The sequence below is a fragment of the Anaerobacillus arseniciselenatis genome, assembly GCF_001865995.1.
GTDB lineage: Bacteria > Bacillota > Bacilli > Bacillales > Anaerobacillaceae > Anaerobacillus > Anaerobacillus arseniciselenatis.
In genome coordinates this window covers 403,701-519,043 of the sequence record NZ_MLQQ01000001.1, presented here as the reverse complement: position 1 = coordinate 519,043, position 115,343 = coordinate 403,701, and the positions used below count along the sequence as shown (strand labels likewise).

At 35.5% G+C, this 115,343-nt stretch carries 116 protein-coding genes, 1 pseudogene and 1 riboswitch (2 of these 118 cut by a window edge); of the genes and pseudogenes, 100 read left to right on the top strand and 17 right to left on the bottom strand.

Features of this window, described 5'->3' with window-relative positions; all coding sequences use genetic code 11:
* The 7 genes from BKP35_RS02535 to BKP35_RS02505 all read left to right on the top strand — a co-directional run.
* Positions 1 to 965: the 3' portion of a formate--tetrahydrofolate ligase gene (locus BKP35_RS02535; RefSeq protein ID WP_071311810.1), read on the top strand. It extends 721 nt beyond the left edge of the window; only the last 965 of its 1,686 coding nucleotides appear in the window; the start codon falls outside the window, past its left edge; its stop codon occupies positions 963 to 965.
* 253 nt (positions 966 to 1,218) lie between these two features.
* On the top strand, positions 1,219 to 1,602 hold the full coding sequence (locus BKP35_RS02530) for a hypothetical protein (RefSeq protein ID WP_071311809.1): 384 nt from the start codon (positions 1,219 to 1,221) through the stop codon (positions 1,600 to 1,602).
* A gap of 12 nt (positions 1,603 to 1,614) precedes the next feature.
* On the top strand, positions 1,615 to 2,385 hold the full coding sequence (locus BKP35_RS02525) for a metallophosphoesterase (RefSeq protein ID WP_071311808.1): 771 nt from the start codon (positions 1,615 to 1,617) through the stop codon (positions 2,383 to 2,385).
* A 231-nt stretch (positions 2,386 to 2,616) separates the two neighbouring features.
* Positions 2,617 to 3,528, top strand: coding sequence for a MerR family transcriptional regulator (locus BKP35_RS02520; protein WP_071311807.1), 912 nt, complete (start codon positions 2,617 to 2,619; stop codon positions 3,526 to 3,528).
* A 105-nt stretch (positions 3,529 to 3,633) separates the two neighbouring features.
* Positions 3,634 to 4,227: a genetic competence negative regulator gene (locus BKP35_RS02515; RefSeq protein ID WP_071311806.1), complete on the top strand. Its 594-nt coding sequence runs from the start codon at positions 3,634 to 3,636 to the stop codon at positions 4,225 to 4,227.
* A gap of 482 nt (positions 4,228 to 4,709) precedes the next feature.
* Positions 4,710 to 5,633 (top strand): D-alanine--D-alanine ligase family protein, encoded by a 924-nt coding sequence (locus BKP35_RS02510; protein ID WP_071311805.1) that lies wholly within the window; start codon positions 4,710 to 4,712, stop codon positions 5,631 to 5,633.
* Positions 5,634 to 6,035: 402 nt separating this feature from the next.
* A complete protein-coding gene (locus BKP35_RS02505; RefSeq protein WP_071311804.1) occupies positions 6,036 to 7,301 on the top strand; it encodes a Glu/Leu/Phe/Val family dehydrogenase in 1,266 nt (421 codons plus the stop codon).
* A gap of 119 nt (positions 7,302 to 7,420) precedes the next feature.
* Here the strand turns inward: BKP35_RS02505 and BKP35_RS02500 are convergent, their stop codons facing one another.
* Positions 7,421 to 8,392 carry an asparaginase gene (locus tag BKP35_RS02500; RefSeq protein WP_071311803.1) on the bottom strand — a complete coding sequence of 324 codons (972 nt, stop codon included), beginning with the start codon at positions 8,390 to 8,392 and terminating at the stop codon, positions 7,421 to 7,423.
* 271 nt (positions 8,393 to 8,663) lie between these two features.
* Between BKP35_RS02500 and prsW the strand changes: the two genes are divergently transcribed.
* The 14 genes and pseudogenes from prsW (at position 8,664) to fni (ending at position 22,833) form a co-directional block, all read left to right on the top strand.
* Positions 8,664 to 9,311 carry a glutamic-type intramembrane protease PrsW gene (gene prsW, locus BKP35_RS02495; protein WP_071311802.1) on the top strand — a complete coding sequence of 216 codons (648 nt, stop codon included), beginning with the start codon at positions 8,664 to 8,666 and terminating at the stop codon, positions 9,309 to 9,311.
* A gap of 176 nt (positions 9,312 to 9,487) precedes the next feature.
* On the top strand, positions 9,488 to 9,655 hold the full coding sequence (locus tag BKP35_RS19345; protein ID WP_169819125.1) for a hypothetical protein: 168 nt from the start codon (positions 9,488 to 9,490) through the stop codon (positions 9,653 to 9,655).
* A 255-nt stretch (positions 9,656 to 9,910) separates the two neighbouring features.
* Positions 9,911 to 10,016, top strand: a riboswitch (SAM riboswitch).
* A 101-nt stretch (positions 10,017 to 10,117) separates the two neighbouring features.
* Positions 10,118 to 11,221, top strand: coding sequence for a methionine biosynthesis PLP-dependent protein (locus tag BKP35_RS02490; RefSeq protein WP_071311801.1), 1,104 nt, complete (start codon positions 10,118 to 10,120; stop codon positions 11,219 to 11,221).
* Between the two features lie 12 nt (positions 11,222 to 11,233).
* Positions 11,234 to 12,391: pseudogene (metC, locus tag BKP35_RS02485) on the top strand (cystathionine beta-lyase).
* A gap of 48 nt (positions 12,392 to 12,439) precedes the next feature.
* Positions 12,440 to 13,165, top strand: a complete 726-nt coding sequence (locus BKP35_RS20185; protein WP_337959627.1) for a homocysteine S-methyltransferase family protein — start codon at positions 12,440 to 12,442, stop codon at positions 13,163 to 13,165.
* A gap of 62 nt (positions 13,166 to 13,227) precedes the next feature.
* On the top strand, positions 13,228 to 14,994 hold the full coding sequence (locus BKP35_RS02480) for a vitamin B12 dependent-methionine synthase activation domain-containing protein (protein WP_337959626.1): 1,767 nt from the start codon (positions 13,228 to 13,230) through the stop codon (positions 14,992 to 14,994).
* Between the two features lie 420 nt (positions 14,995 to 15,414).
* The gene (locus BKP35_RS02475) at positions 15,415 to 16,635 is read left to right on the top strand and encodes a cell wall hydrolase (protein ID WP_071311800.1); all 1,221 of its coding nucleotides are present in this window, start codon (positions 15,415 to 15,417) and stop codon (positions 16,633 to 16,635) included.
* A gap of 15 nt (positions 16,636 to 16,650) precedes the next feature.
* A complete protein-coding gene (gene ypeB, locus BKP35_RS02470) occupies positions 16,651 to 17,997 on the top strand; it encodes a germination protein YpeB (RefSeq protein ID WP_071311799.1) in 1,347 nt (448 codons plus the stop codon).
* Between the two features lie 254 nt (positions 17,998 to 18,251).
* Positions 18,252 to 18,920 (top strand): flagellar brake protein, encoded by a 669-nt coding sequence (locus tag BKP35_RS02465; protein ID WP_071311798.1) that lies wholly within the window; start codon positions 18,252 to 18,254, stop codon positions 18,918 to 18,920.
* A gap of 62 nt (positions 18,921 to 18,982) precedes the next feature.
* Positions 18,983 to 19,174 (top strand): DUF5359 family protein, encoded by a 192-nt coding sequence (locus BKP35_RS02460; protein ID WP_071312219.1) that lies wholly within the window; start codon positions 18,983 to 18,985, stop codon positions 19,172 to 19,174.
* A gap of 149 nt (positions 19,175 to 19,323) precedes the next feature.
* Positions 19,324 to 19,986, top strand: coding sequence for a (d)CMP kinase (cmk, locus tag BKP35_RS02455; RefSeq protein ID WP_071311797.1), 663 nt, complete (start codon positions 19,324 to 19,326; stop codon positions 19,984 to 19,986).
* A 5-nt stretch (positions 19,987 to 19,991) separates the two neighbouring features.
* Complete coding sequence (locus BKP35_RS02450) at positions 19,992 to 20,579, top strand: lysophospholipid acyltransferase family protein (protein ID WP_211274579.1); 588 nt, start codon at positions 19,992 to 19,994, stop codon at positions 20,577 to 20,579.
* 31 nt (positions 20,580 to 20,610) lie between these two features.
* On the top strand, positions 20,611 to 21,759 hold the full coding sequence (gene rpsA, locus BKP35_RS02445) for a 30S ribosomal protein S1 (RefSeq protein ID WP_071311796.1): 1,149 nt from the start codon (positions 20,611 to 20,613) through the stop codon (positions 21,757 to 21,759).
* A 12-nt stretch (positions 21,760 to 21,771) separates the two neighbouring features.
* Positions 21,772 to 22,833 carry a type 2 isopentenyl-diphosphate Delta-isomerase gene (gene fni, locus BKP35_RS02440; RefSeq protein ID WP_071311795.1) on the top strand — a complete coding sequence of 354 codons (1,062 nt, stop codon included), beginning with the start codon at positions 21,772 to 21,774 and terminating at the stop codon, positions 22,831 to 22,833.
* 67 nt (positions 22,834 to 22,900) lie between these two features.
* Here the strand turns inward: fni and BKP35_RS02435 are convergent, their stop codons facing one another.
* A complete protein-coding gene (locus BKP35_RS02435) occupies positions 22,901 to 23,032 on the bottom strand; it encodes a YpzI family protein (RefSeq protein ID WP_071311794.1) in 132 nt (43 codons plus the stop codon).
* Positions 23,033 to 23,397: 365 nt separating this feature from the next.
* On the opposite strand from BKP35_RS02435, the gene BKP35_RS02430 reads away from it, so the two are divergent.
* From BKP35_RS02430 to aroA, 31 genes are all read left to right on the top strand, one after another.
* On the top strand, positions 23,398 to 24,000 hold the full coding sequence (locus BKP35_RS02430) for a YphA family membrane protein (protein WP_071311793.1): 603 nt from the start codon (positions 23,398 to 23,400) through the stop codon (positions 23,998 to 24,000).
* 367 nt (positions 24,001 to 24,367) lie between these two features.
* Positions 24,368 to 25,681 carry a ribosome biogenesis GTPase Der gene (der, locus tag BKP35_RS02425; RefSeq protein WP_071311792.1) on the top strand — a complete coding sequence of 438 codons (1,314 nt, stop codon included), beginning with the start codon at positions 24,368 to 24,370 and terminating at the stop codon, positions 25,679 to 25,681.
* Positions 25,682 to 25,737: 56 nt separating this feature from the next.
* Positions 25,738 to 26,346 carry a glycerol-3-phosphate 1-O-acyltransferase PlsY gene (plsY, locus tag BKP35_RS02420; protein ID WP_071311791.1) on the top strand — a complete coding sequence of 203 codons (609 nt, stop codon included), beginning with the start codon at positions 25,738 to 25,740 and terminating at the stop codon, positions 26,344 to 26,346.
* A gap of 14 nt (positions 26,347 to 26,360) precedes the next feature.
* On the top strand, positions 26,361 to 27,377 hold the full coding sequence (locus tag BKP35_RS02415) for an NAD(P)H-dependent glycerol-3-phosphate dehydrogenase (RefSeq protein WP_071311790.1): 1,017 nt from the start codon (positions 26,361 to 26,363) through the stop codon (positions 27,375 to 27,377).
* A 170-nt stretch (positions 27,378 to 27,547) separates the two neighbouring features.
* Complete coding sequence (locus BKP35_RS02410; protein ID WP_071311789.1) at positions 27,548 to 27,838, top strand: stage VI sporulation protein F; 291 nt, start codon at positions 27,548 to 27,550, stop codon at positions 27,836 to 27,838.
* Positions 27,839 to 28,387: 549 nt separating this feature from the next.
* Entirely contained in the window at positions 28,388 to 28,585 is a 198-nt protein-coding gene (locus BKP35_RS02405; protein ID WP_071311788.1) for a DUF2768 domain-containing protein, read from the top strand.
* Positions 28,586 to 28,798: 213 nt separating this feature from the next.
* A complete protein-coding gene (locus BKP35_RS02400; protein ID WP_071311787.1) occupies positions 28,799 to 29,503 on the top strand; it encodes a hypothetical protein in 705 nt (234 codons plus the stop codon).
* A 609-nt stretch (positions 29,504 to 30,112) separates the two neighbouring features.
* Positions 30,113 to 31,591, top strand: a complete 1,479-nt coding sequence (spoIVA, locus tag BKP35_RS02395) for a stage IV sporulation protein A (RefSeq protein WP_071311786.1) — start codon at positions 30,113 to 30,115, stop codon at positions 31,589 to 31,591.
* Positions 31,592 to 32,270: 679 nt separating this feature from the next.
* Positions 32,271 to 32,543, top strand: a complete 273-nt coding sequence (locus tag BKP35_RS02390; RefSeq protein WP_071311785.1) for an HU family DNA-binding protein — start codon at positions 32,271 to 32,273, stop codon at positions 32,541 to 32,543.
* Positions 32,544 to 32,883: 340 nt separating this feature from the next.
* Positions 32,884 to 33,453 carry a GTP cyclohydrolase I FolE gene (gene folE, locus BKP35_RS02385; RefSeq protein WP_071311784.1) on the top strand — a complete coding sequence of 190 codons (570 nt, stop codon included), beginning with the start codon at positions 32,884 to 32,886 and terminating at the stop codon, positions 33,451 to 33,453.
* 270 nt (positions 33,454 to 33,723) lie between these two features.
* Positions 33,724 to 33,942 (top strand): trp RNA-binding attenuation protein MtrB, encoded by a 219-nt coding sequence (mtrB, locus tag BKP35_RS02380; RefSeq protein ID WP_071311783.1) that lies wholly within the window; start codon positions 33,724 to 33,726, stop codon positions 33,940 to 33,942.
* A 321-nt stretch (positions 33,943 to 34,263) separates the two neighbouring features.
* Positions 34,264 to 35,088 (top strand): heptaprenyl diphosphate synthase component 1, encoded by an 825-nt coding sequence (locus BKP35_RS02375; protein ID WP_071311782.1) that lies wholly within the window; start codon positions 34,264 to 34,266, stop codon positions 35,086 to 35,088.
* Between the two features lie 3 nt (positions 35,089 to 35,091).
* Positions 35,092 to 35,787, top strand: coding sequence for a demethylmenaquinone methyltransferase (locus BKP35_RS02370; protein WP_071311781.1), 696 nt, complete (start codon positions 35,092 to 35,094; stop codon positions 35,785 to 35,787).
* 27 nt (positions 35,788 to 35,814) lie between these two features.
* On the top strand, positions 35,815 to 36,675 hold the full coding sequence (locus BKP35_RS02365; RefSeq protein WP_071311780.1) for a UbiA-like polyprenyltransferase: 861 nt from the start codon (positions 35,815 to 35,817) through the stop codon (positions 36,673 to 36,675).
* On the top strand, positions 36,672 to 37,274 hold the full coding sequence (locus BKP35_RS02360) for a UbiX family flavin prenyltransferase (RefSeq protein WP_211274578.1): 603 nt from the start codon (positions 36,672 to 36,674) through the stop codon (positions 37,272 to 37,274). Before BKP35_RS02365 ends, BKP35_RS02360 begins: the two co-directional genes overlap by 4 nt.
* Positions 37,271 to 38,125, top strand: a complete 855-nt coding sequence (locus BKP35_RS02355) for a menaquinone biosynthesis protein (protein ID WP_084031412.1) — start codon at positions 37,271 to 37,273, stop codon at positions 38,123 to 38,125. Before BKP35_RS02360 ends, BKP35_RS02355 begins: the two co-directional genes overlap by 4 nt.
* Positions 38,126 to 38,141: 16 nt before the next feature.
* Positions 38,142 to 39,113, top strand: coding sequence for a heptaprenyl diphosphate synthase component II (hepT, locus tag BKP35_RS02350; protein ID WP_071311778.1), 972 nt, complete (start codon positions 38,142 to 38,144; stop codon positions 39,111 to 39,113).
* Between the two features lie 504 nt (positions 39,114 to 39,617).
* Positions 39,618 to 40,061: a nucleoside-diphosphate kinase gene (ndk, locus tag BKP35_RS02345; RefSeq protein ID WP_071311777.1), complete on the top strand. Its 444-nt coding sequence runs from the start codon at positions 39,618 to 39,620 to the stop codon at positions 40,059 to 40,061.
* Between the two features lie 460 nt (positions 40,062 to 40,521).
* Entirely contained in the window at positions 40,522 to 41,295 is a 774-nt protein-coding gene (locus tag BKP35_RS02340; protein WP_071311776.1) for a CheR family methyltransferase, read from the top strand.
* A 221-nt stretch (positions 41,296 to 41,516) separates the two neighbouring features.
* Positions 41,517 to 42,686, top strand: coding sequence for a chorismate synthase (gene aroC / locus BKP35_RS02335; protein WP_071311775.1), 1,170 nt, complete (start codon positions 41,517 to 41,519; stop codon positions 42,684 to 42,686).
* A complete protein-coding gene (gene aroB / locus BKP35_RS02330) occupies positions 42,686 to 43,753 on the top strand; it encodes a 3-dehydroquinate synthase (RefSeq protein WP_071311774.1) in 1,068 nt (355 codons plus the stop codon). Before aroC ends, aroB begins: the two co-directional genes overlap by 1 nt.
* A 36-nt stretch (positions 43,754 to 43,789) precedes the next feature.
* Entirely contained in the window at positions 43,790 to 44,173 is a 384-nt protein-coding gene (aroH, locus tag BKP35_RS02325; RefSeq protein ID WP_071311773.1) for a chorismate mutase, read from the top strand.
* 437 nt (positions 44,174 to 44,610) lie between these two features.
* A complete protein-coding gene (trpE, locus tag BKP35_RS02320; protein ID WP_071311772.1) occupies positions 44,611 to 46,134 on the top strand; it encodes an anthranilate synthase component I in 1,524 nt (507 codons plus the stop codon).
* Complete coding sequence (gene trpD, locus BKP35_RS02315; protein WP_071311771.1) at positions 46,127 to 47,155, top strand: anthranilate phosphoribosyltransferase; 1,029 nt, start codon at positions 46,127 to 46,129, stop codon at positions 47,153 to 47,155. Before trpE ends, trpD begins: the two co-directional genes overlap by 8 nt.
* Positions 47,145 to 47,921, top strand: a complete 777-nt coding sequence (gene trpC / locus BKP35_RS02310; RefSeq protein ID WP_071311770.1) for an indole-3-glycerol phosphate synthase TrpC — start codon at positions 47,145 to 47,147, stop codon at positions 47,919 to 47,921. Before trpD ends, trpC begins: the two co-directional genes overlap by 11 nt.
* Positions 47,899 to 48,537, top strand: a complete 639-nt coding sequence (locus BKP35_RS02305) for a phosphoribosylanthranilate isomerase (protein WP_071311769.1) — start codon at positions 47,899 to 47,901, stop codon at positions 48,535 to 48,537. The genes trpC and BKP35_RS02305 overlap by 23 nt, the downstream gene beginning before the upstream one ends.
* A complete protein-coding gene (gene trpB / locus BKP35_RS02300) occupies positions 48,534 to 49,733 on the top strand; it encodes a tryptophan synthase subunit beta (RefSeq protein ID WP_071311768.1) in 1,200 nt (399 codons plus the stop codon). The genes BKP35_RS02305 and trpB overlap by 4 nt, the downstream gene beginning before the upstream one ends.
* Positions 49,726 to 50,526 (top strand): tryptophan synthase subunit alpha, encoded by an 801-nt coding sequence (gene trpA, locus BKP35_RS02295; protein WP_071311767.1) that lies wholly within the window; start codon positions 49,726 to 49,728, stop codon positions 50,524 to 50,526. The genes trpB and trpA overlap by 8 nt, the downstream gene beginning before the upstream one ends.
* 52 nt (positions 50,527 to 50,578) lie before the next feature.
* Positions 50,579 to 51,661: a histidinol-phosphate transaminase gene (hisC, locus tag BKP35_RS02290; RefSeq protein ID WP_071311766.1), complete on the top strand. Its 1,083-nt coding sequence runs from the start codon at positions 50,579 to 50,581 to the stop codon at positions 51,659 to 51,661.
* A 203-nt stretch (positions 51,662 to 51,864) separates the two neighbouring features.
* Positions 51,865 to 52,971: a prephenate dehydrogenase gene (locus tag BKP35_RS02285; protein WP_071311765.1), complete on the top strand. Its 1,107-nt coding sequence runs from the start codon at positions 51,865 to 51,867 to the stop codon at positions 52,969 to 52,971.
* 17 nt (positions 52,972 to 52,988) lie between these two features.
* Positions 52,989 to 54,272, top strand: a complete 1,284-nt coding sequence (gene aroA / locus BKP35_RS02280; protein ID WP_420534784.1) for a 3-phosphoshikimate 1-carboxyvinyltransferase — start codon at positions 52,989 to 52,991, stop codon at positions 54,270 to 54,272.
* 115 nt (positions 54,273 to 54,387) lie between these two features.
* Here aroA and BKP35_RS19340 read toward each other — a convergent pair whose 3' ends face one another.
* Complete coding sequence (locus BKP35_RS19340; protein ID WP_169819124.1) at positions 54,388 to 54,552, bottom strand: hypothetical protein; 165 nt, start codon at positions 54,550 to 54,552, stop codon at positions 54,388 to 54,390.
* Positions 54,553 to 54,854: 302 nt separating this feature from the next.
* Here BKP35_RS19340 and BKP35_RS02275 point away from each other — a divergent pair, with 302 nt between their 5' ends.
* From BKP35_RS02275 to BKP35_RS02225, 11 genes are all read left to right on the top strand, one after another.
* Positions 54,855 to 55,784 (top strand): hypothetical protein, encoded by a 930-nt coding sequence (locus BKP35_RS02275; RefSeq protein ID WP_071311764.1) that lies wholly within the window; start codon positions 54,855 to 54,857, stop codon positions 55,782 to 55,784.
* A 166-nt stretch (positions 55,785 to 55,950) separates the two neighbouring features.
* Positions 55,951 to 57,210, top strand: a complete 1,260-nt coding sequence (locus BKP35_RS02270) for a tetratricopeptide repeat protein (protein ID WP_071311763.1) — start codon at positions 55,951 to 55,953, stop codon at positions 57,208 to 57,210.
* 446 nt (positions 57,211 to 57,656) lie between these two features.
* Complete coding sequence (locus tag BKP35_RS02265; protein ID WP_071311762.1) at positions 57,657 to 58,706, top strand: hypothetical protein; 1,050 nt, start codon at positions 57,657 to 57,659, stop codon at positions 58,704 to 58,706.
* Between the two features lie 234 nt (positions 58,707 to 58,940).
* Positions 58,941 to 59,492 (top strand): ReoY family proteolytic degradation factor, encoded by a 552-nt coding sequence (locus BKP35_RS02260; protein ID WP_071311761.1) that lies wholly within the window; start codon positions 58,941 to 58,943, stop codon positions 59,490 to 59,492.
* A gap of 515 nt (positions 59,493 to 60,007) precedes the next feature.
* A complete protein-coding gene (locus tag BKP35_RS02255; protein ID WP_071311760.1) occupies positions 60,008 to 60,484 on the top strand; it encodes a YpiF family protein in 477 nt (158 codons plus the stop codon).
* 119 nt (positions 60,485 to 60,603) lie between these two features.
* Entirely contained in the window at positions 60,604 to 61,104 is a 501-nt protein-coding gene (locus BKP35_RS02250) for a ubiquinol-cytochrome c reductase iron-sulfur subunit (RefSeq protein WP_071311759.1), read from the top strand.
* A gap of 14 nt (positions 61,105 to 61,118) precedes the next feature.
* Positions 61,119 to 61,790, top strand: coding sequence for a menaquinol-cytochrome c reductase cytochrome b subunit (gene qcrB, locus BKP35_RS02245; RefSeq protein WP_071311758.1), 672 nt, complete (start codon positions 61,119 to 61,121; stop codon positions 61,788 to 61,790).
* A 25-nt stretch (positions 61,791 to 61,815) separates the two neighbouring features.
* A complete protein-coding gene (locus BKP35_RS02240; protein WP_071311757.1) occupies positions 61,816 to 62,592 on the top strand; it encodes a menaquinol-cytochrome c reductase cytochrome b/c subunit in 777 nt (258 codons plus the stop codon).
* 105 nt (positions 62,593 to 62,697) lie between these two features.
* A complete protein-coding gene (lhaT, locus tag BKP35_RS02235; RefSeq protein ID WP_071311756.1) occupies positions 62,698 to 63,294 on the top strand; it encodes a lipoprotein heptaprenylglyceryl N-acetyltransferase LhaT in 597 nt (198 codons plus the stop codon).
* Between the two features lie 65 nt (positions 63,295 to 63,359).
* Positions 63,360 to 64,148: a sporulation protein YpjB gene (gene ypjB, locus BKP35_RS02230; protein WP_084031411.1), complete on the top strand. Its 789-nt coding sequence runs from the start codon at positions 63,360 to 63,362 to the stop codon at positions 64,146 to 64,148.
* A gap of 188 nt (positions 64,149 to 64,336) precedes the next feature.
* The gene (locus BKP35_RS02225; RefSeq protein ID WP_071311755.1) at positions 64,337 to 65,020 is read left to right on the top strand and encodes a zinc metallopeptidase; all 684 of its coding nucleotides are present in this window, start codon (positions 64,337 to 64,339) and stop codon (positions 65,018 to 65,020) included.
* Positions 65,021 to 65,219: 199 nt separating this feature from the next.
* Here BKP35_RS02225 and BKP35_RS02220 read toward each other — a convergent pair whose 3' ends face one another.
* Entirely contained in the window at positions 65,220 to 66,092 is an 873-nt protein-coding gene (locus BKP35_RS02220; RefSeq protein WP_071311754.1) for a YitT family protein, read from the bottom strand.
* A gap of 327 nt (positions 66,093 to 66,419) precedes the next feature.
* On the opposite strand from BKP35_RS02220, the gene BKP35_RS02215 reads away from it, so the two are divergent.
* From BKP35_RS02215 to BKP35_RS02155, 13 genes are all read left to right on the top strand, one after another.
* The gene (locus BKP35_RS02215) at positions 66,420 to 66,755 is read left to right on the top strand and encodes a nucleotide pyrophosphohydrolase (protein WP_071311753.1); all 336 of its coding nucleotides are present in this window, start codon (positions 66,420 to 66,422) and stop codon (positions 66,753 to 66,755) included.
* A gap of 14 nt (positions 66,756 to 66,769) precedes the next feature.
* Positions 66,770 to 67,573, top strand: coding sequence for a 4-hydroxy-tetrahydrodipicolinate reductase (gene dapB, locus BKP35_RS02210; RefSeq protein ID WP_071311752.1), 804 nt, complete (start codon positions 66,770 to 66,772; stop codon positions 67,571 to 67,573).
* A gap of 16 nt (positions 67,574 to 67,589) precedes the next feature.
* A complete protein-coding gene (mgsA, locus tag BKP35_RS02205) occupies positions 67,590 to 68,006 on the top strand; it encodes a methylglyoxal synthase (protein WP_071311751.1) in 417 nt (138 codons plus the stop codon).
* Positions 67,999 to 68,715 (top strand): bacillithiol biosynthesis deacetylase BshB1, encoded by a 717-nt coding sequence (gene bshB1, locus BKP35_RS02200; protein ID WP_071311750.1) that lies wholly within the window; start codon positions 67,999 to 68,001, stop codon positions 68,713 to 68,715. Before mgsA ends, bshB1 begins: the two co-directional genes overlap by 8 nt.
* Complete coding sequence (gene bshA / locus BKP35_RS02195; RefSeq protein WP_071311749.1) at positions 68,712 to 69,851, top strand: N-acetyl-alpha-D-glucosaminyl L-malate synthase BshA; 1,140 nt, start codon at positions 68,712 to 68,714, stop codon at positions 69,849 to 69,851. Before bshB1 ends, bshA begins: the two co-directional genes overlap by 4 nt.
* A gap of 22 nt (positions 69,852 to 69,873) precedes the next feature.
* Positions 69,874 to 71,034 (top strand): CCA tRNA nucleotidyltransferase, encoded by a 1,161-nt coding sequence (locus BKP35_RS02190; protein ID WP_071311748.1) that lies wholly within the window; start codon positions 69,874 to 69,876, stop codon positions 71,032 to 71,034.
* Positions 71,027 to 71,986, top strand: coding sequence for a biotin--[acetyl-CoA-carboxylase] ligase (locus BKP35_RS02185; RefSeq protein WP_071311747.1), 960 nt, complete (start codon positions 71,027 to 71,029; stop codon positions 71,984 to 71,986). Before BKP35_RS02190 ends, BKP35_RS02185 begins: the two co-directional genes overlap by 8 nt.
* A gap of 306 nt (positions 71,987 to 72,292) precedes the next feature.
* On the top strand, positions 72,293 to 73,123 hold the full coding sequence (gene panB, locus BKP35_RS02180) for a 3-methyl-2-oxobutanoate hydroxymethyltransferase (RefSeq protein ID WP_071311746.1): 831 nt from the start codon (positions 72,293 to 72,295) through the stop codon (positions 73,121 to 73,123).
* A 2-nt stretch (positions 73,124 to 73,125) separates the two neighbouring features.
* Positions 73,126 to 73,971 (top strand): pantoate--beta-alanine ligase, encoded by an 846-nt coding sequence (panC, locus tag BKP35_RS02175; RefSeq protein ID WP_071311745.1) that lies wholly within the window; start codon positions 73,126 to 73,128, stop codon positions 73,969 to 73,971.
* A 47-nt stretch (positions 73,972 to 74,018) separates the two neighbouring features.
* The gene (gene panD, locus BKP35_RS02170) at positions 74,019 to 74,402 is read left to right on the top strand and encodes an aspartate 1-decarboxylase (RefSeq protein ID WP_071311744.1); all 384 of its coding nucleotides are present in this window, start codon (positions 74,019 to 74,021) and stop codon (positions 74,400 to 74,402) included.
* A gap of 80 nt (positions 74,403 to 74,482) precedes the next feature.
* The gene (locus BKP35_RS02165; protein ID WP_071311743.1) at positions 74,483 to 75,538 is read left to right on the top strand and encodes a tetratricopeptide repeat protein; all 1,056 of its coding nucleotides are present in this window, start codon (positions 74,483 to 74,485) and stop codon (positions 75,536 to 75,538) included.
* Positions 75,539 to 75,785: 247 nt separating this feature from the next.
* A complete protein-coding gene (gene dinG / locus BKP35_RS02160; protein WP_071311742.1) occupies positions 75,786 to 78,599 on the top strand; it encodes an ATP-dependent DNA helicase DinG in 2,814 nt (937 codons plus the stop codon).
* Between the two features lie 41 nt (positions 78,600 to 78,640).
* Positions 78,641 to 79,522 (top strand): ComEC/Rec2 family competence protein, encoded by an 882-nt coding sequence (locus BKP35_RS02155; RefSeq protein ID WP_071311741.1) that lies wholly within the window; start codon positions 78,641 to 78,643, stop codon positions 79,520 to 79,522.
* Between the two features lie 327 nt (positions 79,523 to 79,849).
* Here BKP35_RS02155 and BKP35_RS02150 read toward each other — a convergent pair whose 3' ends face one another.
* Positions 79,850 to 80,032: a hypothetical protein gene (locus tag BKP35_RS02150; RefSeq protein WP_071311740.1), complete on the bottom strand. Its 183-nt coding sequence runs from the start codon at positions 80,030 to 80,032 to the stop codon at positions 79,850 to 79,852.
* A gap of 97 nt (positions 80,033 to 80,129) precedes the next feature.
* Here BKP35_RS02150 and BKP35_RS02145 point away from each other — a divergent pair, with 97 nt between their 5' ends.
* The 6 genes from BKP35_RS02145 (at position 80,130) to BKP35_RS02115 (ending at position 86,152) form a co-directional block, all read left to right on the top strand.
* Positions 80,130 to 80,609 carry a cell wall elongation regulator TseB-like domain-containing protein gene (locus BKP35_RS02145; RefSeq protein WP_071311739.1) on the top strand — a complete coding sequence of 160 codons (480 nt, stop codon included), beginning with the start codon at positions 80,130 to 80,132 and terminating at the stop codon, positions 80,607 to 80,609.
* 154 nt (positions 80,610 to 80,763) lie between these two features.
* Complete coding sequence (locus BKP35_RS02140) at positions 80,764 to 81,948, top strand: pyridoxal phosphate-dependent aminotransferase (RefSeq protein ID WP_071311738.1); 1,185 nt, start codon at positions 80,764 to 80,766, stop codon at positions 81,946 to 81,948.
* Positions 81,949 to 82,352: 404 nt separating this feature from the next.
* Complete coding sequence (asnS, locus tag BKP35_RS02135) at positions 82,353 to 83,642, top strand: asparagine--tRNA ligase (protein WP_071311737.1); 1,290 nt, start codon at positions 82,353 to 82,355, stop codon at positions 83,640 to 83,642.
* 372 nt (positions 83,643 to 84,014) lie between these two features.
* A complete protein-coding gene (locus BKP35_RS02125; protein WP_071311735.1) occupies positions 84,015 to 84,719 on the top strand; it encodes a DnaD domain-containing protein in 705 nt (234 codons plus the stop codon).
* Positions 84,720 to 84,980: 261 nt separating this feature from the next.
* Complete coding sequence (gene nth / locus BKP35_RS02120; RefSeq protein ID WP_071312214.1) at positions 84,981 to 85,628, top strand: endonuclease III; 648 nt, start codon at positions 84,981 to 84,983, stop codon at positions 85,626 to 85,628.
* A gap of 14 nt (positions 85,629 to 85,642) precedes the next feature.
* Complete coding sequence (locus BKP35_RS02115) at positions 85,643 to 86,152, top strand: YpoC family protein (RefSeq protein WP_071311734.1); 510 nt, start codon at positions 85,643 to 85,645, stop codon at positions 86,150 to 86,152.
* A gap of 390 nt (positions 86,153 to 86,542) precedes the next feature.
* Here BKP35_RS02115 and BKP35_RS02110 read toward each other — a convergent pair whose 3' ends face one another.
* Complete coding sequence (locus tag BKP35_RS02110) at positions 86,543 to 89,035, bottom strand: PBP1A family penicillin-binding protein (protein WP_071311733.1); 2,493 nt, start codon at positions 89,033 to 89,035, stop codon at positions 86,543 to 86,545.
* Positions 89,036 to 89,144: 109 nt separating this feature from the next.
* Entirely contained in the window at positions 89,145 to 89,753 is a 609-nt protein-coding gene (gene recU, locus BKP35_RS02105) for a Holliday junction resolvase RecU (protein WP_071311732.1), read from the bottom strand.
* Between the two features lie 119 nt (positions 89,754 to 89,872).
* On the opposite strand from recU, the gene BKP35_RS02100 reads away from it, so the two are divergent.
* Positions 89,873 to 90,868 (top strand): DUF2515 domain-containing protein, encoded by a 996-nt coding sequence (locus BKP35_RS02100; RefSeq protein ID WP_071311731.1) that lies wholly within the window; start codon positions 89,873 to 89,875, stop codon positions 90,866 to 90,868.
* Positions 90,869 to 91,060: 192 nt separating this feature from the next.
* On the opposite strand, the gene BKP35_RS19810 is transcribed toward BKP35_RS02100, so the two are convergent.
* A complete protein-coding gene (locus BKP35_RS19810; protein ID WP_245741832.1) occupies positions 91,061 to 91,186 on the bottom strand; it encodes a spore protein in 126 nt (41 codons plus the stop codon).
* 254 nt (positions 91,187 to 91,440) lie between these two features.
* Between BKP35_RS19810 and racA the strand changes: the two genes are divergently transcribed.
* Both racA and BKP35_RS02090 read left to right on the top strand, forming a co-directional pair.
* A complete protein-coding gene (racA, locus tag BKP35_RS02095) occupies positions 91,441 to 91,992 on the top strand; it encodes a chromosome-anchoring protein RacA (protein WP_071311730.1) in 552 nt (183 codons plus the stop codon).
* Positions 91,993 to 92,306: 314 nt separating this feature from the next.
* Positions 92,307 to 92,597 carry a hypothetical protein gene (locus tag BKP35_RS02090; protein ID WP_071311729.1) on the top strand — a complete coding sequence of 97 codons (291 nt, stop codon included), beginning with the start codon at positions 92,307 to 92,309 and terminating at the stop codon, positions 92,595 to 92,597.
* Positions 92,598 to 92,659: 62 nt separating this feature from the next.
* Here the strand turns inward: BKP35_RS02090 and BKP35_RS02085 are convergent, their stop codons facing one another.
* The 3 genes from BKP35_RS02085 to BKP35_RS02075 all read right to left on the bottom strand — a co-directional run bounded on the left by BKP35_RS02085 (position 92,660) and on the right by BKP35_RS02075 (position 95,431).
* Entirely contained in the window at positions 92,660 to 93,166 is a 507-nt protein-coding gene (locus tag BKP35_RS02085; RefSeq protein ID WP_071311728.1) for a ferritin, read from the bottom strand.
* Between the two features lie 57 nt (positions 93,167 to 93,223).
* The gene (gene cbpA, locus BKP35_RS02080; protein ID WP_071311727.1) at positions 93,224 to 93,853 is read right to left on the bottom strand and encodes a cyclic di-AMP binding protein CbpA; all 630 of its coding nucleotides are present in this window, start codon (positions 93,851 to 93,853) and stop codon (positions 93,224 to 93,226) included.
* A 390-nt stretch (positions 93,854 to 94,243) separates the two neighbouring features.
* Positions 94,244 to 95,431, bottom strand: a complete 1,188-nt coding sequence (locus BKP35_RS02075) for a glycosyl hydrolase family 18 protein (protein WP_071311726.1) — start codon at positions 95,429 to 95,431, stop codon at positions 94,244 to 94,246.
* Between the two features lie 141 nt (positions 95,432 to 95,572).
* Here BKP35_RS02075 and rnz point away from each other — a divergent pair, with 141 nt between their 5' ends.
* The 8 genes from rnz to BKP35_RS02035 all read left to right on the top strand — a co-directional run bounded on the left by rnz (position 95,573) and on the right by BKP35_RS02035 (position 103,124).
* Positions 95,573 to 96,511, top strand: coding sequence for a ribonuclease Z (rnz, locus tag BKP35_RS02070; RefSeq protein WP_071312213.1), 939 nt, complete (start codon positions 95,573 to 95,575; stop codon positions 96,509 to 96,511).
* A 104-nt stretch (positions 96,512 to 96,615) separates the two neighbouring features.
* Positions 96,616 to 96,876 (top strand): DUF2524 family protein, encoded by a 261-nt coding sequence (locus BKP35_RS02065; protein ID WP_071311725.1) that lies wholly within the window; start codon positions 96,616 to 96,618, stop codon positions 96,874 to 96,876.
* Between the two features lie 213 nt (positions 96,877 to 97,089).
* On the top strand, positions 97,090 to 98,274 hold the full coding sequence (locus BKP35_RS02060; RefSeq protein WP_071311724.1) for a pyridoxal-phosphate-dependent aminotransferase family protein: 1,185 nt from the start codon (positions 97,090 to 97,092) through the stop codon (positions 98,272 to 98,274).
* Between the two features lie 365 nt (positions 98,275 to 98,639).
* Positions 98,640 to 100,490 carry an SLC13 family permease gene (locus BKP35_RS02055; protein ID WP_071311723.1) on the top strand — a complete coding sequence of 617 codons (1,851 nt, stop codon included), beginning with the start codon at positions 98,640 to 98,642 and terminating at the stop codon, positions 100,488 to 100,490.
* Positions 100,491 to 100,501: 11 nt separating this feature from the next.
* Positions 100,502 to 100,918, top strand: a complete 417-nt coding sequence (locus tag BKP35_RS02050; RefSeq protein ID WP_071311722.1) for a TlpA disulfide reductase family protein — start codon at positions 100,502 to 100,504, stop codon at positions 100,916 to 100,918.
* Positions 100,919 to 100,966: 48 nt separating this feature from the next.
* On the top strand, positions 100,967 to 101,179 hold the full coding sequence (locus tag BKP35_RS02045) for a hypothetical protein (RefSeq protein ID WP_071311721.1): 213 nt from the start codon (positions 100,967 to 100,969) through the stop codon (positions 101,177 to 101,179).
* A 12-nt stretch (positions 101,180 to 101,191) separates the two neighbouring features.
* Positions 101,192 to 101,671 (top strand): PH domain-containing protein, encoded by a 480-nt coding sequence (locus BKP35_RS02040; RefSeq protein WP_071311720.1) that lies wholly within the window; start codon positions 101,192 to 101,194, stop codon positions 101,669 to 101,671.
* Positions 101,664 to 103,124 (top strand): PH domain-containing protein, encoded by a 1,461-nt coding sequence (locus BKP35_RS02035; RefSeq protein WP_071311719.1) that lies wholly within the window; start codon positions 101,664 to 101,666, stop codon positions 103,122 to 103,124. Before BKP35_RS02040 ends, BKP35_RS02035 begins: the two co-directional genes overlap by 8 nt.
* 236 nt (positions 103,125 to 103,360) lie before the next feature.
* On the opposite strand, the gene BKP35_RS02030 is transcribed toward BKP35_RS02035, so the two are convergent.
* Positions 103,361 to 104,338 (bottom strand): DUF2777 family protein, encoded by a 978-nt coding sequence (locus BKP35_RS02030; RefSeq protein ID WP_071312212.1) that lies wholly within the window; start codon positions 104,336 to 104,338, stop codon positions 103,361 to 103,363.
* A 220-nt stretch (positions 104,339 to 104,558) separates the two neighbouring features.
* Between BKP35_RS02030 and BKP35_RS02025 the strand changes: the two genes are divergently transcribed.
* Entirely contained in the window at positions 104,559 to 105,137 is a 579-nt protein-coding gene (locus BKP35_RS02025) for a guanylate kinase (RefSeq protein WP_071311718.1), read from the top strand.
* A 339-nt stretch (positions 105,138 to 105,476) separates the two neighbouring features.
* Here BKP35_RS02025 and BKP35_RS02020 read toward each other — a convergent pair whose 3' ends face one another.
* The 4 genes from BKP35_RS02020 to BKP35_RS02005 form a co-directional block, all read right to left on the bottom strand.
* Positions 105,477 to 106,418 (bottom strand): MBL fold metallo-hydrolase, encoded by a 942-nt coding sequence (locus BKP35_RS02020; RefSeq protein ID WP_071311717.1) that lies wholly within the window; start codon positions 106,416 to 106,418, stop codon positions 105,477 to 105,479.
* A gap of 135 nt (positions 106,419 to 106,553) precedes the next feature.
* Entirely contained in the window at positions 106,554 to 107,459 is a 906-nt protein-coding gene (locus BKP35_RS02015; protein WP_071311716.1) for a hypothetical protein, read from the bottom strand.
* A gap of 19 nt (positions 107,460 to 107,478) precedes the next feature.
* The gene (locus BKP35_RS02010) at positions 107,479 to 108,504 is read right to left on the bottom strand and encodes a toxic anion resistance protein (protein ID WP_071311715.1); all 1,026 of its coding nucleotides are present in this window, start codon (positions 108,502 to 108,504) and stop codon (positions 107,479 to 107,481) included.
* A gap of 120 nt (positions 108,505 to 108,624) precedes the next feature.
* A complete protein-coding gene (locus BKP35_RS02005; RefSeq protein ID WP_071311714.1) occupies positions 108,625 to 109,623 on the bottom strand; it encodes a sodium:calcium antiporter in 999 nt (332 codons plus the stop codon).
* A 431-nt stretch (positions 109,624 to 110,054) separates the two neighbouring features.
* Here BKP35_RS02005 and BKP35_RS02000 point away from each other — a divergent pair, with 431 nt between their 5' ends.
* Positions 110,055 to 110,285 (top strand): YqkE family protein, encoded by a 231-nt coding sequence (locus BKP35_RS02000; protein ID WP_084031408.1) that lies wholly within the window; start codon positions 110,055 to 110,057, stop codon positions 110,283 to 110,285.
* Between the two features lie 121 nt (positions 110,286 to 110,406).
* Complete coding sequence (locus tag BKP35_RS01995; RefSeq protein WP_071311712.1) at positions 110,407 to 111,012, top strand: YpjP family protein; 606 nt, start codon at positions 110,407 to 110,409, stop codon at positions 111,010 to 111,012.
* Positions 111,013 to 111,080: 68 nt separating this feature from the next.
* Here the strand turns inward: BKP35_RS01995 and BKP35_RS01990 are convergent, their stop codons facing one another.
* On the bottom strand, positions 111,081 to 111,980 hold the full coding sequence (locus BKP35_RS01990; RefSeq protein WP_084031406.1) for a diacylglycerol/lipid kinase family protein: 900 nt from the start codon (positions 111,978 to 111,980) through the stop codon (positions 111,081 to 111,083).
* 194 nt (positions 111,981 to 112,174) lie between these two features.
* On the opposite strand from BKP35_RS01990, the gene BKP35_RS01985 reads away from it, so the two are divergent.
* The 4 genes from BKP35_RS01985 to BKP35_RS01970 form a co-directional block, all read left to right on the top strand.
* Positions 112,175 to 112,525, top strand: a complete 351-nt coding sequence (locus tag BKP35_RS01985) for a hypothetical protein (RefSeq protein WP_071311710.1) — start codon at positions 112,175 to 112,177, stop codon at positions 112,523 to 112,525.
* A gap of 105 nt (positions 112,526 to 112,630) precedes the next feature.
* Positions 112,631 to 112,831, top strand: coding sequence for a twin-arginine translocase TatA/TatE family subunit (locus BKP35_RS01980; protein WP_071311709.1), 201 nt, complete (start codon positions 112,631 to 112,633; stop codon positions 112,829 to 112,831).
* Positions 112,832 to 113,268: 437 nt separating this feature from the next.
* Positions 113,269 to 114,000 (top strand): twin-arginine translocase subunit TatC, encoded by a 732-nt coding sequence (gene tatC, locus BKP35_RS01975; protein WP_071311708.1) that lies wholly within the window; start codon positions 113,269 to 113,271, stop codon positions 113,998 to 114,000.
* A gap of 492 nt (positions 114,001 to 114,492) precedes the next feature.
* Positions 114,493 to 115,343: the 5' portion of a hydrogenase small subunit gene (locus BKP35_RS01970; protein ID WP_071311707.1), read on the top strand. 241 nt of this gene lie beyond the right edge of the window; only the first 851 of its 1,092 coding nucleotides appear in the window; it begins with the start codon at positions 114,493 to 114,495; its stop codon lies beyond the right edge, outside the window.

Here is a 115,343-nt window from a genome sequence, read left to right as displayed (position 1 = left end):
AAGATTTAGGAGTAGAAGGAGCGTTAACGTTACTTCTAAAAGAAGCTTTAAAGCCAAACTTAGTTCAAACGTTAGAAAACACACCTGCTATTATTCACGGTGGTCCATTTGCTAACATTGCTCACGGGTGTAACAGTGTGATCGCAACAAAGATGGGCGCAAAATTAGCCGATTATGTAGTAACAGAAGCAGGATTTGGTGCGGACTTAGGTGCTGAGAAGTTTTTAAACATTAAAGCACGCTATGCTGGTTTCAAACCGAGCCTAGTCGTTTTAGTAGCAACAATTAGAGCTTTAAAAATGCATGGTGGCGTACCGAAAGACGAACTTAAAAAGGAAAATCTGGAAGCGCTAGAAAGTGGAATGGATAACTTGCTAAAGCATATCGATACCGTAAAATCATTCGGTTTACCATTAGTAGTTGCAGTAAACCGTTTTATTACAGATACAGATGAAGAAGTTGCTTTATTACAAAAGCTTTGTAAAGACCATGGTGTTGAAGCAGTTGACACAGAAGTGTGGGCTAAAGGTGGCGAAGGAGCAGAAGCGTTAGCTCATAAAGCAGTATCTTTAATCGAAGAAGAAGAAAATAATTTTGATCATCTATACTCGTTAGATACCTCGATTCAAACGAAGATTGAAACGATCGCTAAAAAAGTATATGGCGCTAGTGGAGTTGAATTTTCTGCTAAGGCGAAAAAGCAAATCGTTCAATTTGAAAAAGAAGGTTGGGGTCAGCTTCCGATATGTATGGCAAAAACTCAATATTCATTATCGGATGATCCACAAAAGCTAGGTAGACCAGAAGGCTTTACAATTACAGTTCGAGAATTACGTCCATCAATCGGCGCAGGATTTATTGTCGCCTTAACTGGTGATGTAATGACAATGCCAGGACTGCCAAAGCAGCCAGCTGCATTAAAAATGGATGTTTCTGAAGACGGCAAAGCAATAGGATTATTTTAAAGTTATAAAGAAGAGGGTGGGCCAAAAGTGTCTGACACCACGCGTAAACTACTTTATATAGACAAAAAGGCTTTAATGTATGTCTATATGAAGGTGTGAAACGGTGTCAGACACTTGTTTTGGCCCAACCTCTTTTCTGTTGGTTAGGTGTAGGTATAATTTTATTGTAAATTCTCTCATATACTTGAATATACTATTTAGTTACCGTACTGTTTAAGTCACTCATGATTTTCATACAAGGAGATGTTGTTTTATGAAGAAACGTCTAACCTTCTTATTAGTCGGATTTTTATGTTTAAACTTATCTATTTCAACATTTCCGTTGGCTTTAAATTCATTTACAACTGAAATATTAATGCATAAGTTAGTATTTGAACCATTTAAATGGTTAGGCTCTATTTTACTATTTATTTCAGGTTTTTTTACTATTTCTAGGCTAATAAAGATGATTTCAGAAAATGTTACGAAGCAAAATAGTTTTAATAGAGAAGCGTTGTGGATAGCACTGATCATTTTAGGTTTTATATTCATTGCCTTCAATAATTTCTTGGTGTCGATAGCAGCATTCGTATTTTCCGCTTTCTATGGTATAATGGATGCTAATGTTCACCGTAAAAGCCGGTATTATAACAACTAGGTGGGATTTAATTTGGTTATTTTAACATTAATTGGTAATTTCTTGATTTTATTATTACTTCATATGTGGCTTGAGAGTAGAAAAAATAAAATTACTTATACAGAGCTTTCATTCTCCAGCTTGCCTAAACAGTTTTCTGGAATGAAGCTTTTTTTTATTTCAGATATTCATCATCGAGAAGTGAACAATTGTATTTTAAAAGAAATCCAAGGAAACGTAGATTTAATTATTATCGGTGGTGACTTGACAGAAAAAGGGGTACCGTTTTCACGAGTAGAAAAAAACATAAAATCTCTAACGAAGATTGCCCCGACTTATTTTGTTTGGGGAAATAATGATTATGAAGTAAATCATTTCCGATTAGAAAGCATACTTCTTAATGAAGGTGTGAAGATTTTAGCTAATAGCTGTACTTCTTTTAAGCGCGATAGTGAAACTATTGATTTAATTGGGGTTGATGATTTTGGCCATCGTTTTGATAATCTTGAAGCAGCCATTAAAGAGTGTAATGGAGATTTTCAAATATTAGTTAGTCATAATCCGGATATTAAAAAGAAATTGCGAGAAGTTCATAATATTAACTTAATTTTAAGTGGACATACGCACGGAGGACAAATTCGCTTATTTGGATATAGTATTACTGAAAAGGCTGGTTTATCTAAACTTAAAAATGATCTTTATATTCTTGTTAGTAATGGCTATGGGACAACAAGACTACCTCTACGATTAGGAGCGCCAGCAGAAGTCCATATAATCACTTTAAAGAACGGTGTAGTTGACTAAAAACAGACAATATCTTTTAAAAAGGCTGTTTCTCGCCACTAAGATCAATATATAGTTGCGTCAAAACCATTCGCAAACTATATATTGCATGATGTGGCCCATTTTTGGTAATTATGAAATTCACTCATAAAAATGAAAATAACGATAAAAAAAGTTATTCAAATTTTACTCAAGGAAACAATGATTATATAATTAATGCAAGCTACTGGTAAATGGTTTGGGGGTTGAACAATGGGTGAGGGTGAAGATAAGGCAAAGTATAATATAAAAGCGATTTCAACTATGTTAGGAATTCAACCTGGAACATTAAGGGCATGGGAACGAAGGTACAAAATCATCGAACCGATAAGAAATGAATCAGGACATCGCTTATATTCAGAAGAGCATGTGGCTGTTTTGCGATGGTTGATAGATAAAGTTAATAAAGGATTTACAATTGGACAAGCGGTTGGTCTCCTAGAGAAAGGAAATATAGACGTACAATCACAAGAAGAAGAGTCACTATATAATAATAAGTTAAATTCGCTTGTGTTTGATCTTGAGGAGAGTCTGTTAAATTTTCAAGAGTTTAAAGCAAATCAAATATTAGATGAGGCGTTTAATATTTTTTCTATTGAAAAAGTAGTGATGGATGTAATAGGTCCGGTTTTGGTTAGTATAGGTGACAAGTGGGAAAGATGTGAAATTACAGTAGCGCATGAACATTACGCTACACAATATTTAAAAACGAGAATAATGATCATTTCTCATCATTTACAAATTGATCCGCTTCAACCTAAAGCAGTTGCTATTTGTGGTGTGAATGAACGGCATGAATTAGGGTTGTTAACTTTTACTTTATATTTAAGAAGAAAAGGGTTTGAGGTAATTTATTTAGGAACGAATGTCCCAACTGAAGACCTAAAAATTGTATTACAAGAGGTGGACGCAAAATATTTATTCGTTTCTTGCTCACTTAAAGAGTATTTACCTGAAACTCTTTCTTTTATTCATGAAATTGAGCTCTCTTCTCCTTCTTTAAAAATCGGGATTGGAGGACATGCATTTCGGATTACTTCTCAACAAAAGGTAGAACCATTCAATAAATATCTACTCGGTTTTACAAAGGATGAGTGGAACGAATGGTTAAAGGTTACACTTTAAGAAATTTGGCTAATACCTCTTCAATAATTTTAAATGAACCTATTTATACCTATTTTCATATCTTATTATTAACTAATTCCTAGGTATAAAAAGGAGGGAAGTAAGATGCGATTAGAACGACTTAATTATGATAAGATCAAGATTTTTCTTACTTTTGATGACCTCAGTGAACGTGGGATAACGAAGGAAGAAATGTGGCAAGATATACCAAAAGTTCACCAACTTTTTCGTGATATGATGTTAGAGGCGAGTGACGAACTAGGGTTTGAAGCGGATGGACCAATCGCTATTGAAGTATTCTCTGTACCGGCACAAGGAATGGTGATTATCGTTTCAAAAGCCCAACCCGACCATAATGTCGAAGAACAATTTGATGACGGCTTTATTGAAATGCAAGTAACGTTAGATGAAAGTGATGAGATTATTTATGAATTTTATAATATAGAGGATGTCATTTCTTTAGCACCGAGACTTACTAGTTTTGGTGTAACATCAGGTTGCTTACTTCACTTTGAAAATAAGTATTTCATCACCTTTGATGAACAAGAGTTGTTTGGTATAGATATGGATGCGTTTATTGCGCTTTTATCTGAATTTGGGTACCCTTCTACGACAACAATCTTTCGTTTAAATGAATACGGATTAAATATTATTGAAAATAATGCGATTGAAAAAATTTACCATACATTTTTCAAATAAACCTCAAAATAATTCTTTGAGGTTTATTTTTTGTATGAAAGTTGGTTAGTGGTTGGTTAGGACCCCCGCCCGACTTTTCATGTTAGATGGTGACGGCAGGCATGCCGCCATGAGGGTTTTGTATGAAAAAAGGTGGGTGCTTTTGCGAACGAACGTCTGAGATTCGAAAGAAGGTCAAGGTGAAGTGAGGGAAAGCACCCGCCTTTTCCATCTTAGTTGGTGACGGATAATCGTCATGAAGGTTTTGTATGAAAATACATTGATTTTTAAACATAGAGTGTTATCATAAAGTAGTAATTTTTAGTTAAACGAGTGAATTTCATAATTACCAAAAACGAGCCACATCACGCAACTATATATTAATCTTCGTGGCGAAAATAATGAATTATGAAATTCATTAAAACTTTAAAAACAAGGTACAATTAACTTGTTAGGCGAATATACTATTTTAAACTTTACGTTTGTAGGAGTGATTGAATCAAATGAAAATTGCTGTAATTTATGGTGGTACTTCTGCTGAAAGAGAAGTCTCGTTATCTAGTGGAAAAGGGGTTATTGAGGCATTAAAGAAAAAAGGGTATGAAGTAACGGGGATCGATTTTCAAGGGACAAAAAATTGTTTAAATCGCATTATGAACATAGATGTAGATATTTTCTTTATAGGGCTTCACGGACGATTAGGTGAAGATGGAAGAGTTCAAGGATTTTTAGATTTATTAAATAAACCGTATGTAGGGTCCAAAGTTTTAGGTTCAGCGATTGCGATGGATAAAGCACGATCAAAGAAATTGTTCGGGTTAAATGGAATAAGAATTGCAAAAGAAAAAGTTCTTGAAAGCTATGCTTTTAACGAAGAAAATTTCTCTCATAGTTTAACGTATCCGGTAGTGGTAAAACCGAACCATGAAGGGTCAACGATCGGTTTAACGATCGCTCAAAATGAAAAAGAACTTTTAGATGGTGTTAAAGCAGCGTTTAAGCATGATGACGTCGTTTTATTAGAAGAGTTTATAGCTGGAAGAGAGGTAACGGTTGCGGTGTTGGGTAGCAAAGGTGATGTTAAAGCGTTACCGATTGTTGAGATTGTCCCGAAAAATGCCTATTATGACTATGAATCAAAATATGCGCCTGGGATGAGTGAGCATATTGTACCAGCGAAAATAAGTAATGAGCTCACAACTTTATTACAGGAACAAGCGGTTTTAGCACATATTGCATTAGGCTGCGATGTATATTCAAGAGTAGACTTCATCATCCCGCATGATGGATCTGCACCAGTTATTTTAGAAGTTAACACGTTGCCAGGGATGACTCCTACTAGTTTATATCCAGATGCTTGTAGAGAAATAGGCTTATCATATGAAGATATGATTGATACTTTAGTTAAATTATCTTTAAAAAAATAAGAAAACATAAAGGCGCTGTCCTAGTGTCAGACACCGTTAGGCACCAAATATAGACGGATAATAAATTTATACGTCTATATTTGGTAAGTTCTCCCTGGTATCAGACACTTATGAGACAGCCCTTTTTTTATTTAAAAAGGGCCTTTTAATGAATTTCATAATTCATGATTCTCGCCACTAAGATCAATATATAGTTGCGTCAAAACCGTTCGCAAACTATATATTGTTTAGTGTGACTCGTTTTTGGTAATTATGAAATTCACTCCTTTTAATGATTTTTAAAAATATTTTAAAAAAATATTAAAAGTTTGGTGGAAAAAATGTCTCAACTTCTTTATAGTATATATGTAAAGGCTTTCATTTTAAACTAGATAAGATAGAAAAATTTTAGAGGTGAATAAAATGGCTAGCAACGTAAGTAGTAACAATGAATCTACAGATGTTTTAAAGTCAACACAAACGGTCATCAAGAAAGCGCTAGATAAACTTGGTTATTCAGACGAAGTTTTCGAGTTAATGAAGGAACCAATTAGATTATTAACTGTTCGAATCCCAGTTCGAATGGATGATGACTCAATAAAAATTTTCACTGGTTATCGTGCCCAACATAATGATGCGGTTGGTCCGACAAAAGGTGGAGTTCGCTTTCATCCGAATGTTACCGAAAAAGAAGTTAAAGCACTTTCTGTTTGGATGAGTTTAAAAGCAGGGATCGTTGATTTACCATACGGGGGAGGAAAAGGCGGTATTATTTGTGATCCTCGTGAAATGTCTTTTCGTGAATTAGAACGTTTAAGTAGAGGTTACGTACGAGCGATTAGTCAAATTGTTGGTCCTACTAAAGATATTCCTGCACCTGATGTATTTACGAACTCACAAATTATGGCATGGATGATGGATGAGTATAGCAGAATAAAAGAGTTTGACTCACCAGGCTTTATTACTGGAAAGCCGATTGTGTTAGGGGGTTCCCACGGTAGAGAAACTGCAACGGCTAAAGGAGTTACGATCTGTATTAGAGAAGCCGCGAAAAAGAAAGGTTTCAGCATCGAAAATGCCCGTGTCGTTATTCAAGGGTTTGGAAATGCAGGGAGCTTTTTAGCTAAGTTTATGCACGATGCTGGAGCAAAAGTGGTTGGAATTTCTGATGCTTACGGGGCTCTATATGACCCTGAAGGCTTAGATATCGATTATTTATTAGATCGTCGTGATAGCTTTGGTACTGTTACAAAATTATTTAAAGATACCATCACTAATAAGGAACTTTTAGAATTAGAATGTGATATTTTAGTACCGGCAGCGATTGAAAATCAAATTACCGAAGAAAATGTAAGAAACATTAAAGCTAAAATTGTTGTTGAAGCAGCGAATGGTCCGACAACAATCGAAGCAACAAAAATATTAACTGAAAGAGACATTCTTCTTGTTCCTGATGTTCTTGCTAGTGCAGGAGGAGTAACCGTATCTTATTTTGAATGGGTCCAAAACAACCAAGGCTATTATTGGACGGAAGAAGAAATTGAAAAGAAATTGGAAAGTGTCATGGTAACTTCTTTTGAAAATGTTTATCGAATCGCTGCAACACGAAAAGTTGACATGCGCTTAGCTGCATATATGGTAGGGGTTCGTAAAATGGCAGAAGCTTCTCGCTTTAGAGGGTGGATTTAACCATTTAACTAGTACAATCAAAAAAGGGCTGTCCAAAGATAAAGTGTCATACACTTATTGGACAGTCCCTTTTGCTTCTTGTCTAGCTTCAGCGCCTAGCCCTTCGAGCGCTTCGATTTTTAGTTCAAAAATAACTCCTGTAATTCCTCAAAATCATCTGTTAATTGTAGTGCGACCATTAATTTGAGTCGTGCTTTTTGACCGTTTAATCCGTTTGTAAAAATAACACCGCGTTTTTTTAGTTGCTTTCCACCACCATCATATCCGTAAGTATCTTGTACAATACCGTTAAAGCATCTTGAAACGAGAACGACTGGAATTTTATTTGACATCAATCGCTCTAAACTCGGTACAATATTCGGTGGTAAATTACCTTGTCCGAAAGCTTCGATAACTAAGCCGTCAATTTTCATATTTGTTATCGCATCAAAGATACTGTCTTCCATTCCGGCAAAAGCTTTTAGCAGTAATACTTTTTTGGATAAATGGCTAATGTTGTAACTGTCACGTTTCGATGGTATGTGATGAAAAAATACCCCCCGTTTTGTTACGATTCCTATAGGACCGTATTGAGGGCTTTGGAATGTGGCGATATTACTCGTATGTGTTTTAGTGACGTTTTTTGCAGCATGAATTTCGTCATTTAATACGACTAACACACCTTTTCTAAAAGCATCATCACAAATCGCTACTTTTAAGGCTGCCATTAAATTATATGGTCCATCCGCACCTATTTCATTACTTGAACGCATCGCTCCTGTGACAATCACGGGGATACTTGTTTGTACGAGAAGATCAAGTAAATAAGCGGTTTCTTCAAGAGTATCTGTGCCATGAGTAACAATCACGCCTTCAAAACATTCTTTTACAACCCTTTCATCAATGTGCTTAGCTAATTGAAACATTAGCTCGGGGGTCATATGAGGGGAAGGTATATTGAAATATTGTTCTGATGTAATAAAAGCATGCTTTTTTAAAGCATCTAAGTCATCGTTTAACGGATTTTTTTCACCAGGTGTAACAGCACCAGTTTTGTCATCTTCACTCATTGCAATGGTACCGCCTGTATGTAAGATTAAAATTTTCTTCATAACGATCATCCTTTAAAAGTTTTATTTTGATCAAAATAAGTTTGTTTATGAGTGATGAAAATTAGTTTATAAATATATTGTAATTATTTTCTCAACTATTCTCAAATAAAATATTGAATAACAAATTATAATTGTTAAGTAGATCTAAAATTCTTTTTTACAAACAAAAAAGAAACATGATACGATAAGGAAAATGCAAGCGTCAATAGTACATGGAAATTTACTTTGACGACTGATTAGGCTTATTAAATCGAGAGGAATTTTTAAACTAATGGTAAGTATAATTTTTGCCAGTTTAGCACCGAGCATTGCTTTACTTTGTTTTTTTTATTTGAAAGATAAATATAATTCAGAGCCACTTTCGATGGTTGTTCGAAGCTTTATTTATGGTGTATTACTAGTTTTCCCAGTTATCGTACTTCAATATGCCTTTCAAGAAGAAGGACTATTATTAAGTAAGTTTTTGCAAGCTTTCGTTTCAGCTGCTTTATTTGAAGAGTTTTTTAAATGGTTTATTTTATTTTATATTTTTTATAAAAATGAACAATTTGATCAACATTACGATGGGATTGTTTACGGTGTTTCTATATCTCTAGGTTTTGCAACGATGGAAAACATATTTTATTTAATTGTCTTTGGTGTTGATCAAGCTATTTTCCGTGCATTGTTACCTGTTTCAAGTCATGCTTTATTTGGAGTAGTTATGGGTTACTACCTAGGGAAGGCGGCGATCACTGAAAGTAGAGCTAAGAGTAAGCTCGTTGTATTATCTTTATTTTTACCGTGGCTTTTGCACGGGATTTATGATTATATTTTACACGTGCAACAGTATTGGGTTTACATAATGTTACCTTTTATGATTTTCTTATGGTCAATAGCGTTGCGAAAGGTCAAGTTAGCAAATACTCCTTACAAATAAAGGCTTATATTTTTCTTGCAGGGCTCTTGGAATAGAACAATTTATACCTAAAAGAACTAAAGAAAAGTTTTAAGTAAAACAAAAACTAAGTGAAAAAAAACTTTATTTTGGGTAAAGATAATAGAAGTGCGTGTTCAAAATTATAAGAAATTATTATTTTAAATGGGGTGTAGCTGGTGACAGAAAGTAAACAAAGATTTAAAATAACCGTTCGTTGTCAAGAGTGTGGCGAAAAATTTATTTTACGCGGGAAGCGCAATAATGAAGGTCAGTATGAGACGGGATTTAAACGTTGTGTTTGCGGAAATGAGCAAGATTTAATAATAGATGCAAATCCAGAATGAGTTAAGGACCTATAGTAATAATTTATATGCATTTACATAGTAGGTTAATGAATTTCATAATTCATTATTTTCGCCACGAAGATCAATATATAGTTGCGTCAAAACCATTCGCAAACTATATATTGCTTGATGTGGCTCGTTTTTGGTAATTATGAAATTCACTCAGGTAAAAAATATTTGCAATTTATAAAAAAATAGTGTAGTTTAATAATCAATCAATTAAGTGAAATTCATTAAATTCAAAAAATTAAATAATTCTTATCGAGAGAGATGGAGGGACGTGGCCCTATGAAATCTCAGCAACCAGCCGAAAGGTCAGGTGCTAAATCCATCAAGCTGTATGAAGTTTGAAAGATAAGAAGAAGTTCGTGCAATTAGTCCCTTCTTCTTATTTTAGAAGAAGGGTTTTATCATAATATCTATTTTATCATATTAAAGTGATAAAGTGAGGAGGAGAAGAAGATGGGATATAAACATCTAGAAACAAATTTAGTTCAGTTAGGAAATCGTAGCGATGCGAAAACAGGTGCAATTAATCCTCCTGTATACTTTTCAACGGCTTATCGTCACGAAGGAATTGGTGAATCAACAGGTTATGATTATAGTAGAACAGGAAATCCGACTAGACATCTATTAGAAGATGGGATTGCTCAATTAGAAGGGGGCGATAACGGTTTTGCCTGTAGTTCGGGAATGGCTGCCATTCAAACGGTTATGGCGATGTTTAAAGAAGGAGATGAAATCATTGTTTGCCAAGATTTATATGGTGGAACATATCGATTATTTGAACAAGGTTGGAAACATTGGGGAGTTTCATTCCATTATTGGGACGGAGAAAACTATGATGAATTACAGACTTTAGTTACGGCTTCTACAAAAGCTATTTTTATCGAAACACCAACAAACCCATTAATGCAAGAAATTAATATAAAGCAAGTAAGTGAAGTATCAAAGAGGAACGATTTACTATTAATTGTTGATAATACTTTTTTTACGCCGCTCTTGCAACGTCCTCTAGAAGATGGGGCAAATATTGTCATCCATAGTGCTACGAAGTATTTAGGAGGACATAATGATGTTTTAGCGGGACTTATTGTAGCTCGTGGAGAAGAGTTATGTGAAAAGATTGCCTTTTTCCATAATGGAATTGGAGCGAGTCTATCCCCTTTAGATTCCTGGTTATTAATTAGAGGGATGAAAACATTAGCTCTAAGAATGAAAAAGCATGAAGAAAATGCGAAAGTTCTTGAACAATTTTTACGAAATCACTCCGCAGTTACAGAGGTTTTATACCCTAAAAAAGGCGGTATGCTTTCTTTTAGAGTGAAAAATGAAGAGTGGATCAATCCGTTGTTAAAACAATTTAAATTAATTACTTTTGCTGAAAGTCTTGGTGGTGTTGAAAGTTTAATTACTTATCCGACGACGCAAACACATGCTGATATTCCAGAAGTATTACGTGAAAAGTATGGTGTGTGTAAGCGCCTATTAAGATTATCTGTCGGGATCGAAAACGAAGAAGATTTAATTGATGATATTTCACAAGCTTTTTCAACAGTTTTATAGGAGGCGAATGTATTGACTAATAACGTAACTATTCAAACGAAATTATTGCATAACGAACATAAAGTGGATCCTGTAACAGGGGCTGTAAGTGTGCCAATTCAACACTCTTCTACGTTTCATCAACACTCTTTTGATGATTTTGGAGAGTATGATTATGCAAGGGGATCAAATCCGACGAGAAATGCGCTAGAAGAAGTAATAGCTGAACTAGAGGGGGGGGCGAGGGGGTTCGCTTTTTCTTCAGGAATGGCAGCTATATCAACGGCATTTATGCTCCTTTCTAAAGGGGATCATGTTGTCATTACAGAAGATGTTTACGGAGGGACGTATCGTTTTGTGACGGAAGTTTTACCTCGATTTGGTATCGAGCATTCTTTTGTCGATATGACAAATACCGATGAAGTAATTAAACATATAAAACCAACAACGAAATTAATTTATATTTAAACACCGTCTAATCCGACGTTAAAAATTACCGATATCCGTGAAATTGTAAAAATCGCAAAATCTCATCATTGTTTAACGTTTTGTGATAACACGTTTTTGACACCAGTTTTCCAGCGACCGTTAGATCTAGGTGTAGATATTGTTCTTCATAGCGCAACAAAATTTTTAGGTGGACATAGTGATGTTGTTGCTGGTCTTGCTGTTGTTAAAGATAAGGACTTAGGAGCTCGTCTTGCTTTTTTACACAATTCATTTGGTGCTATTTTAGGGGTTCAAGATAGTTGGTTAGTGTTAAGAGGATTAAAAACATTACAAGTTCGAATGGAAGCTAGTTCCAAGGCAGCAGAGACGATCGCTAATTGGTTAAACGAGCGTAACGAAATTAGTCGAGTTTATTATCCGGGCTTGAACACTCATCCTGGTAGAGAAGTACAAGAGCAACAATCTACAAGTCATGGCGCGGTTCTATCTTTTGAATTTTCTAAAAGGGAACAGGCGAAATTCTTTGTAGAAAATGTAAATCTCCCCGTATTTGCGGTTAGTTTAGGTGCAGTGGAGTCAATTTTGTCGTATCCAGCGACAATGTCTCACGGATCGATGCCAAAAGAAGAACGAGAAAAGCGTGGAATAAGTGATGGGCTACTTAGGCTTTCGGTTGGGTTGGAGAACGTAGACGATTTATTGAATGACTTTAAGCATGCACTCGAATTAATGGACTCTTAATTTTAATAAGTGAATAGTGAGCTAGCTTTGGCGAGAAAGGAAGAGATTATGAGTTTAATAGAACAACTTAAAACGAAAACGTTAATTGGCGATGGTGCAATCGGAACATTTCTTTATTTACAAGGGCTAGATCGCTGTTTTGAAGAGTTGAATATAACTGACCCTAAAAAAGTAGAACAAGTACATGATGCATATATTAAGGCTGGCTCGAACGTGATTCAGACGAATACGTACGCGGCTAATAAAATAAAATTAGCGCGACACGGGTTAGAACACCAAACTAAAAGAATTAATGAACAAGCTGTCCAATGTGCACGTTTTGCTGCAGTTAACAATGATATACATGTGTTAGGAACGATTGGCGGTATCAGAGGATTTCAAAAAAGGGCACAATCAATCGACGATATCGTAGAAAGTTTTGAAGACCAGATGGATACTTTGTTACAATGCGATATCGATGGTTTACTCTTAGAAACTTTTTATGATTTTGAAGAATTAGTAAAGTGTTTAACTATTGCTAGAAAAGCGACGGATAAACCGATTGTTGCTCACGTTTCTTTAGATGAGGTCGGTGTATTACATGGAGGGATTGCTCTAAAAGACGCATTACTTTCTTTAGAAGATTTAGGTGCTGATATTGTTGGCATGAATTGTCGGATGGGACCTTTCCATATGCTTCAATCGTTTGCTGAGGTCCCTCTGTTAACAAATTCCTATTTATCAGCTTATCCTAATGCGAGTTTGCCAGATTATAAAGATGGTAGACTTGTTTAGGTATTAGTAATGTTTCTTTCGGTCTTCCACCAGTAGGAAGAGAAATTTTAAATTCGGTATTTTTGTATCACTGTACACAAGCCGGGCTTGATTTTGCGATCGTCAATACTGAAAAATTAGAGAGGTTTGCTTCTATACGAGAAGAAGAACGCGCTTTAGCTGAAAAATTACTTTTTGATACGACCGATGAAATATTAGCTGAGTTTACTGCTTTTTATCGGGGGAAAAAGAAAGAAGAAAAGAAAGCGCAAGAAAATTTATCCTTAGAAGAGCGATTGCATAGTTATATCGTAGAAGGGACAAAAGAGGGGCTTATCCCGGATTTACAATTAGCATTACAAAAATATGCGACTCCATTAGAAGTCGTTAATGGCCCTTTGATGGACGGAATGGATACAGTAGGGAAGTTATTTAATAACAATGAATTGATCGTAGCTGAAGTATTACAAAGTGCAGAAGTGATGAAAGCATCTGTTCAGTTTTTAGAACAATTTATGGAGAAAAAAGATGATAGTGGAAAAGGAAAAATTTTACTAGCCACTGTTAAAGGTGATGTTCACGATATCGGTAAAAATTTAGTCGAAATCATATTGAGTAATAACGGATTTAAAGTTGTTAACTTAGGGATCAAAGTTACTTCAAATGAATTAATTGAGGCTATAAAAAGAGAAAAACCAGATGCGATTGGCCTATCAGGTCTATTGGTGAAGTCTGCCCAGCAAATGGTACTGACAGCTAATGATTTACGAGAACAAAAAATATCAATCCCAGTATTAGTTGGTGGGGCTGCGCTAACTAGAAAGTTTACGGAAACAAAAATTCAAGCGCAGTACGATGGAAATGTTCTTTATGCGAAAGATGCGATGAATGGATTAGAATTAGCAAATAAACTTTTTAATAAACAAGGTGCGATAAAGGAAGTAAATAAGCAAAAAGATGTTAGTGGGAAAATTGAGACTTTAGAGGAAGAAAAAATAACCGAAAGACCTGTCGTACAAAGGAGGTCAACTGTATCGACGACTACACCGATACATGTTCCGAACGACTTAACGAAACATTCGTATATAGATTATAAGTTGACACATATAAAGCCTTATATAAACTTACAAACATTATTAGGTAAACATTTAGGTTTAAAGGGGAAAGTCGATCGTTTATTAAAGGAAGGTAATGAAAAAGCCGTTGACCTTAAAGAGAAAGTGGATGATTTATTTAATGATATTGTTAAAAATCAGCTTATAAAAGCACAAGGTATTTATCAATTTTTTCCTGCTCAATCAGAGGGGGATGATATCATTATTTATGATCCTAAAAACGGAACTGAGGAAATTCAACGCTTTACCTTCCCAAGGCAAACGAAAGAGCCGTATTTATGTTTAGCAGATTTCGTTCGTCCGATCTCATCAGGAGAAATCGATTATGTCGGTTTCTTTGCAGTTACCGCAGGAGTAGGAGTCAGACAACTAGCGAACGAATGGAAAGAGCAAGGTGAATATTTAAAAAGTCATTTATTACAAGCAACAGCACTTGAATTAGCTGAAGCCTTTGCTGAACAGCTTCATCATTCGATGCGAAATTCATGGGGAATTCCAGATGATCCTGAATTAAAGATGCAACAACGCTTTTCTGCAAAGTACCAAGGAATGAGGGTATCTTTTGGATATCCAGCATGCCCTGATTTAGCAGACCAGAAAAAGCTTTTCGAACTGTTAAATCCGCAAGAAATCGGAATTACCTTAACAGATGAATACATGATGGATCCGGAAGCTTCCGTTTCTGCGATGGTATTTGCTCACCCTGAAGCTCGATATTTCAATGTTGAAGAATGATAAAATAATCTTTGTTTATAAACTGGCACCACAGATATACTGTGGTGTCTTTTGTATGTGAAAGTTGGTTTGTTGGTTAGAGGATAGTTGGTTAGGCTGCGATCCCGCCCCACTTTTACATCGTAAATGATGACGAGTAAATCGTCATTATGGTTTTGTATGAAAATAAAAGACGGTCGACTTTTCCGAACAAGCCTCTAAAGCCGGAACGGATTTACAGCGCAGTGAGGGAAATCGACCGTCATTTTTTCGTGTTAGATGGTGACGATTAATCGTCATGACGGTTTTGTATGAAAAAAAGAGGGCGATTTAGCTAACAAATAAATGCTTTATTGTATAAAACTTGGTAAACAACAGAAACTATCGATATCATTTAAGGAAAAAAGTAAAAAAGTTAGCATTTTAAGGAGGTTGAACAACATGATTAAAACAGTAGGAAAAGTTCCTCTTATCATTTTATTATGTTTTTTTGCATTCTCCACTGTTATTAATACTTCTACAGTAGAAGCCTTTTCTGAACAAATTATTCAGAAAGGGGCAACAGGGGATGATGTAGTTGAATTACAGTCAAGGCTCCAATATATCGGTTTTTATGACGGAACCATTGACGGAGTATATGGATGGGGGACATATTGGGCAGTGAAAAAATATCAAGATGAATTTGGTCTTGAAGTTGATGGCCTTGTAGGTCCTAAAATGAAAGCTATGCTCGAAAAAAGTACAGATTTTGACTATGAATGGGTTCACCGTCAGTTTTATGAAGGAAGAAAATTTACCCATTACGGTAAAACACCTAAAGAAATTCAAAGTGGGCCTGAAGGTAGTCGAATTCCCCCTTTAGAACAAAAAAGAAGACAGCAAAAGGCACAAGAAAAAGCACAACCAACACCAACACCACCAGCGCCAGGAGAAGCGCCACCAGCGCCAGGAGAAGCGCCACCAGCGCCAGGAGAAGCGCCACCAGCACCAGGAGAAGCGCCACCAGCGCCAGGAGAAGCGCCACCAGCGCCAGGAGAAGCGCCACCAGCGCCAGGAGAAGCGCCACCAGCGCCAGGAGAAGCAGCACCAGCGCCAGGAGAAGCAGCACCAGCACCAGGAGAAGCGCCACCAGCACCAGGAGAAGCAGCGCCAGCACCGGGTGAAGCAGCACCAGCACCGGGTGAAACACCAGAAGAACCAGTAGAAGAAGTGCCAGAAGAACCGGTGCCTGAAGAAGAGGTGGTTCCAGAAGCAGATCCAGAAGATGGGCCAGATGTTGAAGAAGCGATGAATGTACCAGAAGGATTTTCTGACAATGATATACAAATCATGGCTCAAGCGGTTTACGGTGAAGCACGTGGGGAGCCATACATTGGTCAAGTTGCAGTGGCCGCGGTTATTATAAATCGTATTAATAGCCCTACATTTCCAAATACGGCATCAGGCGTTATTTTTGAACCGAGAGCATTCACGGCAGTTGCTGATGGTCAAATTTATATGGATCCAGATGAAACGGCACGTAGAGCAGTTATTGACGCGATAAACGGTCAAGACCCATCAGGAAATGCAATGTATTATTTTAATCCGGATACCGCAACTTCCGGTTGGATTTGGACGAGACCGCAAATCAAAAAAATCGGTAAACATATTTTCTGTAAATAACGGAGGTGAGTAAAGATGGTACGAACTATTTTAGTAACTGTATTAGCAGTTGCCGTTGTATCAACAGCATTTTGGGGATATCAAGAACATCAAGAGAAAAATTCAATTCTCATTAAAGCCGAAAACAATTATCAAAGAGCTTTTCATGATTTAACATACCATTTAGATCAGTTGCATGATGAAATTGGATCAACATTAGCGATGAATTCAAGGGATCAACTTTCCCCTTCGTTAGCTGAAGTTTGGAGAATAACATCAATGGCACAAAATGACTTAGGTCAATTACCGTTAGCTTTAATGCCATTTAGTAAAACAGAAGAATATTTATATAAAATTGGCCAATTTAGCTATCGCAATGCAATAAGGGACTTGGACAATGAACCACTATCAGAAGAAGAGTATCAAACATTAGAGCAACTTTATGAACAAAGTGGAGAGATCCAAAAAGAAATGAGACAAGTTCAATCTATGGTACTAAACGAAAATCTTCGCTGGATGGATGTTGAATTAGCTCTCGCTTCTGAAGAGGAGCCGTTAGATAATGCGATTGTTAACGGGTTTAAAATTGTTGATGAAAAAGTAGAAGGTTTTAGTGAAGTTGAGTGGGGATCAGAATTACCACAGCTTCAGCAAAATGATGAAGCACTTAAAGAGCGCTTAAATGGAGAACAAATATCCGAAGAAGAGGCAAAAGAAATTGCATTAAATTTTGTGCAATTAGAAAATGTAGAAGTTGAAATTGAAGAGACTGGTGAAGGGTTAGCTTATGAATCATTTAGTATAAAAATAAATGACCCTGAACATGAAGTAGATATATATATGGATATATCCCAAAAAGGTGGTCATCCGATTTGGCTCCTACAAGATCGACAAGTCGGTGATGCAGCGATTAGTTTAAATGAAGCTTCGGAAAGAGCGAAAGAGCTTTTAGAAAGAAATGACATTAACGATATGCAGCTCGTAGACAGTAAACAATATAACTCTGTCGGTGTATTTAATTTTGCTTATTTAAAAGATAATGTGAGGGTTTATCCTGACTCAATTATCATTGATGTTTCGTTAGAAGATGGCGAAATCATCGGATACGAAGCATCTGCTTACTTAACCAATCACCGCGATAGGGACGTTGAAGAACCATCAATTTCATTAGAAGAAGCAAAGGAAAGTTTAAATCCAGCATTAGAAGTAATGGAGCATCATGTGGCGATGATCAAAAACGATCTTGGCGAAGAAGTTTTAGCTTATGAATTTTTTGGTGTAATTAATAATGATACGTATCGTATTTTTATTAATGCAGCAAACGGCGAAGAAGAAAAAGTTGAAAAACTTGATCATGCAGAACCAGTATATCGTTCAACGTAAATAAATAATTTAAGGCTACCCGAAATATGGGTGGCCTTTTTTGTTGGTTAGTTGATTTGTTGGCTAGAACCCTCGCCCGAATTTTAACGTTAAATGGTGACGGGACTACCGGCATGATCGTTTTGTATGAAAAAAAGGCGGATGATTTCGTGAGCGCTCACTTAAAGTCTACCCGGATTTAGATTTTTTTGCTAAGATGGTATGTAGATAAGCAAGTTAGATAGATAAAACATTTTTGGAAGGAAGTAGTAACCTTGCTGAATATCGGTGATACGATTATTTTAGAAATAGAGGATTATAGTGAAGAAGAAAAAAAGCGATTTAAATGTCGGCTCGTTGATCGGGTGAAAGAGTTTCTTTTCATTGATTACCCCATAAATGAAAAAACAAAAAGAGTTGGTTTCTTCCATGATGGTACACAATTTAATGCTTCTTTTATTGGCAAAGATCAAGTAGTGTATCTTTTTCAAACAGAGTTACTAGCAAGAAAAAAAGGAAACATTCCGATGCTTGTTTTAAAAGACCCTGGTAAAGAAAATTATATTCGCATACAGAGAAGGCAATATGTAAGAGTAAATGTGTCCATCGATGTGGCGGCGCACCCTCTAAAAGCCTCTTTTTCTCCATTTGTCTCAGTTACTGCGGATATTAGTGGTGGTGGTATTGCGATCATACTTCCGAAAGATCAATATTTACCAGTCGGAAAAGAGGTTGAGTGTTGGTTATCTTTACATATGCAAACTGGCGAAATAAAGTATATTAAAGCTGCTTGTCACGTAATTCGTATTATTTCTGAAAAGGATAGCCCAAGAGAAAAAGCGTGTATGCAGTTTGTTAATATCAATGAAGGGGATAGGCAGACGATTATTAGGTATTGTTTTGAAAGGCAACTTTATTTAAGAAAAAAAGGTTTAATAGAATAAAACATGATTGACTGATTCAAACTAACCTTAAATAAAAAGGTAGAAAAAGGATTATGGTGATCATGCATATTTTAAAAAAAATTGAATCTGTCATAGTGAAAATTACATGTTTACAATTTTTATTTTTAATTTTAGCGCAGTTACTTTTAAGGAATAAGGAGATTGCACCTTATTTAAGTAAAACTGTTTTTTCAGAAGGTGTATTTTTTGAATCTGTATTACGTGTAATGGAAACATTAGACCATTTCGGCTGATTATGGTATTATAATTAAAGGAATTTTATCGAATTTCAACTAAACTGAGCTTATATATTTAGGGAAATATTCGATAAAACGATCGACATTTTTTCATATTAGGCTACCATAAAAGAGTTGTGAAATAGTCATAATAATAGAGGTGTTTTATGAAAGAAAAAATTAATATTGCGATAGATGGTCCTGCTGGAGCAGGAAAAAGCACTGTAGCCAAATTAGTAGCCCGAAAGCTAGGCTACGTATATATTGATACAGGTGCAATGTATCGTACTCTTACATATAAAGCGATTAAAAGTGGAGTCGACCTCCATGATAACGGAAGTTTAAATCAGTTATTAAGTAAAGCCAAGATTGAGCTTACACCAGAGGGCAAAGTTTTCATGGGTAGCGAAGAAGTAACCGAACTTATTCGTACTGATGAGGTGACAAACTCTGTTTCTTTTGTAGCTAGCCAAAGTGATGTTCGCTTTGAAATGCTTACTAGACAGCAGGAAATGGCAAAGCAAGGTGGAACTGTAATGGATGGACGTGACATCGGCACAGCAGTTTTACCTAATGCCGAGGTTAAAATATTTTTATCAGCTACAGTTGAGGAACGCGCCAAAAGGCGTTATGAAGAAAATCTCGCTAAAGGTTACCCATCCGATTTTGAACAATTAAAACAAGAAATCGCTCTAAGGGATAAACGTGACTCGGAAAGAGAAACTGCACCATTGAAAAAAGCAGATGATGCTATAGAAATTGATACTACCAATTTGTCAATTGACGAAGTTGTAGTAGCAATCTTACGTATAGTGGAAGAAAGGTCTTGATAAGGGTGGACTTGTATAAAGTTGGACAAACAGTATGCCGAAGTTACTTATCAACACTCTATAAAGTTGAAGTCATCGGCAAAGAAAACATTCCAAGCGACAAAGGAGTTCTTCTTTGTTGCAACCATATTCACTTATTAGACCCTCCTTTATTAGGGTCATACTTAGAGCGCCCGATACATTATATGGCGAAAGCAGAATTATTTAAAATCCCAGTTTTAAATTATTTAATTAAAAAGTTTCACGCTTTTCCTGTAAGAAGAGGCATGAGTGATAAACAAGCATTACGAGAAGGTATAAAGGTATTAAAAGATAATAACGTGTTAGGTATATTTCCTGAGGGTACAAGAAGTAAAACGGGAGAACTTGGTAAAGGTTTAGCAGGGGTTGGGTTCTTTGCGTTAAAAACGGATGCGTTAGTTGTACCAAGTGCAATTATCGGTCCTTATAAACCTTTTGGAACAGTTAAGGTTGTATACGGAAAACCTCTAGATTTTAAAGCGTTAAGAGAAGAGAAGGTTTCTAGTGAAACTGCGACGAACTATATAATGGATGCTATTGGAGACTTAATAAAAGAACATAAAAATTCGTAGTCTGTTTAAATTAGAGGGAGGTAATTGACAAATGAGTGAAGAAATGATGAATGAAATGGCAGAGGTGAAAACCTTTACTGAAGGAGACATTGTTTCAGGGAAGGTAACGAAAGTAGAAGATAAAAGTGCTTTCGTCAATGTAGGATATAAAGTGGATGGTGTAATTCCTATCAGCGAGTTATCAAGCCTTCACATTGAGAAAGCAAGTGAGGCTGTAGCCGAAGGTGATGAACTTGAATTGAAAGTAATCAAAGTGACAGATGAAGAAATTGTTTTATCAAAACGTGCAGTTCAAGCTGAAAAAGCATGGGAAGATTTAGAACAAAAGTTTGAGAGTGCAGAAGTTTTTGAAGCTGAAGTAGCTGATGTAGTGAAAGGCGGATTAGTCGTAGACTTAGGCGTGAGAGGCTTCATTCCTGCTTCATTAGTTGAAAGACATTTCGTTGAAGACTTTTCTGATTATAAAGGAAAAAAATTGAGACTAAAAGTCGTTGAGTTAGATAAAGAAAATAAAAAACTAATCTTATCTCAGCGAGCTGTTCTTGATCAAGAAGTAGAATCACAAAAGCAACAAGCTTTGGAGGATTTGGATGCTGGACAAATTGTTGAAGGTACTGTGCAACGATTAGCAGACTTCGGTGCGTTTGTAGATATCGGTGGAGTGGATGGATTAGTTCATATTTCGCAAATGGCACATCACCGAGTGGAATCTCCTTCCGATATTCTTAAGGAAGGTGACAAAGTTAAGGTTAAAATTCTTTCTGTAGATGTAGAGAATGCTCGTATCTCATTGTCAATTAAAGATACGTTACCAGGACCTTGGGAGCATGTAGCTGAGGAAATTAAGGTAGGTGACGTAATTGAAGGTGAAGTGAAACGACTAGTTTCGTTTGGTGCTTTTGTTGAAGTGGCGCAAGGTGTTGAAGGTCTTGTTCATATTTCGCAAATCGCAAATCGCCATATTGCTACACCTAGTGAAGTATTAAAAGAAGGTGAAAAAGTTAAAGCGAAAGTTTTAGATATAAATATTCAAGAAAAAAGAATTTCTTTAAGTATTAGAGAGCTTGTAGAAGCTGCAGAAAAAGCAGAAATTCCAACGAAGAATTACGAACGTGAAGAAGACTCTAGTGGATTTTCATTAGGCGATATGATTGGAGATCAACTTAAAAAGTATAAATAGTGGGTGAAGGTTTTGGACAGAGCTTCTAGAAAGATCGAACATATTAAACATACATTAAAACTGTCTAGTGTTGAATCGCGACCTTTCGATGAAATTAAGTTTGTTCATCAAAGCATCCCAAACATTAATGTTGATGAAGTTGAAATTAATACTACTGTCGGCGAACTAAATATAAGTTCGCCGATTTTTATCAATGCGATGACTGGCGGTGGTGGTGAACCAACGATCCGAATAAATCGGGCTTTGGCTAGACTAGCAAAGAAGAATGATATGGGAATGGCTGTAGGTTCCCAGATGGCCGCTTTAAAAGATCGTAATGAGCGTCGTTCGTTTGAAGTTGTACGAGAAGAAAATCCAAATGGAGTAATTATTAGTAACTTGGGGAGTGAAGCAACCGTTGAACAAGCAAAAGCGGCGGTTGAAATGATTGATGCTAATGCGTTGCAAATCCATTTAAATGTTATTCAAGAGCTAGTAATGCCGGAAGGGGACCGCTCATTTTCGGGAACGCTCGATAGAATTAAAGCAATTGTCGAAGGTCTCTCTGTTCCAGTGATAATTAAAGAGGTAGGGTTTGGCATAAGTAAGGAAGTGGCTACTAAGCTTGCTAATATTGGTATTAAAATAATTGATATAGGTGGCTACGGAGGAACAAACTTTGCTAAAATTGAAAATTTGAGACGTGACGATACTTTTGATTTGTTTAACGATTGGGGGATCTCAACTGCTGCTTCTATTTGTGAAGTGAAGGCTACACACCCGTTCATTTCAGTCATAGGAACAGGTGGAATAAAAACAGGTTTAGACATAGCTAAAGCAATTAGCTTAGGAGCTTCAGCTGTAGGTATTGCAGGTTTGTTTTTAAAGCAATTTCATGAAAATAATTTTGAAGGTTTAGAAGCTACTGTTGAAAAGTTACATTTTGAATTAAAAATGGTAATGACCGCCCTTGGAGTGAAAAATATTGATGATTTAAGGAAGGTACCGATAGTCATTAGTGGTGAAACTTATCATTGGTTAGAACAACGAGGGATTACAACTAAAAATTACGCTTTAAGGGTAAAGCTGAATTAATTAAAAAAGAGGAGACTGAAGTGTCTACCTCTTTTTTATAATGTTTTATTTGGGCTTGGCTATCGTATTACCGCTGTCGTTTTTTTGCCGCTTCAGGCCCCTCTAACTTTGCAGCACCTTCATAACCTAAACTTTGATCACGGTCAGATTGCACTTTTCCTGATGTTTTTAACTTCTTTTCTTGTCGGTCCTTTCCCATCTACCTTCACCCCTTTCTCCTTTAGCTTTTGTTAAAAAGGTGAAGGTATTCATTTGCAATTACATACAAAACCTTCATGACGATTATCTTCACCATCTAGAATGTAAAAGGCGGGTGATTTCCTTCACTTCGCTGTGACCTTCTAAAGAATTTCAGAGGCTCGTTCACGAAATCACCCGCCTTTTTTCATACAAACATGACGATTAATCGCCACCATCAAGAATTTAAAAGTCAAGGGGACCAACAAACCAACAAACCAACAAACCAACAAACCAACAAACAAACTAATAAAGTTTTCTGAAATTTGTTTTTCCTTTGATTATTAATGCTATTTTCTACCTATAATGAGAATGGAGGAGATAGTAATGGAAGGAATTTATTTTTATTGGTTCATATGGATTGCTTGGATTTATACGACGTTTATGATGGATAAAACAAGAACGAGATTAATCGTTGCGCTAGTTTTATTATTTTCAATTATATTATCAAATAAAGAAATCCCACTATTTTCGTTAACAGTAAATGCTACAATCTTATTTTATTTATTAGCAAGTTATTTCATAGTTTCACAAAAGAAATGGCTTAAAATTATATATTATGTATGTGTTAGTTTAATTTTAACAAGTTCTTACGTTACTTTTAAACTTTTTCAAATATTTGATCCTGTCTGGGTAATGTTTCATCCAACGTTTAAGTTATCTTTGATATTATTATTATTGACATTAACTTTAGTGAAAGAACAGATGCTTAGAGTTGCCCTAGTTGTAATAACGGTTACTCAAGGAGAGATCATTTATACACTATTTTTAAATAGTTTAGTTACCGATTTTGGGATAGGAAAATTTGAAAGTTTAGATATAATTGCAATAACAGTTGGTTTTACTTACATATGGTATTCATTCGAAAACTTTGTAAAGTGGCTCGATTTATTTGTAAAGCAAAAATTGTCTACCGGTACAGTAAAATAAACAAACTTGGAAGGATGTCTAGCTGCAAGACGCTTCACTGAATATGCCGCAGTGGAGTTTTGCGACGAGTAATCGCAGGAGCAGGTGCCATGTGCTTTTCTTGTCTAGCTCCAGGCGCCATCGGCTCGACCGCTTCAGACCTTCCCTTGCGGTCTAAAACCTGACCGCTACAGGAAGGTCTTCCACCGGTTTTCCCCGATAGGCAGGCGCCATGCGCTTTTCTTAATAATGTTGTCTATTTATAGTGTTTTTTGGTAAAATGGATAAGCTAAGATTTAGAGGAAACTTGTGGGTGCCCAAAAACAAAAGTGTCAGACACTTATGGGACGCTCCTTTGTTACAGATTGGATTGAAGGAAGGTAATTTTATGACAAAACCAGTAGTTGCAATTGTAGGACGGCCAAATGTCGGTAAATCAACGATTTTTAATCGAATTGTTGGGGAGAGAGTATCGATTGTAGAGGATATGCCTGGTGTTACTCGAGATCGTATTTATAGTTCGGGAGAGTGGTTAAATCGGGAATTTAACCTCATAGATACAGGTGGCATTGAATTAAGTGATGAACCGCTTCTTGTTCAAATGAGACAACAAGCTGAATTAGCTATTGAGGAAGCAGATGTAATTGTTTTTATCGTTAATGGAAGAGAAGGTATAACCGGTGCCGATGAAGAAGTTGCAAAGCTGTTATTTCGTTCAAAAAAACCAATTGTACTTGCCGTCAATAAAGTTGACAACCCTGAAATGCAAGAACAATTATATGAATTTTATTCATTAGGGATGGGTGATCCGATTGCCATTTCAGGTGCGCATGGCTTAGGTTTAGGTGACTTACTAGATGAAGTGATTAAGCATTTTCCAGAGCTGGATGAGCAATTGTATGATGAAGAAACGGTTCGAGTTTCGCTAATCGGTCGACCAAATGTTGGTAAGTCGTCGATTGTAAATGCGATTTTAGGTGAAGATCGCGTTATTGTAAGTAATATCGCTGGAACAACAAGAGATGCAATAGATACACCGTTTTCTAGAGATGATCAAGACTATGTGTTAATTGATACAGCTGGTATGAGAAAAAAAGGAAAAGTGTATGAAAGTACCGAAAAGTATAGTGTATTAAGAGCACTAAAGGCAATTGAACGTTCGGATGTTGTTTTAGTTGTTTTAAATGCTGAAGAAGGTATTATTGAACAAGATAAAAAAATTGCTGGCTACGCCCATGAAGCAGGCAGAGCTGTTATTATTGTTGTAAATAAGTGGGACGCGCTTGAGAAAGACGATAAAACGTTACAAGAGTTTCATCAGAAAATAAAAGATCATTTTTTATTTTTAGATTATGCACCAATTCTTTTTGTATCTGCTAAAACGAAACAACGCTTACATACAATTTTACCAATGGTAAGTGAGGTAGCAGAAAATCATAACTTGCGAGTGCCTACAAATGTCTTAAACGACTTAATTATGGACGCTGTCGCAATGAATCCTACGCCAACCGATAAAGGGAGACGTCTAAAAATAAATTATGTTACTCAGGTAGCTGTAAAGCCGCCTACATTTGTTCTGTTTGTAAACGAACCTGAGCTGTTACATTTTTCTTATGAACGCTTTTTAGAAAATCGTATTCGAGCGACATTTGAATTTAAAGGAACGCCTATAAGGATTCTAGCTAGAAAAAAGAACGATTAAATATTTTGATTCATCCAAACGTGCTTTTAGTAATAAAAAACTAGGGGAGTAAAAAGATGACGATGATTATATTTTCTGCGGTAGTAGGATATCTACTTGGCTCTATTAGTTTCAGTTATATTATCGCTAAAAAAGTAAAAAAAGTAGATATACGTCAACACGGTAGTGGAAACGCCGGGGCAACAAATACCCTCCGTGTTTTGGGGACCGGGCCTGCTATTTTAGTCCTTTTATGTGACGCCTTAAAAGGGATAATAGCGGTTCTTATCGGCTTATATTTAGCTGGAGAAGGTTTAGCACCCGCATTAGCCGGACTCATGGCAATCGTAGGGCATAATTGGCCGGTATTTTTAAAGTTTAAAGGTGGAAAAGGTGTTGCTACTACTATAGGAGTATTAGCAACACTCGTCTTTCTTCCTGCTTTATATGCAGGGATTATTGCTATTGTTAGTATTGTTATTACTAGGTTTGTATCTCTTGGGTCGCTGCTTTTTTTAATTGGAACTACGTTGCTTACGATTGTTTTCCGTGATTACTTTATTTATCCGATAGAGTATGTGTATTTATTATTAATTGTTACAGCTTTATCATTTTGGAGACATAGATCAAATATTTCTAGATTACTAAGTGGAACTGAAAATAAAGTCGGTAAAAAAGTAAAGTAATGGAGGGAATAAAGATGGCTCATATAGCGGTTATTGGTGCAGGTAGTTGGGGAAGTGCATTAAGTATTGTTTTATCTGATAATAAGCATCATGTACGGTTATGGGGAAGAGATGAAGACCAAATTAATGAAATTAATGAGAAACGGACAAACCAAAAATATTTACCTGAAATTCATTTGCCAGAAAATATCGTAGGATATACTGACTTGGCAAAAACGGTAGATGGTGTTGAGGCGATTTTAATTGTTGTTCCAACAAAAGCAATTAGACAAGTACTTCAGGAAATGAAGCCTAGCTTAAAAACAGCTGTTACCTTTATTCATGCGAGTAAAGGAATTGAACCTGATAGCTTAAAACGTGTTTCGGAATTGATAGAAGAAGAAATTCCACAACAGTTAAGAAAGTCTGTTGTCGTTTTATCGGGCCCAAGTCATGCAGAAGAAGTAAGTCTTCGCCAGCCTACGACAGTAACTAGCTCTTCTTTGCAGATTGAAGAAGCGGAGTATGTGCAAGATTTATTTATGAATAAGCATTTTCGTGTATATACGAACCCCGATTTAATTGGTGTTGAAATTGGGGGAGCGTTAAAAAATATCATCGCATTATGTGCTGGTTTAACGAACGGTTTAGGTTTTGGAGATAATGCGAAGGCGGCTCTTATGACAAGAGGGTTGGCGGAGATCGCTCGACTTGGAATCAAGTTAGGCGCTAATCCACTCACATTTGCCGGTCTTTCAGGATTAGGTGATTTAATTGTCACGTGCACTAGTGTTCATAGTCGCAATTGGCGAGCGGGGAATATGTTAGGAAAAGGTATGTCCTTAGATGAAGTATTAGAAAATATGGGAATGGCAGTAGAAGGTGTCCGTACGACCAAAGCAGCCTTCCAATTGGCTAAGCTAGAAGAGGTTGAAATGCCGATAACTTCAGTTTTATATGATGTGTTGTTTAATGATAAACATCCTAATGATGCAGTTGAAGAGCTAATGGGGCGTGTTAAAACGAATGAAGTGGAAGATTTAAGTTTATAACGTTTTTACGCTTTTCTATTTTTAGCCAGGCTGAAAAGATGCTTAAACACTTTACCTCTGCTTGCAGTGTAAGATCTATACTACTGTGAGCGCAGGTGAAGTATTTTTTAGGTTTTCTAGTCCTTTAACGCTTTTCTATTCACAATGTTTTCCTTATTGCATATGATATGATGAAACTTATTCTTAGGGAGGACATCACTGTGGATAAAAACAATTCTTTTTTTGATAACCTTGAAAAGAAAACCAATGTGAAGCAAGAGGACATTTTTAATTTAGCTAACTCAGTAAGTGGTGCTAATTTTAAAGACGAACAAACAGTAAGGAATTTAATTCAACAAGTAGCGAAACTTGCGAATAAACCAGTTTCTAAAGAAAAGGAAGATGAATTAGTAAAGGCAATAGTTAATAACAATATGCCGATGGATTTTGGGACTCTTGCTAAGATGTTCGGGAAAAAATAGCCTTATATAGGCGAGTGTTGTCTACGATTTCTTTTATACATGCATATACTGAAACGGAACGAACATCAACAAGGGCTCTTTTTAGGACTATTGTATTTAGCGGAAATCATAAAGAAAAGCCCCTTTCTTTATAGTTCTATAAAGTAAAAATTTAAAGTATTAAAGTTGCTAGTTGATTAGCATTCGTTCTAAATCATTTGGTTGCTCATTAGAGCAACCATTTTTTTGTTTAGTAGATTAAAAGACTTTTTAATTTAAAAACAGTGTATACTGTGCTATAATGATGCGGCATTAAGTAATGGTTTGTTATGAAAAAAGGAGGGCGATTTTCCTGAACGAGCCTCTAAAACTCGATAGAGGTTTACAGCGAAGAGAAGGAAATCCGCCGCCTTTTCCATATTAGATAAAAATGATCCTGCGGTTATTCGTCGCAAAGCTGGATGGAGTATTCTCAAAGCTGTATTCCATGGTGTGCTTGAGGTCAATAGCTTTGGTGACGATAAATCGTCATGAAGATTTTGTAATCATGTAAAATGGAGGAGATCGCTAATGTCTGAAGGTTTAATTAAAATGTACGTAACCTTTATTACGATGGGTTTAATGTTTTTTGCAGTTGTTGGTTCCTATGTAGCTAGAGAAAAACTAAAAGGAATTATGCAGAAAATCGTTCTTTTTTTCGCATTTATTTGTATGATTTTTGCAGGTTTTTTAATCTTATTAATTGTATTTAATGTCCCAGCAGTTTAAAATGAAAGGAAAATATTGTTATTATTAAAGGTTCTTTTCGTAAAGATTGTTGGTTTTACTATAAATTTGGTTGGTAAATGACTTATTTTCATGGGATTATGGTTTTTACAGAAAACGAAAAGATGCCAACCCTTGAAATTACTTGGAATTATGGTTAATTTGAAAAGCAACAATTAATACGAAAACAGCGTTATTAAAAGAGGTTTGATTATAATGAAAAAAATTCTCCTGCTTTCTATGATACTTATATTAACGGGTTGTTTATATCCTGATGAAAAAAGAGTCGAAAATCAAGTTCCATTTGAGGAACAAATTAATTTAGTTGAACAGGCAGTTGTTCAGTATCGTTTAGAAAATCAAGTATTGCCAGTTCGATATTCTGAAAAAGAAACGAATCCATTTCAACAATATTTAATTGAATTTCATAAACTAGTCCCAAGATATATTCAGAACGCGCCAGGTAATTCATTTGAAAACGGCGGGGTGTATCAATACGTTTTAGTTAATGTAGAAGAAGACCCTAAAGTGAAATTGATTGATTTAACGATTACGCGAAGAATTCAAGAGTTCCAAAGAACTGTTAATGAATATCGTCGTAAAAATCGTTTCGCACCTGTAGAAGAGGTTGTTTCGACTAATGTGTTTTTATTAGACCATGAAAAGCTAAATCTAGAAGAAGCACCGACCGTCAATAGCCCATTTCATCCTGATCATCGCCTTCCTTTATTAATGGACGGAAATGGAACCGTCATTGTGGACTATACTTTAGATCTCAATTATGCTTTAAATAAATTTGAGCATCAATTACAACCTGGTGACGATATTCGCTCGATATTAGTTGAATATTTCTTTTTCGTTCCGCAAAATTCAGTTCCGTATACGTTAGAAGATGGAAAAGTTGTTTTTGCAAATGAATAGATTGAATCTCATATAACCATAAGTTAGCTCTAGTTGCAGAATGATTTACTTAAGTAGATGTACCAGTGCTAATTCAACATTATGAAATTCATTGACATAATGAATTTCATAATTCAATATTATCACTTTTAGGTAACTATATGTAGCTGCGTTAATTCGTTCGCAACTACATATAGTTTGATATGGCTCGATTTAGGTAATTATGAAATTTACTCAAATAAATTTAATAAAATAGTTATATAAAGCCTCAATCCACATATATATACAAAAAGGAAGGGGGCTTTTTTTTGTGCGTTAAAAATTTGTGAATTTTTAACAACCATCTACATAAAGCCACTAATGAAAGATAATTCGAACATTGTACCGACTGGAGGAAAATGTATAAGTAGATGATGACTAGTTAAAGATTTTATTTTAAATTTTATCTTGATGACATGAACTTTTTTTAAACTAGTGTCATATTTGTTGGACAACATCATAAATATATATTGTCCGAGGTTGTACCAATGAGAATAACGTAAGCTTCCACGATAAAAGCTTTATAGATTAATAATTCAAGAATTATGTCGTGGATGAAATATTTTAAACAAATGATCGGGAGGGGATCACGTGGAAAAAGTTGATATCTTCAAAGATATCGCTGAAAGAACGGGTGGCGATATTTATTTAGGAGTGGTGGGCTCCGTTAGAACAGGAAAGTCGACTTTTATTAAAAAGTTTATGGAACTTGTGGTCATTCCAAACATTGAGAATGAGTCAGAAAAAGCGCGAGCTCAAGACGAATTACCACAAAGTGCGGCTGGAAAACAAATTATGACAACAGAACCAAAGTTCGTACCTAACCAGGCTGTACAACTTCATGTTGATGAAGGGCTTGACGTAAATGTTAGACTTGTTGATTGTGTTGGTTATACAGTTCCAGGGGCTAAAGGTTACGAAGATGAAAATGGCCCAAGAATGATTAATACGCCTTGGTATGAAGAACCTATTCCTTTTCAAGAAGCAGCTGAAATCGGTACTAGAAAAGTAATTCAAGAACATTCTACATTAGGTGTAGTCATTACTACGGATGGGACGATTGGGGAAATTCCGCGTTCTAGCTATATTGAGTCAGAAGAAAGAGTAATTAGTGAATTAAAAGAAGTAGGAAAGCCGTTTATTGTTATCGTAAATACTGTACGTCCACACCATCCAGAAACAGACGCATTAAGACAAGAGCTTAGTGAAAAACATGACGTACCAGTGTTGCCGATGAGTGTAGAAGGTATGAATGAACAAGACATTAACAGTGTATTAAGAGAAGTACTCTTTGAGTTCCCAGTTCATGAAGTAAATGTAAATTTACCGAGTTGGGTAATGGTTCTAAGAGAAGATCATTGGTTACGAAAAAGTTATGAAGATGCAGTGCAGGAAACTGTAAAAGATATTAAGCGTCTAAGGGATGTAGATCGAGTAGTAGGGCAATTTGGTGAATATGAATTTATCGATCATGCTGGTTTAGCGGGGATTGAGATGGGGCAAGGGGTAGCTGAAATTGACCTGTATGCTCCGGATGATTTATATGATCAAATTTTAAAAGAAGTAGTTGGTGTAGAAATTAGAGGCAAGGATCACCTTCTGCAACTGATGCAAGATTTTGCGCATGCTAAATCAGAATATGATCAAGTCGCCGATGCATTAAAGATGGTTAAGCAAACAGGTTATGGTATTGCAGCACCGACCGTTAATGATATGAGTTTAGATGAACCTGAAATTATTCGTCAAGGGTCACGCTTTGGTGTTAGACTGAAGGCTGTTGCTCCATCCATTCATATGATTAAAGTGGATGTGGAATCTGAATTTGCACCAATTATCGGTACAGAAAAGCAAAGTGAAGAGCTTGTTCGCTACTTGATGCAAGACTTTGAAGAAAACCCACTCTCTATTTGGAACTCCGACATTTTTGGACGTTCATTAAATTCGATTGTTAGAGAAGGGATACAAGCGAAGTTATCATTAATGCCTGAAAATGCTCGCTATAAGTTAAAAGAAACGTTAGAAAGAATTATTAACGAAGGTTCAGGTGGGCTCATCGCAATTATTTTATAAGGTAAAGCTATAAAAATTATGCTATAGTGTCTGTTGACCTTATAGACTATAGATAGTATCGTGTTTAATACACCATCTATTTATAGCCTATAAGGCAACAGACATTTTTTGTTTGTAACGGTTAGTTGGCTAGTTGATTAGTTGGTTTGTAGAAAGTTGGAAAGCGCGACCTGATTATCACTTACTAGTGACGGACTGCCGTCATGCAGGTTTTGTAAGAAAAAAGGCGGATGGTTTCGTGAACGAGCCTCTGAGATTCGTTAGAAGGTCACAGCGAAGTGAAGGAAATCATTCGCCTTTTACATTTCAGAAAGAGATGCTCCTGCGGTTACTCGTCGCAAAGCTGCATGGAGTATATTCTAAGATGTATCTCATGGTGTAATTGAGGTCAGTAGCTTTGGTGACGGTTACCGTCATAAGGGTTTTGTATGAAAGTTGCTAAACTGGTAAACATATGATAAGATTTCCATCAATTACTTAAATTTCTTTAACAAAAGTTAACAATATCGGTAAAAAAGTCTTAAAAATCCAATGAATTCGCTAAAATATATTGAAATATTGTCGATGATCGTTTAATATAAGGCTTGTTATTCAGTATTTATTAAAATAACAAGTATAAAACTTGCTAAAATGTGCAAGTAATTGAATAACACTGAATTTTTGGGAGGAGGTGAATTTCATGAATAAAACAGAACTAATTAATGCAGTAGCTGAGAAGTCAAGTCTTTCTAAGAAAGATGCTACTAGTGCGGTTGATGCTGTATTTGAAGCTATTACTGACTCTCTTCAAAGTGGGGATAAAGTACAATTAATCGGATTCGGAAACTTCGAGGTGCGTGAGCGTGCTGCTCGTAAAGGTCGTAACCCTCAAACAGGTGATGAAATCGAAATCGCTGCTAGTAAAGTTCCAGCGTTTAAACCAGGTAAAGCCCTTAAGGATGCTGTAAAGTAATTTTATACATAAGAGGGCAAGAAGAGTCGTTTTTCAACGCCTCTTCTTTTTTTTGTATGAAAATGTCCGGACGAATTCTCGAGTGAGCCTCTAAAACTCGATAGAGGTTTACAGCGAAGCGAGAGAAATCGGCCGGCATTTACTTTTTAGATGGTGACGATATATCGTCATGAGAGTTTTGTATGAAAAAGAGATGGTCGATCGAATTACTTGCAGGTTTAAGATTTGCTTTGGTAATGTTTGCTATGCTATGATTTTTAACAAGTAAAGCTACAAGCTTTTACAAAAGCGCTAACGCTTTCATTTACATAATAATGCCATTGACTGGAGGAAAGTAGTTTTGAGTAATTTTGACCATAAAAAAATTGAACAAGCAGTAACAATGATATTAGAAGCGATCGGTGAAGACCCAAATAGAGAAGGTTTGTTAGATACTCCGAAACGAGTTGCTAAAATGTATGAAGAAGTATTTCAAGGTTTAAATCAAGATCCAAAAGAACATTTTGCTACGGTGTTTAGTGAAGAACATGAGGAATTAGTTCTTGTGAAAGATATTCCGTTTTATTCGATGTGCGAACACCATTTAGTTCCTTTTTTCGGAAAAGCCCATGTAGGTTATATTCCAAAAGGGGGAAAAGTGACAGGTTTAAGTAAATTAGCAAGAGCTGTTGAAGCTGTTGCTAAACGCCCACAACTACAGGAAAGAATAACATCGACAATCGCTGATTCAATGGTAGAGACGCTACAACCTTTAGGGGTGATTGTTGTTGTTGAAGCTGAACATATGTGTATGACGATGAGAGGCGTGAAAAAGCCTGGTTCATCCACAGTGACGTCTGCTGTAAGAGGAGCTTTTGAAAATAATAGTACAGCAAGAGCAGAAGTATTATCACTTATAAACTGCAAGTAGTATGAATGCTAGAAATTTCGTCGAAATGTTATATGAAAATTATTCAAAATATAACATTTTATACTGAAAAATGGTTACTTTAAGTATGAGGTGATTTTATGAGAAATAATAGTCGAACACAACTGTTGAGTTGGATCATTCCGATCGTATTAATCCTTATCGGTGTTTACATGATTTATATGTATATCATGTAAAGTTTTGTTTGACAATTACCATATACTAAAGTAATAGTTAAGATATAAAATAAACTCGTTTTGGGGAGGATCATAAATGGCTGGAAGCGATGATTTCATTGTTATAAAAGCAAAAGAAAATGGTGTCAATGTGATCGGTTTGACTAGAGGCTCTGATACACGTTTTCATCACTCAGAGAAATTGGACAAAGGTGAAGTAATGATTGCTCAGTTTACTGAACATACTTCTGCAATAAAAATACGCGGTAAAGCAATGATTCAGACAAGTCATGGCGAGGTCGAGACTGATGAATAAAAGCAGGATTGCCCCTGCTTTTATTTTTTTGACATGGTAAGAAAGGATAATATCAGGATAATATCGTACTTATGCTTCTTTTAAAGTTATGTTATACTGTTATTGTCTTTTTTTTCACAATCAAATTTTGGGGAAAATTGTTTTTTTCTAAAGAATAAGCAAGTATAAAATATTTGAACTTGGAAATGTGTCTAGCTCCAGCGCCTACGAGCTCGGTCACTTCAGTCCTTTTCGGAAGCCAAAAAGCGGCTTCTGTCAAAGGCCTTCCAGTGCCTTTCGCTCGTGACCAAGGCGCTTGCGCTTTTCTTGGGGGGACTTAAGATGATTTTAATTAACTATTTAAATGATGAGATAAAGCAGATTAAAGAACGATTTTATCAAAGGATCCACCATCCTTATATTACTAAGTTTTTAGAAGACCCCGTTTTAGATGATGATCGTTTATATATTCTTTATACATTGCTTCAAGAAATGAAGCTAAGTAAGGACAGTGTGAATGACTATGTGATTACTACTTTATTAGTACAAGCAGCACTAGATACTCATGAAGGAGTTTCTACTTCTCATCTAGATTCGGACACAGGTAAAAAACAGAGGCAATTAACGGTTTTAGCTGGGGATTATTATAGTAGTCTTTATTACTTTTTACTTGCAAAAATTAGTGATATTACGATGATCCGCATACTTGCTGATTCGATTCAAGAAGTCAATGAATCGAAGATGAGTTTTTACAAAAAAAATCATCAAGATATTTCACGGTCTATTGAAGACGTTAAGAGGATTGAATCTTCTCTTATACAAAAAATTGCAGAGCACTTTAAATTACAAAATTGGAAAACAGCAGTAAGTGAGTTTTTCTTTTTCAAACGTTTAATCGCAGAAAGAAGCATGCTTTTAAAAGGCTACCAAGTTCCGTTGATCGATGCGATTGTTAATGAAGATGATACAAGCTATATTAGTTATAAAAATGATGATCGTCTCAAACATAGCTTAGAACTTTGTGATAAATATATTGATCAATCGAAAAGAAAGTTGATATCACTGTGTGAACAACCGTCCACAATCAACTCTTTTATTATTTCAAGAGTTGATCAACTACTACTTGAGATCGGATTTTTAAAAGAAAAAGTCGCGGAAGAAGGGTAAAAAATGGCGCAATCAAAAGAAGAACGAGTACATCAAGTATTTGAAACTATTTATAAAAAATATGATAAAATGAATTCAATCATTAGTTTTCAACGCCATATTGCATGGCGTAAAGATACGATGAAACGAATGAACGTCCAAAAAGGTGATCAAGCTCTTGACGTTTGTTGTGGGACAGCCGATTGGACGATTGCTTTAGGTGAAGCAGTAGGCCAAGAAGGAAAAGTTTATGGTTTAGATTTTAGTAAAAATATGCTATCAATCGGGAAGGAAAAAGTTCGTTCGTTACCACAAATTGAATTAATACACGGGAACGCGATGGAACTTCCTTTTGATGATAATCAATTTGACTTTGTCACGATTGGTTTTGGTTTAAGAAATGTTCCTGATTATATGCAAGTGTTAAAAGAAATGAATAGGGTGTTAAAACCTGGTGGGAAAGTGGTTTGTTTAGAGACGTCACAACCAACAGCAGTAGGGTTCAAGCAATTATATAATTTTTACTTTAAACATGTTATGCCGCTGTTTGGAAAAATGTTTGCTAAAAGCTATAATGAATATTCGTGGTTGCAAGAATCGACAATGTCTTTCCCTGATAAAGAAAAGCTAGCAGAAATGTTTAAGAGTGCAGGGTTTAAAAGTGTTGAGGTGAAATCGTATTCAGGCGGAGTTGCTGCGATGCATCTTGGAGTGAAATAAAGAGAGAGAAAGACTGGAGAAATTGTAATGAAAAAGATAAAGATAATATTAGAGATGATAAAGTTTGAACATACTGTATTCGCATTACCATTTGCATTTTTAGGTGCAGTCTTAGGAAGTTTATTAATCAATGGTAGTTGGCCAACGGCATCACAATGGTTATGGATCACTTTGGCTATGGTAGGAGCAAGGAGCGCTGCCATGGCCTTAAATCGTGTTATTGATGCCAAAATTGATAAGGCCAATCCGAGAACGAAAGACCGTGCAATACCAGCAGGTTTAATTTCTACGTTTGAAACAACCGCTTTTATTATTGTCTCATTTGCGTTACTATTTTATTCAGCATATCAGCTTAATATGTTAGCTGTTTATTTATTGCCGATTGCTGTATTTTTCCTAGTTATATATTCCTATACGAAGCGATTTACTTGGGCTTGTCATTTAGTATTAGGGATAACGATTGGTATTGCTCCATTAGGGGGCTGGGTAGGTGCTACTGGTACGTTAACTTTTGATGCTATACTTCTTTTTATAGGAGTGGCATTATGGACAGCTGGCTTTGATGTGATTTACGCTACTCAAGACGCTGATTATGATAAAAATGTACGGCTATATTCGATCCCCAGTTATTTTGGGATTGCAAAAGCACTTAAGATTGCAAAAGCGATTCATATTGTAAGTTTTATTGCTTTTGTTAGTTTATTCTTTGTTACACCTCTTGGATGGATTTACTTAATAGGTGTCCTCATTTCCGGTGGAATAATGGTTTATGAGCACTCATTAGTAAAACCGAATGACCTTTCAAAAGTAAATGTGGCATTTTTTACGATGAATGGTATTTTAAGTATCGTTATGCTTGTATTTACGATTGGAGATTTAATGTTATGATAAAAGAGAGAATTTTCACCGTAGGGATTACCGGGGCAAGTGGTGCGATTTACGGGATTCGCCTCGTACAAGAACTTTTAAAAGCAGATTATAAGGTTCATTTAATGATTACCGAAGCTGGCTGGCAAGTGTTTAAAGAAGAGCACGGCTATGATACGAGTGATCGTGATCAACTTTTAAACGAACTTTTTGGTCACGATAATAGCAATCTTTATTACCATACGTTAAGAGAATTCACTGCTCCAATTGCAAGTGGCTCATATCGAAACGAAGGAATGGTCATCATTCCATGTTCGATGGGGACGTTATCTAGTGTAGCAAGTGGTGCGTCTTCGAACTTATTAGAAAGAACAGCAGATGTAATGTTGAAGGAAGGTAGGAAACTTTTATTAGTTCCGAGAGAAACGCCTTTAAATCAAATTCATCTTGAAAATATGTTAAAAGTATCAAAAGTTGGAGGCAAGATTATCCCAGCAATGCCAGGCTTCTATCAACTTCCTCGTACGATGGATGATTTAATTAATTTTGTAGTTGGAAAAGTACTAGATAATATAGGTGTAGAACATCAACTCTTTACCCGATGGGGGGATTTAAAATGAGTTTAGTTGTTGGAGAAATTTCATACACGAATATGCTACCGCTTTATTATTATTTAGATCGTGATCACTTAAATAAATTAGGTTGTATGTTTATTCCTCAAGTTCCCTCTCAATTAAATGCAGGGATGTCAAAAGGGATAATCGATGTAGGGGGTATATCTTCGTTTTCATACGGCGAACATGTTGATAAGTATACAATTTTACCCGATTTATCAGTTTCATCACCGCAAAGTGTGGGCTCTATTTTTCTTTTCTCTAAAGTGCCATTAACACAACTAGATGGGAAAAAAGTTGCTTTAACATCGAGCTCAGCTACATCTGTTAATCTTTTAAAAATTATATTACAAACTTTCTATGGTTTAAATGTAGAATATGAAGTGATGAAACCAGATTTCGATGAGATGTTAAAAGATCATGATGCCTGCCTTTTAATAGGGGACGATGCGATCTTGACGTTTTGGAATTTAAAAGAAAAAATTCATCGTTATGATTTAGGTCAAATGTGGTATGAACATACGAAGTTACCAATGACTTTTGCAGTTTTAGCTGTTCGTAACGATATTTTAGAAAAAGAAAATCACCGAATTGCCACTTTATTTGATAATTTTATAACAAGTAAGAAAAAATGTATTGAAAATAATTACTCAGAAATGATATCCTCTATCAGACAAGACTTTGGGGGTTCAAAATCATTTTGGGAAAATTATTTTCATGGATTAAATTATGATTTAAGTGAAAGGCATATTGAAGGTTTGTATCATTATTATGATCTTGCTACTGATTTAAGCTTATTAAAAAAAGTTAACACAATATCATTATGGAGTGCATTAGATCGTTGTCATTCCATTTAATATTAAGGTGGAAAGCATGAAGTTAACGGACATTTATTGGCATTTACGCTCTGATATTTCAAAAATAGAGAAGGAACTCGAGGCGACAGTTGATGCTAAGCATCCAATTTTAAAAAAAGCCTCGTCACATTTATTAAAGGCTGGCGGGAAGCGAATCAGGCCTGTATTTGTTTTGCTTGCTGCTAAGTTTGGTAATTATGATATTGAGAAAGTAAAACAAGTTGCCGTTCCACTAGAATTAATTCACATGGCTTCTCTCGTTCATGACGATGTGATTGATGATGCTGACTTACGAAGAGGGAAAAAAACGATTAAGTCTAAGTGGGATAATCGCGTGGCTATGTATACTGGAGATTATATTTTTGCAAGAGCGATTGAAATGACGACAAATTGTAATAAACCAGAAGTTCATCAAATTTTGTCTGATGCTATGGTTGAAATGTGTATTGGAGAAGTTGAACAAATACGTGATCAATATAATTGGAATCAAAACTTTCGTATATATTTAAGAAGAATAAAGCGCAAAACGGCTTTATTAATTGCAGTTAGCTGTAGGTTAGGTGCTTTAGCCGCTGATGCTCCAAGGGATGTTCAGTTGAGCTTATATCGATACGGTTATAACGTAGGTATGGCTTTCCAAATTACTGACGATATTTTAGACTTTGTAGCTACTGAAAAGGAGTTGGGTAAACCTGCGGGAAGTGATTTACACCAAGGGAATGTTACCTTACCTGCACTTTACAGTATGGAGCATGATGAAGAGTTACGTTCCTTTATTATGAAAATGATTAAAGGAGATAAGCCTGATAAAAAAGTGATGAAAGTAATCATTGATAAGATTAAGGCATCAGGCGGTGTTGATTACTCACTAGAAGTAAGTGATCGTTATTTAAATAAAGCATATAAAGAACTAGAAAATCTCCCAGACATTCCAGCAAAAGACTCCTTTTATCAAATTGCACAATATATTGGTAAAAGAAAGTTTTAATTGAGTGAATTTCATAATTACCAAAAACGTGCCACATTGCACAATATATAATTAGTTTGCGAATGTTTTTGACGCAACTATATAGTGATCTTCGTGGCGAAAATAATGAATTATGAAATTCATTAAATTGAATAAATGAATGAAATTTGGGTATATACTTAGTCGTATATACCTTTTTTGTGTTTTAGTTGGCTAGTTGGTTGGTTAGTGGTTAGTTGGAAAGTTGGAAAGATAGCACATGAATTTTACGCTTAAAATGTTGGAGCTAGAACTTCATGAGGGGTTTTGTATGAAAAAAGCGGGTGCTTTTGCGAACGAACGTCTGAGATTCGTTAGAAGGTCAAGGTGAAGTGAGGGAAAGCACCGCCTTTTTCCCTATTAGCTGGGGGGTGGAATGTCGTCAGGAGAGATTATAAATATTGAATATATTTATAAAATTTGTTATAATTAAAAATGTCGAAATTTTATAATTACATACATATTGAGAGAGTGAGGTTATTTAAAATGGAAAGAACATATTTAATGGTTAAACCAGATGGTGTACAAAGAAATTTAGTCGGAGAAATTGTTTCAAGATTTGAAAATAAGGGGTTTCAGTTAGTAGGAGCAAAATTGTTAACGGTTACAAAGGAAATGGCAGAAACTCATTATGCTGAACATAAAGAGCGTCCATTTTTTGGTGAGCTTGTCGATTTTATTACTTCTGGACCGGTGTTTGCAATGGTTTGGGAAGGTGAGAATGTCATTAATACAGCACGTAAAATGATGGGTGCTACAAACCCGGCTGATTCAGATCCAGGAACTATTCGTGGTGACTATGCAGCAAAATTAAGTATGAATGTTATTCACGGATCTGATTCTCCTGAAAGCGCAGACCGTGAAATTGGTATTTTCTTTAAAAATGAAGAATTAATTAGTTACGAAAAAACAATTAACCCTTGGGTTTAACTTTATAAAAAAGGCTAAGCGAAAAAGCTTAGCCTTTTTTTGTTGGTTTGTTGGCTTGTTGGTTAGTTAGAAAGGAAAAAATACCCTTTTATATGTTAATAGGGTATGCTCTTGCGTCTCTTAGTAATGCTTCGAAGCAGACTTCCTTGTCGCAAAGCATCTTGGTCGAAGGATATTCCATCGTGTGAATGGTCAGTAGCGTTGGTGACGAAGGATTGTGGTGAGTGTTTTGTATAAAAAAAGAATGCTCGGTCGATTTTCTTGAGTGAGCCTCTAAAGCTCGATAGAGATTTACAGCGAAACGAAAGAAAGTCGACCGACATTTTTTCATATTAGATGGTGACGTTATTCGTCATGTTGGTATTGCATGAAAGTAAGTTTCTCTAGTAACAAATACTAAAGTATGATATAAAGATATATAAATAAATGAGATTTGTCTTCTAAAAAGGGGAACAGTATAATGGATGATTATCAACGTTTTATAGAAAACATTAAAGGAAAAACAGGTATTGATTTATCCTTATATAAAGAAGCGCAAATGAAGCGTCGTCTCACGTCATTGAGAGATAAGCGCGGGTTTAATGATTTTCATAGTTACTTTAATTCAATGATTAAAAGCCATGAGTTATTTGATGAACTTCTTGAAAGGATGACAATCAATGTTTCAGAATTTTATCGTAATCCTAAACGTTGGGAAGTATTTGAGAAGAAAATATTACCTCGTTTAATGGAGAATAGTAAAAGGGTGAAAATTTGGAGTGCTGCTTGTTCCACAGGGGAAGAACCATATACATTAGCGATGATACTTTCTAAATATACCACTCCTTCCAATATTAGTATATTGGCTACAGATTTAGATAGAGCAATCTTAGAACGTGCTAAAGTTGGTTTTTACACTGATCGTTCCATAAAAGATGTGCCAAAAGATGTACTTAAAAAGCATTTTATCCATGATGAAATGGGCTATAAAGTAAAGGATGATATAAAAAAGCTCATTAATTTTAAAAATCAAAATTTATTATCGGATCGGTTTGATACAAATTTTGACTTAATCGTTTGTCGTAATGTCATGATCTATTTTACAGAAGAAGCTAAACACGAATTATATCATAAGTTTTGCGCTGCACTAAGACCTGGTGGAGTATTATTCGTTGGGAGCACGGAACAAATTTTTAATCCAACTGAATATGGCTTTGAAACGGAAGATACCTTTTTTTATCGCAAAAAAGGCTAATGATAAATAACGGAAAGAATGCTCGGTCGATTTCCTTGAGCAAGCCTCTAAAATTTGCTTAAAACTTTAAGCGAAGACAGAGAGAATCGACCGGGATTTTTTATAAGATTAAAAAGCAATAAAAATTTTATAAAAATTTAATTATTCATAAGACAAAGAAAGAAAACTATGTTATAATTTAGCGCATGAAAGCGCTAAAGAAATCAAGGAGGAACCATGAAATGAGATATTTAACAGCAGGTGAGTCGCACGGCCCACAATTAACGACGATCGTTGAAGGGGTTCCTGCCCATTTAACTTTAGAAAAACAAGATATTGATCAAGAATTAGCAAGACGTCAAAAAGGCCATGGCCGTGGTCGAAGAATGCAAATTGAAAAAGATCAAGTGAAGATTACGAGTGGTGTTAGGCACGGGGGAACTACAGGCGCACCTATCACTCTTATTGTTGAAAATGATGACTGGAAACATTGGACGGAAATTATGGGGATTGAACCTTTTGAAGGGGAAGCTAGTGATGTTAAACGAACGATTACTAGACCACGTCCTGGGCATGCAGATTTAAATGGTGCACTAAAATATAATCATCGTGACATGAGAAATGTACTAGAAAGGTCTTCGGCCAGAGAAACTACGGTACGGGTTGCAGCTGGTGCTGTTGCGAAAAAAATCTTGTCACAGTTTGGAATTAAAGTGGCAAGTCATGTTGTCGAGATTGGTGGAGTTAAAGCTCGAGATGTCAACTATGAAACAATCGAAGATGTTCAACAAAGAACTGAAGATTCTCCTGTACGATGCTTAGATAGTGATGCTGAAAAGAAAATGATGAATGCCATTGATCAAGCGAAAGAAGATGGTGACTCTATTGGAGGAGTTGTAGAAGTACTCGTTGAAGGAGTTCCTGTAGGTTTAGGAAGTTATGTACACTATGATAAAAAATTAGATGCAAAAATTGCTGGAGCAGTGATGGGAATTAATGCATTTAAAGGCGTTGAAATTGGTATTGGCTTTGAAGCTGCGAGAAAGCCAGGAAGTGAAATTCACGATGAAATTACTTGGGACCAAGAAAATGGTTACAAACGTAAAACGAATAATTTAGGTGGCTTCGAAGGTGGAATGACAAACGGAATGCCAATTGTCGTTAAGGGAGTTATGAAACCTATCCCAACTCTTTATAAACCGTTACAAAGTGTCGATATCGACACAAAGGAAGCCTTTGAGGCGAGTATCGAACGTTCTGATAGCTGTGCGGTTCCAGCTGCGGCAGTTGTTTGTGAGGCAGTCGTTGCCTGGGAAGTTGCTTCTGCATTGTTAGATAAATTCGGTAGTGACTTTATCGGTGATATAAAAGAAAATATTGAACGCTACGAGGAACGGGTGAAAAACTTTTAATGGAAGCGATGAGAATTGAGACGAAAACAAAAGAATATCCATTATATATTGGTAAAGATATTCGTTTTGACATCGGAGAGATCATTAAGAGTCTCCAGCTATCAGTAACCTCGATCTTAATAATAACTGATGATAAAGTTGCGCCATTATATTTAAATGATATTAAGTCAGGAATAAACGATGGACACTCTGTGTATGAATATATAATTCCTAGCGGAGAGGCGTCGAAATCATTTCAAAATTATTATGAAATTCAAGGGTTTGCGCTTGAAAAAGGACTAGATCGTCGCTCTCTTATCATTGCTCTCGGTGGTGGGGTTGTCGGTGATTTAGCAGGATTTGTTGCTGCAACATACATGAGAGGTATTGCCTTTGTGCAAGTTCCTACGACACTGTTAGCCCACGATAGTAGTGTAGGGGGGAAAGTAGCGATTAATCACCCATTAGGTAAAAATATGGTGGGTGCCTTTTATCAGCCAGAAGCCGTTATTTATGATACTGAAACGTTACAAACATTACCTGAACATGAATGGCGCTCTGGTTTTGCTGAAGTAATTAAACATGGTTTCATTTGGGACCCTCCTTTTTTGAAATGGTTAAAAGAAAATATCGATAATTTCTCACAAATAAAAGGAAATGTAGCTGAAGAGCTATTAACAAGGTCCATCTCCGTGAAAGCAGCGGTAGTAAAAGAGGATGAAACCGAAAAAGGAATTCGTGCTTTTTTGAATTTTGGTCATACGTTGGCTCACGCTATTGAAACAAATTTAGGTTATGGGAAAATAACTCACGGAGAAGCAGTTGTCATAGGCATTATCTTTGCTTTAAAAGTGAGTGAAGATTACTATAATAAAAACTTAAACATCCCAAGCATCATTGAATGGTTTAAAAAATACAATTATAGTGTATCTATTCCTGAACAATTAACAACAGAAGATCTAATTATTGCAATGAAAAAAGATAAAAAATCAGAAGAAGGCATTGTTCGGATGGTTTTATTAAGTGAGATAGGAAAAGTAGAGGTCGTTTCCGTTTCAGAAGATCGCTTAAGGTCATTATTAGGCTAATTAATATTTCGAAAATAGAAACTACGGAGGGGTTACATGGTTAGAGGAATTCGCGGTGCGATTACAGTAAATAATAATAACGAAAATGAAATCGTAGCATCGACAGAACGTTTGTTAAAAGAAATGATCGAAAAAAATCAACTTGAAGCGGACATCGTTGCTCACGTAATGATCACCGTTACTGAAGATTTAAATGCAGCTTTTCCGGCAAAAGCATTACGCTCGTTTACTGATTGGACGTATGTTCCAGTAATGTGCTCAAGGGAAATACCCGTTCCTAATAGTTTGCAGAAATGTATTCGAGTAATGCTTACGGTTAATACCGATGTAACACAACAAGAAATTAAACATGTTTATTTAGAGGAAGCCGTTCATTTGAGACCTGATTTAACGTTGACAGATACACATAACCGGGTGTAAGATGACGTATAAGAGTAGTTTAGTTGTAGATTTTTTTAAATAGGAAAGCGTAGTTCAACTTAGAAAGTTGTCTATCCAAGGCGTTTGCGCTTTTCTTTAGAGCAGAGTGAGTAGTGTTTAATATAGTTGAGTAGAGAAGAGAATGAGAAAAGTGAGATGAGCTGAGCAGAGGTATCGTTTATTAAGTATGGGGCTGTCTCAAAACAAAGTGTCAGACACCGTTAGGCACTAAATATAGACGGATAATAAATATATACGTCTATATTTAGTAAGCTTTACATTGTGTCAGACACTTATGAGAGAGCCCTTTTTTCGCTTATTTGAACCTTTTTATAATAAAAGTTCATAAAGCATTTAAAGTTTAAAAAAACTATCATATATCTCATCCTCATATTCTTTTTCATTTTCTTTTCACCAAATTAGTGAGGTGAAAATTAATGAAAAACCCTTCAATAGCACAATTTTTACAAGATGCTAAACAGTATAAAACCATTCCTTTTATTTCCCATTTTTTTGCAGACACATTAACTCCGATTCAAATTTTTCAACAATTAGAAAATGAAGCTGTTTTTTTATTAGAAAGTAAAGATGAGCAGTCTCCTTGGTCAAGATATTCTTTTATAGGCTTATCTCCGAAATTTTATTTAAAAGAAAAAAATAATTTATACACATTTGAAGACGAAAACAATGAAGTGATATTTTCCTTTTCTAGTTTTAAAAAAGCGTTTGACGCTGCTATCTCCTATCTTGATGTAAAGGAAGTTGATTTACCGATTCCTTTCCGGGGTGGCGCTGTAGGTGCTATTTCCTATGATGCTGTTGAACTTATGGAACCCGTTCTAGCTAGTAACAATAAACTTGATGAGGAAGAAAAAATGAATTTTGTTTTTTGTGAAACGATTTTAGCGTATGACCACCATAAAAAAGAACTTTTCGTTATTCATCATGTGAATAGGATTGGGAATGAAGATAAGAGCAACTTAAAGGAACTATATATGACTGCTTCAGAAAAAATAAATCTAATGATTGAAAGGATTTTGCAAGCGAATGTAACAACAAAGCTTTTTCAACCGCCGGTAGAAGAGGAAGTAAGCTTTGCAAACGTTCGATCGAATTATGATAAAAATACGTTTTGCAGCGATGTTAATAAAATTAAGGATTATATTCGTGCTGGCGATGTTTTTCAAGCAGTACTTTCGCAGCGTTTTGAATTAGATATCACCGTAAGTGGTATCGAGCTTTATCGAGTATTAAGGATGGTGAATCCTTCTCCGTATTTATTTTACTTAAAAATTGACGATGTCGAAATTGTGGGCAGTTCACCTGAAAGGTTAGTTCAAATTGAAGAAGGACATATCGAAATTCATCCGATTGCCGGAACTCGAAAACGCGGGAAGTCAAAGGAAGAAGATGATGCTCTTGCGGTAGAACTTTTAAATGATGAAAAAGAAAGAGCCGAGCATTATATGTTAGTAGATTTAGCAAGAAATGATATCGGTAGAGTAGCTAGTTTTGGCTCAGTAGACGTTCCAGTACTTATGGAAATTGGGAAGTTCTCGCATGTGATGCATATGATTTCAAAAGTAACAGGACGAATTGATCAAAAAGTACATCCAATTGATGCACTCTTCTCTTCGTTTCCAGCGGGGACTGTTTCAGGAGCTCCTAAAATAAGAGCGATGCAAATTTTAAAAGAAATGGAACCTACAAGAAGACAGTATTATGCAGGAGCGATTGCTTACTTAGGTTTTGATGGCAATATCGATTCTTGTATTGCGATAAGGACGTTAGTTATTAAAGGTAATAAAGCGTACGTTCAAGCTGGAGCAGGTGTCGTAGCAGATTCTATTCCAGAAAATGAATATGAAGAAACAAGAAATAAAGCAAAAGCATTAATAAAAGCGATTATGATTGCCGAGAAAATGTTCGGCAGAGGAAGGGAGTTGATTTCTAATGTTTAAACACATTTTAAAAAAATGTTCAGAAGGAAAAACATTAGACCGCAATGAGGCTAAATTAGTCATGGATGAAATGATGGCTGGAGTTGGTGAAGAAGCGCAAATTGCGGGGCTTCTTTCAATGATGCGACTTCGTGGTGAAACAGTCGATGAAATGGTTGGCTTTGGCGAGTCAATGAGAGAGCATGCCATCTCATTACAACACGAGGAAACGAAACTTTTAGATACTTGTGGAACGGGTGGAGATCAATTATCGACGTTTAATATTTCCACAGCAACGGCCATTTTAGCTTCTGCTTGTGGAGTAAAAGTGGCAAAGCACGGAAATCGTGCCATTTCATCATCAAGCGGTAGTGCCGATGTGTTAGAAAAATTAAATATTCCGGTACAATCATCACCAACAGAGGCGGTTAGTGCATTAACAAATAAAGGGTTATGTTTTTTGTTTGCTCCTTTATATCACAGTTCGATGAAGCACGTCGCTTCAACGAGAAAATCACTAGGATTCAAAACGATTTTTAACTTATTAGGGCCGTTAGTTAATCCGGCCAAAGCGAATCGCCAAATGATCGGTGTGTTTGATCGGAATTTTGCTTACAAAATGGCAGAGACGTTAAGAGAATTAGGGAGTAAACGAGCACTATTTGTAACAGGGGGGGAAGGAATTGATGAATGTTCAATTTCTACTCATACCAATATTATTGAATTAGTAAATGGAGACATTGAAAGTTATCAAATAACCCCTGAACAATTCGGAATCAAAAGAGGCGACTTATGTGACATTAAAGCGACTTCAGTGACAGAGAGTGCTGAAATCATTGAAAATATATTCAAAGGAAGAGCACACACAACAGCTGAAAACATTGTTGTATTGAACTGTGCAAGTGCTCTTTATATCGCAGGTGAAGTAGAAAGTATAAAAGAAGGTGTTCAACTAACAAAAGAGGTGATTTCTTCTGGTAAAGCTTTTCGTCAGTTTGAATCCCTTCAAGAAAGAAAGGAGCTGCTACGTCATGTTGAATAAAATCGTAGAAACAAAAAAATTAGAAGTCGAAAACCTAATCTTATCAGAAAATGAAGAAGTTAAGCGCTATTCTTTACTGAAGGCACTTTGTAATACAAACCGAAACTTAGGATTAATTGCTGAAGTGAAAAAAGCTTCACCTTCAAAAGGGGTAATTAAGGACAATTTCGAACCATTATCAATTGCTAAAGAGTACGAACAAGCGAATGCTGATTCTCTTTCTGTTTTAACCGACGAACAATATTTTAAAGGACATCCGACGTATTTAACACAAATAAAAAAGAAAGTAAATATTCCGGTGTTAAGAAAAGATTTCATTATATCAACGAAACAAATTGAACAAAGCAAGCGAATCGGTGCAGATGCTATTCTTTTAATTGCTGCTATTCTAGAACGAAATCAACTACATGAATTTTATTTAGAAAGTTATGAAAAAGGCATGGAATGCCTCGTAGAAGTTCATTCAATAGAGGATATTGAAAAAGTATTATCTACTTTTTCACCTGAAATATTAGGTATAAACAATCGTAACCTTAAAACGTTTGAAACAAATATTGATCATACGATTGAAATTGTCAAACAATTACCAGAAGATCTCTTTGTCGTTAGTGAAAGTGGAATTAGTACAGCGAGTGATTTGAAGAAGCTAGAAGGATTTGCAAATGCTATTCTCGTGGGGGAAACATTGATGAGAGCACCAACTCCACAGTTAGGTATAAAAACTTTATTTGGAGAAAGCGCGAATGAAACGAGTACCTTTGCTTAAATATTGTGGAAATCATAGTTTAGAAGATATTAAAGTCGCCACGAATAGTAGTGCTCATTATTTAGGTTTTGTGTTTGCAGAAAGTAAACGTTGTGTTACACCTAGTGAAGTAAAGGAGTGGTTGAGTAAGGTAGAAGTTTCGCAAAAGCTTGTAGGTGTTTTTGTTAATGCTCCTATCGATCAAATACAATTAGCTGTTGAAAACATAGCATTAGACGTTATTCAATGTCATGGTGAAGAAACAGTGGAGGAAATTTTAGCTTTAAAAGCAACTTTTAAACAAAAAGTGTGGAAAGTCATCCACCACTCCGAGACCGCAATAAATTTGATGAAGCAGTATGAGGGTGTTGTTGATGGCTATGTCATCGACAGTAAAGTGAAAGGTGTTAGAGGTGGAACTGGAGTGACTTTTGACTGGTCCGCGATTCCTGCATATAAAAGAGAAGCCGAAAAACAAAAAGTGCCTTGCTTTATTGCTGGGGGCATCAATGTTAGTACGATCAATGAACTTCTTCAATATGATCCAGGTGGTATTGATTTATCTAGTGGAATTGAAGTAAGTGGTAGAAAATCTGAAAAAATAAAGAAACAATTTGAGGAGAGGTTATTTGTATGAAATATCAATTCCCAGATGAAAACGGGCGATTCGGTGAATTCGGTGGTAAGTTTGTACCAGAAACGTTAATGTATGCTTTAAATGAATTGCAAGAAGCTTTTAAAGAAGCGATGTCAGATGAAGTTTTTAAAAAAGAATATATTGAGCAATTAAAACTATACTCAGGACGTCCAACGGCGTTAACGTATGCAGAAAACGTGACTCATCATTTTCAAGGTGCGAAAATTTACTTGAAACGAGAAGATTTGAATCATACTGGTGCTCATAAAATTAACAATGCCATTGGGCAAGCGTTACTTGCTAAAAGAATGGGCAAGAAAAAAATTATCGCGGAAACTGGTGCAGGTCAGCACGGAGTAGCCGCAGCAACGGTTGCCGCAAAGTTCGGCTTGCAATGTAAAATATTTATGGGAGAAAAAGATATCGAGAGGCAGAGATTAAATGTTTTTCGAATGGAGCTTTTAGGCGCAGAAGTAATACCGGTTAGTAGTGGGAGTCGGACATTAAAAGATGCAACAAATGAAGCGATTCGTTATTGGGTTACAAATGTTACTGATACATTTTATTTAATCGGTTCTGTCGTTGGTCCTCATCCTTATCCACAAATCGTTCGTGACTTCCAACGGGTGATCGGTGATGAAGCTAAGCAACAATTTTTATCATTAAAAGGTGAACTTCCAAATGAAATTATTGCCTGTGTAGGTGGAGGCAGTAATGCGATGGGGATGTTTTATCCATTTATAGAGGATAAGGTTAACTTAACTGGAGTTGAAGCAGCAGGTAGAGGAGTCGATACAAACTTACATGCAGCAACTTTAACAAAAGGCACTAAAGGAGTTATTCACGGTTCGTTGACGTATTTGTTACAAACCGAAGATGGACAAATCATTGAGCCGCACTCGATCTCGGCAGGGTTAGATTATCCGGGAGTTGGTCCAGAACATGCTCACTTAAAAGATATTGGCAGAGTGAGCTATGAGAGTGTTACCGATGATGAAGCAATAGAGGCATTACAATTGTTATCTCGTTTAGAAGGGATTATACCGGCGATAGAAAGTGCCCACGCATTAGCACAAGCTTTTAAGAAAGCAACAAGTTTATCACCTGATCAATCAATTTTAGTTTGCTTATCTGGTAGGGGAGATAAAGACGTGCATACGTTAATGAATACGATCGGGGGAGTAGCAAATGAGTAATACTAGACTTCAAACAATTAAAAAAGCTGATGAAACATTATTTATTCCATTTATTATGGCAGGGGACCCGACTCCTGAATTTACGGTTGAATTAGCATTATTACTTGAAGAGGTTGGCGCAAATATATTAGAGTTAGGTGTGCCGTATTCCGATCCTTTAGCAGATGGCCCGGTTATTCAGCGTGCTGCCTTAAGAGCTCTCGAACATGGGATGAGTTTAAAAAAAGCAATTGAACTCGTTTCACAAATGCGTAACAGAGGTTTGACAATTCCAGTAATTATTTTCACTTATTATAATCCAGTGTTACAACTCGGGGAAGAAAACGTTTTAGGGTTAATGAAAGAGCATGATATTGACGGGATCCTTATTCCGGACTTACCTTACGAAGAAAGTAGATTATTTGCGAAACGTTGTGACGATGAAAGTAGGCCCCTTATATCTTTAGTTGCACCTACATCTAATCAAAGAATCGAACAAATTGCCACTTCAGCAAATGGATTTTTGTATTGTGTATCTTCATTAGGGGTAACAGGAGTGAGGAATAACTTCGATGAAAATATTTATGAATTTTTACAAGAAGTAAAGAAACATAGTAAAGCCCCTGTCGCTGTAGGTTTTGGTATTTCTAGTAGCGAACAAATAAAGCAATTAAAACCTTATTGTGACGGAATTATTGTTGGTAGTGCGTTAGTAAAAATGATAGAATCTAAAAATACTGAAATATTAAATAATGAAACGAGAAGAAAAGTGTTATTAGACATAAAAACATTTGTACAATCTCTCATTTCATAATAAGATATATAGAAATATAGTAAAAAGCTTTAGTGGATTGGGGTGTTAAATGATGAAAGTAAAAAAACAACTCGAAGGGCTATCTCCATATAAACCTGGCAAGCCTATTGAAGAGGTAAAAGAAGAATTTGGGTTAAAAAATGTTATTAAACTGGCTTCTAATGAAAACCCATTTGGATGCTCACCGTCTGTTAAAGGAGCGATTGAAGGAGTTTTAGACAAACTAGCAATTTATCCAGACGGTTATGCGGCTATTATACGTCGCGATGTTGCTAATCATATAGAGGTAAAAGAAACCGAGCTCATTTTTGGGAATGGTTCAGACGAAGTGATCCAAATTTTATGTAGAGCTCTATTAGAGGAAGGTACAAATACGGTTTGTGCTGTACCGTCGTTTCCACAGTATAAGCATAATGCGGTAATAGAAGGCGCTGAAGTTCGCGAAGTTCTCTTGCAAGATGGTATTCATGATTTGGAAGCGATGTTAGAGCAAATTGATGAAAATACTAAAATAGTGTGGGTTTGTAACCCAAATAATCCTTCAGGGACGTACGTAAATGAAACGGAATTTAAACGATTTTTAGCAAAAGTTCCTAAAGATGTCCTTGTTGTTAGTGATGAGGCTTATTATGAATATGTTGTAGCCGATGACTATCCTCACACGTTACCTCTTCTTGACGAATATGAAAACTTAATGGTTTTACGTACTTTCTCAAAGGCGTATGGACTTGCTTCGTTACGAATCGGTTATGGTGTTGCTAACGAGAGATTAATTGCAAAAATAGATCCGGCAAGAGAGCCTTTCAATACAACAATGCTTGCTCAAGTTGCGGCAACAGCTGCTCTTAGCGATCAAGACTTTATTGAGAACTGTAAAAGTAAAAACCGAGATGGCTTAGAGCAATTTTATCAGTTTTGTGATGAGATGAACTTACCATACTACCCTTCACAAGGGAACTTTATTTTAATCGACTGTTTGAGACCTGGAAATGACGTTTTTAATCATTTACTAAAATGTGGTTTCATCGTTCGATCTGGCGAAGCATTAGGGTTTCCGACATTTATAAGAATTACAATCGGAAGCTTTGAGCAAAACGAGGCAATCATTAATGAATTAACAAATTACTTGAGTTAGGCGCCTTGCGCTTTTCTTGAAAGATAAATAATTTTGGGAACTGTCTAGCTCCAGCGCCTAGCTTCTCGAGCGTTTCGGTCTATCAAGATTTGCCTATTCATGATGGGAATCGAAGAGGAGGCAAAACGTTGCTGGCCCTCCAACGCTTGTCGAAGCTGACCAAGGCGCTTGCGCTTTTCTTTTGAAAGGAGAGTTAGTCTTCATTGGATAATCGTAAAGTATTTATTATCGGTTTAGGTTTGATTGGTGGGTCAATCGCCTTAGCGATAAAACAAGAACATCAAAACTGTCAAGTGTATGGCTATGATATAAATCAAAATCAACTAAAAGTGGCAAAGTCATTACGTGTCATCGATGAGGTAGCTGACACAATCGAAACGGGAGTTAAAGATGCAGACCTCATTATTGTCGCAACTCCTGTTTCTAAAACAGAAGAACTTATTTTGGAATTAGTAAATTATGATTTAAAACCTTCTGCAATTATTACAGATGTTGGTAGTACGAAAGAAAAAATCGTCAATAAGGCGAAATTATTTGCAGAAAAAGATGTCACATTTATTGGTGGACATCCTATGGCTGGCTCTCATAAAACAGGGGTTGAAGCAGCAAAATCACATTTGTTCGAAAATGCTTTTTACATATTAACACCGGCTAGCGAAACAGAAATGAATAAAATCATTCATTTACAAAATTGGTTAAAAGGAACGAAAGCAAAGTTTATTGAAATGTCACCAGAACAGCACGACAAACTTGCAGGTGTCATCAGTCATTTTCCGCATTTAATCGCTGCTAGTTTAGTTCATCAAGTTAGTAAATTAGAGAAAGAAGAACCAATGCTATTGCAATTAGCAGCAGGAGGGTTTCGAGATATAACGAGAATAGCATCTGCTAGCCCTGTGATGTGGCGTGATATTCTAGTTCATAATAAACAAACAGTCCTTTCTCTTTTAACGAATTGGCAAACTGAAATGGAACGAGTAAAGGGTATTATTGAAACTGCTGATGAAAAAGATATTTATCAATATTTTGAAACGGCAAAAAAATTTCGAGACGGATTACCGACACGGCAAAAAGGTGCCATTCCCTCTTTTTATGATTTATTTGTTGACGTCCCTGATCACCCTGGTGTTATTTCTGATGTTACCGGGATACTAGCTAAAGAAGGCATAAGTATTACCAATATTCGAATATTAGAGACACGCGAAGATATAATGGGGGTTTTACGTTTAAGTTTGCGATCTGATCAGGATCGAGATAGGGCTTTAGCGTGCTTAACCAACAATTTATACGAAGCTTACATCAGTTCATAATAAGAGGAGGATAAATGATGATAAAGAAAGTAGTATCGCCGGTTCAAAGTTTAAATGGATCTATTAAAGTTCCAGGGGATAAGTCAATTTCTCACCGGGCTGTCATGTTTGGTGCCATTGCAAATGGTAAGACAACCATTGAAGGTTTCTTACCAGGGGCAGATTGTTTAAGTACAATTTCTTGTTTTCGTAAACTAGGGGTTCAGATTGAAAGAAGTGGGGATGAAGTAACTGTTTACGGAAATGGTTGGGAAGGGTTAAAAGAGCCGGACGAAATACTAGATGTTGGTAATTCAGGGACGACGACTCGTCTAATGTTAGGTGTTTTAGGGACAAGGCCGTTTCATTCCGTCGTCATCGGTGATGAATCTATAGGGAAAAGGCCAATGGCAAGAGTAACAGATCCACTGAAAGCAATGGGAGCAAAGATCGATGGACGTGGAGAGGGAAACTATACACCGTTAGCTGTTCGAGGTGGTGAAACGAAAGGGATCACCTACGAATCCCCTGTAGCTAGTGCGCAAGTAAAGTCTGCGATTTTACTTGCTGGACTACAAAGTAAAGGGTTAACTTCAGTGACTGAACCGTTCAAGTCACGAGATCATACCGAGCGCATGTTAACAGCCTTTGGTGTTGAACTAAAAGAAGATAACACGACGGTTTCAGTTCGTGGACTGCAAACGCTTAAAGCTCAACATGTACTAGTTCCTGGAGATATTTCATCAGCTGCATTTTTTTTAGTAGCAGGAGCGATTGTTAAAAATAGTTCGATAACGTTAACGAACGTTGGTATGAATGAAACTAGAACAGGAATTATTGATGTTTTAAATAGAATGGGTGCTCACTTACAAATAAACAACAGCAAAGTGGTCAATGAAGAGAAGATCGCCGACTTAACAATTAGTACTTCAAAATTATCAAGTATTGAAATAGGTGGTGAAATTATTCCACGTTTAATTGATGAAATACCGGTCATTGCGGTATTAGCAACTCAAGCGAATGGGACAACAGTTATCAAAGATGCAGAGGAGCTAAAAGTTAAAGAAACGAATCGTATTGATACTGTAGTAAGTCAATTGAAAAAACTTGGTGCCAATATTGAGGCGACTGAAGACGGAATGATGATTCATGGCCCAACAAAGTTGACTGGTGGAAAAGTATCAAGTTTTGGCGATCACCGGATTGGTATGGCAATGGCGATTGCTGGTAGTGTAGCAAGTGAGGAAGTCGAAATTAGTGATGTAGAGGCTATCGATGTTTCTTATCCCAATTTCTTTGATCATTTAAGTGAATTAATTTAAAATAAAAAATTTTCAGAATATTTATTGACAATTCAATTTAAGTGTATATAATGATAGTTATAAACAATTCCCAATTTAGTGATTGCATGACATTAGCTTTTGAGCTTCGTTGTATTTAGTTAATCACTGAACAACGAAGTGAATTCTCCACTCCAACCACATTTTCCTGTCGATTTCGGCAGGACTTTTTTTGTTTTCCAAAACTTCCTAAGAAAAGTAAAAGCTTACCAAGACGCTTCCGCTTTTCTGGTCTAGCTCTAGGCGCCATCGGCTCGACCACTTCAGACCTTCCCTCGCGGTCTAAAGCCTGACCGCTGCGGGCAGGTCTTCCACCGGTTATCGCCGATAAGCGGGCGCCTTCCGCTTTTCTGGTCTAGCTCCAGCGCCTAGCTTCTCGAGCGTTTCGGTCCATCAAGATTTGCCTATTCATGAGGTGGAATCGAAGAGGAGACAAAACGTTGCTGGCCCTCCAACGCTGGTCGAAGCTCACAAGGCGCTTCCGCTTTTCGTGTTTTAAGTCATAATAGTTTGCTATTAATCATAGCTTGTCTATAAGGATCAACATTGTGTGGAGGGGGTAAAATGAAATATATAATTGAGAATGCTACTACACTTTTTTATGGAGAGAAGCAAAAACAATCATTTTTATTGGACGGCGCGAAAGTTGTTTATAAATCGAGTCACTTTAGCCATTTTAGTCATAAGAGACTTAATACCGATCAGTTTGTTATAACACCAGGTCATGTAATGATTGATTTTGATATTATGCATATAACCGATTTTCATGTTTTTAAAGAAAGAATGAGGCATTTACATGACCTTGGGTGCACTACTTTAATTACCGCTTGTGAAATTGAGTATGAAAAGCAATTTCAAACGAAACTCAAAAAGGCTAAACATAACTTAATTAATAGTAGCATTGACTTCGTTGTCGGTGCGAGGGTACCAATCAAGAAACTTTCGACTTCTTTAGTAAGGAAGTGCTGTCGATTAAGAGTTCCTATTATTTTTGTTGAGTTAAATGAAGTTTACGATATGTACTCAGTTGATTGGCAATGGATTCGTCAAGAACTATTTCCTTACCATCCTTTAATTGTTCCCATCTGGAACCTCAACGTTTCTAGAAGGAAGTTAGAAGGTATAAAAAGTGAATGGAGTTATTTATTAAATACAAATAAAGTAACTACATTGACTTCGGTCCCGAATGAACATACCCCTGTATCAAAACAGTTTTTATTAAACATAGGCCTGTATCCTAAAAAAGGTTCACTCCAAGGAAATTGTGATGCCGATTATTTACTTTTTTCAAAAGAAAATTTAAATCATTCTGTAATAGATTTTGAGAGTGTAAGGCCTGAAGTAGTATTTGCTAACGGAAAAGTGAAAAAAGCGGGATCATCAATTTTTATCCAACCAGGCATTGGCAAGGAGCTAGAAGTGATCGTTCCGAAACAATTTGTACCTATCAATGAAGCATATGAACCCTCAACAGTTTTATTGTTAGATGATTAAAGTCGTTATCGCTCTAGCAAAAGTTCTTCATTGATTATTAATCCGACAATTGTCTATAATGATAGTATTAATAAATCCACCAGACTCGGTGGTTTTTCTTTTTATTAGAATATATTTTTAAGATGAAAAGCTTTGTTTACGCTTTTCAAAGATAGGAGTAATGATAATGAATATTGGGATAAAAAAAGCATTAAAAGACATCGAAGCAGGGAATATGGAAGAAGGGTTAGCTCAATTGAAGAAAGTTAACGAGACGGCTGATCATGAAACGAAATATTCGATTGCTGAAATTTATTATGAGTTAGGTTTAGTAGATTTAGCAAAAGAAATTATGGATGAGTTAATATTATTGTATCCTGACGAAGGAGAATTATATACTTTTATGGCCGAACTGTTAATTGATTTAGATCAAGAGGATGAAGCGATTGAAATGCTTCTTGAAATTAAGGAGAATGACCATGTTTATGTGCAAGCACAGTTGTTATTAGCTGATTTATATCAATTGCAAGGGCTCGATGAAGTAGCAGAATCAAAGTTATTAATAGCAGAGAAAAAAGTACCTGATGAGCCAGTCGTTCTTTTTGGGTTAGGAGAATTTTACTTAGCAAGAGGAGACTATTTAAAAAGTATACCTTATTATAAGAGAGTGTTAGCTTCTAATGAAGATTTAGATGGAACGAATATTGCTTTACGCCTAGCTGAGGCTTACAGTGCAACAGGCTATTTTGAAGAAGCAATTACTTATTACCGTGATGGGATGAATGGTGACAAAATTATCGATGATCATTTTGGTTACGGGTATACAGCATTTCAGTTAAATGATTACCCAGTAGCTATTAAACAATTTGAAACTGTCATTGATATGGACGAGAGTTATTCAAGTGTATACCCTTATTTAAGTGAAGCTTATGAGGAAGAAGGACAAGTTCACGAAGCGCTTCAACTTATAAAAAAGGGTATTGAAATTGATGAATATAACGAAGCGTTGTATGTTCAAGGGGCAAGGATATCTTTTAATAACGGTTTTATTAGCGAAGGAGAAGAATACTTAAGAAAAGTAGTTGCAATTAATCCCGCGAATTTTGAAGCTGTTAATATGTTAGGTAATTTCCTTAAAAAGGAAGAGCGTTACGATGAACTTCAAGAATTAATCCTTCATATTAAAGAACTTGGTGAAGAAGATCCATTATTTGATTGGTTTTTAGCTTCGGCAAAATGGGAATTAGACGAATGTGACGAGTCTCTAAAGTTATTTGAACAAATTACAGTTAGCTTATCTCATGATAGTGACTTTTTAGAAGAATATGGACAAGTTTTGCTTGAAGCAGGTTACAGGCAAAAAGGGAAAGAAATGTTAGAAAAAGCATTGAATATTGATGCTTCGAAAACGCATTTACAAGAATTTCTCTTTCATTTGAATAATTAATGATTTCATAAACCAATATTATCGCCATTAGGTAACTATAAGTAGTTGCCTTAGGTCGCTCGCAACTACTTATAGTTGGATATGGTTTAATTTAGGTTATTATGAAATTCACTCTAATCAATGAATTTCATAATTCATTATTCTTACCACTAAGATCAATATATAGTTGCGTCAAAACATTCGCAAACTATATATTGCGTGATGTGGCTCATTTTTGGTAATTATGAAGTTCACTCTAATGAATAAATTATAAGTTTTCTTAAAACCGTTCATACTAAACACATAAGACAACTGTTTAATGTACATGTGGAAATGCTGTCCGATTTTCTTGAGTGAGCCTCTAAAATTCGTGAGAATTTTACAGCGAAGCGAAAGAAGTCGGATAGCATATAGCAATTTCCATACCCCAAAGTAGTCAAATAGTTTAGGAAGAACGGTGATAATATATGAATTTAATGGATGTATTGCTTTTTCAAGAACGACGGCAGCTATTAAAACTATTAAAGGGTGATGTAGAAGGTTTTAATGCCAATTCTAAACGAGAAATGGTTGAAATGCTTTACCCGAAGCTTATGAATAAAAATGAACTAAAAAGTAAATTTCAAAAGTTTTCAAATGAGGCAAAACGAATCGCTTTATCACTTTGTTACGACAAAAAGCTATTTCTATCGAAAGAAGAGTTGCGTGGCTATACGCCAAGATTAAAAGAAAGCGATTATCAGGAAATATTAAATGAATTAATTTCAGCCGGAATTTTGTTTTCGTATGAAGCCAATAATTTTCTTGTACCGAAACAAATAAAAAAAGAACTTGTTCGTCAGTTTAAAATGACTATTGAGGAAGATGTATTGATATTACCAACTTTAATAGATGAAAATAATGAAATTGAGATTATCAATGATTTATTCTATTTTATCGATATCGTTGCTGAAAAAAGCCTACCTTTAACAAAAATGGGGATGATTCATAAAAAGGATTATCAACAAATAATGAAAGGGTTTAGTATTAAGGAACAATTGCCAAATGATAAGTGGCGCTTTGGTTATGGTAGACGATTTTCTCAATATCCCGATCGTTTTTCATTAATTTATGATTTTTGTTTTGATAAAGGTTGGATTAAAGAAGAAGCTGGGAAACTAACATTAGGTCAAAGGGTAGAGGAATTATTCGAGCTAAAGTTAGAAGAGTTTATGCAGGAGCTCATAAAATATTGGCTCAAAGCTTACAAGCGGCCGATACCTACAATCCGACTTTTATATCCCTTATTTTTAGAGTTACTAAAAGAAGGGGAAGGGCTAGATGAAAATTGTCTTATTTCGGCATTTTCACCATTTGTTGAACCGTATTATTTTGACCAGAAAGAAGACATTATTCAAAAACGATTTTTACAAATGCTTACATATCTAAATATCGTAAAAAAAGTGGAAGTAGAAGGTATTTGTTGCTACACGCTTGGCCCGGCAAAAAATTATGCATATAATACTCAAATACTTTGAAATGGATGGGCGATTGTGAAATCGAGTTTTCACAATCGCTTTTTTTACACTTAAAAGACGACTCAAAAAGCAATAATTGTTTACGAAAACAACCAAAAAGTGATATGTTTAAGAAATTAACTATAAGGAAAATTATTATTAATAAATAAAAGGAATTTTACCGTTAAAGAAAGAATAATATAAGTAATTAACACTGTTTATCTTAGTGTGTATTTTAATTGGGGGGGGATAATGATGAGTAGTGCAATTTCGATTTTAGAAAAAAAGGATTTTTTGAAGTGGTTTTTAAATAATTTTCAATTGAAACGTAGAGAGTGCGCTTGGTTATTGAATTACTTAATGAGTGATGATCAGTTAATGGAAAAGGTCCACTTTGTTGAAAATGCAGAATACTGTCCGAAATCTCTCATCATCTCAGCAAATGATGTAGATTGCATCCCTTTTAGTTTTCATAAAAGACAACACGTTACGATGGATGCTGAGAAGTCCTTTCATGATATTCGCTTGAACAAAGAAGAAGAAATCTATATTCAATTAAACTTTAAAGATGCAAAAAAAAACCCTCAATATGTTGCAGTGTTAGAAGATAATCCTTTTATCCCTATCGATAAGGAAACGGAAAAAATTTATAGTTTATTTGCGGATTTAATCATTGATAAAGCACTGTTTCAATTTGAAAAAAAACAATTAACAGAGAAGATTGATCAAGCGTTAGATAGTGGCGATAAAGAAAGTTTTATAAAGTATAGCAACCAGCTAAAAGAGTTAAAAGCCCTTAAAAAATAAGGGCTTTTATTTTTTTTGTTAAAAAGTTGGTTGCTTAGTTTGTTAGTTGGCTAGTTGGTTTGTTGGTTAGGGTGCTCGTGCTTGATTTTTTGAAGTTTGATGGGATGAGATATCGTCATGGAGGTTTTATTAAAGAAAAAAGGCGGGTGCTTTTGCGAACGAACGTCTGAGATTCGTTAGAAGGTCAAGGTGAAGTGAGGGAAAGCACCCTCCTTTTCCATATTAGATGGTGACGGAATATCGTCATGCGGGTTTTGTATGTAAAAAGTGGACACTTTTGCGAACGAGCCTCTGAGATCGATAGAAGGTCACAGCGAAGTGAGGGAAAGTGTCCACTTTTTCATCTTAGATGGTGACTGTAAATCGCCATGCTAGGTTGAATGAAAAGAAAGTTGGGTGACTGTACATACTACGTAGAAGAATTGTTATAAGGTTTGCAAGAGCCGATTATTTTGATGTTGAAAAATAATAGTATAAAATGAAACATACTTAAGGAAAATAAAGGAGGAAGACTAATGAAGTGGCAGGCAAAAGAAATTGATGTTTATTTACAAGCGAAGGAATACGTAGACACAGCTATTATTCCTTTAATCCCAATTTCGTGGGGGGATGATATTAAGTCGACAGTGCAGATGGGTGAGTTTATTACCTTTATAAGTGATGAGCTAGAAAGACAATTTAAAGGAAGGGTTTTTCAATTCCCACCGTATACATATTTAAAATCAGAAAAACCTGAAGAACGTTTATTAAAAATGAATGAATTACACGAACATTTAAAAAGTAATGGGTTTTATCACATTATATATTTAACGTCTGATGTAGATTGGAAACAAATAGAAGCGGAGTTGAATGATACTTTATTATGGGTGCCTTCAATTCCTTTAGAACATTTAGATGAAAAATATAGAATGGAAACGTTATCGAATCAAATTAAACAAATGATCCCGATATTAACGAATAAATGGCAAAATAATGAAAGAGAATCGAATTAGATAATATCATAGTTATTGACAGTGCTAATGTTATTAAAGTATCATGAAAATGTCCTAGTAAAATATGTATTACTTTGTCCTATCGGGCCTTAAAATAAAATGTAAGGAGGGGAATTACAGTGAGTGAAAAAGATCATAAAGTTTCAAGGCGTCAATTTTTGAATTATTCATTAACAGGTGTAGGTGGGTTTATGGCGGCTGGTATAACGCTACCATTAGTACGATTTGCTCTTGATCCTGCTTTAAAAGTAGGTGAAGACACGGAAATGGTTGCGGTAGCACAAGTCAACGAACTAACAAATGAACCTAAACGATTTGACTTTAAAGTTAATCAAGTTGATGCATGGTACGAGTCAGAAGTCTCTCGATCTGCGTGGATATACGAAGAGGAAGGTGAAATTATTGCGTTATCTCCAGTTTGTACACATTTAGGTTGTACTGTTGACTGGGATACGAGCGATGATCAACCAAATCGCTTTTTCTGTCCGTGTCATTACGGTGCATTTGAAAAAGATGGAACAAATGTTGACCGTACGCCACCAACTCAACCACTATTTTTGTATGATCATGAAGTGCGGAACGGCACTGTTTATTTAGGAAGACCGAGACCACAAGTATAAAGGAGGCGTAATAATTGTTAAATAAGCTTTATAATTGGGTAGACGAACGTCTAGACATTACGCCGATGTGGCGTGATATTGCTGATCATGAAGTTCCTGAGCACGTAAATCCTGCTCATCATTTTTCGGCATTTGTATATTGTTTTGGGGGTCTAACATTTTTCATTACGGTTATTCAAATTTTATCTGGTATGTTTTTAACAATGTATTATGTTCCAGATATTATTAATGCATATCAATCCGTTTACTATTTACAAAACGAAGTTACATTTGGGGTAATTGTTCGTGGAATGCATCATTGGGGGGCAAGTTTAGTCATTGTGATGATGTTCTTACATACGTTACGTGTTTTCTTTACGGGATCGTACAAGAAACCACGTGAATTAAACTGGGTTGTAGGAGTGCTTATTTTCTTTGTTATGTTAGGTTTAGGGTTTACAGGATATTTACTTCCATGGGATATGAAAGCATACTTTGCAACAGTCGTAGGATTGCAAATTGCTGAAGCTGCACCAATTATAGGTCCATTTGCAAAAACGTTGTTAGCTGGTGGAGAAATTATTGGAGCACAAACGTTAACAAGATTTTTCGCTATTCACGTATTCTTCTTACCTGGAGCATTACTTGGTCTTTTAGGGGCTCACTTTGTAATGATTCGTAAACAAGGTATTTCAGGACCGCTATAAAATTAAATAAAAAGGAGGGAAAACAATGCATCGTGGCAAAGGAATGAAATTCGTAGGAGATTCCCGTGTTCCGGCAGAACGAAAGCCGAATATTCCTAAAGACTATTCCGAATATCCGGGGAAAACGGAAGCATTTTGGCCGAACTTCTTATTAAAAGAATGGATGGTAGGTGCGGTTTTCTTAGTAGGTTATTTAATCTTAACAGTTGCTCATTACGCACCACTTGAACGTGTTGCTGACCCAACTGATGCAGGTTATATTCCATTACCGGATTGGTACTTCTTATTTTTATACCAATTATTAAAGTATGAATTTGCTGCAGGGGATTACACGGTGATCGGTGCCGTAGTAATACCAGGTATTGCTTTTGGAGCGTTATTACTTGCAACATGGTTAGACCGAGGGCCAGAGCGTCGTCCAATTAAAAGGCCAATTGCTAGTAGTTTAATGCTACTCGCGGTTGCATCTATTTTTTGGTTAACGTGGGAATCTGTTTCCCAACATGATTGGGAAGCAGCTGCACAACAAGGTGCGATTGTAGAAGAAATAGATATTAATACCGAGCATATAGGTTATGAAATATGGTTAACTCAAGGCTCCTGTATTGGCTGTCATGGTGATAATATGGCTGGGATTCCTGGTGTAGGTCCAGCGGTATTTGAAAGTGATTATACGAAAGAAGAAATTATTGAGCTTGTTAATCAAGGTATTGGGGAAATGCCTGGAGGTTTATTTACAGGAACTGAGGAAGAATTAGAAATTTTAGCAGACTTTATCGCTGCTGATGGAAATCCGGAATAAAATATTATGAGAAAAGCTGACAATTTGTCAGCTTTTTTTTAAATAGTAATAGTGATAAACTATTAAGGATAATTACAGAGATTGCTTAAAGAGTAGGAGAATAAAATGTTAAAAATGATCATTTCTTTGTTAGGTCAACGCAAGTTTATTTTTATGTTATTATTAGTTAATATTTTTGGGACAATATATGGGTATTGGTGGTACAAAGATCAACTAGCGATTACTCCCGCGCATTTTTATATTTTTGTCCCAGATAGTCCAACAGCAAGTTTGTTTTTTGTGTTTGTATTAATCATGTTTTTATTTAAAAAGAATTGGCCGCTTATGGAAGCTTTTGCAGCCGTTACGCTAATTAAATATGGGGTTTGGGCAGTCGTAATGAACCTGGCGGCTGGGGCAGCTGGAGCTACTTTGACGTGGCAAAATTATATGTTAATTGGTTCGCATCTAGGAATGGCAGTTCAAGCACTTTTGTTTGCACCATACTTCCGAATAAAAATGTGGCATTTAGTCGTTGTCTCGATTTGGACACTACATAATGATGTCATCGACTATGTTTTTTTTATGCACCCTTGGGTTTCAAGAAGTTTAACTGATTACATACCACATATCGGTTACTTTACATTTTGGTTAAGTATTGCTTCGATTGCTCTAGTTTATTATTTTGCAGTAAGAAAAGACCGATTGAAACTTCACTTGTAAAAAAAGTAGGTCTACTCTTGTCCACCTTTTCATAGGATTTAATTAGAAGAAGAGGAGGGACAGGCATGCACAAGAAAATGTTCGTTTTAATATGTTTATTTTTTCTTGTTTTTTCAAATAGTGTCCAAGCGGAAAAGACTTTAGATGAAAAAGAATGGAGAAATTTAAATCAAACTGCAGACAAAGTATTACAACTAGTGAAAGAAGAAAAATATAGTGAGGCAAAACAATTACTTGATTTTTTTTCGAAGCAGTTTTTAGCCATCCGCTATGACGATCAAAATTTGACAATGACTCAATTGCGACTCATTACAACTTCATATGAAAAAGCAATGGGGGCGGTGACTAGTACGAGTGCAAGTCATGAACAAAGAGTTTTAGAAGTTTCTGAATTTCGTCTCGTCATTGATGCTCTCGTCAATCATCATCATCCACTTTGGAAAAATACAGAAACACAAGTGATGAATTACTTTGCGAAAATGCGAGAGGCAATTTCAAGCGAAAACAATAATTCTTTTCAGCATCATTTAAACGGATTTTTACAACGCTATTCAATGATTCGGCCTGCAATTATGGTTGATTTATTACCACACCAATTTCAAAGAATCGATTCTCACGTGAGATATGTTGAAAGGTACCGTAATACAATTGTCACTGATGAGGAAAAATCGAAACATTTGAAAATTATGGAAGATGATTTCAAAAAATTATACAAAGGCTTTGAAGAAGATCAAGCCGATCCTTCATTATGGTGGGTAATTCTATCAATTGGCGGAACAACGTTATTAGCATTGTTTTATGCAGGGTATAAGAAATACAGAGCCGAAAAAAATAAAGTGAAAATGAAACAATAGCGTGAATTTCATCAATACCTTAACTGCAGTTGTATAGATACTAATGTCGAAAATATTAAATGATGAAATTCATTAAATAAATACTTTGATTCGTATAAATAGATATGAATTGACAGAGATTAAATCTTTGACTAGAATTGAAATTAAAAGAAACTGCTTAGAAAAAAATAATACGGAGGTTAATATCGATGTCTTTAGGTGCATTATTAGTTTATTTTGCGATCCTTATTCTGATTCCGTTATGGGCACAAATGAAGGTGAAAAGTGCATATAGCAAATATTCACAAGTTCCGGCATCATCTGGCATGACAGGAGCGCAAGTTGCTCGTAAGATTTTAGATGATAATGGCCTTTACAATGTTTCAGTTGAACCGGTGAAAGGTAAGTTAACGGACCATTATGATCCACGAGCTAAAGCCGTTCGCTTATCTGAAGAAAACTATTACGGACATTCTGTTGCTGGTGCTGCAGTTGCCGCACACGAAGTCGGACACGCAATGCAGGATGCTGAAGATTACGCTTTCTTACGTTTCCGTCATGCGTTAGTTCCTGTTGCTAATTTCGGATCAAATGGTGCGATTTTTATAATTATCGCTGGTATGTTAATGGGAGCAATGAACCTAATGTTGTTAGGGATCATTTTTATGGCAGCGGCTGTTCTTTTCCAACTAGTAACATTGCCAGTAGAGTTTAACGCAAGTAGTCGTGCTATGCAGCAAATTGTTTCGGTTGGAGTTATTCGTAATAACGAAGAACGTGAAACGAAAAAAGTATTAGATGCTGCTGCATTAACATACGTTGCTGCCGCAGTAGTTGCAGTAATGGAGTTAACACGTTTCATTCTTATGTACGTTGCAATGAATCGAGACTAAAACAAACAAAAAGAGAGAAGATTCATTTTCACAATGAGTCCACTCTCTTTTTTTTACGTTATGAACAGCTTTTGGCAACAACCTTCAGCTTATTTACTACTCTTCATATGAAAAAAGTAACCCAAGCGAAAGAAACAAAAATCTACAAAGCTTAGCCTACACCAACTCAACATTCAAAACTCAAAACTCAAAACTCTACTCAATGATCAATCGGCCGTTTATACTCATCTAATGTAAAGCCTTCACCGATGACGTCTTGAACATCGTTTACGGTAACAAAAGCATGTGGGTCAATTTTTTCAATGATTGTTTTAAGACGGACGAGTTCGTTACGACCAACGACACAATAAAGTATTTCTTTATTAAGGCGGGAAAAACTACCTTTCCCGTTTAAAACGGTAACGCCCCGATCCATTTGTTTTAATATAGCTGCAGAGATTTCTTCTGATTTTTCGGAAATGATAAATGCGGCTTTTCCAGAATATGCGCCTTGCTGCATAAAATCAAGTACTTTTGCGCTAATGAAAACAGCTACTAACGTATACATTGCTTCTCGGTAATTTAAATACACGAGTGAAGATGTAATAACGACCGCATCAAACATAAACATCGTTTTCCCCATACTCCAACCTAAATATTTATACCCAAGACGAGCGATAATATCAACGCCACCAGTTGTTCCACCGAAACGAAATACAATCCCGAGACCTACCCCGATAAAAACTCCGGCAAATAAAGCGACAAGTGTCATATCATCATGTAATGGCATTGAAATAAATCTATACCTTTGAAAAATAAATAAGAAAACAGACAGTCCAACTGTTCCGATTAAAGTATAGATAAAAGAATTACGACCAAGAATTTTCCATCCTAGAAAAAATAGTGGGATATTAAGTACTAAATTTGAATATGCAGGGTCAATATTAAAGATAAAAAATAATATTAATGTAATCCCTGTAAACCCGCCGTCAGCTAAGTTGTTTTCCATATTAAAATAAACAAGCCCAAACGACATAATTGCAGTACCGATCAGTATGTAAATAACATTTTTAAATTTAATTGGAGTGTTCATCATCTAGTCCCCTATAATAATTATTATGGTTATTACGCTCTTTTCTAAAAGGGTGTTGCCATATGCTTTTTAATTATATAAACAGCGACTTCCTCAAATTTATTAACGTTCTATATTATAACGAAAATTTTACAATAAATAAATCAAGGGTATAATAGTTTTGAGTTTTGAGTGAAGAGTGTTGAGTTAATGTGGGCATAGCTTCGCAGCAATACTAGAAAAATAATTCAAAACTCAACACTCAAAACCCAAAACTTCAAATAAAATATTTGTCAAATCATGAACATTTAGCTAACATGTATTATAAGTGTTGAGGTGATATAAGTTGTGAATGAAAATAGTAAAAGTATAAAAGAAGTTCAAGCTGAAGTTGATGAGTACATAAGTCAATTTAAAGAAGGGTATTTTAGCCCTTTAGCAATGCTTGCGAGAATGACCGAAGAACTTGGTGAGTTATCTCGCGAAGTAAATCATTATTATGGGGAAAAACCGAAGAAATCGACGGAAGAAGAAAAGACGATGGAACAAGAACTTGGAGATTTATTTTTTGTTCTCATCTGTTTTGCAAATTCTTTAAACATTAATTTAGAAGAAGCCTTTGATCTTGTCATGGAGAAGTTTAACACACGAGATAAAGATCGCTGGACTAAAATAGAAGAATAAAGGAGTAAGAAGAAATGACACAAACAATTAAAGTAGCAATCACAGGAGCAGCTGGGAAAATGGGCCAAGAAGCAGTAAGGATGGTTACATCAACTCCTCATTTCCAGCTAGTTGCAGCAATTGATAGAGAGAATGACGGCAAATTGCTTTCTGAAATCGAAGGAATGCCGAGTGTAGACGTAAAAATGTATAATGATTTACACCGTGCATTCACTGAACAAGATGTTGACGTCTTAATTGATTTAACGAATCCGTTAGTCGGTCGCAAACATATGGAGATTGCTTTTGAGCATGGGGTACGACCAGTTGTTGGTACAACAGGCTTTAATGAAAAAGATGTTGAAGAACTGTCTCGAATCGCAGAAGAGAAAAATTTAGGAGCGATCATTGCGCCAAACTTTGCAATTGGTGCAATTTTAATGATGAAGTTTTCACAAATGGCGGCTCGCTATTTACCTGATGTTGAGATTATCGAAATGCATCATGATAAAAAGATGGACGCTCCGAGTGGAACAGCGGTGAAAACTGCACAAATGATTTCTGAAGTGCGAGAGCCGAAACAACAAGGAAACCCAGAGGAGAAGGAAGAACTGCAAGGAGCGAAGGGAGCAGAATTTGATGGAATGCGTATCCACAGTGTTCGCCTACCAGGTCTTGTAGCTCATCAAGAAGTTCTTTTCGGAGGCATTGGACAAACATTAACTATCCGTCACGATTCTATTGATCGTACATCTTTTATGCCAGGGATCCGCTTAGCAGTTGAGACAGTGATGAAACTTGATTTGTTAGTTTATGGACTAGAAAATATTATTGAATAAAGGGGAGGGTTTCATAATGAAGATTGCATTAATTGCCCACGATAAGAAAAAGCCTGAAATGGTTCAATTTGCTATTGCCTATGAATCAATTTTAAAAGAGCATGAACTTTATAGCACAGGAACTACGGGGACAAGAGTTATGGAAGCAACAAGTTTACAAATTGAACGTTTTAAATCTGGTCCTTTAGGTGGTGACCAACAAATTGGAGCTCTTGTTGCGAACAACGAAATGGATTTAGTGTTATTCTTCAGAGACCCGCTAGCATCTCAACCACATGAACCTGATATAACTGCATTAATTCGCCTTTGTGACGTATATGGTATACCGCTTGCGACCAATATGGCTACAGGTGAAATTTTAGTTAAAGGTCTTGGAAGAGGAGATTTCCAATGGAGGAAAATTGTCAATCCGAAGGTAGAGAAAGATGTCTGATCACAATAGTATCGATCTTTTAGCTTTTGGCGCCCATGCTGACGATGTTGAAATCGGCATGGGCGGTACAATTGCTAAATATAATCGTCAAGGATATAAGGTTGCTATTTGTGATTTAACAAAAGCAGAACTGTCTTCGAATGGAACTGTAGAACGAAGACAAAAAGAAGCAAAGAACGCTCAAGAAATTTTAGGTGTAGAAAAAAGGATTCAACTTAATATTCCGGATCGAGGTATTTATATTACTGATGAGTATATTAAGAAAACAGTTTCGATCATACGTAAACTTCGTCCTCGAGTTGTTTTTGCTCCTTATTTTGAAGATCGTCATCCAGATCACGGAAACTGTGCAAAATTAATTAAAGAATCGGTCTTTTCAGCACGGATTAAAAATTTTGAAGATGAAAAAAACTTACCGGCTCACAAAGTCGATGATCTTTACTTTTATATGATTAATGGGTTTCATAAACCGAGCTTTATCGTAGATATTTCTCGAGATATTGACGTAAAGGTACAAGCTTTAAAAGCTTATGAAAGTCAATTTATACAGCAACCGAATAGTGTAGAAACACCATTGACAAATGGTTATATCGAAACAGTGCTAGCAAGAGAGAGACTATTCGGAAAAGAAGTGAATATTGAATATGGAGAAGGCTTTATGAGTGATACTCCATTATTATTTCAGCAACTAGTAAGGGAGAACAAATGAAATTAAAAATAGGAATTACTTGTTATCCAACGGTAGGTGGATCTGGGGTTATTGCTACTGAATTAGGGAAACTTTTAGCTGAACGAGGACACGAGGTTCATTTTATTACGACCGGTGTACCATTTCGCTTAGAGAAGGTTTATTCAAATATTTTTTATCACGAAGTAGAAGTGAACCAATATTCTGTTTTTCAGTATCCACCATATGATTTGTCATTAGCAAATAAAATGGCAGAAGTTGCAAAGCGTGAAAAGCTTGATATTCTTCACGTTCATTACGCAATTCCACATGCCATTTGCGCAATTTTAGCAAAGCAAATGGTAGATCATGATTTAAAAATTGTCACCACACTTCATGGCACCGATATTACTGTGTTAGGCTATGATCAATCATTAAGTGAAATGATCCGTTTTGGAATTGAAAAGTCTGATGCGGTAACGGCAGTGTCAAACAATTTAATTGAGCAAACTGAAAGACTATTACATACTGAAAAGAAAATTATCCCTGTTTATAACTTTATTGATCAGCGCCACTATTACAAGAAAGATTGCAGGTCATTGAGACAGGAATATAAGATTGGTGATCATCAAAAAGTTATTATTCACGTATCTAACTTTCGTCAAGTGAAACGAGTTCCTGATGTTATTTATAGCTTTGCGGAAATTTCAAAGAATGTAGATGCAAAGTTATTACTGATTGGAGATGGTCCTGAATACTCAACGGTTTGTCGACTAGTAAAAGAGTTACAGTTAGAAAATAAAGTCTTGTTTTTAGGCAATCAAAAACACGTTGCTCACTTTTTATCTATTAGTGATTTAATGATGCTCCTATCAGAAAAGGAAAGTTTCGGTTTAGTACTGTTAGAAGCGATGGCATGTGAGGTGCCAGTGATCGGTACAAATGCTGGTGGAATTCCCGAAGTTATTGTCGATGAAAAAACAGGCTTCCTTTGTGATATAGGTGATATTGAAGCAATTTCAGCTCGTGCTGTTGAACTATTAACAGATGAAGAGTTACATAAAAAAATGGCAATTGAATCATTAAAAAGAGCAAACGAGTTTTTTAGCAAAGACACGATCATTTCGCAATATGAAGATATTTATTTTACAACCTTACATGACAATGAAAGAATGTAAAATTTAGAGAGTAGGATGGGCGATGGCAAGTAATCTTTTTCAAACCGCAAATATCTTAATTGACAAGCTTGAAAATAAAGGTTTTGAGGCATACATTGTTGGTGGAGCTGTCCGGGACCACTTACTAAGTAAGGAAGTTTACGATATCGATATTACTACATCTGCTCATCCTAGAGATATTAAAGCGATTTTTCCTAAAACGATTGATGTTGCCCTAAAACATGGAACAGTCATTGTATGCTTTATGGGTGAAACATATGAAGTGACGAGCTATCGTGCGCCTACTTTAAGCGAGGATTTAAAATTACGGGATTTTACAATCAATGCAATTGCATTACAGAATAATGGAAAAATGGTCGATCCTTATTTTGGTCAAGACGACTTAAAGCGAAAACTAATTCGTGGTGTAGTTAATCCTACTGAGCGGTTTAAAGAGGATCCTTTACGAATGTTACGCGCCTTTCGGTTTGTAAGCCAACTAGGGTTTACGGTCGAGGAAAAAACTTTTTTGGCAATCACGAATAAAAAACAAAATATTGCAAAGGTGGCAATTGAACGCATTGCCGCTGAGTTTGGAAAGCTTTGTTTAGGTGTTAATTGTGAAAAATCGTTACAGCTATTAATGAAATCTAAGCTTATTAACGAAATTTCGGAGTTCAACGAAATAAATCATTGTTTAATGGAAGAAAAAATACTTAAAGCGATACCTGCTTTAACTGATATGACCGAAGTATGGAGTTTGTTGCTTTATTATGCTAAGGTTAACAACTGTGAAACTTTTTTAAGAACCTGGAAACAACCTAAAAAAGTGATTGATGATGTAAAGATGATAACCTCTCGTTTACCAATACTTTTAACTAGGTGTTTTTCAGAAGAAGATTTGTACTTTTTAGGTATAGAAAAAGCAAAAAAAGCTGAAAGAGTTCGAGCTGTTTTGAAAAATGAGGCACATCCTAATATAGAAGAGATAATGCGTGACTATGAACGTCTATCTATAAAAAACAAGAAGGATTTAGCTATTAACGGAAAAGATATCATCTGTTTACTAAAGGATGCTGAAAGTAGAGAGCGAGTCGGTCAATTAATTTCTATCGTAGAAAAAGCCGTTTTATCTAGGCACGTGGAAAATAATAAAAAAGCGATTATTCGTTGGTTAAGGAAAGAGGGGTATGTAAATGCGTAGTAAACTTTTACAAATGCTCATCGATCACCAAGGTCACTTTGTTTCAGGTGAAGCGATTAGTAATCATTTAGGTTGTTCAAGGACTGCAGTATGGAAGCATATCGAAGAACTTCGCAAAGCAGGTTATAAGTTAGAAGCTGCTCCCCGTAAAGGTTATCGGATCATTCATCAGCCTAATGTATTAACAGAAAGTGAAATAAAGGCAGGACTCGCGACCAGGTATTTAGGAATGAACGTTCACTATGATAAGTCTGTCAATTCTACTCAAGAAATTGCCCACCGAATTTCTCGTGAAGGTGCTCCTGAAGGAACGATCGTTGTTGCTGATGAACAAGTGGCGGGAAAAGGAAGGTTAGGCAGAGAATGGTTTTCTCCAATAGGTACGGGAATTTGGATGAGTATGATTTTAAAACCTAAAATACCACCTCAACAAGCGCCACAATTAACTTTACTAACAGCAGTAGCTGTGATCAGAGGAGTTAAAGCTGCAACAGGTATTCAATGTGACATCAAATGGCCAAATGACATATTGTTAAACGGGAAAAAATTAGTAGGAATTTTAACTGAAATGCAAGCTGATCCAGATCAAATTCACTCTGTCATTATTGGTACTGGGATCAATGTTAATGAAACGGATTTTCCTGAAGAAATAAAAGAAATTGCTACGTCCCTCAAGATAGAAAAAGAAGAAGAAATTAATCGTGCAACGGTGATTAAACGTATATTAGAACATTTTGAAGAACTTTATGAGTTATTTTTAGAGGAAGGTTTTTTGCCAATTAAAAAAATGTGGGAAGACCACGCGATAACAGTCGGTAGGGAGATTACAGCGAGAACGACGACAAAAACGCTTCACGGCTTTGCTTGTGGCATCACTGATGATGGTGTTTTACTGTTAAAGGATGAAACTGGAGAAATACATAAAATTTATTCAGCCGATATTGAATTTTAATGTCACAAATTCGTAAAAGTTTGTTATAATTTGATTGACAAAAAAATTGGGCAGTATCTTTTGGAACTGCACCACTAAAAGTTTTTGTCGAAAGCGTTAAAAAAAACTATAGTCTGCCTTGATCCATTTGGACTAGGACAGAGGGATAATGAAACTAAACGAAGTTGCACATACAGAAACTCTTATTTTCTTGTGCTTTAATAAATCCTTCTCTCCTTTTTCGAGAGAAGTTTTTTTGTTGCTTTTCTGAAAATAAGTAGGGGTAGTTTCATTTCGTCTCCTCTGAGAAAAAAAGGAGGAAAATGAATGAAAACAACAGCAACCTTTAAAGAAATGAAAAAAAACAAGGAAAAAATTGCAATGATGACGGCTTACGATGCTCCATCAGCCAAATTGGTAGAAGAAGCTGGGGTCGATGTCATTTTAGTAGGAGACTCTTTAGGAATGGTTGTTTTAGGTTATGATTCAACCGTTTCTGTAACGCTTGATGATATGATTTTGCATACGAGAGCTGTGAAGCGAGGCGCAAAAGATACATTTATTATTACCGATATGCCTTTTTTAACTTATCATTCATCGATAGAAGATACGATGAGTAATGCTAGGCGGATCATGCAAGAGGCTGGAGCCCATGCAGTTAAGCTAGAAGGTAACGGTGCAGTTATAGAAAAAATTGAAAAGTTAACACAAGCGGGTGTACCCGTAGTTGCTCACTTAGGTCTTACTCCTCAATCAGTTGGAGTTTTAGGTGGTTATAAAGTTCAAGGAAAAGACGCTGATACTGCGAGAAAGCTAGTCGATGATTCAAAGCAAGTTGAATTGGCCGGTGCAAGCATGCTTGTTCTAGAATGTGTTCCAAAACAGCTTGCTAAGCTAATTAGTGAAGAGCTAACGATCCCTGTGATTGGAATTGGGGCGGGTTTGGATACAGACGGACAAGTATTAGTATTTCACGATGTAGTTGGGTATGGAAGTAAACATGTACCAAAGTTTGTTAAACAGTATACGAATGTATCATTAAATATAAAAGATGCTGTAACTAATTATGTAAACGATGTAAAAAGGACTGAGTTCCCTGAAGTTAAACATACGTTCACTATGAAAGATGACGAACTTGATCGCTTATATGGAGGGTGAAGATGGAAATCGTTCGTACAATTACACAATTAAATACAGTGATTAATGCGGCAAAAAAACAAGGCAGTTCCGTAGGCTTTGTTCCGACGATGGGTTACTTACATGAGGGACATATTAGTTTAGTAGAGGAAGCCAGAAAGCATGATGACTTCATCGTAATGAGCATTTTTGTTAATCCGTTACAATTTGGACCTAACGAAGATTTTGAACGTTATCCAAGAAATTTACAAAGAGATGAAAAGTTAGCCAAAGCAGCGAATGTTGATGTGATTTTTTACCCAGATATTGAAGAAATGTATCGATCAGAACTTACTTGTACAGTACAAGTAAAAAAAGGTGTCAATACATTGTGCGGCAGAACGCGGCAAGGCCATTTTGATGGAGTTGCTACTGTTGTTCTTAAATTATTCAATATTGTTCAACCGACTAGGGCGTACTTCGGAATGAAAGATGCTCAACAAGTAGCAGTCATTGAAAATTTAATTGCTGACTTTAATGTACCTGTACAATTAATGAGATGCAAAACGTTAAGAGAAGAAGATGGGTTAGCGCGAAGCTCTCGAAATGTTTATTTAACAGAAATTGAAAGACAACAAGCTCCAGAAATATATCGCTGTCTAAAGCAGACCGTTGAAAAGATTGAAAACGGAGAAAGAAATTTAGCTCAGCTAAAAGAAGAAATGGTAGAGTTTTTATCTACAAAAACAATTGGTACGCTTGATTACGTCGAAATTTTAAGTTATCCAAGTCTAGAGGAAACGAATGAAATAAAAGGTGAAATAATCATTGCCATTGCTTTGAAATTTGCACAAGCACGTCTTATAGATAATGTCATAATTACCGTTTAATGAAATTCACACAAAGAAAACTAATTGGAAATATGGAGGAAATGATAATGTTTAGACATATGATGAAGGGCAAGCTTCACCAAGCTCGTGTGACTGAAGCAAATCTTAATTATGTTGGCAGTGTTACGATCGATGAAGATTTGTTAGATGCAGTTGATATGCTACCGAATGAAAAAGTACAAATCGTTAATAACAATAACGGAGCAAGACTTGAAACTTATATTATCCCAGGACAAAGAGGTAGTGGTGTTGTATGTTTAAACGGTGCAGCAGCTAGACTCGTTCAAAAAGGTGATGTCGTTATTATTATTTCTTACGCACTCGTTAGCGAGGAGCAAGCGAAAACTCATGAGCCGAAAGTGGCAATTATGAATGAAAATAATCAAATCGTAGAAATGTTCGGTACTGAACCAGCTTCAACAGTTCGTTAATATCGAATATAAATCCCCCTAATGTAAAACACTTAGCATAGAGAAATCAGCTATTTGTTTAAATGTTAGGGGGATTTATAATGGAAAAATGGGTCCATAATTGGCATAGTCGTTATTCAAAACTAAAAAAAATGGTACAAAAAAACAGTCAATTCAATGAAAATTTATATGAAGAATTGGCAAAAGAATGTGGTGCACTTTTAGAGACATGGATGGAAATGGAAGATAAATTAGATGATATAAAAGAAATGAAAGCAACAGAACAGCCTATACAAAAAGAAATATTAGATCCTAATAAAATCGAGGGATTAAAGTATTTTAATTTTGAACTTTTTGATAAGGCGATTAATAGCTTAAAAACTGAGATTTCTAAGGAACGTGAATATGAACTTGTTTTATATTTATATTTAGGTTTTTCTTATTTATATGAAGGCAAATTTGATGAAGGGAAAGAAACTTTTTTATTCGTGCTTCAAACAAGTCTAAACTCTTTAGAAAAACACTTTGCTTATGTAGGTCTAGGTTGTTTATACGGTCGTTTTCATAAATACGAAGAAGCCATTCATTATTTTGAAAAAGCGGATACTCTTTATAATAACATCGACGTGCCTTATAATATAGGAATGGCATTTGTTATGTTAAATAAATTTGACCTAGCAATTCCGTACCTAAAAAAAACAGTTACATCTAATCCCGAAGATGGCGAAGCACTTTATTTTTTAGGACATTGTTATTTAAAAATAGGAGATGAAACGCAAGCTTTTGAAGCTTGGTACACCGCCTTACAAATTTTAGAGTATAAAGATTTATTAATTACTATCGCCTACGAGTTTGAAAAATGTGGCTATTACTCTGCTGCTATCCATTGTTATAAAAGGTTAGAAGCCTTAGGGTTTCAAGAGTCCTGGGTACACCACGGCATAGCATGGAATTATGGGCTACTTGAACAAAAAGATATAGCAGTACCAATGTTTGAAAAATTACTTGAAACTTATACGCAGGAAGAAAATATTTGGATATCTTATTTATGGCTGTTATCAAAGTGGGAAGAAGAAGTAAGATTTAATGAATGGCAAAAAAAGTGCCAACAACATAAAATTAAACATCCGTTAATCGACAAAATCATGAAGTCGTAACAAAAATCCATGGATTGGACGTGAAGAGGGTGGACCAAAAGTGTCTGACACCACCCGTAAACCACTTTATATAGACAAAAAGGCTTTAATGTATGTCTATATGTAGGTGTGAAACGGTGTCTGACACTTGTTTTGGCCCACCCTCCGACTCAAAAAGCTAATAGCAACAACCTTTTAAAGAAACCTTAAGAAAAAACTTAAAAGTATTGCTGATTTAGAGAATATCAAATAGAGGGAGGTGAGGCTAGTGAACGATAAATTTGTAGTTATAGACATTGAAACGACAGGTAATGTTGCGAAAAAAGGAGATCGAATCATTCAAATTGGTTTAGTCGTTGTGGAGAACGGGGAGATTATAGAACAGTTTTCTAGCTTCATTAATCCAGAACAAGAAATCCCAGCTTTTATCCAGCAGTTTACGGGGATTACAAATGAAATGGTAACAGATGCGCCAACGTTTAGTAGTATAGCCCCTAAAGTCATGGAATATTTAAATGGTGCTTATTTTGTTGCACATAATGTACCTTTTGACTTATCGTTTATTCAAAATGAATTAGAGATGAGTGGATACGATCATTTTTTTGGACCGACGATCGACACAGTTGAGCTATCTAGATTATTATTACCAACTGCAGAAAGTTATAAGTTATATCATTTAGCAGAGCAGTTGAATTTTGAACACGACCGGCCTCATCAGGCAGATAGTGATTCGGAAGTAACAGCAGAACTTTTATTATTTTTAATAAAAAAATTAAAAAAACTTCCTCTATTAACGTTACAGCAACTAAAACCGATGATCAAAAAGTTTGATAGTGCCTTAGAGGTGATCATTGAAACGTTTATTAACGATAAGTTAACTAGCGCAATATTGAAAAATGATGGCCAATTAGAAGAATTTCGTCAATTAGTTTTAAAAAAACAAGAACTGAAAATTGAACATGAACCTTATGCTGAAATAGAAAATTTTCAAGACGAAATCAATGAAATTGAGACGAGGTTATTGAAAAAATTCGACCGCTTTAAAATACGCGAAGGTCAAAAAGAAATGATGGGTTATATAGACGATGCCCTTTCAACGAATCAGCACTTACTCGTCGAGGCTGGTACAGGTACAGGAAAATCGCTAGCTTACTTACTCCCAGGTCTATATTATGCGAAAAAATATGAAACATCGTTAGTAATTAGTACTCATACTGTACAGTTGCAACAACAGCTACTAGAACGGGATATGAAAATATTAAAAGAAACCGTTCCTTTTTCGTTTCGAACCGCAGTGCTTAAAGGACGTAGCCATTATTTATGCTTAAGAAAATTCGAACAAAAACTTTTGGACCACTTTGATGATAACTATGACATCGTGCTCTCCAAAGCACAAATTTTAGTTTGGTTAACAGAAACGGAGGATGGAGATGTAGAACAAATAAATTTACCTAGTGGTGGAAAAGTTTTTTGGAATGAAGTTCAAAGTGATGCAACGACTTGTATTGGTAAACATTGTTCGTGGTTTTCGAGATGCTTCTATCATCAAGCGAGGAATCGAGCGTACGGAGCAGATTTGATTATTACTAACCATGCCCTTCTTTTTACCGATATGACGCAAGACCATCAATTGATCCCAAGTTACAAACAAGTGATCGTAGATGAAGCCCATCACATGGAAGAAGTCGCAAGTGATTTTTTAGGAATTAAATCTGATTACTTTTCGTTTTCGCAACTTTTTTCAAGAATAGGTACAATACATACAAATGACTTATTACATAAGCTTTTTTCTGTACATGAAGAGCTAGGTTTAAATTTACATACTTCTTTCGAATCCCTAGACGATCTACTCAATGACCTTAAATTTGAAATCGACGATTGTTACAGGCAATTATACGCAGTTGTCGTAAATAAAATGTCAGTCGCGAAAAACGAAGTAGGTCGAAAAAGCTTTCGTTATTTCCCGAATGAAATGGGTGGAGAAGGATGGCGAGGGATTCAGGAAGTTGTTTATCGAGTGCAAATGTTTTCAAACGAAGTTCTTAAATTAATGAAAAAGATTTCCGATGAATTTTCACTTATTGAAGACGAGTTAACTTTTTTGCAAACGGGAGTGATTACACAATTTAAAAGTGTCCATGCAAGTTTATCGGAAGAGAAGGGTAAGCTAGAAGAGTTGCTTTTACAATATGATCCCAATTACGTTTACTGGATCGAGGTTGATGCTAAAGGGGCAAGAAATGCAACCTTCCTTTACTGTAAGCCTATTGAAGTTGCTGACATTCTTGCGGAAACTTTTTTTAGTAAAAAGTCAAGTATAGTGCTGACATCGGCGACACTAACCGTCAAAAATTCGTTTAATTATATTGTTAAGCGTTTAGGTCTCGGAGATTTTGGTGTGACTACGAAAATGATCGAATCACCGTTTAATTATGAAGAGCAAGTTCAACTTATGATACCAACAACAATTCCAAATATTAAAGACGTGGATGAAAAAGAGTATATTTATGAGATTGTTATAAGTATTTTAGATATTGCGAGAATAACTCGTGGGCGAATGTTAGTGTTATTTACATCATACGATATGCTTCGCAAGGCTTTTTACGAATTAAAGGACTTTATTACGAATGAAGAGTTTATTCTTATCGGACAAGGTATTACTAGCGGAAGCCGTGCGAAACTAACGAAAAATTTTAAGCAATTTGATCAAGCGATTCTGTTTGGGACAAGTTCATTTTGGGAAGGAGTTGACATCCCAGGGGAAGACTTGAGTTGTTTAGTAATTGTCCGTTTACCCTTCTCACCACCTGATAACCCAGTATTTCAAGCAAAGAGCGAAAAATTAAAAGAAATTGGTAAAAGTCCATTTATGGACCTTTCATTACCACAAGCAATCATTCGTTTTAAGCAAGGATTTGGACGTCTAATTCGTTCTACGAATGATCGTGGCGTAGTATTTGTTTTTGATCGCCGTATTACAGGTACCCGCTATGGAAAATCTTTTATTCAATCTTTACCTGAAGTTCCAGTTCATGAAAAACCTTTACATAAGTTATTATATGAGTTGAAAAATTGGTTATAATGTAAAAGATTTAATGAAAAGACGGTTTCGGAGTGATCAATGTGCAAAAAATCGTAGCCATAATTTTATTAATACTAATTGCTTTAACTCCAGCTACAGTACTGGCTGATAAAGAAATAGTTGAGGTGGACTTAAATTTAGAGGAGCAAGATTTAGCCTACACTTTTTTTGATTTACCAAACGGAGAGGCAACCTTAATACAATCTGGGAAAGGCCAAAATATTCTTATAGGTACAGGAAGTCTTGAGTCTCAGGAAGAGCTTGAGGAGCGCCTAAAAATGTATCATGTTGAATTTATAGATACTGTCATTATTACGAATGCAACAGGGGAGTATACTGGGAACTTACAATGGATTATTAACAATTTTGGCGTTGAAACGATTATCGTCCCAGAAATAATAAAAGAGCAAATGGTTTCTATTCATCATTTATATGATAAAAATGTAATTGGGTGGAAAAAAGGTGATAAAAATGAGCTTATTCCTTTTTTAAAAACAGAAGTTATTTACGTTGAAGAGCGTGATGTATCCCAACAAGGAGCGCTTGTCATTTTATTTTCTTATGGTAAGCAAACGTTACTTTATATGGGGATTGCTGACTTTGAAGTTGAGAAAGAGCTTATTAACTCATATGCCTTGAAATCGACTATATTAAAAGTTGCTGATTTTGGAAGTGAAAAAGGGACAACACAGCCATTTCTCGATGAAGTAGATCCACAAGTAGCCATTTTATTTAAAAGGAGTGGTATGCCAGTAAGTGAGATCGTGTTAGAACGTCTTCAAGAGACGTGGATAGATATTTATCAAACAAATCGACTGGGTACTGTTTCGATAAAGTGTCACAATGATGATTATGAAATATTAACAGTTCGACCTCACGAGGAGGAAAATTCTTTCGGTTTAGCAAATCACATATTTAAATGAGTGAATTTCATAATTTCCAAAAATGAGCCACATCATGCAATATTTAGTTTGCGAATGGTTTTGACGCAACTATATATTGATCTTAGTGGCGAGAATCATGAATTAAGAAATTCATTAAAATAAACTAAAAAAAGAGGTTATCTCAAAATTGGTTCACACTTTACAGTAAGTTGACTGAATGTTAACGTAATGTAAAGGCGAGCGTTTCCTTTGACTCTTATTTTCAAGTAAACGTTTGTTAGAACCAGTTTTTTTGAGTTAACCTCAAAAATAAAGTAGGTGTAGGTTGGAGTAGTATTTTTACTTACTACCTGAAGTTGCTTGATTTTAGTTGTTTTGATACGTTCTTATAAGTGAATGTGGAAAAGAAGTTTGCCTAAAGCAGTAATGCAAAGTGTTCTCAACTTCAGGGCGATACGGTGATGATAAAGCATAACTCTCTTTTTCCAATTGAAACCATTCACATGTACTTAGTTGTGAATTCACTTCTTTAAGAGATAGTTGCTTCACGCCCATGCCTCCTTTGTTGAGCGGTACTTTTATTATCTCCTTAGAAGGCTGGTGTATGTTTAGTAAAATTTAAATATGAAGGAAGAAGAAAGTCTATATGAAGAAAATAATTATGTTGTGTTCATTTTTAATCGTTGTTACTTTCGTTTGGCAAGGGATTAACTTTTTTAAAACAATTAATGAACCTTTAACTGAAAAAATAAATATAGCTCAGTCTTTCGTGAAAGAAAATACAACAATGGAAGCCATTGATGCTGTTGACTTTTATCACGGAAATGAAGCCTTTTACATTTTTAAAGGAATTAATAACGAAAAAGATGACATCATTATTTGGGTACCAGAGAGTTTTGATACATACATTAAAAAGCATCAAGATGAAGGGCTATCTTTTCAGGATGTTGTCGATTTTACTAATAGTGAACTAAACCCAAAAGAAATAATAAGTATTAAATTAGGGATGGAAAATTTGATCCCCCTGTATGAAATCATTTATAAAGACCAACAAGGGCGATATTCTTACTACTTTATTAGCTTTAAAGACGGTTCTTATTTAAAACATTACCACTTAAAAGTGTGAAAGTTATACTAATTATCTGAAAAATGCTTGAAAGCAAACACGAACACCTTTATAGTATGTTTTAAGATGTTTATATACTTTCGGTGCAATTACATTCGATCGTATATATCAATTTTATTAAGAAATAAGAGTAACTAATATGGGGAGGAAGAAAATGAAATTAGCTAATCGAGTTTCAACATTAACACCATCATCAACTTTAGCAATTACTGCGAAGGCTAAAGCGTTGAAGGCAGAAGGCCATGATGTTATCGGGCTAGGAGCTGGAGAGCCAGATTTTAATACGCCAGATTACATTATTGAAGCTGCAGTCAAATCAATGCAAGAAGGACATACAAAATATACTCCTTCAGGTGGTTTACCTGCCTTAAAAGAAAGTATTATTAATAAATTTAAAGAAGATCAACAATTAACGTATGCTCAAAATGAAGTAATGGTCGCCAGTGGTGCAAAACATGCTTTGTATTTGCTATTTCAAGCGATTTTAAATCCTAATGATGAAGTCATTATTCCTACACCTTATTGGGTAAGTTATCCGGAGCAAGTAAAGTTAGCCGAAGGAACACCGGTGTATATTGAAGGAAAAGAAGAAAATTCTTTCAAAATCACAAAGCAGCAGCTTGAACAAGCAATCACCAATCAGACGAAAGCATTTATTTTAAATTCTCCAAGTAACCCTACAGGTTCACTTTATACAGAAGAGGAGTTAAAAGAGATTGGCGAAGTTTGTGTGAAGCATGACATTTTAATCGTATCAGATGAAATTTACGAAAAATTAATTTATGGTTCGTCTAAACATATTTCTGTTGCTCAAGTTTCAGAGCAGGTAAAAAAACAAACAGTGATAATTAACGGTGTATCGAAATCACATTCAATGACAGGGTGGCGAATTGGCTATGCTGCAGGAAGAAGTGAAATTATTAAGCCGATGACCGACTTGGCAAGTCATAGTACATCAAACCCTACATCTATCGCCCAATACGGGACGATAGCGGCGTATGATGTAGAAAGCGACTTTGTTGAGCAGATGAAGACGGAATTTGAACATCGTTTAAATGTGGTTTATGATCAATTAATCCAAATTCCAGGAATTACTTGTGTAAAGCCAGAGGGAGCATTTTACTTATTCCCTAACGTTAAAGAAGCAGTTGCTTTAAATGGCTTTGATAATGTTGATGACTGGGTATCAAATTTATTAGAAGTAGAAAAAGTTGCATTAGTACCTGGGTCAGGGTTTGGCGCACCAGATAATGTACGACTTTCATATGCTACTTCATTAGATCAAATTCAAGAAGCTTTAACTCGAGTGGAGCGATTCATTAAAAATAATATGAAATAAGGCAAAAATGCGCCTTCACTTTTCTTTGTCTAGTTACAGGTGCCAACGGCTCGGCTACTTCAGACCTACACGTAGCGGTCTAAGATCTGACCGCTACGTGTAGGTCTTCCAGTTGCTGTCGCCGATAAGCAGGCACCTTCCACTTTTCTTGTCTAGTTACGGCGCCCAGCCCTTCGAGCGCTTCGGTCCATCAAGATTTTGCCTATCCAAGATGTTTTTCACGGAGGAGGCAAAACGTTGCTGGCCCTCCATCGCTTTTCAGGGCTAAACAGGGCGCCTTCACTTTTCTATTTCCCTTCATACGTTGACTTCTATTTTTATTCAGATGTATAATGGTTAAAGTCAGTATTTACTTGGACTAATTATACATAGAGATAGAATCAATGTTTATGGAGGGAAAATTTGTGAAGACGACAATTTCTCAAGTTGGAAAATACACAGATCAAGAGGTCGTTATTGGTGGTTGGCTAGCCAATAAGCGTTCAAGTGGTAAGATTGCATTTTTACAATTACGTGATGGGACAGGCTTTATCCAAGGTGTTGTTGTAAAAGCAGAAGTAGGAGAAGAAGTATTTTCTCAAGCTAAAAATTTGACACAAGAATCATCACTTTACGTTACAGGAACTGTTCGTAGTGATGAACGAGCTCCATCAGGTTTCGAATTAACAGTAACAGGTATTGAAGTGATTCACGAAGCAGTTGATTACCCAATTACACCGAAAGAACATGGCACTGAGTTTTTAATGGATCATCGCCATTTGTGGCTTCGTTCGAAGAGACAGCATGCGGTAATGAAAATTCGTAACGAACTAATTCGTTCTACATATGAATTTTTCAATGAAAATGGTTTTGTAAAAGTTGATCCACCAATTTTAACGGGAAGTTCAGCTGAAGGAACGACAAATTTGTTCCATACAAAATACTTTGATGAGGACGCTTATTTATCACAAAGTGGACAGCTTTACATGGAAGCTGCTGCAATGGCATTAGGTAAAGTATTCTCTTTTGGCCCAACATTTCGTGCTGAAAAATCAAAAACACGCCGCCACTTAATAGAATTTTGGATGATTGAGCCTGAGATGGCATTCATGGATCATGAAGAAAGTCTACAAGTACAAGAACAATATGTTACTCACATGATTCAATCTGTATTAAAAAATTGTCAGCTTGAATTAAAAGCTTTAGGAAGAGATCTATCTAAACTTGAAAATATTGTTGCACCATTCCCGAGAATTACTTACGATGATGCAATTAAATTTTTACAAGAAAATGGTCACGAAATTGAGTGGGGAGAAGACTTTGGTGCACCTCACGAAACGGCGATTGCTGAAAGTTTCGAAAAACCAGTTTTTATTACAAATTACCCGGCTGAAATCAAAGCCTTTTATATGAAACCACATCCAGAACGTTCTGAAGTTGTTCTATGTGCCGATTTAATCGCACCAGAAGGTTATGGAGAAATCATTGGTGGAAGTCAGCGAATCGATGATATGGATTTACTTAAACAACGCTATGATGAACACAACTTATCAGAAGATGCCTATAAATGGTATTTAGATTTACGACGCTATGGCTCTGTTCCACATTCAGGGTTTGGCTTAGGCTTAGAAAGAACAGTTGCGTGGGTATGTGGTCTTGAACATGTTCGTGAAACGATTCCGTTCCCACGTTTGTTAAATCGTTTGTATCCTTAAATATATATTAAACAAAATGAAAAATCCCTTTTTGGGGTTTTTTCATTTTGTTTACAAGATTTTATCGGACCTGCCCAAGGCGCTTCCACTTTTCTTTGTCTAGTTACAGGTGCCATCGGCTCGGCTACTTCAGTCCTACACGTAGCGGTCTAAGATCTGACCGCTACGTGTAGGACTTCCAGTTGCTTTCGCCGATAAGCAGGCACCTTCCACTTTTCTTTGTCTAGTTACAGCGCCTAGGTCCTCGAAATCTTCTCCTTTCCCCAAAAAGGCAAAAAAGCGCCTTTTAGGTGAAAGGCTCCAGATTTTATCGGACCTGTCCAAGGCGCTTCCACTTTTCTTATGTGATATAATATTGTTGAGGTGTAAAATATGGATCGAGATATAATGATTAATTGGATTAATGAAGGAAATGTCTCAATTCCGTTTAGGCTTATTTCTGAGTATAGAAAAATAGGGTTAAGTGAAAGTGAAGTAATGTTATTAATACAAATACATTCATTTATTGAACGAGGCAATCTATTTCCACCGCCACAATTACTGGCAAGTCGAATGACTCAATGTGAGAAAGAATGCTTACAAATGCTGCAAAGTTTAATGAAAAGAGGTTTTATTGAACTTCAGGAGCGGAGTGATGAAAATAATATTTACTATGAAGTTTTTACATTAACTCCGCTATGGGACAAGCTCATTGTAATGAGTTGTGAAGAAAAACAACAAGAAATTGTAGTTAGCAAGCAAGATGAGGAGCGAAGTTTATATCAATTGTTTGAGGGGGAGTTTGGTCGTCCTTTATCCCCAATGGAATTCGAACTTATTACGATGTGGTTAGACCAAGAACACTATAGTCCAAGTCTGATTAAAGCCGCACTAATGGAGGCTGTAGTTTCTGGTAAAAGAAACTTACGTTACATTGATCGAATTTTAATTGAATGGAATAAAAATGGCGTTAAAACCGTACAACAAGCAAAAGAATACGGTGAAAAGTTTCGTCAACATCAATACAAAAATGTATCGTCTCCACAAAAAAACGAACCAAAGAAAAAAATCCCTTCGTATAATTGGCTTGATAATTGATTCGTCATTTACCGGTACTTTATAAATGCGTTTGTCAATCTTTCTTATTTAATTAAGTCTTTTTGCGTTGCTATATTATAAATAAAGAGACAAGGTCAAGATTATCCAGTTGGTTGAAATGCGTATAGCATTTTAACTACGAAAGTAGTCTTAAGAAATGGTTTGAGGAGCGTTGGAAGCATGCTTCCAACAAAGTGACTTAAACCATTTCTTAAGAACCAACTGGATTTTAATCTTCTGATTTTTTAGGTGGTGTTTATTATCCTTACAAAAAAACAAATTGAAGAAGAAGTGTTAGTGGAAATGGAAAAAATGTTTCCAGACGCTCACTGTGAATTAACCCATGAAAATCCATTTGAATTAACAATCGCAGTCTTATTGTCAGCACAATGTACGGATGTTCTTGTAAATAAAGTGACTAAAAATCTGTTTAAAAAATATAAAAGTCCAGAAGATTATTTAGCCGTTCCTATTGAAGAACTAGAACAAGATATAAAATCGATTGGCTTGTATAGAACGAAAGCGAAAAATATTAAAAAGCTTTGTCAATCGCTAATCGAAGAGTTCGGTGGAGAAATTCCTAAGGAACGTGATCAATTAGTTCTTTTAGCAGGCGTGGGAAGGAAAACAGCAAACGTTGTTACATCGGTCGCCTTTAATGAACCAGCAATCGCTGTTGATACACATGTTGAACGGGTTAGTAAGCGATTAGGTATTTGTCGGTGGAAAGATTCAGTGTTAGAGGTTGAAAAAACGTTAATGCGTAAAATTCCAAAACAGCTCTGGAGTGATACTCATCATCGTTTTATTTTTTTCGGTCGCTATCATTGCAAAGCGCAATCGCCACAATGCCACGTATGTCCATTAGCCCATTTATGTCGAGAAGGAAAAAAACGGTTAAAATCATAAAATGGGGTATGAAAATGAATGAAGTGAAAATACCAGAACAATTTATACTAAGTCCTTTTTTAAAAGAAGATGAAAAGTTACCGATTTGTATAGATATCGACTTTACTGAAGCAATTAAGATAACCCCTTTAATTTTTGATTTATATGATAAACTGCAAATTGAAGCTTTAAAACCGTGGGAAGAAAAACATAAATATATTCCAATCATTTTAGAGAGTTGGAAAAGTACTGAACCAGTGATTGCTAGTTTGTTTGAAAATCGCGATAGAAAAAAAGCGTTAGAGCCAATGAAAAATATGGTACTGCTTTTTTTAATGTTTCTCTTTTGGCTAAATGATCGCCCAGTACCAGCACTAAATGGAATGAACGCTGATCTAAAGGATCTGAAAATTAAGCCTGTTAATGTAGGGGAACGACTTGATTATATATTATCTATTCCTAATCATTACCACGCATTTATACAGTTACAGCAACTTTTTATAGAGTTAAATAAAAAATATGCAGTTGTAAAACAACAAGAATAAACTTCAAATTAGAGTGAAACTGGTCAAGTAACAACTTAAACAACACGATTTTGAGTTGGAAATCTCGGTCGATATCTACAATGTAAAATGCGGGTGCTTTCCCTCACTTCACCTTGACCTTCTAACGAATCTCAGACGTTCGTTCGCAAAAGCATCCGCTTTTTCCATACAAAACCTTCATGACGATGTATAGTCACCATATAGAATGTAAATTCCGGTCAAACTCTTTGGCTTCTTTGCTGTAAACTTTTATCGAATTCTAGATGCTCACTCAAGATTTCAGCCCGACATTTTTATACCAAAAAGGATGATTTATAAGGTGGGGTATTTGCAATGCAAAAAGCCGCCTTTAAATCATCCTTCTTTGTTTGTCTTTTAATTTAGCATTTGCTAACTTGTTTCAGTTTCACCATTTTCATTATTTTCTCCGTTAGGAGCATCATTATCGCCATCGATTTCGTCTTCATCGTCTTCATTATCATCATCGGATCCGCCGATGATTTCATCGAGGTCATCAAGTGGATTAGGAATTTCAATAGGTGTTTCTGACTCTGTATCCTCATCGATTTCGTCATCTTCAATACCTTTATCAGGAATTTCAACCTTTAACTCCACTGGATCACTTCGAACTTCATTATTCAGATCAGAGACAGCACGGAGTTTAAAGTGATAAGTACTATCGCTTTCCGGATTAAAAATGATGTGTTGCATTTCATCAGAAAATGAAATTATTTCGAACTCCTCATTATTTACCGAAAGCTGCAGTTCAAATGAAAACTCTTCTCTTTCATTCTCTGGATATGCCCAAGATAAGATAATTTGATCTGTAATTTCGTTATATGATCCCATAAATTCCGTTGGTTTGTCAGGTTTCATGAACTGTTCTGAAACTTTTGTTGGTTCGTTTCCTCTGACAAAATATTCATAGATGATCTCATCGGTTGAGGTAAATTCACTCGGCAATAGACCAGAGCTTCTCTCAATACCTACCTTAACAACAGAATTCGGCTGTTTAAAGTCTGCTGTTTCTTTTCCTTTCGAAACTTCTCTCATTACTTGCTTAAACAAGTCTAAGACAATTTGAGTATTTGTGATTTCACGACGGTCTTTATATCCCGTCCATACAGCAATAGAGTAGTCAGTCGTATACCCTGCAAACCAACGATCGACAGTGCCGTTTGATGTTCCAGTCTTCCCAGCCATCGGTAGTCCTTCAACTCGAGCATTTCTTCCAGTACCAAATGGGCCAACAGCCGTTTTTAACATGTCAGAGATCATGTAAGCCGTATAGTCACTCATGGCAATTTGAGAATCTGGTGTAAGGTCAATGATACGTCCGTCAGGAAACTCAACTTTTCTTACGGTGTACGGCTTATTGTAAACTCCACCGTTACCGAAAGCGGCATAAGCTCCAGCGACTTCGTCTGTTGAAAGCCCGTGAGTAAACCCACCGATCGAATAAGATTCTTGAATATTATCTAAAGAAAGTCCTAATCCTTCTCCAAATGATTTTGCTTTTTCGGCTCCAACTTCTTGAAATGCTTTAACTGCAGGGACATTTCTTGATAAAGCTAAGGCTCTACGCATTGACATTGGGCCATGTTCATAATTATCGCCAAAGTTTCTAAATGGATCGCCATTCGAATACGTATGGGGCTCATCTACAATTTGATGATATGTTGACCATTTAAAATGTTCAATCGCCGGTCCATAATCTAAAATCGGTTTAATAGTCGAGCCAGGGCTACGTTTTTCGTGAATTGCATAATTAGTACCAAGCTTCACGCCGTCGTTTTCACGACTACCAACGATCGCCTTGATCTCTCCTGTTTTCGTATCGACAATCGTAAGTCCAGCTTGAAACTCTTCATCGGGAAAATCATAGTTTTGAAAAAGATTTTCCGTGTAGGTTTGAGCATCTTGATTTAGAGTCGTATAAATTTTTAAGCCGCTAGTATAAATATCACTGCTAGTGATCCCTTCAATCGCTGCAACTTCTGTTAAAACTTGATCTAAGAAGTCAGGATAAGGGTAAGATTCTGCTTTTGAAGGATTTAATTGATCCTGTACTGAAACGGCTCTTGCTTGCGTAGCCTCATTAGCAGTTATTTTCCCATGGCGTTCCATTAAACTAATCACAGTATTTCTTCGCGTTTCAGCAGCTTCCGGATTTCTGAGCGGATTAAAATGATTCGGTCGCTGTGGTATTCCAGCAAGTAAGGCTGCGTCTTCAATTGTAAGTTCATCTAACGTTTTACTGAAGTAACGGTCTGCGGCCTCCGCGACTCCGTATGCACCAGAAAAGTAAATCGCGTTTAAATACATTTCTAAAATTTGATCTTTTGAATAGGCTTGTTCTAATTTAATTGCCAAGTATTGTTCTTGAATTTTTCTAGTTAGTAGTTTTTCATTCGTTAAAAACAAGTTTTTTACTACTTGCTGAGTAATTGTACTAGCACCTTCTGCACCGAAACCGCCTGTGACATTAGCTCTAACGGCACCACCGATACGACGAATGTCAATTCCAAAATGTTCGCGAAAACGAACATCTTCAACTGCAATAAAGGCATCTTCAACTAATCTTGGCACGTCATTAATCGTTACTTTACGACGATTTTCAGATGCATCTAATCTTGTGAAAACTTCACCATTTTCATCGAGAATTTCTGGGTTGAGAGCTAATGTTAATTTATCAGGATCTAGTGGAGGAGCATCTTTAATGATTGAGTATACTGTAAACCCTCCTGCGACAATTGCAAAGGCAAAGGCAATTAAAAATACGACGAATACCTTCTTAAAAGCCGCTTTCTTTGTACCTGTTTGTTTGCTTGTTGTTTGCTTCTGTTTACGACGACCTTGCCTTGTACGAGTATCTTCTGACATGATCCATCTTCCTTTCAATTATTTAATGAATTTCATCATTAATTCAGCGCCACACTACCCAACGAGGTGTTGCATAGTGTGGTTCGTTTATGGTTATTATGAAATTCACTCAATGAACAAAATAAATATTTTCAACAACTGATAAATAGTCTATCCGAGGATAAAGACCATTGCCAATTGCATGTCCTAAAGCTTCAATTTCCGATTTGGGAATTGATTTACGGTCATGTTCTTGTTTATACCAAAAAGAACATAAATGTTCAGCATCTAATAAATAAACCTCATCAATTGTAGAGAACCTTAACAGTGCAAAACAGATCCCTTGTTGAGATAAAACTTGTCCCATATGCTCTATTTGATGTTTATGAAAGTTCTTTAATGGAAATGACGTTTTATTTTTTGTTTCCTTAGCTTCAAAGTCTATATACTTACCTTTGAAAACACCGTTGTAGTCAGTAGTAGAAGCTTGTTGGAAGTAGGCTTCTTTAATTACAGCAGCACTACGTTTAGGGTAGTCAACTTTAACTATTTGTAAAGGAGTTGGCTTTTTATGAATAACAGCAATCCCTTTAGCTAAATAATACTCATTAGAAATGTTAATATCTTCTTCTAGGCTCATCCCTCGATTTCCGTATGAAATTGAATTTTTTTTACTTACTTTATTGCGGTCATTTTGCTTCGGGATATAGGCTTTTCCATTAGGATAACGAATTGACATGCGCTGCACCCTTTACTAAAAATTATGAAATAAAGATTAGGATACTTTATTCCATCACTCAATCATACCATAAATCTTACAATTTGAATAGATCATACGTTTGAAAGGGAAGTGGGACATTGGTCATCTATAGTGTTGCAAAAGAGGAAAAACTACTTATTGAGGAAATAAAGAGGAGAACGGAGAAAGGAAATATTGATAATATTTCACGTACCGTACTTTATAATGAATTTTATATGAAACATAAAGAGGTCATTTGGGCGTGTTTAGCAAGCTTTGTGTCGAGAAATGCCGGATGGAATATGACAGATTTAGAAGGTGAAATTTTTAGTAAGTTCATACCGAAGCAGTATCGCGAAATTTTATATTTAACGTACGAACGTGCAAATTGGTTAATATTCTCAGATGCATATCCGCAACTCCTTCTTTATGAAGCTTCTAAAAGAGTAGGGCGACCGTTATTTCATTTGTTAAAGTTTTTACACGTTTCGCGGTATATGGAAAAGGAGTGGACTTACTTTTGGAATAAACAAGATATAGAAAGGCTTTGCACGGCTTTAATTGTGAATGAACAACACGTAATTCAAATGCCCGTAATTGAAGATCCATATTATCACGATAAAGTGTTTGGTAGCCTTCCATTTGTCATTGAAGATTTATTACATTTTAGTACTGTTATTTTCCCTACATTAGATGGAAGATTATATGGGTTTTCAGTGCATGGGTTTACAAAAGTAAAAAATCGAATTGCGTTAGGAAAACGGTTAGCGTGGTTATTATTTACATCCAAAGAAAAAAAGCCAATTCAAACATTTGCCGCGAAAGTTGAACATACAGGTTCACGGTTTGATTATGAACAGTTTATACAAAAAATTGACAGGAAACGAACCCCGGCACTAAGGGAAACTTATCCAGTAATCAATCATCATCGTTCAGACTTTAGTGATTGGTATAACAATAAAACAGCTAAAAAGGTTAGTCGATATATGGAACCTACAAAAATTATAAAAAAATATGAGCTCACAGAATGGTACTACAAAAAACAACGTCAATTAGAAGTAGCTACTAAACTAGAACAAGGTTTATTGCGCTTCTTTCGTGAAAAATTAAATTAATAACCAAGTGGATATGTAATTAACTGAGGTTTGAATGCAAAGAGCGGTTATTTTCTGAAGAATAAAGTGGGATGTTCAAAAACAAAGTGTCAGACATCGTTAGCCACCCAAATATAGACGTATAATAAACTATTCACCTTTATTTAGGAAGTTTTTTTACCTAATGTCTGACACTTATAAGCTAGCCCTCTTTTATGTTGAAGGGCGATCAGGTCCACCTAGCTTTTTGTCAGCTTGACCTGGCGCATTTTCAGTTTCGCGTTGTCTTTGGTCTTTTTGTTGCGCTTTCTTCATTTGTTCTTTACTGCGATTGTCCATCGTTTTCACCACCTTACATAAAAAACAGCTATGTTTTAAAAAGGCTCAATAAAAAAGCTTTTGAATTCCTTTAAAACATAAAATGATTTACAAATATAGTTTGTGCTTTTGTAGAATTTTCATGTAAATAATAATTTTTTTGCCATAATAGCACTTTCTTTGACGAACAAAAACTAGTTTTGTCAAGGGTGAAGGGATTAAGAAAATAAAAAAGAAATACGTATATAAAATAGTCTTGAAAGGGGTATCGTTTTATGATGAAGGGGTTTAAAACAAAGGCAGTTTCCGATCAGTTAGGAGTAAATCCGACAACAATACAAAGGTGGATTAAATACTTTAATATTCCTTGCCAAACGAATGAGCAAGGTCATTACTTAATAGCTGAAAAAGAAATAGGACTTTTAAAAAGTATTAAAGATCAACTTAATGATGGGCTAACAATGAAAGAGATTCTGGAAAAAGATACAAACTTCCAAATGTTAAAAAAGGATGTTCTTCCTAAGAAAGAGATGATACGTGCTGATGTATTTGAGCAAAAACTAGAACAACTAATGATCCATATTGAGCAGCTAGAAAGAAAATTATCAGTTAAGGCTGACGAAGTTGTAGAATATCAAGTGTTACAGCATCGTTCAGAATTAGACAGTCTATTTAGCATGGTTAGTAAAATAGACGAGAGAATGCGAAAAATGGAACAACATTTAGCACCAGTACAAAAAAAAGTGGTAGGAGAAAATGTAAGCCAAATTCCAGCTAAATTAGAAAAACCGAAGAAAAATAAATTAATGAGAATTTTTTCTTTATAATATAACCCTTAATTGAGTGAATAGAAGGAGGTGACCAACATTAATTGGTTACCTTTTTTGTGGTTAGTTGGATAGTTGGTTTGGGTAGTGACGTTGCGCCGTCATGAAGTTTTCTGTAGAAAAAGGAGGGTGATTTTCTGAACGAGCCTCTAAAAGTCGTTAGAAGGTCACAGCGAAGTGAAGAAAATCGCCCGACTTTTACATGTTAGATGGTGACGGTAATTCTTCATTGGCGGTTTTGGAGGAAGAGGAGTATGTTTATGTGATTTTGTACCAATAATGGGAGAGGATTATAATTTCAGGGGAGGTATTACATGAATTACAAATTATTTTGTTCGATATTAATTTTACATGCCGCATTTATTATAGGTGGCTATTTTGTATTACAGTATTCTATATTTTTACTTCTTTCACAAACGTTGACCGTTCAAGTTTTAGGTTACCTTTTCTTACTGTTTTTCTTTTGTGTTTGTATAGCCATTCATTATTTAGTTGTAGACATGTATGATGCAAAAACGACACCAAAAAAGAAGTGGTTTTTAAGTGTCAGTGGAATGTGTTTCTCTACATTTGTTGCTTTTTTGTTTTTAGCTTTTTTATTTTAGAAAAGCAAATAAAACGTCCGCCGAGTGTCAAACTAAAATGACACTTGGCGGACGTTCTTTTTCTATTCAGCTGGTGGAGTGAATTTTCTAGTTGCAAATTCACTATCAAGCATGAAGAATGCATTGCTATCATTTTCGATGCGACGTAGTTTTTGAATTATTGCGTCAAAACTAGCTTCTTCTTCTACTTGCTCTTCAATAAACCATTTTAAGAAAGCCATTGTTGCATGTTCTCGTTCATCCAAAGCAATATCAGCAATATCGTAAATCTTCTTGGAAACGGCTTTTTCGTGTTCTAAGCCTTGTTCGAAGGCATCAAGAACCGATTTATAGTCGTTAACTGGTTCTGCCATTTGACTGATCGTAGCACGATGTCCGATATCGTTAATAAAATTAAAGAATTTCATCGCGTGAAAACGTTCTTCTTCAGCCTGCACTAAAAAGAAGTTAGCAAACCCATCAAGGCTCTCTGAAGCGCAATAAGCTGCCATTGCTAAATATACGTTAGCTGATTCAAATTCGAAATTCATTTGATCATTTAAAGCTTTTACTAATTTTTCACTTACCATTGATTAACTCCCCTTTTAAATTTATATATCAAAGTATAACATATAGGTTAGAGTGGATTAAAATTTTTCGATATCAAACACTCTAAAGCCATCTCGTTCTAATTTATTAACAATTTCATTAAATTTGTCTTCACTCAAGTTTTTAGGTAAAGTAACAATTACTCGTCTTAAAAAAGTGCTTTCATTGTCTAATGTTAATAAACTTTGGATATTACAATATTTATTAATATCAGTAACAATCTTTTTTAAAGCACCTTGGTATTCATGAGTAGAGATTGTTAATGAATACCCACCTGTCTTTACTCCCCATGAATCTTCTAATAACGCCATAACGTTAGCATGAGTCACGATACCTGCGAAGTTTCCTTCTTCCGTAAGCATTGCTACATAAGGGTATTTACTAATTGTAAAGAAGATCTGGAAAAAAGATGAATGTTCATATGTAAAGATCTTTTCATCCTTTACAAGCTTCATGATACTTTCATCTGTTTCACCCATTTTTTTTACGATATATTCATAAATGTTCGACTTATAGATGTTCCCTAAAAATTTTTTCCCATCTTTATCTAATACAGGTACGCAACGGTAACCCGAATCTTCTAGTAGTGTTAAAGCTTCATCAATGGTAAAGAGTTCAGTACAATACTTTACAGCGTGTTTTGGGATTGAGTTATATTTAATTTGCATAATTAAACCTCCTATTTATTAAGGGAATACTTGATATTATACTAAAAAAATGAAAATAATTCCTATTAAAATAAGTTTATTTTATGAAATAATTTTCATATGAGAAGTTGGGTTAGTTGGAGAAAGCGCCGACTTTTACATAGTAGTAAGTGATGCTCCTGCGGTTACTCGTCGCAAAGCTGCATGAAGTAAATCCTAAGATGAACTCATGACGTAATTGAGGTCAGTAGCTTTGGTGACGGTTACCGTCAAGAACGTTTTGTATGAAAAAAAGGTGGACACTTTCGTGAACGAGCCTCTGAGATTCGTTAGAAGGTCACAGCGAAGTGAGGGAAAGTGTCCACCTTTCCATATTAGCTAGTGACGGTAAACCGTCATTTAGATCGAAAATTAATTATTATATTTTTCGATTGAAAACATTTTTGAAAGTAAAGCCCAGTTTTCCGGAAAATTTCTTCCTAATACAAAGTAACTAACTCCCCGTAAATCATACTCATTAACTAAATCTAATTTAGCTTTCATACTTCTAGCATCTTCAAACCAAACTATATGCTCATTCCCGCCTTCATCATAGTATGTGAAAAATGGGGCTTCGGCATTAAAGTCATATTCAATGTTTGCGCCTTGTTGACGAGCGCGATTAACAGCCTCTCTAGGACCTATCGTTTCAGCAAAATCAACATCAGGGTCAAACGGGAGTTGCCAATCATAACCATAAAGAGGTAAACCGAGTATGATTTTATCATTAGGAATGACTGATGTCGAATAATTTAATACTTCTCTAACGGTTGGTACTGGTGAAACAGCTTGTGGTGGACCACTAAACCAACCACCGATATCATAAGCCATTAATATAACGAAATCGACAATTTCACCGTGAGCCGCATAATCATGATCAAGGCCACCGAACCATGCTACAGGTTGCGAAGGGCTGATTTTTGGAGCGATGGCAGTTGAAACTAAGAAGCCATTTTCTTTTAGTCTTGGTGTAATTGTGCGAAGAAATTCATTGTATAGCTCACGATCTTCTGGATAATTTTCCTCAAAGTCAATATTTACCCCAAAGTAATTTTTTTCAATCATAATTGCTAATAAATTTTCGATGAAATTGTCTCTTGCTACTTCGTTTGTAAATAATTCTCTCGTAATTTCTGGGGAGAATTCTTCGCCTGTAAAATTTGTGATCACTAAAATCGGTTTAGCGGTCGTTTGTTTTATAGCATTTACCACTGCGGTATCATCAAGAGCAGAGATTTCCCCATTAGCTAACGCTCGATAACTAGATACGCTAAAGTATGTTAAGTAGGGGGCATATTTATAAACAAGATTAACAGCATTTTGTTCTTCAGCTCTTATATAAGCATTTGTCTCAATACGATTACGAAAAATGTTCGATCTTCTTTCGTAATATTGATAAAATTGACGACTATTTGAAGGAATGACAAGTGCTTGCCCAGGGACTAAGGATAAATCTTCTGTTAATTCATTAATATTCATAATGTCTTCAGCGGAAACTCCATAACGGTTGGCGATTGTCCAAATGGTATCTCCAACATTAACTACGGCTATTTCAACCATAAAAAATCACTCCTTTTAAATTTCAACATTATGAACACCATATTCAATTATGTGTTTAATTGTGCTTTGATGGATAGGTTTGCCAATACACGAAAAACTTTGTAAGATTGAGCTAATGAAACGTTAGGAGAGGTTTAAATGATTAAAATTCAATTTTTAGGAACTTGTGCTGGAATTCCTTCAAAAATGCGTAATGTTAGTTCTCTAATTATTCAAATGCTTCATTATGAGAATGAATGTTGGATGATCGATTGTGGTGAGGCAACACAGCACCAATTATTACATTCATCGATGACGTTAAGTAAAATTAATAAAATTTTTATTACTCATTTACATGGAGATCATATATACGGATTACCTGGACTAATTAGTAGTCGATCATTTCAAGGAGCTACCGGGGAGTTAAAACTGTTCGGGCCAAAAGGGATTAAAGATTTTATTCATACTAGCTTATCAATCTCTGGTACATACATTCGCTATCCTCTTGAAGTGATTGAGATTGATGAAGGAGTCCTTTTCTCGAATCATGCTTTTTCTTTTGAAGCGATTAAACTTGAACACGGACTTACCTCTTTTGGTTTTCGTATTCAAGAAAAAGACACGCCAGGTTCATTAAACGTTGAAAAACTTAAAAGTTTAGGGGTGACTCCAGGACCCATTTTTAAACAGATTAAGGAAGGTAAACAGATTACGTTAAAAGACGGAACGGTTATTAATGGAGCAGATTTCGTTGGTCCATTAAAAAAAGGGAAGGTTTTAGCTATTGCAGGGGATACACGCCAGTGTAATAATGTGAAACGTTTAGCCAAAAATGCCGATATTTTTATTCATGAAGCGACGTTCCTTGATAAAGATAAACATTTAGCGTATGAACATTATCATTCAACAGCTAAAGAAGTCGCTCTTTTAGCAAAAAAAAGTAATGTTAAACTTCTTTTTCTTAATCATATAAGCTCAAGATATAGTGAAAACACTAGAGATTTATTACAGGAATCCGAGGGAGTTTTTTCTAAAACGTTTATTCCAAACGATCTACAAACTTACATCATTAAGCAAAATAATGAGGTAACTTTAAAGTGAATGAGACTGTTTCTCGTAGCATTTTGCTTTTTGGAGAGAATAAATCATACTAGTTCATGCCAAATTAACGGTAGAAGTTAATGATCATTTTAGGAGGCAAATATATGGCGACTCATGAACAAGTGAAACAACAATTACAGCAAGTAGACGAAATATTACAGTTTGCTGAAGGACAATTGGACTCTGCAAAGCAAGTTCAAGGTGGAGATGAAATAAAATATGACGAAGCACAACAACAGTTAGAGCAGCTTAATATGCAAATAGAAAGGTTGCTTTCGAGTGCTACACCAGAACAGAGGGATCAGTTATTTCGTGCACAGCAACAAGTAAACCAAATGCAAAATAAAATGATTTTAGGCATTTGAGAACGGGGTTGGTCCATAAGTGTCAGACACCATGTACAACTTACTAAATGTAGGCGTATAAATTTGTTATCCGACTATATTTGGTGCATAACGGTGTCTGACACTTTTTTGGGGACAGCCTCATTTAATTTGTGTAAAATTCACAAGTTTAGAAGGAATTTTATTAAAGCTAGCGAATAGTTTTACCATTAAGGGGAAAGGGGAAATTTTTCTATGACAAATGAATTAAATCCATCAAAAAGACTATTAATGGGTCCAGGGCCAAGTGATGTCCATCCTAGAGTATTGCGAGCAATGACAACACCGCTCTTAGGGCATTTAGATCCTGAGTTTTTAACATTAATGAATGAAACGAAAGATTTACTTAAAGTAGTTTACCAAACAGAAAACAAACTAACGATCCCAATGTCAGGTACCGGGAGCGCTGGAATGGAAACTGTTTTTGTTAATTTAGTAGAACCAGGCGATAAAGTAATCGTTGGTGTAAATGGCCTCTTTGGAGAAAGAATGGTCGATGTAGCAGAAAGGTGTGGCGCTGAGGTTATTCAAGTAACTGCACCGTGGGGAGAAATTATTGAACCAGCTTCAATAGAAGAAGCACTTCTACAAAATCCAGGTACAAAACTAGTAGCTGTGGTTCATGCCGAAACTTCAACAGGTGTTATGCAACCATTAAAAGAACTTAGTGACATCGTTCATAAGCATGACGCTTTAATTGTATGTGATATGGTAACAGCCATCGGGGGAATTCCTACAGAAATTGATAAAAATGAAATTGATGCCGCATATAGTGGAACGCAAAAATGTTTAAGTGCTCCTCCAGGGCTTGCACCGGTTACTTTTAACGATCGAGCATTAAAAGTTATTTTTAACAGAAAAACGAAAGTGCAAAGTTGGTATTTAGATTTATCAATGATTCAAAATTATTGGAATGATGAAAGGTTTTATCATCATACAGCACCGATTACGAATGTTTATTCATTGAGAGAAGCGTTAAGAGTTATCGTTGAGGAAGGGTTAGAAAATGTTTTTGCTCGTCATAAACAATACGGTGTTGCTTTACACGCTGGGTTAGAAGCAATGGGATTAAAATTACTTGTTAAAAAGGAACACAGGCTTTTTCAATTAACATCCGTCTTAATTCCTGAAGGAATCGATGATGTAGCAGTTAGAAAACAACTCCTTTCAAAGTATGGTCTTGAAATTGGTGGTGGTTTAGGCGCATTAAAAGGCAAGGTTTGGAGAGTAGGCTTAATGGGGTATAATGCAACACAAACGAATGTTACTCAATTTTTAGCAGCTTTAGAAGATGTTTTAAGAGAGCAAGGCTATGAGAGTGAACCAGGTGCCGGATTACGAGCTGCAAATAACACGATAAAAGAGCAAGTGACAGTATGAATTTCATAATTACCTAAATCCAGCCATATCAAACTGTATGTAGTTGGGAACGGTTTAACGCAACTACATACAGATCTTAATGGCGAAAATATCAATTATGAAATTCATTAAAAAGTATAAGCAATTTTTAAAGGAGAATCCTTGAAAATAAAGTTGACAAATTCGTTAATACTTTATTTATAGGAATCTCCTTCTTTATTTTTGTTATAAAATAATAAATAAATGGATTTCATAATTCAATATATTCGCCATTAAGTACCGTTAAGTCGCGCGCAACTATAAGTAGTTTGATATGGCTCAATTTAGGGAATTACAAATTCACCCAAATGGAAACCATTTTATTATTTAAAGAAGGCGGTCAACCTATGGACACTCAACTAATTTTAACATTTGTCATTTTACTTATTACTACTATATTTTTTATGATCGGTAAATTTCGAGCGGACCTTGTTGCAATGTGTTCACTATTAGCATTAATACTAACAGGTATAATCACAACAGGAGAAGCTTTGGCTGGCTTTTCTAATTCTATCGTTATAATGATCGCAGGTTTATTTATAGTTGGTGGTGGTATTTTTAGAACGGGATTAGCTCAATCGGCAGGCAATTTATTGTTAAAGTTTGCAGGGGAAAGTGAGACAAAACTTTTAATTATTTTAATGGTCTTAGTTGGTGTATTAAGTGCTTTTATGAGTAACACTGGTACCGTTGCTGTACTGATGCCTGTAGTCATTAGTTTAGCGCTCGGGATGAAAAAAAGCCCTGCTCAATTTTTGATGCCTTTGGCTTTTGCAAGTAGTTTAGGAGGGGTATTAACTTTAATAGGAACACCACCGAACCTAATTGTAAGTCAAACATTAGCTGATTACGGCTATGAGCGACTATCTTTTTTTGATTTTACACCGGTAGGAATCGTCGCTTTATTTGTCGGGATTGTTTTTTTAATGACAGTTGGTAAAAAATTATTACCTAAAGGTGATCCGAAAGAGCAGTTTCGTTCCCAAAGAGATGCGAATCCGTCTGAATTAGCTGATTTTTTCCACATTGCTGATCAATTATTTCGAATAAAAGTTCAACCACTTTCACCAATTATAAATAAACAACTTGCGGAATTAGAACTACCAAAACTTTATGATTTAGTGATTATTAAAATAGAGCGGCGTTCAAATGATAGACCAGTATTAGCCAGGATCGATCATATTTCAGCGCAGTTTGATACGGTAATAAAAGAAGATGACGTAATATATGTTCAAGGTAGTAATGAAAATGTTGAAAGATTTAAAAAGGATTTTCGTTTGCTTTTTGATAAAGACGAACAGGCCGACCCTGAGGAGCTTGTCTCAAGGGAGTTTGGTGTTGCAGAAGTGTTGTTAACACCTCAATCTAGCTTTATCAATGAAACAATTTCAGATTTCCACTTTCGCGAAAAATATAACTTAAATATATTAGGGATTAATCGCAAAGGTGAATATCAACTAAAAAATTGGGCGAAACAAAAATTGAAATTTGGAGATGCACTTTTAGTACAAGGGAAATGGGAGGATTTAGAACTTTTAGCAAAAGAAACTCAAGATGTCGTCGTTGTCGGACAAACGAAAGAACAAGCGAGTATGGCAGCAGCTAACGGAAAAGCCCCTATAGCAGGTGCGATTATGGTGGGAATGCTAGCTATGATGACGTTTGAAATCGTCCCAGCAGTAACAGCTGTACTCATTGCAGCGGTGTTAATGGTTTTAACAGGTTGTTTAAGAAATATCGACGATGCATACGGTAGGATCAATTGGGAGAGTGTTATATTAATAGCAGCGATGCTCCCGATGGCAACAGCCCTAGAAAAAACAGGTGGAGTCCTATATTTGTCCGAGTTAATCATTGGTATACTTGGTGTATATGGACCAATAGCGATAATGGGAGGCTTTTATTTCACAACGATGTTATTTAGTCAGTTCATAAGTAACACGGCAACTGCAGTATTATTTGCCCCAATTGCGATCACGACTGCAATAAGTGTAGGTGTTAGCCCGTACCCATTTTTATTAGCTGTATCAGTGGCTGCGAGCATGGCTTTTGCTACACCAGTTGCATCACCTACAAATGCTTTAGTAATGACTGCAGGTGGGTATAAGTTTAGTGACTTCGTAAAAGTTGGTGTGCCATTGCAACTTGTCATTTGGTTTATTATGATGTTTACGATTCCTTATTTTTTTCCATTTTAGGAGGTTTTTAAATGAAAGCACCAACGTTTAAGTTAAGAAAAATGAATGATGACGAAGAAGTTTCATTACAAAGTTTCTTTGGCAAGCCAATAATGTTAACGTTTTGGGCTTCTTGGTGTCCTGATTCCCAAAAAGATTTACATATGAAAGATCAATTTTATCGCTCCATTCAATCAGACCAGCTCGTGTTCTTAACGATCAATGTAACTGGACGTGAAGGCGAGAAAGGTGCTGGAGAAGAATTTATAAATAAACAAAACTATACTTTTCCAGTACTTTTTGACGAAGGAACGAAGACGTATGATGCATACCGTTGTATGGGTGTCCCGACAACGGTGTTAATTAATAAAGAACACGAAGTTGTTGCAACATTTGGCGATAAAGCTACGTTTACAGAAATATTAAAGCATGTTGGGCACATATTATAAAAAAATGGTAAACTAACATTGGATAAATTTACATAGGAGGTCCCAAAAATGAATAAAGAAGATATTTTAAAAACTTTAGAGGAAAGAAGTTTGACTGATATTATTGAACTCGTCGAAGACGCCGAATCAGGTCATCTAGAAGAACTTGAATTAGTGGAATCTGTCGGTCTTTTATATGATGAAAGCTTAAATAAAGAAGTAATTGAACTATTACAGCAATTAGGCGTAAAAATCATATACGTCACAGATGATGAAGAATAAGGAACGAGTGTAATGCGACCAATTCCTAGTCAAAGAATTTCTGAAAGTGCACTAAAGGTGTGGCGAATAACTGGTGCACTGCAATCGCTTTTTTATTTAGTCATTCCGATCGGTTACTATTTCATCCATAACATTTTTCTGTGGCCAGCGTCCTTACTATGGCTATTTATTGCTGTTTTTATAGCCATTACAATTGTGAAAACTTTTGTTATTCCTTTGCTACGTTGGCGAAGGTGGCGCTATGAAGTTTATGAAAATGAGGTCGACCTTCAATTTGGGCTGATTATTGTGAGAAGGGTGCTAATACCAATGATTCGTGTTCAGCATGTCGATACGAGACAAGGCCCACTCCTAAGAAAATATCGATTAGCAACTGTAACAATTACAACTGCTGCTACTGTCCACCAAATTCCTGCTCTGTCAGAAGAAAGGGCTGCAAATTTGCGAGATCGGATTTCAAAACTAGCAACGGAGGCCGAGGAAGATGTCTAAAGGGAAAAGACTGCACCCTGTGGCAATTTTTTTACTTTTTCTTTCTGCATTAAAAGAATTGATTGTACCAATAATAGCGGCTTTTATATTTGGTAGAGGGGCGGCCTCTTGGGATTTTCCGTTTACCGCTTATTTTGTCATCGGTGGTTTTCTATTTTTGTTTCTTTACGGTTATTTAAAATGGTTGACATTTACTTATAATATTAGTGATGAAGAATTGAAAATTAAACAAGGGATCTTCATTAAAAAACAGCGCTTTATACGAAAAGAACGAATTTATAGTATTGATATTACCGCTGGAGTTTTACAACGTTTATTTCAATTAGTCGCTGTAAAAATTGAAACTGCTGGGGGAGGAAATGAACCTGAAGTGTTATTAAAAGCTGTTACTAAGAAAGAAGCGCTAATGATCAGAGAACAGCTTTTAAAAGATAAAGTAAAAGTAGAAACCGAAACTGTGGATTCAGACGATGTTGCTATAGATAATGCTGTACAAGATGAACAGAGAGAGACAAAATGGGAGCTTTCAAATAAAGAGTTGCTACTAACAGCAATAACTTCAAGTGGTGTAGGATTAGCTTTTATGGCAGTATTAGCACTTTTTACGCAACTAGAAGGGTGGATACCTGATGAATTCATTGTCGACACCTTTGGTTATTTATTTCATTCTAGTTTAGTCCTTATTATTGTCCTTATCTTGATCATATTTTTAGTGTCTTGGATTATTTCAATTGTCGGAACAGTATTAAAGTATGGTCAGTTTACAATTGTAAAAAAAGGTGACGAACTAGAAATTACACGAGGTATTCTCGAAAGAAGGCAGTTAACCTTATCTTTGGAGCGGATAACCGCAATAAGAGTTGTTGAAAGTGTTTTAAGACAGCCGTTTGGCCTTGTATCAATTTATGTTGAAAGTGCAGGTGGTGGTTCAAAAGATGAACAGCTTTCAACGGTTTTATTTCCGATTGTCTTAAAAAGAAACTTAAATGAGTCTCTGAAACAAATTGCTCCAGACTTTGTGTTTGACCAAACAGTTGAATCGTTACCTAGAAAGGCAAGGGTTAGATATGTAATTCGAAAGTTAGTCCCAGCAGTGGTGCTAACGGGTATAATCACGTATTTTATTCCTTACGGTTATGTTGCAACGCTACTTATACCAATTGCCATTCTATACGGTAACCTTCAATTTAAAGATGGTGGAATTGGAAGAAATAAAGGATATTTATGGATGTCTTATCGGACGGTTTCAAAAACTTTAGTGGTCATACCAAAACAGAGGGTCCAGGCGTTTGAAGCCAGACAATCTATAATACAACAAATAAGGTCACTTTATACGATTCAAACCTCAATTTTATATAGTATTACAGGCAAGTCATTTAATTTAGTTGATGTTAGTAAAAAACAAAAAGAAGATTTATTATCATGGTATTCCTATGAAGAAACAAAAGAATAGGGAAGTTGGTTTGTTGGTTAGAAAGCCGAAAGTTGGAAAGTTGGAATGCCTGATTTTTACATAGTAGACGGTGACGATTAATCGTCATGAACGTTTGTATGAAAAAAGGTGGACAGTTTCGTGAACGAGCCTCTGAGATTCGTTAGAAGGTCACAGCGAAGTGAGGGAAAGTGTCCACCTTTTCATCTTAGATGGTGCCGGTAAATCGTCTTGTATGAAAAAAATAGAGACATTTTTTATGAGCTTTCAGTCGTATATGTCATTAATAGCCGTCTACCTTTGTCGTTTGTAAACTCAAAACGATCATACGTTACATCTTGACCATCAGTACATATTTTTCTTTCATAATGATGTTGCACTATTAACGTTTCACTTTTGTTTTGATATGAAATGAAATTGACCCCTTTAAAGTATTTATCATCATTAGTAGCTAAATATTGATTTAATAAATTATTATGACAGTTTACACAATGTTCATGAGACATTTCATATTTTTTTAAGCCATTAGTTAAGGAATCTAAAGCAGGTTTTTCAAGTTCGTTAATAAAAATGTGATAAGGATCAAATTGTTGTTTATTTATCCGAATTTGATCTCCTTCAGCAACTTCATAATTTGTTGTTTGATCGTCAACAAATGATAATTCATCATCGTACTGAACAGCATGCCAATGTCCGTTCACATTAATTTCAAATTCAAAAGGACAGTTACTTAAAGGTATTAAATTATTATTTTGATCGTTTAAATAAATATCTTTGCTGTTTTTTAAAATCGTATAATATTGATAATCCGCTTCTTTTGATGACTGAATTGTGTATGATGGATCTATTTTCTGTAGTTCATTTTGCAGTTCATTTAAAACATGCGAGACTTTCTCTTTTTCCATGTTGAAGTGACTTATTTCGTTTAATAATGCAGTACGTAAAGATTCTTCGAAATTTAATTCCAGATCTTCAACATTTACAGGTTCAATTTTTGACCCTATAATTTCATATGTTTCTCCACTAGTAAAAGGTGGTCGAGTAATTACTTCGTTTTTTATATCGGATAAATTTTGAACAGGATATTGTTCAATGGCATTTATTTTAACAATTCCACGCCAAGGTTTACGTGGCTCTGCAATAATATCGACTAACTCCCCTATATAACTACCTAGCAGTGGATCAATCACACGAATCGGTTTTCCTATATGATTAGATGCTTCTTTTCTATTCATGAGTAACCCCACTTTATAAAAAAATTTATTCCCTTTTTTATTATAGTACATTTTAATCTTCTTGAGAAATTATTATCATAAGGAATTGATTTTATTATCAAATTTTATTTACAATAGTATGTCAATTTTAAATATTGATAGTTTTTAATAATTTCACAGTGTATAATATTGGTTAGACTATAGTTATATAGGGTAAAATTTAAGTGGAGGGATGACGTATATGTACAACTTAAAGGAAAAAGAAATGATTTTTGTTTTTACTGGCCCAGACGGATCAGGTAGAAAAACTATTTCAAAATTAGCCGGAGACACACTACAAATGAAAACCGTTGTTTCATACACTACGAGAAAAAAACGTCATTATGAAGTAGAGGGGCGTGACTATCATTATATTTCTCGAGAAGAGTTTTTAGCAGCTGAAAAAAACGAAGAGTTTTTTGAGAGTGTTGAAATTGATGGTAACCTTTACGGAATTAAGGAACAAGATATTATTGATCGTTTTCAACAAAAAGGCTGTATTTATCTCGTTTTAAATATTGAAGGGACAGAACAGATTAGGAAGAATTTTGGAGATAAAGTTGTTCGTATATTTGTACATGCCGATCGGGAAACAGTAATCAAACGTCAAAAAGAGCGAGGTAACTCAGAAGAGGAAATTGAACTGCATTTAGCACACTTTGACCAAGATTTACAGTACAGAGAGCAATGTGAATTTTCTATTCAAAATTACGAGTTGTCGCATACAGTGTTTGAAGTGACGCAAGCAATGGAGAAATTTTTGCTCGAAAAAGCGAAGTAATAAAAAAGTGTCACAGCGATTCTTTGACATTTAATGGTGGCCGAGCTTCTTGAGTGAGCCTTTAAAATGCGTTATAATCTTAAAGCGATGTGAGATAACTCGGACACCATTTTTAAAGATCAGAAAAAATTTTGGGAACTGTCAAGCTCCAGCGCCTAGGCAAGGCGCTGGAGCTTTTCTTAAAAGATAAGAAAGTATAAAAAATTTTGAATGCTGTCTAGCTTCAGGGGCCATCGGCTCGACCACTTCAGACCTTCCTTAGCGGTCTAATACCTGACCGCTAAGGGCAGGTCTTCCACCGGTTTTCGCCGATAGGCGGGCGCCTTGCGCTTTTCTTATTTACTTATTTCTTTTTTCAAGATAATAGATAATCCCCATTGAACAAACTTGTAAGTCTACGTTAATTACTTCATAAACATGGTGGCTTTCAACAATGTTTTTTTCACTAATGAAGTTTTGAACTAAAGTTAATAATTCCTCACATAGTTGTTCATGACCGTGTCCTTTATCCCGTACTTTTTCTCCAGTCTCTACAAATTTTGGTAGCCAATATTTGATTTGTTTATATACCTCCATTGGCTGATTTGAGGGGCCGAAGTGTCCGAAATAAATCGTATCTACCTTGAGTTCATTTACAATTTTTTCGAGAGATGCGATCATTTCATCAGGGCGAAACTGATTGGGTGAAGTCGAAGGTAAATAAAATTCGAACTCCTTTATTTGGTCATACCTTACTCCTACCGTATCTCCTGTGAAAATACCGTTACTAACAGGATCATATATACTAAAATGGTGATCGGCATGTCCTCGCGTATGGTGAAACGTTAGTTGGCAATTTTCACTTAAATATAACGTATCCCCATCTTCTTTTATGATGAGTTTTTCTTCAGGTATAGGTAAAATCGGTTCAAAAAGTCGTTCGAAATCATCTCTATAAACAGCCTTTGCCCCTTGAATTAATCGAGAAGGATCTGCTAAATGACGGGCTCCTTTAGGATGTACAACGACTTTTGCATTTGGGCAATCCTTTAATAAAAGACCTGCACCACCAGCATGGTCTAAGTGAATATGAGTAACAATAATGTACTTAATGTCAGCTGGGTCGATGTTAAGCTGCTTTAATCCATTTAAAATGTAAGGAACGCTCATACTTGGTCCCGTTTCTACTAAAGTTAGTTCATCTTCATTAATGACATATGTACCTGTTCTACTAGGAATTCCCAAATCGAAGCCATCAATTAAATGGATTCGATTTCCTAAATCAAATGGTTTTTTCTTCATTTTCTCCCCCTTGGAATAGAAAGTTAGAATATTTATACAATTATCTTAATCGAACAACGTTTTTTTGTAAATGTAAGTGTGTTAAAAGTAGAACGATTCTCCGAGAAGTAAGATAAAAACAGCTACATGAACAAATTATTTATCATAGCGAACTTTATTTAATCTCAATAAATGTTCCATTCGCTCTAGTTTCATCTTTTCCATTTCTTTAATAAGAGCAAGTATTTTTAGTTCAATTCTTGATAATGCCACAAAAATATTTTCCTTCTGTTCTAATTGCTGCTGATTAGTAAGTGCTAAATAAGAATGTAGTAAGTTAGGTAAGTCTTCACGAAGAATTCTTTTTAACATATGCCTTTCTTCAACATCAAGTAAGTGAAAATCTGGAGTGATAGTGTCAATATGCTCGATAATATGAGCCAATCTATTTTCGATAATTGGATCTACGGATAAACTTATGTTTTGTTTTGTAATTCTTTTAATTTCAACGAGTAACGCCTTAATTTCTTCTTGTTTTTCCGTCGGCGGACTATTCGTGTCAGGCCTTATTTGCAGCTCATTTTCTTTAACCAATCTACCAATTAAAGCGTCATCTAACATGTCTAGTTTATAAAAAATACTTCTTAAATAAGGTGATCGCTTTACTGAACGGACGAAAGACTGCCCTTGGTAAGTGTAGTAAATGGTTGCTTCTGTAACTTTACCGACCCCATTTTTAGCTTTATAAATTTTTCGATAGACATCAATAATGACTCTCTTCTTTATTGGGGCTTCAGATCGTTTTTGGTCGCCGAAGTCTAATCTCATCCTCTTTTTTTTAATTTTTAAGTTAATCTTTACTTGAGAGGTGTTCTTTTTGAAATGGCGATTAATTCTTTCCATATCAGACAGATTAATGATTTCATTAATAAAGTTTTCTGTTTCTGTAAGGAGAGTTTGACTATATTGGTCAGAAATAAATTCATCTTTTACAGGTTTAAGTCGATCAGGAAGCCAATTTTCAAATAAAGGAATCTCCAATAAACGGTTGAATAAAGGCATAACAGTTTCTCCTTACCAATTATTCTAATAATTTTTGTTTCATTTGATGATTCAGTTCATCAAGCTCATGAATGAATTTTTTTCCACTATTAACAATTCGTTCATTTGAGCTTTCTGTTAACTGAATTGCAGCATAAACATCTTCATAAGCTTTTTTAAATGTTTCAATAGCAATCGCAGGTTCTTCTAACATTTTTAATGTATCTTCGGTATTAGATTTTAGCGCTTGGGCATTGGATAGAAGCATTGCTTCAGTAGCTTCATTAACGTTTTTCACAGCATCAATGACCGTCTTTTGATTTCCTAATGCAAGTTGGATCGAAGCTGTGACGGTAATAATGTTTTTTGTCATTGTAATCGCATTAAAAATAGCTTCTTCAAGCTTCTCATTATTTTCGACGATTAAGTCGACGCTAGCTAGAGACTGTTGTAAAACAAGGACTGCTTGAGACATATTTTTAATTCTAGAAATAACTTTTTGCTGACCTTTTTGTAGTGATTGTTTATTTCCTTGCAAATCTTCTTCAGTCATTTTAGCTTCTAACATATGATTTAACTGTTTTCCTACTTCAATTTGTTCATTTAGACCATTAATTCTCGTGATCGCTACTTCTTTTAGTTGATGGAGCATGACAGTATCTTCTTGAAGCTTATCTTTACCGAGGAGTAAAGCTTCAATGATATTTTCGACTTGTGCTTCAACGGTTTTATATTTTTTTGCATATTGTTCCATCGGGTTTCTTTTTAGTAACCGATCAAAGAAACTTTGAACTTGCCCTTTTTTCAAGTGGCTTGGTTCAAGTTCGCCAACGATTTCCTTTAAGCGGTGTAAATTTTGCGGAAGCTCATTGTTCGGTTGATCCATCATATCTTTTACAGGGCGCTTTAACGCTTCTAACGATTCCCCAGCATCTTTTTGAGCTTCAGTTCCTAAGTCGTTTAATTTTTCAAGTAGCTTATCGACATCTTGTTCTTCATTTAACGGTGTAAAGTATTGTTTTACTTTGTGGTCTATGTCTATATTAAATGAGTTTTTTTCTTCCATAGTTAATCCCTCCTATTCCCTATATTAAATAATACGATACTAAACAAAAAATGTTTCAAATGGCTTAATTTGACTGAATTATATAACGAAAACCATTTCCCTACAAGCATTCAAAATAAGTTACGAGTAAATAAAAATATAGTAACTTGTCACAATATAAGAAAATACAATTATTAACGATGGTATTGAATAGCGGATGGGGGTTTTCGCTTTAATACGAATAAGTAAATAAAACGTGACTACATACAAAAATATTACTAGAGAAGCTGTAAGTTCATGAACAGGATCTACATGCAATAACAATGGGCCTGTTCGATAAAAGATATCTGTACCACAAAGAATTAAAATGTTAAATAAATTACTCCCTAATATTGAACCGATGGCTAAATTAAAGTTCCTTAGTCTACAGGCAACAAAGCAGGCTACGGCTTCTGGTAGGGAAGTTGATGCAGCAAGTAAGAAACTTCCGACAAAACTCGCTCCTAAACCGGTAACGACTGCAATTCTGTCACCAACAAAAGTTAAAAGTGATCCAGTAACCAAGATGAAAATTGCAGCCACGATAAATCTCTTCAATGCTTGTTTAGCTGTTAATGAGGGCAGTGGCACTTCTCGGCTATTTTGATCGTCTATGTCGTTTTCATTGTTTTTAGCTGTTTGTTTCACCTTAGATAAAAGGATCATTCCAACTATATACCCGGTTAAGATTAAAAACGTATCAAGCCCAATGCCCAGGATCATAAACATAAGAGGGGTTTGCAAGGAAAATAATATAATTAACATTAATGCAAAACCAATACCAGCAGTATAGCGGTGTTGCATCCATATTTTTTTAAAAAATTGATCTTTACGAAAATATAGATCTAAACAAGCTAAAATTAGTAAATTGAACAAATTACTACCAAGAATGTTACCTACAGCTAAGTCAGGGTTTCCTAAAGCGATTGATGTATAGCTCGTTGTAATTTCAGGTAATGATGTTGCTCCAGCGAGTAGCATCGAGCCGATTAACATACCACCCACAGCTGTTTTTACACTAATAATGTCGGCATATGTAGATAATTTCATCGCAGCAAAAATAGTCACTGCAGCAATAACAATAAAAATGAGAAAAAGCAATTGAAACTCACCTCAAATTTGCGTCCTTTTTATGTTGCTATATTGTTTATCGTGCTCATATGGTAAAATTAAATGATATGAAAGCGATGGTAATTTTGTATTAGTTGGTTTGTTGGTTAGGGTGCGCCCTCGCGTGACTTTTACATGTAAGATGGTGACGATGCTTCGCCATGAGCGTTTTGTATGAAAAAAGGTGGGTGCTTTTGCGAACGAACGTCTGAGATTCGTCAGAAGGTCAAGGTGAAGTGAGTGAAAGCACCCACCTTTTCTATATTAGAAAGATGCTCCTGCGGTTACTCGTCGCAAAGCTGCATGAAGCCAATTCTAAGATGTATCTCATGATGTAATTGATGTCAGTAACTTTAGTGACGGTAAGCTGGCATGACCGTTTTACATAATAAGAATTCTTAAATTTTGACGAGGTGGAAGAAATGAAAAAGAAACAAAAACAAAATGATGATGCTTTTCAAATTAATGAACGACTAAATAGCGATGTCTTATCAAAATTAAAAACTGCTAGCAAGCAATTAAAAGAAAATGAGCGAGTTAAATCAGAAGAAAAAAGAGAGCAAGAAAGGCAACGAAGAATTGAAAAAGAAAAAAACAAATCATTTGAAGAGCTTCTTGGTGAAAGTAGTCTTGATTGGAAAAACTTCAAATAACTGATGATCTTATGATGAAAATACATTCATGAATTTTTTATGAAAACTTCGAAATTAGTCTCATAGATTGATAGATTATGTTAAAATAAGATAAAAGATTTCAAGTTAGGGAGAAATGATTATGAGACTTTGGTTAACAAAACTTTCTGTAGTCATAATTACGTTTATGACTTTTGGAATTTTTATTCCACCAACATACTTGGATGCTGAAGCGTCAGAACAAGAAGTATTTGTTTCTAACTCTGACAATAATTTTAAAGATGTTCATTCTGAAGAAATTGATCATATAGACGAAGAAATAGATTATGTTGAAATAAATGCTCATGAACAATTTATTTCATACGCATTAAAACAAGCGAAGCAGCAATCATTTGAAAAGTTTGGACCTAAGATTTCAAGTCACGTGGGTGATGAGTTTCTAAATGAAGTATTCCCGAAAATCCAAGAGGTCATAGAAACTTTAGTGGAGTCGGCAAATGAAGAACAAGTTCAAAAATATGAAATTACTGAAAAACCTTCAAACGGTTATGGGGAAAAGATCTTCCATATATATGACTTACAAAAGAAGGAAGATGTTGCACGCTTTCATGTGCGACGTGTGAATCACCCTCGTGAAGGACATTCATTTAACTTTCATTATCACCTTTACAGTGATCGTTTTGAAAAACATCACCATTTAGGAGATATATTCTGGGACAAAAATACACCACCTAAATGGAAGTCATAACCAAACAAAATGCTCGCCGTTAGGCGAGCATTTTGTTTGGTTCTAAATCAATTCAGACGGTTTGAATTTTATATGATCACTTTTAAATTTTTTCTTTTTATTGAAATAGAAGTAGGAGTAGTTCCTAGCATTTCACCGTCACCTTGAACAAGAATGCTTTCTTTTGACGTGACTTGAATAGATTGCCCCTCTAATGTTGAAACTGAGCGATGCAATGTATGCTTGCCGATGAAGACTAATGGGAAAAATAGTAAAAGTTCTATTCTTGATAACGAATGGGCAATACATAAATTGATGTTGTTATCGCTTTCGTCCGCATCAGGACATATCTTAAGTCCACCTCCGTAATATGGAGTATTGGCAATGGCAATGAGCCAAACGTTGCGATAAGATTTTGTTTTACCGTCGATGTTAATTTCAACATCTGTCGGTTTATAGGATAACACTGCTCGTAGTACACTAAAAATATAAGCAAATTTACCAATTCTAAAGTAGTTTAACCACTTTTTTATTTTTGATTGATTGGTTATTTCTGTGACTTTCGCGTCAAATCCAACCCCAACTACAGTAAGGCATAATTGGTTATTTACTTGCATCACATCAATGGTTGTCGTATTCATTAATAATATTTTTTTAAGCGCTTTTTGGATATTTTTAGGTATGTTTAAAGCTCTAGCAAAGTCGTTACCAGAACCGGCGGGGATTATTCCTATTGGAATTTCTGTATCACCAATATAACTTACTGCTTTTTGGATTGTCCCATCGCCACCAATGATAACGAGTGCTTTAATATTAGTAGTAAGTTCATCTTTAATTTTAAGCATCTCTTTAGCATCTTTTTTTATAATAATGGCTTTATATTCGATGTTCTTTTTTAAGAGTATTTTAGATATTTTTTTCCAAACTTTAAATCCATTCCCAGATTGATTGTTAACGAGAAATAAATACAATTCATCACCTTTTTTCATAGCATGCCAAAAATTGATATTTATAGTATACTATGAAAATAAATAATAGTTAAATGAGTGAATTTCATAATTACCAAAAACGAGCCACATCAAGCAATATATAGTTTGCGAATGGTTTTGACGCAACTATATATTGATCTTCGTGGCGAAAATAATGAATTATGAAATTCATTAAAATAGAAAGGGTTAAATCAATGAAACAATGGCTTATTTTGTCGAGTGTAATTTGTTTGTTTTTACTAGTATGGGGGACAGTTATTTATCAAATTTTCGTCCAAGAAGAAAGTATAATGTTTGCTAGAGATTTACCATATATACAAATAGAGCACGCTGAAAGAGAGTTTGTCCTAGATGATAGGGTAGAAAGTGATACTGGGAAGAGAGAGAGTGAAACTGAAAACATAATTGCAGAAGAAACTGAAAGAAAATACACTGAGTTAAATAAAAGGACGGCTCCACCATTATACGAAGGTCTTGATTTTGGTGACGGTATTTCAATAGATGATCTTTTAAGAAGCTATGGAATTATTGTGAACAATAGTTAAAAGCATAGAACATATGTAGAATATAATAATAAGATCATGTATACTAGGGGAAGTAAATAATATTACGTAAATACTCATTTTCTGTTTACTAAAGGGGGTACAACTATGCTAACAAACATCGGAATCCCAGGCTTAGTATTAATTCTTGTAATCGCATTGATTATTTTTGGTCCGAAGAAGTTACCGGAACTAGGTAAGGCTGTAGGACAAACGTTGAGGGAATTCAAGTCATCAACTCGTGAACTGACAGATGATGTAATGGAAGAGTTTGAAGACGACAAATCTAAGTCGAAATCTAAAAAATAACGTTTTAACATTATTTATTGAAGAAATAATATATAAGTGCGTGTTCAAAAGGAAGATAATCAGAGCCGAGGAGAATCGAGCCGCGGAATGTATGCTATTAATACATGAGTAGCACAGAAGCGAGCCAACGAAGAGAATCACGAGCTTGGATTACCGGGCTTTTTGAACATCCTCTATTAATAATTTGAAATATCTTAAGATGTGAGATCCTGTTTTTAATCCGTCTTGCATTTTTTTATTGTTTATTTTAATGAATTTCATAATTAAATAATACCGCCATTAAGTATCTATATGTAGTTGCGTTAAACCGTTCGCAACTACATATAGTTTGATATAGCTCAATATAGGAGATTATGAAATTTACTCAAGTAACATATAAATTCAAGCTTTGTAGCGTATTTGGCAACAAGCCAAGTTTTCTTAAGGGGATGTATAGTATGAGCGATCAAAATATGAACCTCCTTGATCATTTAGACGAACTTCGAAAACGAATAATGATTATTTTAGGAGCATTTATCGTATTTTTTATTGCTAGTTTTATTTTTGTGAAAGATATTTATGATTGGATCGTCAAAGATCTAGACATGCAGCTGACAGTATTAGGGCCAATGGACATAATTTATGTTTACCTTATGTTAGCAGGCGTTGTCGCGCTTGCTTTAACTGTACCTGTGATTATTTTGCAAATATGGCTTTTTGTTAGACCTGCATTAACTGACCGAGAAAGAAAATTAACTTTAGGCTATATTCCGGCATCATTAATCTTATTTTTAGCAGGATTATCATTCGGATATTTTATCGTTTTACCGCTCGTTTTAAACTTTTTATTTGGTTTAGGCGGGGATATGTTTACAATGATGTTTACAACAGACAAATATTTCCAATTTGTTTTACGGATGACGATCCCATTTAGTATTCTTTTCGAAATGCCATTAGTCGTCATGTTCTTAACAAGCTTAGGCATTGTTACTCCAAAAGCAATGGCTAAAAATAGAAAGTATGCGTTCTTTTTCATTGTAGTGATTTCTGTATTAATTTCACCACCTGACTTTATTTCAGACGTATTAGTTATTATACCGTTACTCTTCTTATATGAAGTAAGTATTGTATTATCAAAAATTGTTTATCGCAGAAAACTAAAGCGAGAACGACAAGAAAATCAAGAATAATAAGTTAATGATAAAAATGCCAGTTCACCTTCATTTCTATAAGGTGACTGGCTTTTTTTGTTGGTTAGTTGGTTAGTTGGAATGTTGGAAAGGCGAAAAGGTCAACGTTTTTTTACAATCTAGATGGTGACGAATTATCGTCATGAGCGTTTTGTATGAAAAAAGAACGAGCGATTTCCTGAACAAGCCTCTAAAATTCGATAGAAGTTTACAGCGAAGAGAAGGAAATCGCTCGTTCTTTTACATGTTAAATGGTGACGGAATCCCGTCATGCGGGTTTTGTATGAAAAAATAGTCCGACATTTTCTATATATCAGTTTCTTAACATAAAAATAGGTATAAGTTAATATTCTATGACTTTTTTCCTGAAATATATGTATTATTTGTGAAATAAACGAAGGAACAAACATTATTTCTGGAATTTTACATATTTTTTTATGGATACCTATGAAACTGTAGGGAAGTCCGTTTACACCAAGGGAGGGACATAAAATGAGGCCGGAAAAAACGATTTACGAGTCCGCCATTGAAAGAGGCGTTTCTCGTAGAGATTTTCTGAAGGTGTGTACCGCGTTAGCTGCTACTTTAGGTTTAGATTATTCTCAGTCTGGTAAAGTCGTTCAAGCCATGGAAACAAATAAAAGAATCCCAGTCATTTGGTTACAATTAATGGATTGCACAGGTTGTTCAGAATCTTTTATTCGATCATCACATCCGCGAACTGAAAATGTATTGTTCGATATGATTTCGTTAGAATACCATGAGCTCTTATCTGCTGCTGCTGGACATCAAATTGAAGAAAATCGGGAAAGAATTATGGAGCAATATAAAGGCGAATATATTTTAGTTGTTGAAGGAAATGTCACTGATGATGAATTTTTAACAGTAGCTGGACATTCTGCACTAGAATCTTTAAAAGAAACAGCAAAACATGCTAAAGCAGTTCTTGCTTATGGGAGTTGCTCTGCATTTGGAGGACTTGCAGCGGCTAAACCGAATCCAACCAATGCAAAGGCCGTAAGCGATGTTGTTCGTGGGGTACCAATTATTAATGTGCCAGGCTGTCCACCAATTGCAGAAGTAATGACAGGAGTCATAGCTCATGTGATTACGTTTGGTAGATTACCAGAATTAGATCGTCAAGGTAGACCAAAAGCGTTTTATAAATTACGAATTCACGATAAATGTAATAGAAGAGCATATTTCGATGCTGGACTTTTTGTTGAGTCGTTTGATGATGAAGGAGCGAAAGTGGGCTACTGTTTATACAAAGTAGGCTGTGCAGGTCCGACAACGTACAATGCTTGTGCAGAAATGAGATGGAATGGTGGTGTTAGTTATCC

What these genes read in the sequence shown, in the direction of transcription:
- BKP35_RS02530 (WP_071311809.1), top strand. Translation starts at nt 1,219, where the DNA reads ATGAAGAAACGTCTAACCTTCTTATTAGTCGGATTTTTATGTTTAAAC.
- BKP35_RS02520 (WP_071311807.1), top strand. Translation starts at nt 2,617, where the DNA reads ATGGGTGAGGGTGAAGATAAGGCAAAGTATAATATAAAAGCGATTTCA.
- BKP35_RS02515 (WP_071311806.1), top strand. Translation starts at nt 3,634, where the DNA reads ATGCGATTAGAACGACTTAATTATGATAAGATCAAGATTTTTCTTACT.
- BKP35_RS02510 (WP_071311805.1), top strand. Translation starts at nt 4,710, where the DNA reads ATGAAAATTGCTGTAATTTATGGTGGTACTTCTGCTGAAAGAGAAGTC.
- BKP35_RS02505 (WP_071311804.1), top strand. Translation starts at nt 6,036, where the DNA reads ATGGCTAGCAACGTAAGTAGTAACAATGAATCTACAGATGTTTTAAAG.
- BKP35_RS02500 (WP_071311803.1), bottom strand. Translation starts at nt 8,392, where the DNA reads ATGAAGAAAATTTTAATCTTACATACAGGCGGTACCATTGCAATGAGT.
- prsW (WP_071311802.1), top strand. Translation starts at nt 8,664, where the DNA reads ATGGTAAGTATAATTTTTGCCAGTTTAGCACCGAGCATTGCTTTACTT.
- BKP35_RS02490 (WP_071311801.1), top strand. Translation starts at nt 10,118, where the DNA reads ATGGGATATAAACATCTAGAAACAAATTTAGTTCAGTTAGGAAATCGT.
- BKP35_RS20185 (WP_337959627.1), top strand. Translation starts at nt 12,440, where the DNA reads ATGAGTTTAATAGAACAACTTAAAACGAAAACGTTAATTGGCGATGGT.
- BKP35_RS02475 (WP_071311800.1), top strand. Translation starts at nt 15,415, where the DNA reads ATGATTAAAACAGTAGGAAAAGTTCCTCTTATCATTTTATTATGTTTT.
- ypeB (WP_071311799.1), top strand. Translation starts at nt 16,651, where the DNA reads ATGGTACGAACTATTTTAGTAACTGTATTAGCAGTTGCCGTTGTATCA.
- BKP35_RS02460 (WP_071312219.1), top strand. Translation starts at nt 18,983, where the DNA reads ATGCATATTTTAAAAAAAATTGAATCTGTCATAGTGAAAATTACATGT.
- cmk (WP_071311797.1), top strand. Translation starts at nt 19,324, where the DNA reads ATGAAAGAAAAAATTAATATTGCGATAGATGGTCCTGCTGGAGCAGGA.
- rpsA (WP_071311796.1), top strand. Translation starts at nt 20,611, where the DNA reads ATGAGTGAAGAAATGATGAATGAAATGGCAGAGGTGAAAACCTTTACT.
- BKP35_RS02435 (WP_071311794.1), bottom strand. Translation starts at nt 23,032, where the DNA reads ATGGGAAAGGACCGACAAGAAAAGAAGTTAAAAACATCAGGAAAAGTG.
- BKP35_RS02430 (WP_071311793.1), top strand. Translation starts at nt 23,398, where the DNA reads ATGGAAGGAATTTATTTTTATTGGTTCATATGGATTGCTTGGATTTAT.
- der (WP_071311792.1), top strand. Translation starts at nt 24,368, where the DNA reads ATGACAAAACCAGTAGTTGCAATTGTAGGACGGCCAAATGTCGGTAAA.
- plsY (WP_071311791.1), top strand. Translation starts at nt 25,738, where the DNA reads ATGACGATGATTATATTTTCTGCGGTAGTAGGATATCTACTTGGCTCT.
- BKP35_RS02415 (WP_071311790.1), top strand. Translation starts at nt 26,361, where the DNA reads ATGGCTCATATAGCGGTTATTGGTGCAGGTAGTTGGGGAAGTGCATTA.
- BKP35_RS02410 (WP_071311789.1), top strand. Translation starts at nt 27,548, where the DNA reads ATGAAACTTATTCTTAGGGAGGACATCACTGTGGATAAAAACAATTCT.
- BKP35_RS02405 (WP_071311788.1), top strand. Translation starts at nt 28,388, where the DNA reads ATGTCTGAAGGTTTAATTAAAATGTACGTAACCTTTATTACGATGGGT.
- BKP35_RS02400 (WP_071311787.1), top strand. Translation starts at nt 28,799, where the DNA reads ATGAAAAAAATTCTCCTGCTTTCTATGATACTTATATTAACGGGTTGT.
- BKP35_RS02390 (WP_071311785.1), top strand. Translation starts at nt 32,271, where the DNA reads ATGAATAAAACAGAACTAATTAATGCAGTAGCTGAGAAGTCAAGTCTT.
- mtrB (WP_071311783.1), top strand. Translation starts at nt 33,724, where the DNA reads ATGGCTGGAAGCGATGATTTCATTGTTATAAAAGCAAAAGAAAATGGT.
- BKP35_RS02375 (WP_071311782.1), top strand. Translation starts at nt 34,264, where the DNA reads ATGATTTTAATTAACTATTTAAATGATGAGATAAAGCAGATTAAAGAA.
- BKP35_RS02370 (WP_071311781.1), top strand. Translation starts at nt 35,092, where the DNA reads ATGGCGCAATCAAAAGAAGAACGAGTACATCAAGTATTTGAAACTATT.
- BKP35_RS02365 (WP_071311780.1), top strand. Translation starts at nt 35,815, where the DNA reads ATGAAAAAGATAAAGATAATATTAGAGATGATAAAGTTTGAACATACT.
- BKP35_RS02360 (WP_211274578.1), top strand. Translation starts at nt 36,672, where the DNA reads ATGATAAAAGAGAGAATTTTCACCGTAGGGATTACCGGGGCAAGTGGT.
- BKP35_RS02355 (WP_084031412.1), top strand. Translation starts at nt 37,271, where the DNA reads ATGAGTTTAGTTGTTGGAGAAATTTCATACACGAATATGCTACCGCTT.
- hepT (WP_071311778.1), top strand. Translation starts at nt 38,142, where the DNA reads ATGAAGTTAACGGACATTTATTGGCATTTACGCTCTGATATTTCAAAA.
- ndk (WP_071311777.1), top strand. Translation starts at nt 39,618, where the DNA reads ATGGAAAGAACATATTTAATGGTTAAACCAGATGGTGTACAAAGAAAT.
- BKP35_RS02340 (WP_071311776.1), top strand. Translation starts at nt 40,522, where the DNA reads ATGGATGATTATCAACGTTTTATAGAAAACATTAAAGGAAAAACAGGT.
- aroC (WP_071311775.1), top strand. Translation starts at nt 41,517, where the DNA reads ATGAGATATTTAACAGCAGGTGAGTCGCACGGCCCACAATTAACGACG.
- aroB (WP_071311774.1), top strand. Translation starts at nt 42,686, where the DNA reads ATGGAAGCGATGAGAATTGAGACGAAAACAAAAGAATATCCATTATAT.
- aroH (WP_071311773.1), top strand. Translation starts at nt 43,790, where the DNA reads ATGGTTAGAGGAATTCGCGGTGCGATTACAGTAAATAATAATAACGAA.
- trpE (WP_071311772.1), top strand. Translation starts at nt 44,611, where the DNA reads ATGAAAAACCCTTCAATAGCACAATTTTTACAAGATGCTAAACAGTAT.
- trpD (WP_071311771.1), top strand. Translation starts at nt 46,127, where the DNA reads ATGTTTAAACACATTTTAAAAAAATGTTCAGAAGGAAAAACATTAGAC.
- trpC (WP_071311770.1), top strand. Translation starts at nt 47,145, where the DNA reads ATGTTGAATAAAATCGTAGAAACAAAAAAATTAGAAGTCGAAAACCTA.
- BKP35_RS02305 (WP_071311769.1), top strand. Translation starts at nt 47,899, where the DNA reads ATGAAACGAGTACCTTTGCTTAAATATTGTGGAAATCATAGTTTAGAA.
- trpB (WP_071311768.1), top strand. Translation starts at nt 48,534, where the DNA reads ATGAAATATCAATTCCCAGATGAAAACGGGCGATTCGGTGAATTCGGT.
- trpA (WP_071311767.1), top strand. Translation starts at nt 49,726, where the DNA reads ATGAGTAATACTAGACTTCAAACAATTAAAAAAGCTGATGAAACATTA.
- hisC (WP_071311766.1), top strand. Translation starts at nt 50,579, where the DNA reads ATGAAAGTAAAAAAACAACTCGAAGGGCTATCTCCATATAAACCTGGC.
- aroA (WP_420534784.1), top strand. Translation starts at nt 52,989, where the DNA reads ATGATAAAGAAAGTAGTATCGCCGGTTCAAAGTTTAAATGGATCTATT.
- BKP35_RS02275 (WP_071311764.1), top strand. Translation starts at nt 54,855, where the DNA reads ATGAAATATATAATTGAGAATGCTACTACACTTTTTTATGGAGAGAAG.
- BKP35_RS02270 (WP_071311763.1), top strand. Translation starts at nt 55,951, where the DNA reads ATGAATATTGGGATAAAAAAAGCATTAAAAGACATCGAAGCAGGGAAT.
- BKP35_RS02265 (WP_071311762.1), top strand. Translation starts at nt 57,657, where the DNA reads ATGAATTTAATGGATGTATTGCTTTTTCAAGAACGACGGCAGCTATTA.
- BKP35_RS02260 (WP_071311761.1), top strand. Translation starts at nt 58,941, where the DNA reads ATGAGTAGTGCAATTTCGATTTTAGAAAAAAAGGATTTTTTGAAGTGG.
- BKP35_RS02255 (WP_071311760.1), top strand. Translation starts at nt 60,008, where the DNA reads ATGAAGTGGCAGGCAAAAGAAATTGATGTTTATTTACAAGCGAAGGAA.
- BKP35_RS02240 (WP_071311757.1), top strand. Translation starts at nt 61,816, where the DNA reads ATGCATCGTGGCAAAGGAATGAAATTCGTAGGAGATTCCCGTGTTCCG.
- lhaT (WP_071311756.1), top strand. Translation starts at nt 62,698, where the DNA reads ATGTTAAAAATGATCATTTCTTTGTTAGGTCAACGCAAGTTTATTTTT.
- ypjB (WP_084031411.1), top strand. Translation starts at nt 63,360, where the DNA reads ATGCACAAGAAAATGTTCGTTTTAATATGTTTATTTTTTCTTGTTTTT.
- BKP35_RS02225 (WP_071311755.1), top strand. Translation starts at nt 64,337, where the DNA reads ATGTCTTTAGGTGCATTATTAGTTTATTTTGCGATCCTTATTCTGATT.
- BKP35_RS02220 (WP_071311754.1), bottom strand. Translation starts at nt 66,092, where the DNA reads ATGAACACTCCAATTAAATTTAAAAATGTTATTTACATACTGATCGGT.
- dapB (WP_071311752.1), top strand. Translation starts at nt 66,770, where the DNA reads ATGACACAAACAATTAAAGTAGCAATCACAGGAGCAGCTGGGAAAATG.
- mgsA (WP_071311751.1), top strand. Translation starts at nt 67,590, where the DNA reads ATGAAGATTGCATTAATTGCCCACGATAAGAAAAAGCCTGAAATGGTT.
- bshB1 (WP_071311750.1), top strand. Translation starts at nt 67,999, where the DNA reads ATGTCTGATCACAATAGTATCGATCTTTTAGCTTTTGGCGCCCATGCT.
- bshA (WP_071311749.1), top strand. Translation starts at nt 68,712, where the DNA reads ATGAAATTAAAAATAGGAATTACTTGTTATCCAACGGTAGGTGGATCT.
- BKP35_RS02190 (WP_071311748.1), top strand. Translation starts at nt 69,874, where the DNA reads ATGGCAAGTAATCTTTTTCAAACCGCAAATATCTTAATTGACAAGCTT.
- BKP35_RS02185 (WP_071311747.1), top strand. Translation starts at nt 71,027, where the DNA reads ATGCGTAGTAAACTTTTACAAATGCTCATCGATCACCAAGGTCACTTT.
- panB (WP_071311746.1), top strand. Translation starts at nt 72,293, where the DNA reads ATGAAAACAACAGCAACCTTTAAAGAAATGAAAAAAAACAAGGAAAAA.
- panC (WP_071311745.1), top strand. Translation starts at nt 73,126, where the DNA reads ATGGAAATCGTTCGTACAATTACACAATTAAATACAGTGATTAATGCG.
- panD (WP_071311744.1), top strand. Translation starts at nt 74,019, where the DNA reads ATGTTTAGACATATGATGAAGGGCAAGCTTCACCAAGCTCGTGTGACT.
- BKP35_RS02165 (WP_071311743.1), top strand. Translation starts at nt 74,483, where the DNA reads ATGGAAAAATGGGTCCATAATTGGCATAGTCGTTATTCAAAACTAAAA.
- BKP35_RS02145 (WP_071311739.1), top strand. Translation starts at nt 80,130, where the DNA reads ATGAAGAAAATAATTATGTTGTGTTCATTTTTAATCGTTGTTACTTTC.
- BKP35_RS02140 (WP_071311738.1), top strand. Translation starts at nt 80,764, where the DNA reads ATGAAATTAGCTAATCGAGTTTCAACATTAACACCATCATCAACTTTA.
- BKP35_RS02125 (WP_071311735.1), top strand. Translation starts at nt 84,015, where the DNA reads ATGGATCGAGATATAATGATTAATTGGATTAATGAAGGAAATGTCTCA.
- BKP35_RS02115 (WP_071311734.1), top strand. Translation starts at nt 85,643, where the DNA reads ATGAATGAAGTGAAAATACCAGAACAATTTATACTAAGTCCTTTTTTA.
- BKP35_RS02110 (WP_071311733.1), bottom strand. Translation starts at nt 89,035, where the DNA reads ATGTCAGAAGATACTCGTACAAGGCAAGGTCGTCGTAAACAGAAGCAA.
- recU (WP_071311732.1), bottom strand. Translation starts at nt 89,753, where the DNA reads ATGTCAATTCGTTATCCTAATGGAAAAGCCTATATCCCGAAGCAAAAT.
- BKP35_RS19810 (WP_245741832.1), bottom strand. Translation starts at nt 91,186, where the DNA reads ATGGACAATCGCAGTAAAGAACAAATGAAGAAAGCGCAACAAAAAGAC.
- racA (WP_071311730.1), top strand. Translation starts at nt 91,441, where the DNA reads ATGATGAAGGGGTTTAAAACAAAGGCAGTTTCCGATCAGTTAGGAGTA.
- BKP35_RS02090 (WP_071311729.1), top strand. Translation starts at nt 92,307, where the DNA reads ATGAATTACAAATTATTTTGTTCGATATTAATTTTACATGCCGCATTT.
- BKP35_RS02085 (WP_071311728.1), bottom strand. Translation starts at nt 93,166, where the DNA reads ATGGTAAGTGAAAAATTAGTAAAAGCTTTAAATGATCAAATGAATTTC.
- cbpA (WP_071311727.1), bottom strand. Translation starts at nt 93,853, where the DNA reads ATGCAAATTAAATATAACTCAATCCCAAAACACGCTGTAAAGTATTGT.
- BKP35_RS02075 (WP_071311726.1), bottom strand. Translation starts at nt 95,431, where the DNA reads ATGGTTGAAATAGCCGTAGTTAATGTTGGAGATACCATTTGGACAATC.
- BKP35_RS02065 (WP_071311725.1), top strand. Translation starts at nt 96,616, where the DNA reads ATGGCGACTCATGAACAAGTGAAACAACAATTACAGCAAGTAGACGAA.
- BKP35_RS02060 (WP_071311724.1), top strand. Translation starts at nt 97,090, where the DNA reads ATGACAAATGAATTAAATCCATCAAAAAGACTATTAATGGGTCCAGGG.
- BKP35_RS02055 (WP_071311723.1), top strand. Translation starts at nt 98,640, where the DNA reads ATGGACACTCAACTAATTTTAACATTTGTCATTTTACTTATTACTACT.
- BKP35_RS02050 (WP_071311722.1), top strand. Translation starts at nt 100,502, where the DNA reads ATGAAAGCACCAACGTTTAAGTTAAGAAAAATGAATGATGACGAAGAA.
- BKP35_RS02045 (WP_071311721.1), top strand. Translation starts at nt 100,967, where the DNA reads ATGAATAAAGAAGATATTTTAAAAACTTTAGAGGAAAGAAGTTTGACT.
- BKP35_RS02040 (WP_071311720.1), top strand. Translation starts at nt 101,192, where the DNA reads ATGCGACCAATTCCTAGTCAAAGAATTTCTGAAAGTGCACTAAAGGTG.
- BKP35_RS02035 (WP_071311719.1), top strand. Translation starts at nt 101,664, where the DNA reads ATGTCTAAAGGGAAAAGACTGCACCCTGTGGCAATTTTTTTACTTTTT.
- BKP35_RS02030 (WP_071312212.1), bottom strand. Translation starts at nt 104,338, where the DNA reads ATGAATAGAAAAGAAGCATCTAATCATATAGGAAAACCGATTCGTGTG.
- BKP35_RS02025 (WP_071311718.1), top strand. Translation starts at nt 104,559, where the DNA reads ATGTACAACTTAAAGGAAAAAGAAATGATTTTTGTTTTTACTGGCCCA.
- BKP35_RS02020 (WP_071311717.1), bottom strand. Translation starts at nt 106,418, where the DNA reads ATGAAGAAAAAACCATTTGATTTAGGAAATCGAATCCATTTAATTGAT.
- BKP35_RS02015 (WP_071311716.1), bottom strand. Translation starts at nt 107,459, where the DNA reads ATGCCTTTATTCAACCGTTTATTGGAGATTCCTTTATTTGAAAATTGG.
- BKP35_RS02010 (WP_071311715.1), bottom strand. Translation starts at nt 108,504, where the DNA reads ATGGAAGAAAAAAACTCATTTAATATAGACATAGACCACAAAGTAAAA.
- BKP35_RS02000 (WP_084031408.1), top strand. Translation starts at nt 110,055, where the DNA reads ATGAAAAAGAAACAAAAACAAAATGATGATGCTTTTCAAATTAATGAA.
- BKP35_RS01995 (WP_071311712.1), top strand. Translation starts at nt 110,407, where the DNA reads ATGAGACTTTGGTTAACAAAACTTTCTGTAGTCATAATTACGTTTATG.
- BKP35_RS01990 (WP_084031406.1), bottom strand. Translation starts at nt 111,980, where the DNA reads ATGAAAAAAGGTGATGAATTGTATTTATTTCTCGTTAACAATCAATCT.
- BKP35_RS01985 (WP_071311710.1), top strand. Translation starts at nt 112,175, where the DNA reads ATGAAACAATGGCTTATTTTGTCGAGTGTAATTTGTTTGTTTTTACTA.
- BKP35_RS01980 (WP_071311709.1), top strand. Translation starts at nt 112,631, where the DNA reads ATGCTAACAAACATCGGAATCCCAGGCTTAGTATTAATTCTTGTAATC.
- tatC (WP_071311708.1), top strand. Translation starts at nt 113,269, where the DNA reads ATGAGCGATCAAAATATGAACCTCCTTGATCATTTAGACGAACTTCGA.